This is a genomic window from Amycolatopsis sp. GM8, from assembly GCF_021653975.1.
Lineage (GTDB): Bacteria > Actinomycetota > Actinomycetes > Mycobacteriales > Pseudonocardiaceae > Amycolatopsis_E.
In genome coordinates, this window is record NZ_JAJKFK010000006.1 from 1 (window position 1) to 111,675 (window position 111,675).

A 111,675-nucleotide genomic window follows, 5' to 3' on the forward strand; every position below is an offset into this window, starting at 1 on the left:
CGTCACGCTGGCGGAGGCCGGCAAGGTCACCATGCGCACCAAGCGGTACCCGTTGCCGGCCGCGGCGGAAGCGCTGGACGATCTCGCGCTGAACCGGGTGCGGGGCCGGGCGGTCCTGGTACCCGAAACATGACGATGCCGGTCGAGAAAGCGCTTTCTCGCCTCGGGCTCACCTATGCCACCGAGCCCGGCTGGCGGCCGCTCGTGCTGGACCTCCATCTCCCGGAGGAGAGCGTGGCTCCGGTACCCGCGGTGGTCTACGTACACGGCGGCGGTTTCATCAGCGGTTCGCGGGGAATGGGGCCCTGGGCGACGCTGCCGGCCGAGGGCATCGCCGTCGCCACGATCGACTACCGCCTAGCTGCGGAGGCAGGCCATCCGGAGCCGGTCGAGGACGTGCTGGCGGCCATCCGATGGCTTCGCGCTCGCGGCGCCGACTACGGGATCGACGTCGAAAAGATCGCGGGCTGGGGGAGTTCGGCGGGCGGTTACCTCATCGCGCGGGCCGCGTTGTGCGACGACATCCCGGTCGGACATCCGATCGGAGATCACCTCGAGGTCTCCGCCCGCCTGTCCGCGGTCGTGCTCCACTACCCCGTAACGGATTTTCCGGCGCTGCTGACCGCCGACTTCGCCACCCACCCCGCGTTTCCCGGCATCGCGTCCTTCCTCGGTCTGTCCGGGAATGGGCATGACGTGGCTGCGGCCGGGGCATCGTGCATCGCCGCGGCGTGCGGGGCACGCTATCTGCCGCCTATGTACCTGGGCCACGGTGACCGGGACGCTGGTAGTCCCCTCAGCCAGAGCACCCGTTTACACGACGCGCTACTCGACCGGGGCGGCGAATCGACGCTCGCCGTCGTCCCGGGAGCCGGGCACGCCGACCCCGTCTTCCACACGGCGGGTGTCATCGAGCCCGCGCTTCGTTTTCTTCGCGGTGTCTGGAACCGGACGCCGGCAGATGTCAGAGAGAGAGAATGTGAGACCGATGTCGGAGAACAATCCCTTCGCGCGGTTGCGCGAGGTCCCCGCGTTCACCGTGACCAGCAAGGACCTCACCGAAGGACAACCGCTTCCGCCGGCCCAACTGTCGGGCATCTTCGGAATTCCCGGCGGTGAGGACGTCTCCCCGCAGCTGTCGTGGTCCGGTGCCCCGGAGGGCACGCAGAGCTACGTCGTCACGGTGTACGACCCGGACGCGCCCACCGGATCGGGCTTCTGGCATTGGGCCGTCGCGGACATTCCCGCCTCGGTGACCGAACTCCCCGCGGACGCCGGCAATGGCACGGCCGATTTGCTGCCGCCAGGCGCGCTTCAGATCCCCAACGACGCTCGTCTTGCCCGCTACATCGGCGGCGCCCCGCCGGTGGGCCACGGCCGGCATCGGTACTTCATCGTGGTGCTGGCGCTGGATGTGCCCAGCATCGGGGTCGACGAGAACACCACGCCCGCCTTTCTCACTTTCACAGCCGGCACCCACATACTCGGTCGCGCGGTGTTGACCGCCACCGCGGAAACCACCGGGTGACGCTGGAAAAAGATTCCCTGAGAAACGAAACAACAGAAAGGTGACCGAAATGTGCGGCACTACCGCATCGTGGATTCCCCTCGCCGAGGCGGGGAAGTGGGACCGGGTCGTCACGGCCGTCCGTGTGAAGGACGCGGACCGCATCAAGCAGAACATCGACGCTTATCAAGGTATCAACGAAAACACCGTCGACACACGGCATATCTGCATGCTGGTGACGGTGTGCGGACCCGGTGTCGAGGGCTCCACCATCACTCATTATCACCTCGATCACGAGACGGCCCTGTACTGCACTGAGGGGAAGGCCGTGATGTTCTGGGGTGACGAGCTGGAGGTCAAGCTCGAGGTCGAGGCCGGTGACTTCGTGTACATTCCGCCGTTCACGCCGCACAAGACGTTCAGCCGCAGCCATTCTGAGGGCGCGACCTTCGTGGTCGCCCGCACCGACCCGTTGGAGCAGGAGCGCGTCGTCGTCACCCCGGAACTCGACGACGGTCGTTGTGAGTCCCGCATCGACTGGGTCGACTGACAACGAACTGGCCGCTCTGGAGAAACCGTAGAATCATGCGTCTAGTCAATCTCAGCGGTCGCGCACACCTGATTTCCCGGCAGGGCGCGATCGACATCGCCAAGGCCAGCGGGGGCCGGTTCGGTCCGGACCCGATGGACCTCTTTCCACAATGGCCGGAGTTCCGGTCCTGGGCCGCCGACGCGCCGTGGGATGGCGCCTTGCCCTACCGGACCGCGGATCTGCATGCGCCGGTTCCCCGGCCGCGTCAGGTCTTCGCGATCGGTCTGAACTACGCGGAGCACGCCGACGAGACCGGGTTGTCGGCGGCGCCGCAGACGCCTTCGGTGTTCACGAAGTTCGCCAGTTCGCTCACCGGCCCGGCTGGCCGGATCACGCTGAGCGGGTCGTCGGTCGACTGGGAGGTCGAGCTGGTTGTTGTGATGGCCCAGACCACCAGCGGCATCACCGCCGCTGATGCGTGGGATCACATCGGGGGCGTCACGGTCGGGCAGGACTTCAGTGATCGTGAAGTCCAGATGCGCGGGCAACCGCCACAGTTCTCGCTGGGCAAGAGTTTTCCGGGCTTCGGCGCGACCGGTCCGGCTTTGGTGACGCCGGACGAAGTCGACCGCGACGCGCCGTTGCGCCTGCGCTGCTGGCTCAATGACGAACTCGTCCAAGATGGACACACCGGTCAGATGATTCTCCCCGTCGACGTACTCATCGAACGGATCTCGGCCGTGTGCACGCTCTACCCGGGCGACCTGATCTTCACCGGTACTCCCGCCGGTGTGGGCATGGGCCGCGTTCCCGCCCGGTACATCGCCGACGGTGACGTGGTCCGCACCCGGATCGAGGGAATCGGGGAGATGGAGCACGTCTTCATCGCGCCAGCGGCACCGTAGCTGGTGGCTCCACCCGGCCGGGTGGAGCCGCCGGGTGGAGGCCTTCAGCTGTTTCTGCGCCAGCCGAGGTTCGGCGCGACGTGTTCGGCGATGTTGTCCAGCAGCCGGAGGTTCTCGGTCACGCCGAGCAGGTTGGGGATCGTGACCAGAAGAGTGTCCGCGGCGCTGACGGCTTCGTCCTTCACCAGGCCTTCCGTGATCGCGTCGGGCTCGCCGATGAAATAGAGCGCGACCTTGTCCTGAATCTCGATCCGGTCGATGCGGCACTGGATCCGATCGTGATCTGGCATGGTGGGCTCCCTGAATTCCGAATTTCCGACTTGTTGGAAACCGCTTGGCGAAGGTGTTCGCTGGGCTTAGTGACGAGAGCCGACTCACCGTTGTGCGGTTGCTGCTTGATGGTGAGTTGCGCACGGCGGGTGCGATTGCGGAACTGGTGTCGCCGCCCACGTCGACCTGCTCGTATCACCTGTCAAAGCTGCTATCCCTGTGCTGCGCCGCGCGGAGCTCGACGATTAGTTTCCCGGGCTTCTTGACCCTGTCCGGCAGACCGCACTCGTGGACGCCCAACAGGCTTGGCACTGAAGGGAGATCCCCGGGCGTGCGGACATGAGGGTGATGACGGCGGTGGGCTCAGCGATGTGATGAGCGACCCCAGGAGGCGGGCCAGCCCACTGCGAGGTATTGAGTTTCGAGGTATTCGTGGAGTCCGTCGCATGCGCCTTCGCGGCCGAGGCCGCTTTGCTCGACGCCGCCGAAGGGTGCTGATGGCTCGGAAACGAGCCCGCGGTTGATGCCGACCATGCCCGCGTCGATGGCCTCGCCGAGTCGTATCGCGTGGCGCAGGTCGCCGGCGTGGACGTAGGCGGCCAGGTCTTGTTCGGACTCGTTGACCATGCGCAGCAGTTCGTTCTCGTGTCGCCAGTGGACGATGGGTGCGACCGGGCCGAGGATTTCCTCGTGGATGATTCGGGCGTCCGGCGGTACGTTGGTGAGTACGGTGGATGCGAAGAAATTCCCTTTGCTATCGGTGGGAAGCTCTTGCGCGTAGAAGCGGTTCGCCGCGGTGCAGGCTTGTCCGCTGTTGCGGAACTTCGCGATCATGGCCCCGTCCACCGCGGCGTCGAGGTCGACGTCCGCGGTCACCACGAACGGGGCGTTGCCGCCCAGTTCCGTCGATACATTCACGACCCGCTCGGCTGCTTACCGCAGCAGTGTCCGGCCGACCGGTGTGGAGCCGGTGAAGGGGAGCTTGCGGACCCGGGAATCGGCCAGCCAGGCACCGACCACGGCGGAGGCGGAGCTCGTCGTCACGATGTTGACCACGTTGTCGGGCATGCCGGCTTCGGTGAGCGCCATGCGATCGCGGGCGCGGGCCAGGCTTTGCGCGTGATCATGGCGGCGGGGAAGTTCCCCCCGCGTGACCAGTGCGGCGATGCCGATGGCCGTTGGGTCACCACCGTGCGGGTGCCGCCGGCCGGGGATGGTCCATAGTGTCCGTTGGGGCGCACGGCTTGTTCGGCATACCAACGGAAGAACTCGGCCGCGAAGGCGACGTCGCCACGGGCGTCCGTTCGTGATTTGCCGTTCTCGCCCACGATCAGCTCGGTCAGCTGGTTCTGGTTGCGCATCAGCAATCGAAGGCGCGGTGCAGGATTTCCGAGCGACGGCGCGCCAGGGTACCCGCCCACCCGTCGGCGGCTGCAGCGGGCCGTGTCATGACATCGGTGTTTGCGGTTAGTACTTCTCGGCGCTCGGCCAGCGCCGAAAACACCGTTCGATCTTGTTACAGACCCCAACGTGTGAACAGCATGGCTCCGTCTCGCGCACGCCTCGTTTGACGCTAAGTCAGCGAGGCGTGATGGATACGCCAGCAGCCCAAACGGCTTTGATCGCGAGGTCGGGACTGAGCGCCACCACGTCGGCTGCATAGCCGGGAGCGAGCGCACCAAGCCTTCTCGCCAGACCGAGCGCTTCGGCTGGGACAGCAGTGAGCGCCGCGACGGCCTGCCGCAACGTCATGCCACCGAGCTTGACGGCGTTCAGGAGTGCGATGTCTTGGGTGAGCGTCGAGCCTGCGATCGTGTCAGTACCGGCAACGCGGGCAATACCGTGGTTGACGCTGACGCTCAAGGATCCCAGCCGGTAAGTCCCGTCCGGAGAGCCGGCAGCAGCCATTGCGTCGGTGATCAACGCGACGCGGTCCGGTACTGCACGGAACAGAGTGAGTGCGACGACCGGTGCGACGTGGACGCCATCGAGGATGAGTTCGAGGCTGACTCGGTCGTCGGCGACGGCAGCCGCGACCGGTCCTGGGTTGCGATGGTGGATACCGGGCATCGCGTTGAACGTGTGTGTGAGCAGGGTTGCGCCAGCGTCGAAGGCAGCGCGGGCCTGGTCGTAGGTGGCGACGGTGTGTCCCACGGCGGTGAGGACGTCGTGGTCCACGAGGTGCCGGATCGCGTCGGTTGCCCCCGTCAGCTCGGGTGCGATTGTGACCTGCCGGAGGGCGCCGTCGGCGGCTTCGAGGAGCTTGTCGATGGTCTGCCGGGCCGGGTCGAGGAGGAAACCGCGTTCATGCGCCCCCTGGTTATGAGCGGAGAGGAACGGGCCTTCGAGGTGCACGCCGAGTACGAGCGGGTCTTCGGCCATGACCTCGCGAATCGTGGCGAGGGACCGGGTGAGGGCCGGGATTGGGTTTGCGACGAGGCTGAGTACCGACCGGGTGGTGCCGTGGCGGCGATGCATCGCGAGGGCGGCAAGGATCTCGTCAGCGGCGTTGTCATAAGCCCCGCTTGCACCCCCGTGCCCGTGGAGGTCGATGAATCCGGGCACGAGGGTGGCGTCGCCAAGATCGGCGAACTGGTCCGCGGCGGGCGCGTCCGGTCCGCTGCCGACGGCGCGGATGATGCCGCCAGCGGCGAAAATCCAGGCGTCGGTCGTGTCGGTGTAGGCGTCGATGGCGCGCGCCGCACGCAGCAACGTTGTCTTGGTAGGAGTGTCGGTCACTGGTTGCGCTGCCGGTTCGGCTTGTTGGCGTACGTGTACTTGTAGTAGTCCGCATGCTTGAGCTTCGACGCCGCGGCCTCGTCAACGGCAACCGTCACGTGCTCGTGCAGTTGCAGCGCACTGCCCGGAACGAACGAGGACAGCGGCCCCTCGACCGAGGCCGCGGCGGCGTCCGCCTTCGCCGACCCCTGTGCCACCAACACGAGCTCCCTGGCCTCGAGGATCGTGCCGAGCCCCTGCGTCACGCAGTGCGTCGGAACCCGGTCCAGCGAGTCGAAGAAGCGCGCGTTCGCCTCACGCGTGGACGGAGCGAGCGTCTTGATGCGCGTCCGGGAGGCGAACGACGACGTCGGCTCGTTGAACCCGATGTGCCCGTTGGCACCGATGCCGAGGATCTGCACGTCCACACCGCCCGCGGCACGGATCGCGGCGTCGTACTCATTCGCCGCGAACTCGAGGTCGTCGGCGAGGCCGTCCGGCATCCGCACGCGGGAGGGGCCGAACCCGAGCGGACCGACGACGTCCCGAGCGATCACCGATGCGTACGACTCGGGGGGCTCGGGCGGGATGCCGACGTACTCGTCGAGGGCGAACCCGCGCGCCTGGGCGAACGAGATCTCTCTGGCGTCGACCCGGCGCTGCAGATCGGCGTAGATACCCTGCGGGCTGGAACCGGTCGCAAGACCGATGACGGCGGACGGCTTCTTCGCGACGACCGAGGCGATCTTGGCCGCAGCGACGCGACCGACTTCAGCCGGCGTGGACAGGATGATGATCTCCAAGAGGCATTCCTTCGCCAGTTGTTGAGTCACACAACAGGGGCATGGTGAGGCCGTGCGAGGAGCGTCAGGGCTCGATCGGCCGCACCCGCTGGGCGTACATTGCCTCGAGGGCCTCGTTGGCGGTATCGCCGTCGGGAAGGTTCATTGACCGGTAGACCGGCGGCCGCAGTCCCGCCTCGATGTACTTGCGGCAGATGCCTTCGGTCAGGAGCTCGACGATCACCACACCTGCGAGCGAGGAGACAGCTCCCGTGCGGGTGCCGTCGGGAAGTTCAAGTGCGGCGTCTCCGGTCGGGGCACCTGTGTCGATCACGACGTCGCCGTATTCGTAGAGCTTCCTGCCCGACGTGGCGCGGGTAGCGACCTGCGAGCTGTGCTGCATCGAGGTGATCACGACCAGCTTGTGGCCGCGCTCCGTGACAAGCCGAGCCATCTCGACGACAGAGCCGTTGATGCCCGAGTTCGAGACGATGAGGAAGCAGTCCTCCGGACGTGCCCCGGTGAAGTCGAAAACGGACTGCGCAAACGCGGGGTTCCGCTCGAGCGTTGGGTCGAGAAGGTCCTTCGGATCCAGGTCGCCGTAGGTCGACAGGTCACTGATGCGCACGAGATTGACGGGAAGCAGCCCCCCGGCGCGTCCACTCATCTCGTGGACGATCACGCGCGAGTGTCCGGTGCCGAAGGCTTGCAGCACGCCGCCTGCAAGCATTGATTCGGCGATCAGCTCTACGGCAGCGTCGACATTCCCGAGCTGCGTCGCAGCGATGCGATCGATGGTGCGGTGAGACAGCTCGAGGTAGTCGTATTCCATCGTGTTCCTCCGTTGGTCGAGTGGGCAGTGCTTCGCGATCGCTAGGACAATCGGATCACTCACCGTCGTACTGGACCGTACCACTTTATCAAGTTGTTAACGCCGAGTTTCGGCTGTTGACAGAAAACAATGCTCGATGCCAAGGTGGGCCAACTCAACTGGTACGGACCACTTAGGAGAGGTTATGCACAGGGAGACCAACGGCGCTCGGGCTGTGCTGACGCTGCCGGCGGCATCAGCGTCGAGCGGCCGCACCACATGCAACGAAGCGCAAGGCAACGACGTCCGTTCGGAGAAGGGAGACGGCCGTGAGCTCGCACGTTGACGGAGCGAACGACTCAACGCTCGAGGCCGGAGCGATCACTCTTCCCGGTGTCCTCATGCAGGCCATCACCCACATCGGGCCCGCGGTTGGCCTGCTCTTCACCGTGCAGGCGATTGCCGGTGTCGCCGGTGTCGCAGTACCTGTCGCCCTCGGGATTGGTGGCCTGGCGATGGGGCTGGTCGCCGTGTCCGTGATCCAGCTGTCGAAGAAGATGTCCTCCGCCGGCGGCTACTTCACCTGGGTCAGCAACATCATTGGGCCGAGAACCGGCTTCGTCGTCGCATGGGCGTTCCTGCTTTTCGAACCGATCGGTGCCGGAATCAATCTGTCCTTCATGGGCGGCATCATCCAATCGACCCTCAAGAACGCCTACGGGTTTGACTTCCCCTGGTGGATCACGGCACTGGTCGGGACGGCCCTGCTCACCGTCATCTCCTTGTTCGGGCTGAAGCTCTCGATCGGTTTCGTCGTGGGCATGGGTATCTTCGAGATCGCGATCGGCGTCGCACTCGCCGTGACCGGCCTGATCCACCCCGGCAACGGCGGGTTCAACTTCGAGCCGTTCATGCCGACACACGCGGCCAGCTTCAACGGCCTCTTCCTCGGGGTGGTGTTCTCGATCTTCACCTTCGCGGGCTTCGAGGCAGTCGCACCCCTCGCCGAAGAGAGCGCCAACCCGACCAAGACGCTGCCGCGCGCAGTGATCCTGTCGCTCGCGACCACGATCGTCTTCTTCCTCATCGTCGGCTGGGGCACGCTCGCCGGCTGGGGCACGAACGACGTGACATCTTTCGTCGCCGACGGCTCTCCGGTTCTCACATTCGCCCGTGGCGCCTGGGGACCCTTGTGGATCCTCGTCTTGATCTCGTTCATCAACTCGATCATCGGCGTGGGGATCGCGGTCCAGAACGCGTCGAGCCGCGTCATCTTCGGCATGGCGCGAGCGCGGGTGCTCCCGCCAGCCCTCGCCGTCGTTCACGCCAGGCGAAGGACTCCGACCAACGCTGTGCTCTTGCAGTCGTTCGTGACGCTCGTGGTTTCGGTCGGGGGCGGCTTCCTGCTCGGCACGACCGGCGTGTTCGCGTTCGCCGGCATCATCATCACGATCCTGATCATCGTCGTCTACATCAGCGGCAACGTCGCAGTGTGGCGCCTGTACCGCTCGAAGTACCGGGATGAGTACAGCATCCTCACGCACCTCATGGTTCCGATCGCGTCCAGCCTGCTGCTGCTCTACGTCGGGTACAAGACACTCTTCCCGCTGCCGACCGGTGTGAACGCGTGGGCGCCGATCGTTGCGATCGTGTGGCTCGTCGTCGGCGGCGTCATCGTCGCCGTTCTCTCCACCAGTGGCAGCCTCGGTACACTCCGTCGAGCGGGGACCGCGATGTCAGGCACCGAGTCGAACTCAACGATCGACGACGGGGACGCTCCTCTCGACGATGCGAGGGCCGCCACCTGATCACCTTCGGGATCGTGCCCTGTGAGACGGTCGATGCGGCAGATGAAGACCTAGGGTGGTGGGATGGGGAGGAACGATGGCGCACAAGTATGAGGCGGTTGCCCGAGGTATCCGCGAGCTGATCGCCTCATCACTTTCCCCACACGACGCGCTCCCGTCCGAGCGTGAACTGATGGAGATCTACCACGTCAGCCGAATGACGGTGCGTGCCGCCATCGCCCGCCTCATCGACGAGGGCCTCGTCTACAACATCCACGGATCCGGAACCTACGTGGGCTCCCGCGACATCTTCTCCAAGTCGCCGAAACTGACCTCGTTCACGGAGGACATGACCAGTCGCGGGTTCCGTGCGTCGTCCCGGGTGCTCGCAGCATACGTGTCCGAGGCCGACGAGGAGCTCGCGCGAAGGTTGGCAATCCCGACCGGCTCACCGTGCACGGTCCTCCGACGATTGCGACTGGCAGACGAAAAACCGATCGCGATCGAAGAAGCGTACCTCCCCACGTCGATCCTTGATCTCGATCGACTCCGCCTCGGCGAGTCCCTCTACGCCCAGCTCGCCGAGGACGGGCACGAGATCATCCGATCCGAACAAGAAATCAAAGCAATCGAACTCGACGATGACCAGTGTGCATTGCTCGAGGTGCCAGATGGATCCGCGGCGCTGTGCGTCCTCCGAGTGAGCTCGTCGCACCAAGGGCGACTGATCGAATTCGCGTGCGATATCTACCGCGCCGACCGATACAGCTTCCATCTGGCCGTGACGAGAGATGGAAACGAACGCTAGTGGAAGAAGCACATCAGCAGCTGCTGAACTCGTTGCAGGGCGGACTGGTCGTGTCCTGCCAGTCCAATCCCGGCGAAGCGTTCCACAGCTCAGCAGCCATGGCGATGTTCGCTCGGACGGCCCTGGCGTCAGGAGCCGTCGGCATCCGGGCACAGGGACCCGACGACGTTGCGCTGATCCACCAAGACATCCCGTTGCCGCAGATTGGCCTGTGGAAGACCCACCCCGCTCACGGTGTCTTCATCACGCCGACGCTCGAGCACGCGTTGGCGGTCGCGCGCGCGGGAGCGGAAATCATTGCGATCGATGGCACGCGACGGCCGCGGCCAGACGGGCTGACGCTGCGCGAGACCATCACGGCCATCCACGAACGCACCAACGCGCTGGTCATGGCCGATGTCGCGACCGCAGCGGACGCGACCGCCGCGCAGGACGCAGGCTCCGACATGGTCAGCACAACGCTCTCCGGCTACACGGACGACACCCGAGACAAGGGAGACGGACCGGATTTCGACCTGCTCCGAACGACCGTCGCTGCGCTGACCGTGCCAGTTTTCGCCGAAGGCCGCATCCGCACGCCGGAGCTGGCGGCCGAAGCCATCGCCCTCGGGGCGCATGCCGTCGTGGTCGGGACCGCGATCACCGACCCGACGACCATCACCTCCTGGTTCGTGCAGGCGATCCACAAGCGTCAGGGTCTGGACATGGCGCTCCGAACGGACTCGGTGACCACGTGGTGACGGTCCTCGCCGTCGACGGCGGACAGTCCGCCATCCGGCTTCGACACTCTTCCTCCGACCGCAGTGTCGAGGTCGAAGGCGTCAGCAGGCTCGAAGGTGATCTCGTCACGGGAACCGCCGAAGCGATCGTCGAAGTATGGCGGCGAGCAGGCTCACCACAGGTTGACCGCGCCGTTCTCGGACTGACGACCGCACCTCCCGACGCCGAGCGAGCTGAGGCACTGTGCGCGCTCATCGGGGAGGCGATCGGCGCCAGCGAAGTCTGGGTCGCCGACGACTCCGTCACGTCGCACTACGGAGCACTCTCCGGGACCCCTGGCGTGGCCCTGATCGCCGGCACCGGCGTCGCGTGCCTGGCGCTACCGCGGGCAGGGCAACCGCGCCTGTTCGACGGCAACGGCTACCTCCTCGGCGACGAAGGCGGCGCGTTCTGGATCGGCGCCAGCGCGATCCGGTCGGTGCTCCGCCGGCACGACGGCGTCGGAGCGGCCACCGCGCTCTCCCACGTGGCTGCTGAGCGCTTCGGACCCATACCCGAACTGCGAGAAGCCGTGTACGGCCACGTCCGACCGGTGAACGCGGTCGCACAATTCGCGCGTGATGTGCTCGATGTCGCGGGGCAGGGCGACTCCACTGCGGAAGCAATCGTGCAGTCCGCAGCAGACGAACTCGCCGCGACAGCTCAGGCCGGGGTCGCCTGGGTCGGCGACGAGGTCGTCGACATCGCTCTCGGCGGCAAGCTCTTCGCTCTGGGCTCCTTGTTGCGCAGCAGGTTTGAAACCACGATGTCATCGTCCATCCGGGACGTACGGATCAGGTCGGCGGACGCCTCCGGGCTCACTGGCGCCATGAACCTCGGAATCACAGATGGCGCCGAGCGGTACGGCGTTCTCGTTCATCGCTGGCGCTTCCGCTGAGTCCGATGAATGAACTGCTCACGAGGTCACTCGCGCTCGTCGTCTCATAGAACGGTCGCGATCTGGGCTTGGTGGGGTCCGCAGACGGTCTGGGTACGATGCACGTGGGGGACACGTCGCTGTCGGCGCATGGGCAGATCAAGGTCGCGGTGGACTATCAGGAGAACATCGCCGCGGGCCTGCAGATCCTGGAGACCACGTGGAATCAGCTCTATACCGACGGGATCCTCGCCAACAACGGGGATCCGCGCTATTTGGAGAACTGGTATTATGCCGCGTGGGCCTACAACTCCGGGATCGAACCCACCGGCTCGTACGACCCGACCGGCTGCACGGCGGGCTCGTCGTGTACCGGTCCGGATGGGACGTGGGGTTTGGGTGGGCGAACAACCCGGAAAACCCAGTGTATCCGCCGAACCGCGACCCGTATCTGCAGGACACGTATGCGGATGCGGCGCATCCGGGGAGCTGGCCTTATCAGGAACGCGTGATGGGCTGGATGGCCTCCCCGCTGCTGCGCTACAGCGCTCGCGCCTACACGACACCGACCTATCACGGTGGCCAGAGCTGGTTGCAGATCGCGCCGTTCGCCTCGTTCTGCGACGTGCCCGACAACCACTGTGACCCGAACACGATCAACCCGACCAACCCAGACGCCGGGCACTGCCAGCTCAATGATTACGAGTGCTGGTGGCATCAGCCGGTGACGTGGATCCCGAGCTGCACAACGACGTGCGTGACCAGCGCCTACGCCTACGCCACCGGATCCACCGAACCGGGGAACCCGGATCCAGACCCGCCGACATGCAATCTGGACACCAGCAAGGTCCCGGGTAACGCGATCATCGTGGATGACGAGACCTCACCGCCGCTGAATGTTCAGGGATGCGGAGGCGAGAACTGGTCATCGAACGGCATCTTCAATTACGCCCATGGCACTAACTCGGCGGGTGATCCGATCGGGGGATCGATACCCACCAGGCCGGCACCGGTAGCAAGTACGACGATGCGATCCTGGAGATGCTGGGTTTCCTATGATGAAGAGGTCGAGTGCAATGGTGACCACCGAGAAGGAGCCAGGTCGCGATGGTTATTGAGTTGGCGCCGCCCGACAGCGCCGGTCTTGTCCGAATCGGGTCTTCGCGCGATGAAGCTCGAGTATCCTTGGGTCAATATGGTGCGATCAATGAAGTTGATAAGGGGGGTAGTTATCCGACCTGGGTGGTGTACGATCGACGATCTGGTCTAAGCATATTCGTATTTTTTGATCAAAACGAGTTAGTGGAGGCCGTTGAGCTTGGTAGGCCGACGACCGGTGTTCAAGTTTCTTATGCGGGCATCGATGTTTTCGCAACCCCGGTTGGCGAGTTAATTTCCCGGTTGAGCCAGCGTGCGCAGGTAAAGGAACACGAGCGAGGAAGCTCGTATACAGCGAGCGACCTATTGCTCGGCTTTTGGCGTTCAGGATCTCCGGAGGAGCCCGATGAGGACGATTGGCAATACTTTGAAAGTGTGCTCGTAGCAAGACCGGGCTATTACGAACCAAAGTAGAAACTGGTTCCGGTACGGCCTTCTTCGCGGTGGTTACCGCGCGACGCTGTGGGCACCGGATGATGCCCTGGCAGTGAGGGGGTCAGAGGTTCGAGTCCCCAAGTTCCCCGGATCGGCGACGTGAGGGGCGACGGAAGCGCGTGGTTGAGTAGCTGGCGCTGGTCGTCTGTACAGCCCGGGATAGACCTGAGCGGATCGGCACAGACGTCGTCGTGCAACCGTGTCCCGGCGGGGTCCAAGCCGACGGCGTGATGCTCGCCTTTGCCCACGTCAAGCCCGAGATAGACGGAGTAGCCGTTAGTCACCCAAGTGGTTTTTCGTATCGTCGTGTGCCGGTCGCCAGTGAAGCACCGACGGCTGGCAGCCACGCTACGACGAGACCTACCTTGTGGCGGCCATGTGCCTATCAGCGTTCCCTCGATGCCACCGGACTCGGTGACACCACCCCCCGGATCATGCCTTCGACTGGGGGATCAAATCATGCCGAGCCTGGCGACCGCAGCTCCTTGATCAAGAGCCACGCAGAAGGTAACGGGGGCGGCCGGGGCCAGGTCACGGACGAGCGGGAAGACTGTTTTCCCGGCAGGTTGCCCTGCGCTAGCGGTGTGTCTGTGATGCGGCCTTGTCGATGACTGATGAGCAGCGTGCCGAGCTGGGCCGGATGGCGGCTTCGTCGAGGTTGCCGCACCGGCAGGCGGTGCAGGCACGGGCGTTGCTGTGGGCGGCGGATGGCGTGGCCAACGAGGAAAACGCACGCCGGTCCGGTGTGGACTCCGATGCGGTGCGCCGCTGGCGGTCCCGGTTCACCGAGGCGGGCGTCGCGGGTGTCGGGCGCATGGCCCAGGGCCGGGGACGCAAGCCCAGCCCGCCGCCGGGCACCGTCGAACAGGTGCTGCACACCACCGCGCATGACATGCCACCGGGCGGGGCCACGCACTGGACCACCCGCACGATGGCCGCCCGGATCGGCATCGGCAGGGACTCGGTGGCCCGAATCTGGGCCAACCACGGCCTCAAACCGTGGAAGGTGGACACGTTCAAGATCAGCAACGATCCACGCTTCGAGGAGAAGCTGGTTGATGTGGTCGGGGTGTACGTGGTGTTCAGCTTCGATGAGAAAACGCATTGCCAGGCGCCGGATCGGACCTAGCCGTCATTGCCGATGAAGCGCGGTCGCGCGCAGACAATGACCCATGACTACAAGCGGCACGGCACGATCGATCTGTTCGGAGCGATGAGCATCGGCACCGGCGAGGTGCTCACCGAACTGCGTAAAGGCCACGCCGGTGCAGATGTGTTGCGGTTCTTCAAACAGATCGACAAGACCGTCCCGCGTGGGCTGGGTGTGCATGTCGTGCTGGACAACCTCTCCGCTCACGCCGCACCCGAAGTCACGAAGTGGCTGGCCCACAGTGATCGCCGTCGTTGAGCACGACCGCTCGCCGTCCATCGAGCGGCGGGTCGCGTTCCTGCTCGACCAGGCCAAGGGCTACGGGCAGCGGCGTGACTACGCCAGCGCCCTGCTGACGCTGCAGACGGCCGAGGCTGAAGCGCCCGAAGACATGCGTTACCGACCCGCCGCCCACCAAATCCTGCGCACGGTCACCGAGCGGGGCCGACGGCCGGTCGCCCAGCAGGCCGCCCTGCTCGCCGGGCGTGTCGGCCTGCCCCCTGTAGTCCGCCCGAACGGCTAGTCCACCCGAACTGACAGTTCGGGTTACTCGTCAGTAACCGTCATACGGTCTGCGCGTTCGATCCCCAGTGCGGATCACCGCACTGCACCGAAACCGACCTAAGACGGGAGCGCTTCGTCATGACTATTCGATTTGTCGAACGCACCAGAACCCTGGTCCCGACGTGCTGGCAGCGAGTCCGTAACGCACGGGCTACGACGACCGGGCCTCGAGTGCCGGAACCGGCCCAGCTCTACAGCCTCTGCGTTCTCGCCCTGAACCTGCACGCCCCTGACCGTGTGGGCTCGTGCGCGAGTTGCGGGGCGGCGTGGCCCTGCCAGCCGGTGCGGCTGGCGTACCGGTTGCGGGAGGGGTTCTAAGCCATGTCGGAGTCCACCCTTGAGACGGATGTCGTCGTCAGCGCCCTGGTGCACAACGCTGCCAACCTGCCGATCGCGGCGCTTCAGCTTCGCGAGGGCGAGCTGAGCCCTGACCGGCAGCACGAACTCGGCTCGCTGCTCATCCAGCTCGGCGAACTGCTGCACCAGCACGCAGACCTTGTGGCCGAACCGGCTGAAGTCGCGCGGCAGCGGACGCTATGGACGCCGGAGCACAGCGGGACCGACCATGTCACGTCATGAGCCGGGTGGTGCTGGTCGCCTCGTCTACTTCGGACCGTTGATCCTGGCCGTCCTGTTCTTCCTGACACACCAATGGTTACAGCGTCGCCGAGCGCGTCGGCGGCGGATACCGGTCGCCCAGCTCATCGCCCGCATCCAGCAGGAGCGGACGACCCAGCCCGCCGACCGCTTGCATTCGCAGACCGCGAACCTCCCGTCCGGCTGGTGCTGGCCGAGCAGGGACCCGGACCGTCCGCCGCATGCGGAGCCAGTGAGACAACCATGACCGACTTCCGACCCAACGACGCGGCGGGCTACGTCTACGACCAGATGGCCGACCACTTGGCCGCGCGCATCGAATCGGGCGAGCTGGCACCGAACACACCGTTACCGAACGAACGCCGCTTGGCCGAGGAGTACGCCGTCTCCCTGGGCACGGCCCGCCATGCCACCCGGCTCCTGCGCTACCGCGGCCTGGTCGTGACCCTCCGTGCCAAGGGCACCTACATCGCCGACCACCCCTCATCCCGCGCGCTGGAAACCGAAACCGTCCCGCTCTTCGAGCGCAAAGATGCCGGCGAGACCGCCGTCAACGAACTGGCCGGGATCGCCCTGTGCCCGCTGGAAATGGGCATGGAAATGCTCGGCGCCGTCCCCGAGTTTGACAGCACCGAGCTGGACGCGGCCGTACTGAGCGTCCTGACCGCCCTCAACGACCGGGTGCGCGAGGCACCCGACGCTCCGACCAAGCCGCAGTACGACACGCGCGTCCTGCACGTCGGTGGGCTCGTACTCACGCTCTCCACCCAACGCCCCGCCACCGCCGCCCCCACCGTGTAAACCCTGGAGCCCGGCATGGCCGTAGACAAGCAGATCCACCAGCTAGAGCCAGAGATCGACAAGGCGCTCCTACCGTTCATGGATGCCAAATTACGACGGCATCGCGGCGACCCGCGAACTCCAACGCCTCGGCCACTACCTGCTGGGCATGGGCCAAAGCGCGCTCCTCGAAGGCGGCATCCAACGCGCCGACCTCGACGCCGCGATCGACACCGTGGAGGTCATCACCGAAGACCGCAACAACCCGCGCGTCGTTTCGCCCGGCCTCCGCGAACTCATCCCGGTCCAACTGGACCAACTGCGGGCCGTGCGCCAAGCGCTCGTGGCCGACACGCCTGCGGTCCGGCAGGACACACCCGAGTACCTGGCGATTCTCGCCGCCCTGGATGCCGTCGTCGCGGCTGCTGCCAGCTTGAGCGCAGTGCTCGACTTCAACCTCGTGCACACCATGCCGAACACCCCGTGTACCCCGTAAGTCGTGATGACGATGATCCCCGGTGAATGGATGAGGCCGCGCATCGACCAGTTCGAGCCAGACCACGACAGCCCGGTCTACATCTACATCCAGGTCGCCAACCACCTGGCCGCCCGCATCGCAGCCGGCGACCTACCGCCCGGCGCCCGACTCCTGGCTGAACGCGACCTGGCCGCCGACTACAGCGTCTCGGTCCTCACCGCACGCCGCGCCGTCGCCGAGCTACGCGACCGCGGCCTCGTCGAGACAGTCCCCGTGAAGGGAACGTTCGTCATCGAACGCTGACGGCCACTCCTGGTTGGCGGACGCGATCATGTCCGGTCGGGCCGAAGGCTATCGGTCAGCGCCGCACATTGTCGCGAGCACCTCGCCAACGACCCCTAGCTGGGCACTACACCTCGCGCTACCCGGCGATCCCATCTACCAAGCGGCGCACGTTGGGGCGTGTCTACGACGGGCCTGTCAGTGCCGGTCCCTAAGCTGTGCCCGTGACACTTGTGATCCCCGGCATCCAGAACTACGGCGAGGTCTTTACCCGCCGGTGGGTGGTCGAGGTACTGCTCGATCTGACCGGTTACACCGCCGACCGTGATCTTGGTTCCTTGCGCCTGGTGGAGCCGTCATGCGGCTCTGGGGCATTCCTCGGTCCCATCGTCGAGCGGCTCATCGCGAGTACCCAGTCCTACGAACGCGAGTTCTCCTCACTTGGCGATGCGATTCGGGCGTACGACCTCCAAGCCGAGCACGTGGCGGTTTCCCGCGCGCTCTGTCGCGACCTCCTGATCGCAGCCGGCGCACCCGGCTCCACCGCAGAAGCGCTGGCGGAGAAGTGGATTGATCACGCCGACTTCCTATTACACGAGGTGAGTGGCAGTGCCGCTGACGTTGTGATCGGGAACCCGCCGTACATTCGCTACGACGACCTCTCGGATGACCTCGCAGCGCGGTACCGCAGTACCTGGCCGACGATGCGCGGCCGGGGTGACATCTTCGTCGGGTTCATCGAACGGTCACTCCGGCTGCTGAAGCCCAGTGGCAAGGTCGGTTTCATCTGCGCCGACCGGTGGATGCGGAACCAGTACGGGGCTGACCTACGAGAATTGGTGGCGCGCGACTACGCGGTTGAGCACATCTGGACGATGCACGACGTGGACGCGTTCGAGCGGTCGGTCTCGGCGTACCCAGCGATTACGGTGCTCGGCAACCACGCTCAGGCGTCAGCCGTTGTTGCTGACACGACCAGTGAGTTCGGGGCTGCCAGCGCGCACGCGCTGGTGAAGGCTGTCCAGGACGGGGGTTTCGAGGAGTTCGTCGGTAAAGGGGTGAAGGCTCATCGGCTTCCGCACTGGTTCGACGGCGGTGAACTGTGGCCCACCGGCTCTCCCGCGCGGCTGGCGCTGATCGAGTACCTCAACGACAATTTCGGTCCTCTGCATGACCCGGACACCCAGACGAAGGTGTCCATCGGGGTCGCGACCGGCGCGGACAAGGTGTACGTCATCCAGGACCCCACCGTTGTGGAATCAGACCGTGTTCTCCCTCTCGCAATGCGCCGCGATCTCATGTCCGGCACGTTCGAGTGGCAGGGCAACTACCTGATCAATCCGTGGGCCGAGGACGGGTCGCTCGTATCGCTCGCCGACTATCCCCAGATGGCGGCTTACTTGTCGAACCATCCGGTTCTGCGTGAGCGGTTCGTGGCGAAGAAGGATCCGGGGTCCTGGTACCGCACGATCGACAAGGTGCAGTCCAGCCTCACCGGCAAGTCGAAACTGCTCCTCCAAGACATGAAGACGACCATCCACCCCGTGTTGGAGACGGGCGGCTACTACCCGCACCACAACTTGTATTACGTCATCTCTGATGCCTGGGACATGGAAGTCCTCGGCGGCATCCTGTTGTCCCAGATCGCGCAGGCATTCATCGAGGCGTACTGCGTGCGGATGCGCGGCGGCACCCTTCGGTTCCAGGCCCAGTACCTCAAGCGCATCCGGGTACCGAAGCCTGACAAGATCGATGCGGACATCGAGCAGGCCCTACGGGGCGCATTTCGGACCCGCGACACCAACGCGGCGACACAGGCGGCAGCTGCTGCCTACGGCATAGACCTGAAGGAATACGACCTGATGCCTCATGGGGGCGGGGTGGACGCGACGTGACGGCGAGCTACGAGGACTACAACGCAGCTGTTAAGGCATTCTGGGCGGGCCGGGATCTTCAGACGCAGAAGCAGATCGAGACGGGGAAGGTGGACGCTGGCGCCCGCGGGTCGGTGACCGGTGGGCTGCATCTCAACGCTCTGCAAGAGTTGATCGCGCGTGAGTTCGCTCCGCTTGCTGACCTCGGCGCCACCGTGCGACAGACCGGCATCATCCCGCTTCCTGGTTACTACAGGCGCGCGAAGAACTGGGACATCGTGGTGACCTACAACGACATCTTGGTAGCAGCCATCGAGTGCAAGTCCCAGGTCGGCTCGTTCGGCAACAACTTCAACAACCGGACCGAGGAAGCAATCGGTAACGCTGTTGACCTGTGGCGTGCCTACGATGCCGGGCTTGTGGGGACGATCAAGCCATGGCTTGGCTTCGCCCTCGTGTTTGAACGTGCTCCCGGTTCATTAGCACCCGTCCGCGACCAGGGCAAGCCGCTGTACCGAACTGACCCAGCCTTCGACAATTCCTCGTACACAAGCCGTTATCAACTGCTCTTCCAACGCCTCGTCCGCGAACGCCTCTACGACGCTGCGTGCCTCATCAGCACAGTCCAGGGCGAAGGCATTCACCACGAACCACTGCGGGAAGTGTCCACACGCAACCTGACAGCAGCAATCGCAGGCCGGGTCGCGTACATCAAAGGACTCGCGTAGGTGTGGCCTCGGCGGGGCCACACACCGATGACCGGCTGCGGGCCGCACTCACACAACCCCGTCCGACGATGTGTAGGCCGGTTCTAGCTGGGCTGGTCCGTCAGCGCGGTTGCGGGGCGAGGCCCCAGCGGGTGGAAAGTGGCTGGATTGCCGCCACCGCCGCAGTACCTTCCGGCCGTAGTTGTTTGTCCCAGCGATCCGGTCCAGCTCCGCGCCGGTCGGCGTGCGCCCCTTGGCGCGCTGGGTCACGTAGTACGCCCACATCCGTTGTTCGGCGGTCGGCTCGGCCGGCGGTTGAGACTGCTCCGGGACTACCGCGAGACGCACCACCCGCCCCATCTCGGGCCCGATCTCGGCTGTCTCGCCGGTCTCGGTGATGGTCTCGTTCGCGGTCTCGGCACGGTGGCGCTTGAGCGCACGGTTGAGCAGTTCGACGGCCAGCAGCAGCGCGAGCGGCGGGCACGCCGCCACGGCCACAGCCAACACGCTCAACTCCGGCGCCGCCGCCACGTTCGCGCAGAGCGAGAGACAGATGCCAAAGACGAACGCCAACCAGGCCGCCCACCGGCCGCCGGCACGACGGCCGTGGCCGGTCTTCCACAGCTCGACCGTGGCCATAGTCAACAAGCCGTCGACAATCAGCGGCCAGATCGCGGCCGTGGCCTCGTCGGCACCGAAGCGCATTGCGAACTGGCTGCCGTGTCGGTAGGGGGCGTAGGCGGCGCCGAGCGCGACCAGCGCCGTACAGGCGCATTGCACCCACAGCGAGCGGTCCCGTCGGGCCGGGGATGCCGGGGTGTTCACCGCAGCACACCTCCCGCCGCACGCCGACCCTCGTCCGGGCAGCAGCCGATGCAGGCGAACACCTGCGAGCCGGTCACCGACCGGCCGACCGGAACATGTGGGACGTGGACATGGGGGCAGTCCGCTCCGCACGACACGCAGGCCAGCCCGTCGGCCTGCCGGGCGGTCATCCTGGCGACGATCGTGTCGCGGCTCATCGGGAACCACCTGCCGCCAGACGACGGGTACCCACCGGGCAGATCGTGATCTCAGGACCGTCGACCAGCACTTCGCGGTTCGTATGCTGACACGTTAGGTCCACGTGCGAGTCAGTTAGAACCAAGAGCCGAAAATGGGGCTGGTTGAGCGTCGGTTATGGCTCGTCGTTGCTTCATTCGCGGTGTTCCGCTCTGCGGTTCCGGGTGATCCCCAAAGTTGCGGAAATCCGCAGGTTACGGCCTGTATTGCGCGGAGTGGGTGTTGGTTGTACCGCGTGGGGGGTACGAACCCACGCTAATACTCGGCGGCTGTCGAACGACTCGGATGCTTGCGCGGACGACGGTTGCGGCTTGGCAATGGGAGCACCGTGGGGAGCAGATCGGGAGCAAACATGTGCGCTGAACATCCCTGCTCAGCCACTAACGTCTCTCAACGAAGCCGTCCTACCTGCGGAAGTCCCGTTTCCGCAGCTAGGACGGTTGGCGGAGCATAGTTGACACGGTAGAGGTCACTGGTTCGATCCCAGTATCGCGCACCATCTGTTCATGCTGGTCAGACGGCCTGTCGGTGATCTTCGCCGGCGGGCCGTTGGTGTGTTGTGGGACGGTTTGGGAATTCACCATCCCCGGTCAGCGGCCCCTGAGGAAGGTTCGGAGTTCGAAGCCGTCCTGCCGGGCGTCGGTGGGTTCGGGTCGGCGACCACCGGGGGCGAGGATCTTGCGGGCCGCCATGTGGTCGGATGGCTTGTTGACCGACTCCACGGCGACCAGCCGGTCTCCGCTAAAACGGAGCACGGAGAAGCTGCCCGACGTGTCGTCCCCGAGCAGCACGTGGTCGTCGCCGGGGGTGCCGAGGCCGGCGATCTGCAGTTTCGCGTCGTACTGGTGGGTCCAGAACCACGGCACGCTGCGGTAGCCCGCCGAGACACCGGTGGTGAGCCGGGCGGCGAGATGGCGCGCGTGGTCCACGGCGTTCTGCACCGACTCCAGCCGGGTCGGGCCCGGGGCGTGGACGCTGGGATAGCTGGCACAGTCCCCGATCGCACTGATGTGCGGGTCGGACGTCCGCAGGTGCTCGTCCACCTCGATCCCGCCGGTGACCGGACACACGCCGAGCCCGGCCTCGGCGGCGAGGTCGGTGTTGGGCAGGGCGCCGATCCCGATCAACACGAGGTCGGCGTCGATCTTCTCGCCGTCGTCGAGTTCGACCGAGCGGACGGCGCCCGAACTGCCGTGGAGCTCGCGGACGGCGCGGCCCAGCAGCAGACGCACCCCGTGGGAACGGTGCAGTTCGGTCAGGTACCCGGAGATCGCGGGAGCGACCGCCCGGGCCATCGGGCGGTCGAGGCTCTCCACCACGGTGACGCGGTGCCCGCGCACGACCGCGGCGGCCGCGACCTCCATCCCGATGAAGCCGCCCCCGATGATCACCACGTCGCGCGGTTCAGCGAGTGCCACTCTCAGCGAGTCGGCGTCGGTGAGGGTGCGCAGCACGGCGACCCCAGCAAGGTCGGTACCGGGCACCGGGAGCGGGCGGGCCCGGGTGCCGGTGGCGAGGACCAGGTGGTCGTAGTGGAGCCGCTCGCCGCCGGAGAGTTCCAGCCGTCGCGCCGCTGTGTCGAGCGCGCTGACCCGCGTTCGTGGCCGCACACGGATGTCGCGGCTGGTGTAGAAGGCTTCGGTGCGCAGCAGTACGGCCGACCCGTCCGCGGTCGCGCCGAGATAGGCCTTCGACAACGGCGGACGCTGGTAGGGAAGACCAGGTTCGTCCCCGACCAGGGTGAGCGGACCGGTGTGCCCGGCGTCGCGCAGTGACGCCGCGAACTGGAAGCCTGCCTGGCCGGTCCCCACGACGACGACACTCGCTCCCGGCGCGAGGGTTCCGGTCGTGGTCACGAGCCGGCGCCCGCTGCCGGGGCGAGCCGGAACGTGAACGTGAGTTCGCGCCACTCACGGGCGTCGGTGCGCCCGTCGGGTGCCGGGCCGGTGCGCGGTGTGAAGTCGACGATGAGGTCGTCCTTGACGCCGAAGACCGCGTCCGAATCGAGGTAGGGCCCGCCTCGCACGAACAGCTGGGTGACCAACTGCTGGTGGCCGGGGGACTGGATCAAGAAGTGCAGGTGCGGGGCCCGGTAGGGATGCCGGCCGGTCGCGCTCAGCATGGCGCCGACCGGACCGTCGTCGGGAATGGGGTATTCCGAGGGCAGGATGGACCGGAACCGCAGCCTGCCCTCGCCGTCGGTGCGCAGCCGGCCGCGCAGGACGGGGCCGTCGAGGTCGGGCAGCTGGACGTCGTAGAAGCCGTCGTCATTGGACTGCCAGACGTCGACGATCGCGTCCGCAGCCGGTCGGCCGGCGGTGTCGGTGACCAGGACGTCGACGTACAACGGGGTGCCGGGGGCACCGCGGCTGATGTCGCTGCCCTGCGGCAGTTCTGGCGGCCCCTGCACGTAGAACGGACCGAGCACCGCGGACGGTGTGCTGTCGGGCGTGCGGGAGTTCGTCAGCAGATCGACCACGCTCGACAGCCCGAGGGTGTCGGAGAGGAGCACGAACTCCTGGCGGGTGTCGCTGCAGAGCTGACCGGTCCGGGTGAGGAAGTCGATGCCGTACTGCCATTCGGACTGGGTGAGGTCGTTGTCGGCGGCGAAGGCGTGCAGGCGCCGCACGAGGTCGGTGAGCAGGTGACGAAGACGCGGGTCCTCCGTCCCGGCGAAGCTCTCCACGACCTGCTCGGTGATGCGGGCTGTTGCCGGCGCCGTACCGCCGGGGGGACGTTCGCCCACCCAGGCTCGGTGCAGGAGCCCGGCGAGCCCGTCCCGGGTCAGCGCGGCGGGGTTGGGATAGGGCGTGGCGCTCGCCAGTTCGGCCGCCCGGTCGAGGTCGGTCTCGGCGAGTCCGAGTTCGCACAGTGACGTCGGTCCGCCGGCCTCCTGGATCAGGTCGAACACGGCGGCCGGCGCGTCCTCGCCGCGAACGGCACCGATCGCCTCGGCGATGCGCCGCATCGCGTCCGGGGCGGCCGCGGCGTTGTAGGCCATGGCGTGCGGAAGGACGACCGTGTGGGTCGGGGCGTGCGGCAGGTCGAAGCTGCCGCCGAGGGTGTGGCAGAGCTTGTGATGCAGGCCCATGCCCACCGAGCCGAGGCAGGTCCCGGCGAGCCAGGCCCCCCGCAGGAGGTCCGCCCGGGTGCCGAGGTCGCGGGGGTCCTGACGCAGCCGGCGCAGCCCGCGGGTCAGCAGGGTGATCGCGTCGAGCGCGAGGGCGTCCGTGACCGGCTCGGCCTCGGGGGAGTACAGCGCCTCGACGGCGTGGGCAAGCGCGTTGACAGCGCTGGTCACCGACATCGGGACGGGCAGGTCGGCGGAGAGCTCCACGTCGTAGATGACGGTCTCCGGGAGGATCTCCGGTGACGAGTGGGTGGTCTTGACGCCGTCCGCCGTCTCGCCGAGGACCGGTGTGACCTCTGAGCCGGCGTAGGTGGTCGGGAGAACGACCTGGTCCACCCCGGTCCGGGAGGCGAGGGCCTTGGCCAGACCGGTGGTGGAGCCGCCGCCGACCGCGACGACGCAGTCGGCCCCGGCCTCGCGCAGCACCCCGAGCGCGGTCGTGGTCACCTCGACGGGGGTGTGCATGGTGGCGCCGTCGAAGCGGGCCACGGCGAGTGGTCCGAGGGCCTTCTCGACCCGGTCGCCGAGCTCGGCGAGATCGGGTGAGGCGAGCACCAGCACCCGGGCGCGGCCGAGGCGCTCGACCTCGTCAGGGACGGTTACCAGGGTGCCCGCACCGAACACGATCCGGGCCGGGTGGGCTGTGCGGACGAAGCTCGTCACCAATGGAGTTCCTCTTCTCGGTTCGGGTCAGCTCTGCTCGTCGGCGACCCGCACGACCAGCCCGTCGACCGCGTCGGTGACGGGGAGCTGGCAGGACAACCGGCTGGCGGGCGTGCGCGGCGACACGGTGCACTCGAGCATCTCCTCCTCGGCGACGGAAATGGCGGGCAGTTCGTCGACCGGGCCGTCTTCGAGGTAGACGTGGCAGGTGGCGCACATGGCGTTGCCGCCGCATTCCGCGACGATGCCGCCGACGTCGTTCTGCACCGCCGTCAGCATGACGGTGCTGCCCGGTGCCGCGTCGACGGTCACGACCTCCTCGCCGACGTGATAAGTGATCTTCGGCATTCTTGCCTCCTGCGGTCGGTTGTGCGGTCAGCCGTGGACGGAGACGTCGAGGCGGGTGAAGCCGCGCAGGATGTTGTGCAGGGCGCGCTCTTCGCTGACGATCTCGAAGCGGCTGACCTTCGCCGCGAGGGCTTCGAACAGGGCCCGCATTTCGAGACGGGCGAGATTCATGCCGACGCACGCGTGGGGGCCGGCGCCGAACCCGAGGTGATCGGTGGGGTTGCGGCGCACGTCGAACCGGTCGGGGTCGGGGTAGTGGCGCTCGTCGCGGTTGGCGGCGCCGTAGAAGGTGATGACGCGGGAACCGGCGGGCAGCATCACCCCGTCGATCTCGTGGTCGGCGGCCACGCTGCGGGAGAAGTCCTGGATTGGCGCCTCGAGCCGGAGGACCTCGTTGATCGCCGAAGGGACCAGCGAGAGGTCCTCGCGCACGAGGTCCCACTGGTCCGGATTGTGGGCGAACAGCCAGATGGCGCTGCTGATGGCGAAGATCGTCGTATCGAGGCTGGGCCCCATGTAGTCGATCATCATGACGGGACACTTGTCCGCGGCCACCTCGCCGCGGGCCGCGGCGTCGTGGATCGCCTCGGCCCAGCTGCCCGGTTTGAGCTTGCCCGGCACGGCCTGGGTGGTCGCGTACTCCATCATCTCGCCGAGCACCGAGAAGGAGTCACGGGTCCGGTCGTTCATCGGGCCGAAGCAGTTGAACATTTCCGACGCCCAGACCAGCATCCGCTCCCGGCCCTCCTCGGGCAGGCCGACGAGGTTGGACACCACGGTGACCGGCAGGTACTGGGCGAGGTCGGTGACGGCGTCGAACCCGCCGCGGGCGGTCAGCCGGTCGACCAGCCCGCGGGCCTGCTCGCGGATGTCGTCCTGCAGGGGCCGCAGGGCCTTAGGCGTGAGCGGCTTGACGATCACGCGGCGCGACGCGTCGTGCGCCGCGCCGTCGCTGCAGAGGGTGTTTCCCCGCAGCACCTGGTTCATCTCGTCGTTCATCATCACGCCCTCGCTGGAGGGGAAGACCTCCGGCGTGCGCAGGATGTGTGTGACGGCGTCGTAGCGGGTCGCGGCGTACATGTTGTAGCGGTCGAGAAACACGACCGGCCCGGCGTCGCGCAGCTCGCGGTAGGCGGGCCACGGGTCGAGCAGGGCGGCGTCGGCGTAGATGTCGAGGTCCGAGCGCGGCCCGGTGATCGTGGCGGGCGGGGTGATGGTCATGGTGTCTCCCTGGAGAGCGGCGTCGGTGACGGTCCGGGAATGCGGCGGGATCGGGTCAGGATCGGGACAGCAGCTGGGCGAGAGCCTCGGTGAGTTCCTTTTCGGGATCGGCGAGCAGCTCGTGGGCCCGCCACCCGACGTGGGCGTCCGGCCGGACGAGCACCGCGCCGGACTCGCCGACCTCGCGCAGCCGGGCCCAGTCGTCGTACACGTCGGTGTACTCGCGGCCGGGACCGATGACGTGCGTCTCGACCTCGATCCCGAGCGCGCGGGCGGCGCCCGCGGCGGCCTCGGCCCAGGCCTGCCCGGAGATGCCGGTCAGCACGGTGAACCGGCCCTTGCCGGTGATGTCGTGCGTGCTCACCTTGTGCCCGTCGTGGCCGAGCCAGCAGTGCGGCAGCCGGGCACCCGGCCAGGTCGTCGGGTGGTAGTAGAGCTCCGGGTCGCGGTCGTACTCCGGCTCCGGGGTGTCGTCGCCGACGACCGCGCCCGAGCGGTACCGCTGGCCCAGCTCCACCCCGTGGGCGTTGAACTCGTAGTCCTTGAGCTCCAAGGCTTCGCGCAGCGCGATCCGCTGCGCGGCCGCCTCCGGGGTGTCCTCCGCCCGGGCACGCATGCTCGCCAGCTGCGCGGCGGGGTCGTCGGAGTCGGTGAACCCGAGTGCCTCGAAGATCGGCCCGAACTCCTCGATGGACTTGTTGGCGCGCAACACGATCTGCTTGCCGACGGGAGCGCGCTCGGCGTCGTAGCTGTCCAGCAACTCCTCCCCGGCCTGGCCGGAGAGGACTGCGGCGAGCTTCCACGCCAGGTTGTACGAGTCCTGGATCGAGGTGTTGGAGCCCAGCCCGTTCGACGGCGGGTGCCGGTGCACCGCGTCACCGGAGCAGAACACCCGGCCGGCCCGGTAGCGCGTGGCGTACATCTTGTTGTTGCCCCACAACGAGGTGGAGCGGATGGTCACCGGGACCGTGTCGTCGCCGACGAGGTCGTGCACGATCTTCGTGGCCATCGCGTCGTCGATCTCGGGCGGGGCCTGGGCGATGTCGTAACCCCAGACGATCAGCCACTCGTCCCACGGCCGGACCATGCGGACCAGGCCCATCCCGATGCCGCCGATGTTCGACCCGGGCTGCAGCACCCAGTACAGGACGCTCGGCCGGTGCTCCACGAACCGGGTCAGGTCGGCGTGGAACACGATGTTCATGCTGCCTGCGACGTCCATCTGCCCCTCGAAGGGCAGGTCGACGTCCTTGGCCACCTGGCTGCGGCCGCCGTCGGCGCCGATCACGTACTTGGCCCGGATCGGGTAGGTGTGCCCGGAGAGCCGGTCGCGGACCAGGACGGTGACGCCGTCGTCGTCCTGCTCCAGGGAGAGGTACTCGGTGTCGAACCGGATCCGGCTGCCGCGCTCGGCGGCGTGCCCGATCAGGATCGGCTCGAGCAGGGTCTGCGGGAGGTCGCAGTTGTCCGACGGACTGGACAGGGTGTAGTCGGCGCGCCGGGCCGGATGTGTTCCCCAGGTCCGGACCCGGCCGATCTCGTCGCCCACGAGGCTGGTGCAGAACACCGTGTCGCCCATCAGTGCCGACGGTGTGCCCTGCGCCCGGATGTCGTCCTCGATCCCCATGTCACGGAGGATTTCCACGGTCCGCTGGTTGGTGATGTGGGCCCGGGGGGTGTTGGCCGTCCACCGGTACTTCGTGATCACGATGTGGTCCACGCCGTAGGTGGCCAGGAACAGGGCGGCCGACGCGCCGGCCGGGCCGCTGCCGATGACCAGCACGTCGGTATTCAGCACAGCCCCGGACCTGTCGGTCGTACTGGTGGAGGTCTGTCGGGTCTCGCTCACGCCGCCTCGTCTCTCAGGTGCGATCGGGCAAAGTGTGTGCCTCGGCTCACAAAGCAGCGTATGGACCGGGCGATGCATTCGTCCAATATTGATCCGGGAGCCCTCGTATAGCCTCAGCGTATGGATCTGCGTGCGTTGGAGTGTTTTCTGGCCGTTGCGGAGGAGCGCTCGATCAGCCGGGCGGCCACCGCGCTGCACATGACCCAGCCGCCGCTGACGGTGCGCCTGCAGGCCCTCGAACGCGAATTGGGGACCGAACTCCTGGTCCGGCACGGGCGGGGAGTGGATCTGACCGCGGCCGGGAGGCTGCTCGCCGAACGCAGCCGGCGGCACTTCGCCGACCTCGCGGCCACCACCGACATGGTGCGGGCGGTCGGTTCGGGAACGCGGGGGACGCTGCGCGTGGCGGTCGGCCACACGGTGTCGCCACGGCTGTTGCCGCATCTGACCGACAGCGCCACCTTGGGGCCGGACGTCGACCTCCTGCTCAGCGAGGTCTCCGACGTCGACGTGGTCGAGCGGGTGCACCATCGCGAGGCACATGCCGGGCTGCTGCACCTCCCGCCGGCGGTTCCGGGCGGTACCCGGCACATCCACGGCCGGGCACAGGGGCTGGAGGTGGCGGTGGTCGCCCGGGAGCCGCTCGTCGCGGTGCTCCCGGAAGGGCATCCGGCGGCGTCCGAGGAGAGGGTCGACCTGGTGAGCCTGCGTGGCCCGCGCGTCGTCCTCACCGACACCGCCGGGGAGGGATTCGCCGCCCACACCCGCGCGGTGTGGAAGGCCATCGCCGCGGACACCGGAGCCCGCCACGAGGTGGGTTCGATCATGCACGCGCTCGCCCTCGTCGAGGCCGGCGCGGGAGTCACTCTGCTGCCTGCCCAATACGTGGCGCTGACCTGGAAGGGGCTGGTCGCGCGGCAGCTGCGCCAGCACACGGCCGTCGTCGAGACGGCCGCGCTCTGGCGGCCCGACGAGGATTCCCCGGTGATGCGGCGGTTCCTGCGCTCCGCACTGTCCACTCCGGAGCCCGATGTGCTCGGACCCGAGCACTGGAGGCACAGGCCTGACGTGGATCAGGCCTGACCCGGTCGCGGCCGGCCATACTTGCCGCGAATACCTGTGGGTCAGGATTGGTATTGGCCCTATGGGTCTCCTCCAGGTGACGATGTGCCCCATGACCGCTCCGCTCGCTGGTCACAGAATGGGAGTTGACAATGTCGTCATCGTTTCCGCCGACCGTGCTCGTCCACGGTTATTGGCATGGTTCATGGTGCTGGACACCCGTGGTGCGAGAGCTGGCGTCGAGGAGGATCTGGTCGGTCGCCGTCGATCTGGCCGGTCACGGCCTGAACCGGAAACCTCCGGCATCTGCGTCGAGGCGCCCTTTCGACCTGGCCGCGTTTTCCCGGGAGAAGTCTCCGGTGGCATCGGTCAGCGCGTCCGCAGCCGCCGACGCGCTTCTCGCGGAGATCGAACTACTGGGTGGCGGCTCGCCTTGCCCGGTCGTGGCGCACAGCATGGGTGGTGCTGTCGTGACGGTGGCGGCCGAGAAGCGTCCCGAGCTTTTCGACTCGGTCACCTATGTCTCGGCCTTCGCCCCGGTGTCGGGAATTTCCGCGCTCGACTACCTCACCTCGGAACAGGCGGCCGACTCCGTCGTGCTGTCACTGCTCACCGGGGATCCGGCCGAAAGCGGGGCATCGAGATTGGATCTGGGGAGCGACGATTTACGGAACCGCGTCCAGTCGGCCTTTTACCATGATGTCGACGACCGGACGGCCGAGGCGGCAATAGATTCGCTCTCCCATGACGCGCCATTGGCGATGGCCACCGAGCCAATCTCCGTCACGAGGGAGCGGTTCGGGTCCATTCAGCACAGCTACCTCACCTGCGATCTGGACAAGATTGTTCCGCCAGCGCTGCAAAAACGGTTCGTGGCCGAGCTGGACACCGTTTCCGTTCGGCCGACGACCGTCGTCAACCTGCACAGCTCACATTCGCCGTTCCTTTCGTGCCCGGGAATGCTCGCCGACGCGTTGCAGGAGTCGTGGCGGCGGGCGCGCGACGGAGCCGTCTCATCGGCATGAGCGGAAGGGGCTTCGAGCATGGCTGAAGAACTGACCGAACAGTTGCGACGGGCCTGGGATTCACCGCAGAAATGGGCGGACTTCGACATTCTCGCCGAGTTGTCGGCGGTTCTGGGCGGTGTCGGGATCTCGCTCGACGACGGCGGCGGGACGGTCGCGGCCGAGGGCGGGACCGACCCGATCGTCGCCAGTCCACTCCGGATAGGCGCGGGCGCGTCGATAGGCCTGCTCGCCAAGTCCGTCGCGGCGGCCGCGCTGCACCGGGATCGGGGCGGGCCGGGCCAGGACATCGCGGTCGACGTGCGCCGCACCCCGCACCGGCTGTGCCCGTTCTACGACGCCACCTGGGAACGGCTCGGAGGCTATCCGGTCCAGACCTCCTTGGAGGTCGGGAATGTGACCGGCCTGACCTTCTTCCGCACGGCCGACGATCGGTGGGTGCTTCCGCAGGCGTTCTACGCCGGTCTCCGGCTCAAAGCGCAAGAATTGCTGGACGCTCCGTTGACGTACGAGCCCGTCGCCAGGGCCATCGCCAGGTGGAAGGGGCGGGACCTCGAGGAGGCGGCCTCCGCGCTGGGCGTCCCCATGCCGCTGGTGCGGACGCTGCCCGAGCTGCTGGCGGAGTCACAGTACTCGGAAGTGCTGGCCGACCTGCCCCTGATCGAGGTCACCAGGATCGGGGACGCGCCACCGCAACCGCTCCCGCCCGCCGGCGAGCTGCCGTTCTCGGGGCTTCGGGCTCTCGGCATGGGGCATGTCATCGCGGGCGCCGGAGTGGGGAGATCGCTCGCGCTGCACGGCGCCGATGTCCTGAATCTGTGGACGCCGGGCAAGGGCGAGCACGACTACCTCTACGCCACCGCCAATGTGGGCGTCCGTTCGTCCTGGTTGGACGTGCGGGCCGACCGTGCCGAGCTCCTGCGACTGCTGCACGGCGCGGACGTGTTCTTCCACAATCGTCGTCCTTCATTCATGCGCGGCATTGGGATGACCGCGGCCGAGGCGGCGCGGCAACGCCCGGGGATCGTGTATGTGACCATTTCGCTGCACGGTCTGTCCGGCCCGTGGGCGGAGCGCCCCGGATTCGATCAGGTGGCCGGGTGCGTGTCCGGCATCATGGCGTTGCACGGTTCCCCCGATCAGCCCGCATTGCCGCCGATCATGGTGGTCAACGACTACATCGTGTCGTGGCTGTCCCAGGTCGGTGTGGTCGCCGCCTTACGGCGCCGGGCGACGGAAGGCGGCTCGTACCACGTGCACGTCTCGCTGACGCGAGTGGCGCTGTGGTTGTTGTCCCTCGGAATCCTGGACAAGGGGTGGGTCACACGCGTGGCCGATAAGTCGGAGGAGCACCGTTACCTCGATCCGGAGACGTTCACGGCGGAGACCGCATTGGGCCGGTACCAGGGGGTCACCGATCAGGTCTCCATGTCACACACACCGGGACGGTACGACCCCGTTCTGGTGCCGCGCGGGTCGTCGGCCCGTGAATGGCGCCATGAACCCTGAGGAAGGAAGACACATGACCACGACGGACCACGGCGAAGGCCTGCCTGTCGTTCCACATTGGATCAACGGTGCGCCGTGGGCGGGTGCCGGTGGGCGGACCGGAGATGTGTACGACCCCGCGCTGGGCACCGTCACCAAGCACGTCGCATTCGCCGAGGACACGGACGTCGAGACCGCGGTGCTGGCCGCCCGGAACGCGTTCGCGGGGTGGCGGGCGTTGTCGCTCGCCCGGCGTCAGGCCATCATGTTCCGGTTCCGTGACCTGTTGGACGAGCGCAAGGACGAACTCGCGGAGATCATCACCGCGGAGCACGGGAAGGTCCTTTCGGACGCACTGGGTGAGATCACCCGCGGCCAGGAGGTCGTGGAGTTCGCCACGGGGCTCGCACACCACCTCAAAGGCGAGTTCTCGGAGCAGGTGTCGACCGGTGTCGACGTGCACTCAATTCGCCAGCCACTCGGGGTCGTCGCGGTCGTCTCACCGTTCAACTTCCCCGCAATGGTCCCGATGTGGTTCTTCCCGGTGGCCATCGCCGCGGGGAACACCGTCGTCCTGAAGCCGAGTGAGAAGGACCCGTCGGCGGCCGTGTGGATCGCAGGGCTGTTCAAGGAGGCCGGCCTGCCGGACGGTGTGTTCAACGTCCTGCAGGGGGACAAGGTGGCGGTCGACGGCCTGCTGACCCACCCTGACGTCTGCTCGGTCTCGTTCGTCGGGTCCACCCCTATCGCCCGGTACGTCTACGAGACCGGTGCGCGCCACGGCAAGCGAGTCCAGGCGCTGGGCGGCGCGAAGAACCACATGCTGGTGCTGCCCGACGCCGATCTCGACCTGGCGGCCGACTCCGCCATCAACGCCGGATTCGGCTCCGCGGGCGAACGCTGCATGGCCATCTCCGTGATCGTCGCCGTCGAGCCGGTCGCCGACGAACTCATCGCGAGAATCACGTCGCGGATGGCGGCGCTTCGCGTGGGGGACGGCCGGCGCTCGTGTGACATGGGCCCGCTGGTGACCCGCGAGCACCGCGACCGGGTCGCGTCGTACGTCGATGTCGCGATCGAGGACGGCGCGGAGGTGGTCGTGGACGGCCGCAAGATCGAGGTGGACGGTGACGGTGACGGTTTCTGGTTCGGCCCCACACTCATCGATCGCGTCCCCACCACGTCGAGGGTCTATACCGACGAGATCTTCGGCCCGATTCTGTCCTTGGTGCGGGTTTCGGCGTTCGACGACGCGATCCGGCTGGTCAACTCCGGCCCGTATGGCAATGGCACGGCCATCTTCACCAACGACGGACGCGCCGCACGCCGATTCCAGAACGAGGTCGCGGTGGGCATGATCGGCGTCAACGTGCCCATTCCGGTGCCCGTCGCGACCTTCTCCTTCGGCGGCTGGCGGCAGAGCCTTTTCGGGGACACCAGGGCCCATGGCGCGGACGGCGTGCGGTTCTTCACCCAGCAGAAGGTGGTCACCTCCCGCTGGCCCGAGCCGCATCAGGGGGAGCTCAACCTCGGATTCCCGCGCAACGAATAGGCTTCCCGCTGAGGGCCACGGATGGCCGCGTGACAGAAGTGGCCCGGAAATTCGCCAAAGGGGCCGTACTCTTGCGTCACCGCCGTCCGTGGCCGCCTGCGGTCGCGCTATGCGCCGTATCCGCCGTCGATCCTCAGCACGGCGCCGGTGACGTAGGAGGCCTGCGGGCTGGCGAGGAAGACGACGCCTGCGGCGATTTCTTCCGGCCTGCCGTACCGCCCCAACGCCGTTGTCGGAAGGAACATGGATGCGGCCGGGCTGTCGGCGGGGTTCATCTCGGTGTCGATGAACCCGGACTGGATGACGTTGACCGTGATGCCCCGGTGGGCCAGATCGCGGGCCGCGCCCCGGCTATAGCCTTCGAGGGCCGACTTGGTGCCCGCGTAGTCGGTCATCCCGGAGAAACCCACCCGCGTTCCCACACCCGAGCTGATACTGATGATCCGCCCGCCGTCGGGCAGCAGCGGGAACGCCGCCCGGATCGCGGCCACCACACTGGTGTAGTTGACGGCGAGCTGGCGGTCCAAAGCGGACTCGTCGGCGAGCTCGCTGTCGATCGGGGCAGCGACGGTCACGCCCGCATTGTTCACCAGAATATCCAGCTTTCCGAACTCCTGGACCACGCTGTGGATCAGGCCCGCCGCCTGCGTCGCATCCGCCTGATCCGCCTGGAAGGCCGCCGCGCGCACCCCCCTCGCCTCCAGGTCGGCGACCACGGTCTTGGCCCGATCCGGCGAGGACGAGTAGCTGATCGCGACATCGGCTCCCTCGTCAGCCAGCGCCAGCGCCGACGCCGCCCCGATGCCCCGCGATCCGCCGGTCACGATCGCGACCTTGTTGTCCAGCTTTCCCATGTGTGCTTCCCACTTCCCTAGGTGCGACGCGCGGTGGAATTCTTGACCGCTCGGTCCACCATAAGCATGGTGGACCGAGCGGTCAAGAATCTCTATCCTGGTGCACATGGCACGTCCGCGATCGTTCGACGAGAAGCAGGTGCTCAACGCCGTCCGTGATCAGTTCTGGGACGCCGGCTACGCCGCGACTTCGCTGGAAGACCTGATGCGGGTCAGCGGGCTGGGCAAAGGCAGCCTCTATGCGGCGTTCGGCGACAAGCGTCAGCTCTTCCTGCGGGCGTTGCGCGGCTACACCGAGGACAGCCATGGTGCTCTTCGGGAAGCCCTCGCCGAGGCACCACGGGCCGTGGACGCGCTACGCATGCTCCTCGAGGCACCGATCGACGACCCGACCGACGCTGGCACACGGCGTGGCTGCCTGATGGCCAACAGCACCTGCGAGCTCGGTAGTGCCGATCCGGAGGTTCTCGCCCACGCCCACCGCACCTACGAGACGTCCACCGCGCTGATCGGTGACTGCGTCGCCCGCGCCCAGCGCGAGGGCGACCTGCCGGCCGACACGGATCCGATCGCGCTGGCGCGGGCTCTCCTGGCCGCGCAACAAGGGATCGTGTTCATGAGCCGGACCGGATTGGACACGGCCACACTCACCGCCACAGCCCGATCGCTCGCGGCTCAACTCCTGCCGGACCACTGAATGCCGGGCGAGCTAGAAGTCCGAATCGGAACGGTGTCGTTGGTGGAGCACGTCGAGGGCGTGCTGGTATTCCCCGGCGTCGATTTCCCCGCGGGCGAATCGGTCGGCGAGTAGCTGCTCGGGAGTCGGGCGTGCCTCGACGCTGTTCTGCGGTCGGCGGCCGAGGTAGCGGACCAGCGCGACGGCTCCGGCGATGATCACTGCCCAGAACACGATGGTACTGACGGTCATGAGTGCGTAGCCCCAGCCGCTCATTCCGTTGCCGTACCAGTACATCATGACGAATTCTCCTGACGCTCCTGGGAAAGGATGTCACTGAGCCTGGTGCTCCTGGCTGCTCATGGTGATGGGACAAGGTCGCCAAGGGCGGAGCACAAAGTCCTGAGCAGGCGGGGTCAGATCCCGTCAGGAGCCTGCGATTGGGGTCGGCGTGACCGGACGGGGCTCCGGTGTCGAAACAACTGTGGACGCCGCGGGTAGGCGGAGGCGTTTGAGGGCGAGTGCGTTGAGCGCGACGATCAGGCTGGAGCCGGACATCGACAGGGCGGCGATCTCGGGGCGGAGCATCAGCCCGAAGGCGGGGACGAAGACACCGGCCGCGATGGGGAGGGCGACGGCGTTGTAGCCGATGGCCCAGCCCAGGTTCTGCCGCATTTTGCGCAGGGTCCCTCGGCCGATGCGCAGGGCCGTGGGGACGTCGAGGGGGTCGGAGCGCATGAGGACGACGTCGGCGGTTTCGATGGCGACGTCGGTGCCGGCGCCGATCGCGATGCCGAGATCGGCCTGGGCGAGCGCGGGGGCGTCATTGACGCCGTCGCCGACCATCGCGACCGTGCGGCCCGTCTGCTGGAGTTCGGCGATCTTTGCGGCCTTGTCGCCAGGGAGCACCTCGGCGATGACCGTGTCGATGCCGAGCTGGTGGGCGATGCGGTCGGCGGTGGCCTGGTTGTCGCCGGTGAGCATGACGACCTCGACACCGAGGTCGTGCAGCGCGGCGACCGCGGCGGGGGAGGTGTCGCGGGGCGCGTCGGCGATCCCGATCACGGCCGCGGCGGTGCCGTCGACGGCGGCCAGTACGGCGGTGCGGCCCGTCGCCGCGAGTTCGTCCCGGCGGGCGGCCAGCGGCCCCAGGTCGATGCCTTCCCGATCGAGCAGGCGCCGATTGCCGACCACCACCCGGTGCCCGCCGACCTGGCCGATGGCGCCGTGACCGGGCACGTTCTCGAAGCGCTCGACCCGGGCGCCGGCGAGGCCGCGCGCGTCGGCGTGCCGGACGATCGCTTCGGCCAGTGGGTGTTCGGACTCGCGTTCCACCGCCGCGACCAGCCGGAGCTGGTCGGAGTCGGCGGTGATCACGTCGGTGACCTCGGGTTCGCCCTTGGTCAGGGTGCCGGTCTTGTCCATCACGACGACCTGGATGTGGGCGGAGGTTTCCAGCGCCATGGCGTTCTTGAACAGCACACCCCGCTTGGCGCCGAGCCCGGTACCAACCATGATCGCCGTCGGGGTCGCGAGCCCGAGCGCGTCGGGGCAGGTGATGACGACGACGGTGATGGCGAACAAGATCGCGGTGGCGAAAGTGCTCCCTGTGGCCAGCCACACCGCCAGCGTCGCGGCACCGCCGAGGAGCGCGACCAGCACGAGCCAGAACGCGGCCCGGTCGGCCAGCCGCTGCCCGGGTGCCTTGGAGTTCTGGGCTTCCTGCACCAGTTTCACGATCTGTGCCAGCGCTGTGTCGGAACCGACCTTCGTCGCGCGGACCCGCAGTGTGCCGTTGGCGTTGATGGTCGCGCCGATCACCTGCGCGCCGGGAGCCTTGTGCACCGGCAGGCTTTCGCCGGTGACCATCGACTCGTCGACCTCGCTCTCGCCGTCCTCGACCACACCGTCGACGGCGATCTTGGCGCCCGGCCGCACCAGCAGCAGGTCACCTTGCGCGACCTCGGCGGTGGGGACCTCGACCTCCTCGCCGTCGCGCAGCACGACGGCCTTGGGCGGGGCGAGATCGAGCAGGGCGCGGATCGCGTCGTTCGCGCCGCCGCGGGCGCGCATCTCGAACCAATGCCCGAGCAGCACGAACGCGGCGAGCACGGTGGCGGCCTCGTAGAACACGTCACCGCCACCGGTGAGCGTGATCACCAGCGAATACAGCCACCCGGCACCGACCGCGACCGCGACCAGCACCATCATGTCCAGCGTCCGGGCCCGCAGCGCGCGGACGGCGCCGTCGAAGAAGATCCAGCACGAATAGAAGATCACCGGCAGGCTCAGCACCAGCGACCACACGTCCGGCCGCGAGCCGAACGGCACCGGCAGGTTCAGCCCGAACACGTCGGTCCCGATCGGGGACCACAGCAGGATGGGGATCGAGAACACCAGCGCCACCAGGAACCGGTTGCGTATGTCGGCGACCATGGCCGCCATCGACATCCCCGCGTGCCCGCCGTGCCCCATCGCCTCCTGCGGCGAGCGGACCGTCTCGCCGGGTTCGGCCAGCGGATCGCAGATGTGGTGCGGCACCGATTGGCCGGCGCAGTGGTAGCCGCACTCGATGACCCACTGCCGCAGCTGTGACACCGACGTGCGCGCCGGGTCGAACGTCACCGTCGCCGTCTGGGCAACCGGATTCGTCTCGACCCCCAGGACGCCCGCCTGGCGCCGCAGCCGGGCATTGACCACGTTCTGCTCCGACATCCGCAGCAGCCCGCCGACGTCGAGGATCACGGTCGTGTGAGCGGCGGCGCTGGTGTGATCAGGCATCGCGTCCGCCTTCCTGGGCCATTGCTGTGATCACGGGGCCGATCTGCCGGGGGTCCGCGCGGCGATGAGGTAGGCAGTGCCCAGTATGCGACCCACGCCACGCCGGCGCACTGTCGAATCCGGATCGTCCCGCCGGCGGCGCAGCCTGTCGAGCGGTGGCACCAGGTAGGTGACGTCGTAGAAGACCAGGTCCTCGACCAGCAGACCGGCACCGCTGAGCTTGTGGCGCAGGCGTCGCGCCGGGAGAGCGCGGATCCCGGTGCGCCGTGCGCCGTGCCGGTGCTGCGGCGGCACGCCCAGCGCCGCTTCGACCCGCCCGAGCACGCGGCGCGCGGGCCAGTACAGGCCCCATTCGACCAGCCGGTACGGGCTCAGCGGATTGAGCATCGTCACCACCGCTACGCCGCCGGGGCGCAGCACCCGGGTGATTTCCGGCAATGCGCGGTCCACATTGACGTACTCCAGTACGCCGGTCGCGAGCACGACATCGAAGCAGGCATCGGGAAACGGCATCTTCTCGACGCTGCCGAGCGACACCCGCACATCCTCCCGGTGCCCGACCTTCGCCGTCACCGCATCGATCATCGCGACGGACTGATCGCACGCGGTGATGGAAAACGCGTCGGGTCGCGTCCGCACCAGGTGCTCGACCAGCATGCCGGGCCCGCACCCCACGTCCAGCAGTTCGCCGCCCGGGCAGCCCGCCAGCACGCTGTCCACCGCATGAAACCGGGACCGGTAGTACCGCGCGGGCGTGCCGCCGCCGCTGTGCGCCGCCGCGTACTCGGACACTTCGGGTGAGCCGGCGAATTGCGCCGTGACGGCGTCGGCCCGGCTTGGTGTTTTCGTGTGGGTGCGCGACATCGGCGCCTCCTGCGGTCCATTTCGCCACCTACTACCCGTCGTAAGACGAAGCCGGATAGTAGATCGTTACCGCAGGTGTCCCGTACCTACTATTCGCGTTAGAAGTTCCTTTTTGTTCAGGGACAAGCGACGATCACCGCGGCGACGGCGGAGGTGGCCGCGACGGTGACGGGGAGGAGTGCCGCGGCGAGTCCTGCCGCGCCACATCCGATGAGCCGGCGCACACGGCCCGGTGGCCGGGTGCCGCGATCCAGGCGGGCGAGGCGCGGTGGAACGGCGTCACGGGCTATGGCCAGGGCGGTTCCGGGCGCGCCACGCTCGGACATGCACAGCAGCGCGGCCCGAACGGCGGCGTGGCCGTGTGCGCGGGTGGCGGTCACGTCGGCGGCGATCTCGACCAGCTCGCGGAGCGCCACGGGAGCCTGCTGGAACACGGGTAGCACGGGGAACGCCGCGCGCAGGGCGTCGGCGGCGGCGAGCAGTTGGTGGTGCCGTCCCGTGAGGTGGGCGCGTTCGTGGGTGAGCACGGCGGCCACGCTCTCGCCGGAGAGGTGCCGGTGCAGTCCCTCGGTCGCGACGATGACGCCGCGACGGCCGCCGATGCTGAACGCCAGCGGGCGCTCGTGTGCCACCCACAACGTCGCGGGCGACCCGCCATCGGAGCGTCCCGCCAGGCGCAGCGTGGCCAGGTGATCCTGGCGCGTCCTCGCCCGGCGCCGGATGCCACGGACGGCGACGACGGCCAGCCGGACGGCGAGCGTGACAACCGCGAGCACGCCCACCAGGCCACCGAACTCCTCGGTCTCGGGGGAGGCCCCGTGCTGGATGGTGCTCCAGCAGTGGTGCACCGAGACCAGCAGCACGCCGACGTCACCGTGGCTGGGCAGCAGGAGCAGCACCACGCCGGTCACGACGGCGATGAGGACGCCGAACATCGACAGCAACCACGCCACGATGAGGACGGCGGGATCATGCCGCCGCAGGTCGGCGACCGACAGCCGCCGCGGAACCGCCCACGCCGCGGCAAGCGCGCCGAGGAGCAGGGCGAACGCGGCGATCATCTCCGGCGCGCTTTCCGGCGCAGGCCCTTGCGGAGCGCCTCGGACTCTTCCGCAGACGTGGATTGGGCGAAATGCAGCAACACGGCTTCGGGATCGGTGGAGGACTCCAGAATGTCGCGCAGGGCGCGGGCCGCGGCTTCCTCATGGCCGATGGCGGCCTGGTAGATGAAGGCTTTGCCGGTCAGTTCGCGTTCGACCCAGCCCTTGCGGTGCAGGTTGTTCAGCACCGTCAGCACGGTCGTGTACGCCAGCTGCCGTGGGGTGCTCATCCGCTCGAGCACCCCACGGACCTTCAGCGGCTCCGCCGAATTCCACAGCACGGCCATCACCGCGGATTCCAGGTCACCGAGACCGAACACCCCAGCTCCTTGCTCCCCGCGATCGCCGTCAGCAGAACATCGCGACACAGGGCCGCGGCGTTTCACATCGTGGTGAGCAGTTGCCGCATCTCGGTGATCTCGGCGGTCTGGCCGTCGATGATCCGCTGGGCCAGTGCCTTCGCATCGGTGCTGGAGCCTTGCGCCAGCTCGGTCCTGGCCATCTCGATGGCACCCTGGTGATGCTGGACCATCAGCTGCAGGAACAGCGTGTCGAACGCGAGGCCGCCGGCCTGCCGCAGTTTCTCCATGTCGGTGTCGGTCATCATGCCGGTCATCGAGCCGTGGTTCATGCCCGGCATGGCGCTCTCGCCCCATTGTGCGAGCCAGGTTTGCATCTGCTGGATCTCCGGGTCCTGCGCGCTCTGGATCCGGCCGGCCAGGTCCTTGACCTTGGCGTTGGTGCTGCGCGACGCGGCGAGCCCGGCCATTTCGATGGCCTGCTGGTGGTGCGGGATCATCGCCTGCGCGAAGGTGACGTCGGCGGTGTTGTGGGCCGACGCGGGCGCGGGGCTGCTGCTCATCATGCCCATGCCGTTGTGCGAGGAGTCGCCGGTGCCGCACCCCGCGAGGATGAGGCCGATGGACATGGCGATACCCAGAATTGTCTTGTTCACGATGTTTCCTTCGATGTCGTGTGTGGTTGTGAGCAAGGCGAAACGGCACCCGGAGGCGCCGCGCACCACGTCACAGCCGCAACACGCACATCGAAGTGAGCAGGGACCGGCCACCCGGACCGGCCCGGTGGTCAGGCGCGCGGGCGCGTGCCCGGACGCGTGGCGCGCGATGCCCGGCCGCGAGCAGGGCGACGCCCAGGAGCAGCAGAAGAAGCAGGAGCGCGCCGAAGGTGAGCTGTCCGAGCACGGCGAGGCATTGGTGCAGCATCGCGGCCATGTCGTGATCGTCCGTCTGTGGCGCTGCGGACAATGTCGGTGCCGGCTCGGCGGTCATCGCGGACATGGTGCCGTGAGTCATGGAATCGCGCTCGGCCGGCGCGTGGTGCATCGCGATCAGGCCCAGCGCGAGGACTGTGAGCAGCAGCCAGTGCGTCACCTGGTGGCGGGTGGCGCTGCTCATGGTCATACGGTAACCGGCGCCGCGGTGAAACGGCGGTGCGGTTTCAGGCCGTCAGCGCGTCGAGGGCGGCCTGGATGCGGCGGGTGGCTTCGTCGGCGATCGGTTGCAGGTCATCGACCTCGGGCACGGCGACCATGATCTGCGGATCCAGTGCCTGCACCAGGGTGCGCCCGCCGCCGGCGTCGCGGACGACGACGTTGCACGGCAGCAATAAGCCGATCTCGCGCTGCACATCCAGCGCCCGGTGGGCGAGTTGGGGGTTGCAGGCGCCCAGGATGACGTAGGGCTCGATGTCCTGCCCGAGCTTGGCTTTGAGGGTGGCCCGGACGTCGATCTCGGTCAGCGTGCCGAAGCCCTGCTCCAGCAGCGCCTGTTTGACCTTCGGCACCGCCTGCTCGTAGGGATCCTTCAGCGTGATCGTGCGGGCATAGTCCATAGTGGCCGCTCCTTGAGATGCGTCGTGTAAAGGCTAGTGCGGACCGGCCCTATCGGCCGAGGATGCGTGGACCGTCAGGCGGGGGAGTCGGCGGTGTCGGCGGTGTCGAGGGCGTCGGCGAACTCGCAGAAGGCGTCGTAGGCGCGGGCGCCGTGGATCGTGGCGGGGCCGCCGTGCATGAGGAAGGCGACGCCGATGGCCTCGGCGGCTTCCTGGCGGGTGGCGCCGGCGCGCGCGGCGGCCTGGCCGTGTGAGGCGATGCAGCCGTCACAGCCTTCGACGACGCCGATGGCGAGGGCGATGAGTTCCTTGGTCCGGCGCGGGAGTTCACCGTCGGCGAAGGCGGCGTTCGAGAGCTCACCGAAGCCGCGGTACACGTCCGGGATGGCTTGCCGCAGTTGGCGATGCAGCGGTGCGAGTTCGTGAAGGACTGTCTTGCCGTGGTCGGAGGCCTGTGCGGTCGCGGTCATCGTTTCGTCCCTTGAGGTCTGACGGATATCCCCCCGGGGGGATCTGAGTCCACCGTACCAGATCCCCCCGGGGGGATATGATGATCGTGCTCGGCGAAGGGATCGCCGGCGAACAGGAGGAAGCAGATGCGGCTCGAACCGGACGACGTCAAGACGGTCATCACGCGGCTGAAGAGGGCCAACGGCCACCTCGCGTCGGTGATCCGGATGCTCGAAGCTGGTGCCGAGTGCGAGGAGGCCCTCACCCAGCTGGCCGCTGTCAACAAGGCCATCGGCCGTGGCGCCTACGCCCTCGTCGCCACCGGGCTCCAGCAATGCCTGGAGGAAGGCGGACCGGACAGCGTGGATGTCAAGAAGCTCGAAAAGGTGTTCCTCGCACTGGCCTGACATTCCGCGGGCATCGGGGGGTAGATCCATCAAGCTGTATTGATGTACTGTCGGGCGGTGGCATCGACCGTGACGTCCGAGCCGCCGCCCTTCGTACGGCTGGCGGGTGATCCGCTGCGCTGGCGCTTGTTACGCGAGTTGGTGGGCGGCGATCGGCGTGTCCGTGAGTTGGTCGAGGCGGTCGGACAGCCGCAGAGTCTGGTCTCCTACCACCTGGGGCGGCTGCGTGCCGCCGGATTGGTCACGGGACGGCGCAGCAGTTTCGACGGGCGCGACACCTATTACCACCTCGATCTCGACCGCTGCGCGCAAGCCCTGACGGACACGGGTACCGCGCTGCATCCCGGCTTGCGGCTCGAACCCGCCGCGCCGCCGTCTCCGGTGGCGCGCTGGCGGGTGTTGTTTCTGTGCACGGGAAACAGTGGCCGGTCGCCGATGGCCGAGGCTTTGCTGCGGCACCGGACCGGCGACCGCGTCGAGGTGGCGAGTGCGGGCAGCCAGCCGAAACCGTTACACCCCAACGCGGTGCGGGTGATGTCCGAATACGGCATCACCCTGAGCCATGATCCGACCAATGTGGACACTCTGCGGCGACGGCGGTTCCATGTGGTGGTCAGTCTCTGCGACCGGGTGCGCGAAGTCTGCCCGGAATTCCCCAGCCACCCCAGGCTGATCCACTGGAGCATGCCCGATCCCGCCGCGCAGGACGGCGGTGCCGTCTCGGCCTACCGCCACACGGCGGCGGAACTGGACGGCCGGATTCGTTACCTGACAGCGAGTCTCACCGAGGCGCCCGCATTCGAGAAGACGGGGTGATGTGAATTGACAGCCGACCTGGCGGAGTTGGTCAGTGTGCGGTACCTGGTCGACGATGTCGGCGCCGCGATCGACTTCTACACCCGGCAGCTGGGGTTCGCCGTGCGGATGAGCGCCGCACCGGCGTTCGCCGACGTGACCCGCGGTCACCTGAGGCTGCTGCTGTCCGGCCCGGCGAGTTCCGCCGGGCGGGCAATGCCCGATGGCACCAAGCCAGGGCCCGGCGGCTGGAACCGTATCCACCTGATCGTCGGCGACATCGCCGCCGAAGTGACCCGGCTGCGCGCGGCCGGGGTGCCCTTTCGTAGCGACATCGTGACCGGTCCGGGTGGTCAGCAGATCGTGCTCGACGATCCCTCCGGTAACCCGGTGGAACTGTTCCAGCCCGCGGGCCGATGACGCCGGAGTCCATTTCGGACACGGCGCGGCCGGGTCTCGGGACGGTGGTGCTGGAGTGGGGCCGGATCGGGTGTATCGGCTTCGGCGGGCCGCCCACGCACATCGCGTTGTTGCGCCAGTTGTGCGTGCGGCGGCGGAAATGGTTGGCGGAGCGGGAGTTCGAGGACGCCATCGCCGCCTGCAACCTGCTGCCCGGTCCGGCGTCCACGCAGTTGGCGATCTTCTGCGCGTGGCAGGTGCGCGGCCGCATTGGGGCGCTGGTGGGCGGGGTCGCGTTCATCGTGCCCGGCCTGATCGTGATCCTGGCGCTGTCCGCGCTGTTCCTGACCGGCACCCCGCCGGCCTGGGTGCGGGGCGCGGGTGCCGGGGCGGGGGCCGCCGTCGCCGCGGTCGCGGTGCACGCCGGCGCCGGCCTGGTCCCGGCGAGCTGGCGGCAGAGCGCGCGTCGGGTGCGCTGGATCGCGTATCTGGTCGCGGGGATCGCCGCCGCGGCGCTGCTCGGGCCGTGGCTGGTGCTGGTGCTGCTCGCGTGCGGCGCGATCGAACTGGTCGTGCGCCGCGCCGGGCGGCCGGGCGCGGCGTTCGGTGTGGCGCCGGTGATGGTCCCGGGCAAGACGCTCGCCGTCGGAGCGCTGGGGGCCGGGGTGCTGGCGTCGGTGGCGTGGGTGGCGATCAAGGTCGGTGCGCTGTCCTACGGCGGCGGGTTCGTGATCATCCCGCTGATGCGCGCCGACGCGGTGGACCACTACCACTGGATGACCGGCGGGCAGTTCCTCAATGCCGTCGCGCTGGGCCAGATCACCCCCGGCCCAGTGGTCCAGACCGTTGCCGTGGTCGGGTATGCCGCCGCCGGGCTGGCCGGCGGGGTGCTGGCGTCGGTGATCGCGTTCAGCCCGTCGTTCGCGTTCGTCCTGCTGGGCGCCCGGCATTTCGACCGGCTGCGCGGTAACCCGAACGTCCGGGCGTTCCTCGACGGTGCCGGGCCGGCCGCGATCGGCGCGATCTTCGGATCGGCCGTCCCGCTGGCGTTGACGCTGACCCAGCCCTGGCAGTTCGCAGTCCTCGGCGGCGCGCTCGTGGTGCTACTGGCCCTGCGCCGGGGCGTGGTGCTCACACTACTGGCCGCCGCCGCGGCCGGGACCGGGCTCGCACTGGCCGGGGTGGCGATCCCGCAGTAATCGTGGCCGGCAACTGAGGAGATCCGTGCCGAGCACGAACCGGTCCGGGTGCTGACGTCCGTCCATTCCGGACAAGGGCCGCCGTTGCCGGAGAGGACGAGGTCGAGCAGTCGCTAAAGATGTCTACCTGCGACTGCGGGTGTTTGCCGAGCAGGTCTTCGACGACGTCGTGCTGCCGACCGGGCTTGACCCGGCGGGAGACGCCGGCGTGGCACCAGATGACGGTGGTGTGTGGGTGTCGGGCCAGCATCCGGTCGAGCCGGCGTGACGCACTGCGACGGGACAACACTGGTCGGCGGCGAAGGCGAGCTGGACGTGATCCACGGCGACCTGGCCGGCGGGATCGAAATCGCACAACTTCGCCGCGAACCGAAGTCCACCACGTGCACATGGGCGTTGCGGTTCAGGATGCGGCGGGGGCGAGTACGCGCCGCGCCGGTGTGTTTCTGGACAGTGGTTGCAGGGGGAGTTCGGGTGTGGCCGACATCGCTTCGAGGTGGTGCAACAGGATTCCCTCACGCAGGGCCCATGGGCAGATCTCGACGGACTTCAGGTCGAGCGCGGACATCGTCACCTCGGCGACCAGCGCGCCGGCCACGACCTGTCTGGCGCGGGGGCCGGAAACGCCCTTGAGCTTGGCGCGTTTCTTGGTGCCGGTGGCGGCGAGCCGGGGAATCTGGCCGCGCAGGTCGGCCAGGGACAGTTCCCGTCGCGCGAACGGGCCTTTTCGCTGGGGCGGCGCGCCGGTGATCCTGGCCAGCTGCTTGAACGTCTTCGAGGTGGCCACCACTCGTCGTGGCGTGCCTTCCCAGCGTAGCCGGTCGAGCACCTCGGACAGGGTGTCGCGGACGTGCCGGCGCAAGACTTTCATCTCGCGGCGGCCGGGCGGATCGGTGGTCAGCAGTTCCCGGGTCAGCCGGCCCGCGCCCAGCGGCAGCGAGACGGCGAGTTCCGGTTCCACGTCGCGGCCGAGTACGAGTTCCATGGAGCCGCCGCCGATGTCGATGAGCAGCAGGTGGCCCGAAGACCAGCCGTACCAACGATGTGCGGCGAAGTAGGTCAGGCGCGCTTCCTGTTCCCCGGACAGGTGCTGTGGCCGGATCCCTGACTCGGCTTCGATCAGGTCGATGACCTCGGCACGGTTGGCGGCGTCCCGGATCGCCGCCGTGACGAACGGGTACAACTGTTCCACTCCGAGCCGGGTGGCCGCTTCGACCGAGCGCCGGACCGCCGCCGCGGCGCGTTGTGCACCACGCTCGCTGAGGGTCCCGTCGGGCTCCAGTTCCTCACCGAGCCGGGTGGGCTCCTTCACCGCGTGCGCCGGCAGGGGAGGAGCCCCGGCGGCGACGTCGATGACCTGAAGCTGGGCAGAGTTGGACCCGATGTCCAGTGCGGCTATACGCATGGAGAGTCGAGTACCCCTGTTGCCGACCTCTGACACGTGGCGGCGCATCGCGGAAAGGCTGGCGGTGGCAGGTGCGGATGGGGTGACTCCCGGAAGTGGGAGATGTCATACGGCATCCAGGTAACCGATGGAGTCGGGGAGCTCCGGCTCGGTCCCCACCGTGCCCGACCTCGCTTCGCCGGTCGGCAAGTGGCGGAGCGGGCGTCGTGGTGTTCCTGCTGTGGGACGTGCTGGCCCACGCCTGGGAGCCGATCGATTCGGCGTTGAGCCACGACCAGGGCGGCGAGGCGCTTGGCAACGGGGTTGTCCTTGCGATCACTGTCGGGGTGGGACTGCTCGGACTGGTCCACTTCGACCGGGCGGCCGCAGGACGCGAACGGCGAGCGTCCGGGCCCGACGCCACCGTCACCCTCGCCGGCGCCTGAGCCGGCGTCCTCGGGTTCGATCGGACGACTGGTCCAGAGTGGACGATGCTGCGGTCGAGGCGACGTGCCAACAGATCCGGCGGTCGAGTCGGCGCATGGTGAGGCCCGCGCCGTATCGGAATGCGCACCGATCCGGTTATCCTGCTGCCGTGAAGTTGAGTGATGACGAAGAGCGGAAACTGGCCGGGCTGGAGCGTGCGCTGAGCGCAGCCGACCCGGTGCTCGACCGTCGCCTCAGCGGGATGCGACAGGCGGGGCCGGCCTCACTGCACGTGGTGCTGGCGCTGACCGCGGCGGTGGCGGTGGGTGTTTCACTGGTCGCCTTCGGCGACCTGCGCGGGATGACCGCATGCCTGATCGCTGGGCTGGTGCTCACCGCCGTCCTGCCCGTGGTGGCCATCGTGTGGTGGGCGCGGCGGTACTACTGCCGCTACTGCGCGGGAAAATGGCCGGCTCTGGGAAGCGATTGCCCGCGTTGTGAACGTCCGATTCGTACCGGTTGACCGACCGGCCAATTGCTTGGCATGTGAACATCTGCTCCCGGTACTAGCCTGAAATCTGCCCACACCTGATGAGTGTGTCCGGTAAAACGCCGGTCAGCCTGGTGAAAGGAGTGGCTGATGGTACATACAGAAACAGGAGCCTCCGTTGTAACTCCTGACACGCGGCAGACAGAACCCGCCCCGAACATCGCTGATCCGGCGCCGCTCGGCCTGGCCGGATTCGCGATGACGACCTTCGTACTCAGCGTTTTCAACGCCAAGCTCGTCACCAATGTGACTCTGGAAGCCGTCGTGCTCCCGCTCGCACTGTTCTACGGCGGAATCGCCCAATTGCTGGCAGGTATGTGGGAATTCCGCAAGGGCAACACCTTCGGGGCCCTCGCCTTCAGTTCGTTCGGCGCGTTCTGGCTGTCATATGCGGCATATGTGAAGTTTGTTGTGCCCGCGCTCGGCGGCGGCGCGGCTACCGCGACCGGTTTGTACCTGCTGGCCTGGACGATTTTCACCGCGTACATGACGATCGCGGCCGCCCGGGTGAATGGCGCCGTGCTGGGCGTATTCGTGTTCCTGACGCTCACCTTCCTGTTCCTGACGATCGGGGCTTACTCCGGCCAGGCGATGATGGACAAGGTGGGTGGCTGGCTCGGCCTGGTCACCGCGGTGGCCGCGTGGTATGCCTCTTTTGCCGGCGTCACGAATTTCACGTGGAAACGGACTGTTCTTCCGGTCTTCCCGCTTTCGTCAGCACCGCATCACTGACATATCACTGAACCTGACCGGGCAGGCCGCATAACCGCGGTCTGCCCGTGTTGCTTTTGCCGGAAAGAGGGATTGTTATGACCGTCGAGCGAGAGATTCCGTTGTCCGAGGCGGAGATTGCGGTGCATTGGCGTGAAGAAGGCTATTTCTCGCCGCCGCCGAAGTTCATCGGGCAGGCCAACGCATCCGATCCGTCCATTGTGGATCGATATGCGGAGGACAGGTTCCCGGACTGTTTCACCGAGTACGCCGAGCTGCTCAGCTGGGACTCCTACTGGCACACGGTCCTGGACACGAGCGACCCGCCGTTCTGGAAGTGGTTCACCGGCGGCAGGCTCAACGCCTCCTACAACTGCGTGGACCGGCACCTGGCCAAGGACCGCAACAAGGCCGCGTTGATCTGGGTTGCCGAGCCGGAGAACGAGCCGGACGCGGTCATCACCTATCAGGAGCTGTACCGGCGAGTCAACGAGTTCGCCGCGCTGCTACGGGACTACTGTGGCGTGCGTACCGGCGACCGGGTCACTTTCCACCTGCCGATGGTGCCCGAACTGCCGGTCGCCATGCTCGCGTGTGCCCGGCTCGGTGCGATCCATTCGGAGGTGTTCGGCGGGTTCTCCGGTACCGCCTGCGGTGGCCGGATGGCCGACTCGGGCAGCCGGATTCTGGTGACCATGGATGGCTACTACCGCAACGGCCAGCTGGCCGACCACAAGGCCAAAGCCGACGAAGCCGTTGCCGAGGCGGCGAAACAGGGCCAGCAGGTCGACAAGGTCCTCGTCTTCCGCCGGCACCGGGACCGCTACAGCTCGCCCACACCGATGGTCGAGGGCCGCGACGTGTTCGTCGATGACATATTGCCCGAATTCCGCGGCCGGGTGGTCGAACCCGTCTCGATGCCGGCCGAGGCTCCGTTGTTTCTGATGTACACCAGCGGGACCACGGGGAAACCGAAGGGCTGCCAGCATTCCACGGGTGGCTACCTGGCCTATGTGGCCGGAACTTCGAAGTACTATCAGGACATTCACCCGCAGGACACCTATTGGTGCTGTGCCGACATCGGCTGGATCACCGGGCATTCCTACATCGTCTACGGCCCGCTGGCGCTGGGCACGACGACCGTCCTGTTCGAAGGCGCACCAACCCATCCCGACGCCGGTCGTTGCTGGCGGATCGCCGAACGGCTCGGCGTGACCATCTTCCACACGGCGCCGACCACGATCCGTATGCTGCGCAAGCTCGGCCCGGAGGAGCCTGCCCGCTACAACTACCACTTCAAGCACATGACCACCGTCGGCGAGCCGATCGAGCCCGAGGTGTGGCGGTGGTACCACCGCGTCGTCGGCAAGGGCGAGGCCGTGGTCGTGGATACCTGGTGGCAGACCGAGAACGGCGGTTTCCTCGGCGCCACACTGCCCGCGCTGCAGCCCATGAAACCCGGCAGTTGCGGCCCGGGCGTGCTCGGCGTCTATCCGGTGATCTACGACGAGGACGGCAATACGGTCGAACCGGGCAGTGGCCGGGCGGGCAATATGTGCATCCGCAACCCGTGGCCGGGAATCTTCCAGACCATCTGGGGCCAGCCCGAGCGATTCGTGGACACCTACTTCCGCAAGTACTGCCGTGATCCGGAAAGCAAGGACTGGCGCGACTGGCCGTACTTCGCCGGGGACGGCGCGGTGCAGGCCGAGGACGGCTACTTCCGGATCCTCGGCCGGGTCGATGACGTGATCAATGTGGCCGGGCACCGGCTGGGCACCAAGGAACTCGAGTCCGCGAGCCTCACCGTCGAGGAGATCGCCGAGGCCGCGGCCGTGCCGGTGATCGACGAAACCAGGGGCCGGGCCGTGGAGATGTACGTCTCGCTCAAACCGGGTCAGCAGCCGGGCAAGGCGGTCGCGGACAAGGTTTCCGCGGCGATCGACCGGGAAATCGGCAAGATCGCGCGGCCGAAGCACGTGTGGATCGTGTCCGACATGCCGAAGACCCGGTCCGGGAAGATCATGCGCCGCGTGATCGCCGGCATTTCCAACTTCGCCGATGTCGGTGATGTCTCGACGCTGGCGAACCCGGAGATCGTCGACGACATCCGGCACCACGTGCAGAGCCAGAAAGTCGATCTCGGCGAGGTCCCCCGCGAGCTGTCCGCGCAGGAGGCTGACGAGATCAAGGCCTTCGGCCAGGAAGGTTGACGTCACCCACCCAGGTCATGCCCAGTTCACGCTGGCCCTGCCAGAGGCTCATCGGCGACCACGGTGCCGGGAGTGCGTTCCGTGATCGGGCTTCGCGCCGTTTTGCTGGAGCAACTCTGGGGCACACCTGCGCGTGCACCAAGGGTCACCGGCAGCGAAAGGGGGTCAGGGGTTTGAGTCCCTTAACATCCCGCTCGGCCCCTTTTTGGATCATCGGAACGCTCGCCGCGGTGCCGGCCAGTTCGGTGAGCTGAATGAAGCCGCCGGCCGATTGCTGCGGCATCCGCTCGGTCAGATGCGGTACACCTGACGCGTTGGAGCTCGCCCGGTCCGGCCAGACCGGGTTGTCCCAAATCGAGTTCGGTACGCCGAGCCTGTGCCAAGCGGAACCGGCTCTCTCCGGTTGCTCACATGCCGTCTGGAGGCTTTCGGTCGGATATCGGCGCATCGCGGTAAGGCGGGCGGGGTAGGCGGGTCGGTGATCCCGTCCACGGAGCCTGCCTACCCCGCGATGCTGCCGCCGCGGGTCCGGGGACGGCGCCCGAGCGCGCCGCCGGCGGGGAACCGGTCGGCGGCCCGCCGGCCGCGTCAGCGTCGCACGGGGGAACGCGACGCGGACGGGCCGGCGGCCCGTGGACGGATCACTTGGTGGCGATCGTCTGTCCGATCAGGATCAAATTGGCGTTGGGGATGTACCGCGAGTTCAGCTGCTGCAGGTGCTGCCAGCCACCGGACACACTCAACTTCTGCGCGATGCCCGACAGGGTGTCGCCCGCGACGACGGTGTAGTCGCCGTTGGGGTTCGATCCGGTCGCAGCGGCCGGGGCCGTTTTCCTCGGCTGCGCCTTCGCTTCGTGTTTCTTGGGCTGCGCCTTCACGCCGGGCTTGCTCGGCCGGGACTTGACGGCCGGGGCCTCCGGCGCGGCGGCACCGCCGCCCTGCCCGCCGAAGAACGAGAACTGGCCGGGGCCCGAGCCGGTGCCGCATTCCCACGGCGCCGAACCCTGCTTCGCATAGATCCGGTCCGCGACGATCTGCTGCTGAGCCGCGGTGGCCCTGTCCGCGGTGGGCGCGAACTGCCCGCCGCCGTTGGCCAGCCAGGTGCCGGTCACGATCTGGAACAGACCGGCGGGCCGGCCGGCGCGCTGCCCGGCCGCGGTGTTGTTGACCGCGGCCGGGTTGCCGCCGCTTTCGCACCTGACCAGTCCGGACTGTCCGGGGAATGCGTTGGCCGTGCCGGCTCCGGCAAGGCCGATGCCGCCGAGTGTCGCGCCCGCGATGGCCGCGGTCGCACCGGTCCGCTTGAGGACCGTTTTCGTTTTACTGGGCTTGCTGTGACGTCCCACGGGGGTGGGGCTCCTTCTCACTCACACCGCGCGGTCGTCTCCATGCCTGGGGAGGCCGCGGAGCCGGAGGTTCGCGATGGCTTGCGGCCGCTGATCCTCGGGGTAGATCGCAGGTCACCGCAAAAACGCGAGAAGATTACGAAAAAGAAACTTCCGGTGTACATAGTCCGTGGGAATGGACACAGATCATCAAATCTGGTAGTGATCAAACGACGCTTCGTGACATCGCCGGACGGCTATTCTGGCAATAGTTCTTGGCTTAACCGCAACGAAAGCTGCGTAGGCGGGCGCTGGATGAATAGTGCTTCGGCTGAGGATTGATAATTTCTCACAATGCCGAACTCGTGGCAGAAATCGCCGTGAGATACCCGGTCAGCGTCCCAGTGCTTTGTTCAGCTGGTCCTTCCAGGCCGCCACCTGCTTGGGGTCGACGGTCTCCGCTTCGAACACCTCGATGCCGGCCGCGGGGTTCTTCGCAGTGGGGATGTTCGGCAGGACCGAGGCATACCCGGACGCCCACGCGGCCTGGCCCTGCGGGGTCATCAGCCAGTTGACGAACACCTGCGCCGCGTTGGGGCTGTGCGCGGAGGACAGCACCTCGCCATACGCCGGGGTAGCGAGGGCGGGGAACTTCGTGTCGAAGGCGAAACCGGCCTTTTTGACGGGTGCGACCGCGGCCGCGGAGATCGCCAGGATGGCGTTGACCGCACCCGCTCCCAGGGCCTCGGAAGCCGGGCCGGAGCTCGCGTACAAGGTTGGGTGGAGCGCGCCGAGCCGCTGGAAGAGGTCCGGGTAGCGCTCGCTGAGCTTTCCGAAGAGCACCGTGTTCACCGAGTTCGTGTTGGGGTCGTTCATGCCGATGCGGCCCTGGTAGGTGTTGCCGGCGAAGAGCGACTCGAAGCTCGGCGGCGGGGTCTTGACGGCGTCGGTGTTCCAGGCGTAGCCCCACGGCGCGAACAACGTGATCACGCGAGTGTCGTTGTCGTAGAGCGCCTGCGTGCTCTTCGGCGTGCCGTCGGTGCTCGGCGCGGCGGTGCCACGAACGAGTTTGTCGGCCGCCACGACGTCGGGGCCGGCGATCTTCTGGAAGTAGCCGTCGCCCAGATGCTGTTCGTGCCACATCCGGTCGGTGCTCAGGAGTACGTCGACCGAGTTGATCCCCGCCTTGTGCTCCGCGTCGACGCGAGTGTCGATGTCCGGGGGCCCGTACTGGGCGATACTGATGTCGATCTTCGGGTAAGCCTTCTCGAACGCCTTTTCGACTTCGGCGTTGTGTGCCGGGCTGAGGACGGACCAGACCTGGAGCTTGCCCTCGGTGTCCGCCGCCTTGAGGACGTCCGGCCAGGCGGCCGCGGGTCCCTGTGCCGGGGCGGGCGTGTTGCCCCCGCTTCCGCTGCCGCTGCCGCTGTAGTTGCCGCATGCGGCGACAGCCAGCGGTATCACGCAGGCCAAGGCGAAGGCTCGCGTCACGCGGCTGATCACTCCGTTGTGACCTCTTGTCGTCATGTGTTCGTCTCCTGGTCGGTTGAGGCGTCGATCCGTTCGGTGAGGGGGAAGGTGCGGGTGTCGGTCACCCGCACCGTCAGGTCGACCCGGTCGCCCGGGGCGAAGGTCCGGTCCAGCGGCAGGACCAGCCGCACGTCCCGGCCCTTGAAGTCGACGTTCAGTTCCTGCTCGCTACCGAGATAGCCCACGCCCGCGACGACGCCGCCGCGGACGCGATGCACGTGATCGGACGAGTCGGCCGCGCCTGCCCGGGCGACCGTGATGCGATCGTGGCGGGCGAGCAGCTCATAGGCAGTTGCGGGTCCGTCTGGTGCGGGACCGGAGAAGTCGCAGTCGGTGCCGCTCCACCGGCCGTCCTCGCGGGTGATCACGCAGACCCGCCGGTAGCCCATCATGCGGGCAATCCGGCTGGTCGCCGGGGTGGTGAACAGCTCGTCGGGACGGCCGAGCTGGACGATCGCCCCGTCGGTCATCGCCGCGACCCGGTCGCCGACGGCCATCGCCTCGGCGAGATCGTGGGTGACGTAGACCCCGGTGAAGCGGATTTCCTCGTGCAGCCGCCGGATTTCGGATCGCAGCTGTTCGCGCAGCGCCGCGTCGAGGTTGCTCAGCGGTTCGTCGAACATCACGATCTTCGGCTCGGCGACGAGCGCCCGGGCCAGCGCGACGCGCTGCTGCTGACCGCCGCTGAGCTGGCCGGGTCGCTTGTCGAGCAGGGCGCGATCGAGGTCGACGACCTCCGCGATGGCCCCGACCCTGCGTCGTCGTTCCGCACGGGAGATCCAGCGGGATTTCAGTGGGAACGCGATGTTGTTCCAGCCGGACAGGTGCGGCCACAGCGCGTAGTTCTGGAACACCAGGCCGATGTCCCGCCGGTGGATCGGAACGGCGATCTTGCGCTGGGCGTCGAAAATCGTCTGGTCGCCGAATTCGATCACACCGGCGTTCGGGTTCTCCAGACCGGCGAGGCAGCGCAGTGTGGTGGACTTCCCGCACCCGCTCGGGCCCACCAGGACCAGCATCTCGGCCTGGGGTACCTCGAGCGACACGTCATCGATGGCCACGACGCCGGCGCGCCGCCCGAACACCTTGCGCAGGTCCTTCACTTTCAGATCGGACATCGCGGGATCAGCTCTCCTTCGGGCTGGATTGGCGACCGATCAGCAGGGCGAGCAGCACGCCGATTCCCGTGATCGCACACATGAGAAAAGCCATCACCGCGACCTGGGAGTTGCTGCCATTGGCGAACTGGTCGTACAGCACGGTGGACATGACCTGGGTCTGGCTGGACCGGACGAGGATCGACGCGCCGAATTCCTGCGCGGTCAGGATCAGGCAGATCGCGATGGCATTGCCGAGGGCGGGCCGGAGCATCGGCAACTCCAGGGTCAGGATTCGCCGCCACAGCGGGCCACCGCACGCCCCGCCCGCCTCGACCAGGTTGGTGCCCAGGGTCATCAGGCCGACGAGGACCATCCGCGTGATGAAGGGCAATGTCACGACGATGTAGACGACCACGAGCCCGGCCCCGCGGCCGTACAGGTCGAGGGGACCGTAGGTGAAGGCGAGCAGGAAACCGACTCCGAAGATCACCGCCGGGATGCCCAGCGACATGCTCACCAGTACGTCGACGAGATTGGCGATCACCTTCTGGTGGCGTCGGCGATGGAGCACTTTCGCGCAGAGATAGCCGAGAGGCACCGCGATCACGGTGGCACTGAGGGAGTAGACAAGCGTGTTGACGATGGCGTCGGTCAGTCGTGGGTTGTCGAACACCGATCGGAAGTTGTCGAGGGTGAAGTCGCTGACGACGATGTCCTTGGACCAGTAGGGCTGAAAGGCCACGATCGCAAGGCACACGATCGGCGCCGCCACCGCGAGGAGCCCGTAGACCACCAATGCGGCATGGGAAAACCAGCCGCTCTTGCTCAATGACCGTGCGGCGCCTTTCGTTCCCGTGCCGGCGAAGCGGTCCTGGTCGCGCAGCACGACGCGCTGGATGATCAGGAACACGACGCCCGCGACCACGATCGGGAGCCCGTAGGCCGCGGCGAGCGGGATGTTGGGCGGAGCCTGCGACATGCTCACGTACATGGCCGTCGACAGCACGTTGAGGTTCTGTTGGCGGCCAAGGAAAAGCGGCACCGCGAACTGCCCGAGGGCGAGCAGCATGACGGTCAGCGAAGAGTACACAATGGATGGTCGCAGCAGGGGCAGGATGATCGTGAAGAACGCGCGCAGTGGTGACGCGCCCGATGCGGCGGCCGCGTCGTAGACACCTTGGTCGAGCTGTGCGAGTGCGCTGCGGACGAAGAGATAGACGAAGCTCGTCAGGAGAGTCGCCGTCACGATCACGATGAAGGGGACCGTGTTGATGTCCAAGGGACCGGACTGGATGTCCGTCCAGAACATGACCTTGCGCAGCAACAGGTTGCCGAACCCGATGCTGGGGTTGAGCAGATACCCGAACCCGGTGACCGCGGCGAGAGCCGGCATCACCAGCGGGATGAGCGGGATGGTGCCGAGCCAGCGGTTGCGCCGGCTCAGCCCCTGCGCGCCCCAGGCGAGCAGGATTCCCAGCACCGTACTGATGACGACCGACCCGAGGGCGAGCGTGATCGTGATCTGCACGGTCCGGCCCAGCGTGCGGTCCTGGATCATCTGCCGGAACCCGATGCCCCCGCCGCTCAGCGCGGCGTCGAGGACGAAGTAGACGGGTGGCAGGCAGAGCAGGGCGACGACGCCGACGAGGATCAGCGCCGACGCCCGGCGTGCGGTCATCTGGGCGGGGCGCCGGTCGGTCAGGCTGATGCGCCGGGCCGGCACCGCGGGCCGGTGGTCGTCGCCGGTCCGGGAGTGCTCGTCGCTGGCGACACTGCCAGTGGTGTGCATCGTTTCCCCTTGACTGTCGTACTCAGTGGCCGGGGCGGCCGTGTGGCGAGAGCATAATCCAACGTTGATTGGAATGGTAGGCCGTCGTCGTGGGAAAGGCGTTCAGTGCCGAAGCGCCGTACCCGGCGGGCATTCCGCGGGATGTCGAACAGGCCGGGCGCGATGGTGACGACGCGAATCCGCGCCGACGCGAGATCGCGCGCCACGGGCAGGGGTAGCCCGGCCCTTGGGTGCCGACTAGGCTGCCTGGCTGATTTGCCCGTCGAAGGCCCACGACGGAGGCCGCATTGACGATGACGCCGCGCTCGCCGTCGACCTGGTCGTCGTCAGTGCCGAAGCGCTGCCAGGAATTGGGCGCCGTCGCCGAGCTACTCGGGTGCTCAGACCAGTTCGAGGATCGTCGCATTGGCTTGGCCGCCGCCCTCGCACATCGTCTGCAAGCCGTAGCGGATCCTGGTGTCGCGCATGTGGTGGACCATCGTGGTCATCAACCGGGCACCGGAGCCGCCCAGCGGGTGGCCCAGCGCGATCGCGCCGCCGAGTGGGTTGAGCGCCTTCGCGTCCGCCCCGAGGTCGGCCAGCCAGGCGAGCGGCACGGGCGCGAACGCTTCGTTGACCTCGAAAGTGCCGATTTCGCCGAGCTCGAGCCCGGACTTGGCAAGCGCCTTCTGTGTGGCGGGGATCGGCGCGGTCAGCATGACCACCGGGTTCGCGCCGGCGAGGACGGCGGTGTGCACCCGCGCGATCGGGGTCAGCCCGAGTTCGGCCGCCTTCTCCGAGGTGGTCATCAGCAACGCGGCCGAGCCGTCGGAGATCTGGGAGGCGTTCCCGGCGTGGATGACACCGTCCTCTTTGAACACTGTCTTCAGCTTGGCGAGCCCCTCCAGCGTGCCACCGGGACGGATGCCCTCATCCTCACTGACCACAGTGCCGTCCGGCAGCGTGACCGGGACGATCTGGCCCTCGAACCGGCCTTCGCCTCGTGCTGAGGCAGCCTTCTCGTGGCTGGCCAAGGCGAACTCGTCGAGCTGTGTACGGGAAAAGCCCCACTGCTCGGCGACCATTTCCGCGCCCAGTCCCTGGTTCGGGAAGCCCGGGCCGTAGCGGGCCTGGTAGCGCTCGCCGAGCGGATCGGCGTCACCCATCGCCGTACCCATGGGAACCCGCGTCATGGACTCGACTCCACCGGCGACGACCACGTCGTACTGGCCGGCGATGAGCCCGGCCGCGGCGAAATGCACGGCCTGCTGGGATGAACCGCATTGCCGGTCGACCGTCGTGCCCGGCACGGTCTCGGGCCAGCCCGCGGCGAGCACCGCCGTGCGCGCGATGTCGAACGTCTGCTCGCCGATCTGGCTCACGCAGCCCCAGACGACGTCGTCGACGACGGCCGGATCGATCCCGCTGCGCCCGGCCAGTGCCGTCAGCACGTGGGCCGAGAGGTCGGCCGGATGGACGGTCGAGAGGATTCCCTTCCGCCTGCCGAGCGGGGTTCGTACCGCGTCCACGATCACTGCGTCGCGCATCCGTCATCTCCTTGATGTGTGGCTTTCCAATCGCTGTTGGATTATAGTCGGCTCGGCGCTGCCCGGCGAGGTCGCGAGGCCGCACGGGTAGCGACGATGCAACTCCAGTGATGGGAAGACGATGCAAGTTCGAGAGCCTGAGCGCACCTTTCCCGCCGGATGGTTCCAGATCGGCTGGTCGTACGAAGTCGCCCGCGGTGAGGTGCGGCCGCTGCGCTTCTTCGGCCAGGACCTGGTGCTGTGCCGGTACGAGTCCGGCGACATCGGCCTTTTCGACGCCTACTGCCCGCACATGAACGCCCACATCGGGCACGGCGGGCGCACGATCGGCGAGACACTGGCTTGCCCTTACCACGGCTGGCGTTTCGACCGGTCCGGCTGCAACGCGCACATTCCCTACAGCTCGCGGGTCAGCCGCTCGCAGGGCCTGCGGGCGTGGCATGTGGCGGAGCTCGGCGGGTCCGTCATTCTGGCGTGGTACAGCCCCGACGGGGCCGGCCCGCAGTACGATCCGCCGGGCGAGGCCGAACTCCCCGGAATGGGCAAGCCCGAGTACTACCCCGTCGGGCCGGACACCGCGCGGCGGTACGCCGATCTCCCGATGCACATCGACTTCGTCACCGAGAACACAGTGGACATGAGCCACTTCAAGTTCGTGCACGAGACACCGGAGATCGGCACGATTCTGGAGCTGGACCCGGTCGACCACCGATTCCATGTCCGGTTTTCCATGCCGATGAAGCTGTATCGCCCGGACGGCGGGGGCGACATCGTGGACGCCGTGACCGAGGTGACGAACTGGGGTCTGGGCCTCATCCTCGCCCGGTTCTCCGACGGCGCCTCGCTGATCCAGGCCCAGACGCCGGTCGACGACACGCAGTGCGAGATCTTGATGACGATGGTGTTGCCGCGCAACGCATCGGGTTCCGACGCGCCGACGGGCGAACAGCTCGCCCGGTTCAAGATGGCCTGCCGGCAGGTCGAGAACGACATGGTCATCTGGACGCACCGCCGCCCGGGCGCGCAGGCGCATCTCGTCGCCGAAGAGGTCGTGCCGTTCCGGACCTTCACGAAATGGAAGAGGCAGTTCTACACCGCGCAGCCAGTTTCCGGCGCGGAAACACAGCGAGCAGTGGGCTCGGAAAGCGAGGTCGGATCGTGAATCAGGGCGAGCTCGAGGAGCGTCGCGCGGCGCTGCACGACTTCGTCGAGCGGCGGCTCGTTCCGCTCGAACGAGATCTGCCGGTCGAGGGCCTGCCCGAGGAGCCGCTGCTCAAGGAGTTGCAGTCGGAGGCCCGGTCCGGCGGATTCTGGGGCCTGTCGGCGCCGGTGGAGTTCGGCGGGCAGGGACTCGACGTCCTGGACAATGCCGTGCTGCTCGAGGAAATCATGCGCACGACCGTCAGCGGGGTCAGCGGCGGCTATTACGGCGCGGGCATCTTCGGCGGCAACCCGCCGGCGATCATCCTGTCGCACGGCACCGAGCGGCAGCGCGAGCTCTACGCGCGTCCGGTCGTCGAGGAAGGCTGTGGCTACTTCATCGCGATGAGCGAGCCCGACGCCGGATCCGACCCCGGCGGCATGATGGAGACGACGGCGACGCGGGTCGACGGCGGCTGGCTCCTCAATGGCGTCAAGGGAATGATGAGCGAGTACTTCCTGGCGCGGTTCGGGATCGTATTCGCCGTGACCGACTCGGAAAAGCGGTCACGGGGCGGAATTACGGCGTTCATCGTGAGTGCCGACAACCCCGGGGTCGCGGTCGAGGGGGACACCGGCACGATGTCCGGGAAGGTCGCGACCTGGATCCGCCTGACCGACTGCTTCGTCGCCGACGACGACGTGCTCGGGGACGTCGGCCAGGGATTCGTGCTGGGGCAGAAGTGGTTCGGCCGGATCAGGACGCTCTACTACGGGGCAGGCATGCTGGGTCCCGCGGCGCGGGCCCTGGAGATCGCCGCGGCGTACGCGAACCGGCGGCAGACGTTTGGTGAGCCGCTGGCGAGCCGTCAGGCCATCCAGTTCATGCTGGCCGATTCGGCGATGCAGATCAGCGCCGTGCGCGCGCTCACGCACGACACCGCCCGCAAGCTGGACGCCGGGCAGCGGTGCCGGATGGAGTCGGCCATGGTCAAGATCATGGGCACCGAGATGGCGTGGACGGTGCTCGACCGCGCTTTGCAGATCCTCGGCGGCATCGGTTACACGGATCGCTATCCCATCGAACGGATGATGCGCACGATCCGCCTGTTCCGGATCACCGAGGGCGCCAACGAGGTGCACCGGGCCTTCCTGGCCCGTGAATTACTGAAGGAAGACGCGGTCAACGTGCCGCGCCCGTTCGTCGCATGAGGCGCGGACGACGTGGCGGCGACTATCGTGGTGAGTCCGCGAAGGTGCGGGTTCGAGTGACTATGGGCTGGATACATGACGAGTCGTGAGGGTCTGGGAGATTTCGCCCGTTTCTGGGCGCGGGCGTGCCCCGGTGGCGAGGCGATCATCGACGGCGACGTCGTCACGACGTGGGCCGAGCTGGACGAGCGGACGAACCGCCTCGCCAATGGGCTTCGGCAGCGCGGCATCGGCAAGGGCGACCGCGTCGGGCTGATCGCCCCGAACTGCCGTGAGTACCTCGAAATCGTGATCGCCGGGTTCAAGCTGGGTGCCATCACCGTCCCCCTCAACCACCGGCTCACGGCGGGCGAGCTCGGCTACATCATCGGGCACTCGGGCTGTAGCGCGGTGATCGCGCACGCGACGTTCGCCGAGACGACTGCGAAGGCACTCGACGACCTGCCCGCCCGGGACGTCGTCCGGGTCGGGTTCGAGCCCGGCTTCGGCGAGGTGCTGCAGGCGCTGTATTCCGACGACGTCGCCGATTCCGATGTCGCGGTCGAGTCCGACGATGTGGCCTTCATCTGCTACACGAGCGGTACGACGGGCAGGCCGAAGGGCGCGATGCTGACCCACGGCAACGTGCTCGCCACCGCCCATTACCGCAACATCGCCGACGACCTCGGGCAAACCGCGCGGCTCTACCTTCCGGCGCCGCTCGCGTTCACCGGGACGCTGGTGATGCTGTGGGCCGTGACCTATGTGGGCGGCGGCCTGACCGTGCTGGACACGGTGAGCGACGCCCGGCGCTCCCTCGAAGTCGTCGAGCGGCACCGGATCACCCATTTCACCGCCGTCCCCGTGATCTGGGAGGGCATGCGCCGCGACCCGGATTTCGCGCGCTTCGACCTTTCGTGCCTGCGCACGTGCCTGACCGGGGGCGCCGCGGTCAGCGAGGCCTTCCTCGAAAGCATGTGGGCCGCCGGCCTCCCGGTGCGCAACGCCTACGGGCTCACCGAGGGGGCGAGCTCCACGACCTGGCAGAGCCTCGACGACTGCCGGCATCGGCCGGGTTCTGTCGGCCGGGCCGGTATCCACAACCGGATCCGCGTCGTCGACCACGCGTGCGCTGAGCTGGTCGACGTGCCGGCGGGCGATGTCGGGGAGGTGGTGGTCAAGGGGCCGGAGGTGATGCTCGGCTATTGGGAGGACCCGGCGGCGACGACGGCGACGCTGGTCGACGGGTGGCTGCGGACCGGCGATCTGGGCCGGCTCGACAAGGAGGGGTTTCTCTTCATCGTCGGGCGCAGCAAGGACATGTTCATCTCGGGAGGTATCAACGTCTATCCCGCCGAGATCGAGGGCGTGCTCGAGCAGATTCCCGGCGTCGCCGAGTGCGCCGTGATCGGGGTCGGCGACGAGAAATGGGGCGAGACCGCCGCGGCGATCATTCACCCGGCGGCGGACGCCGGCCTGGAGCCGGCCGCGATCCGCGAACACTGCAAGACCCACCTCGCGGACTACAAGCTGCCGCGCTATGTGGTGCTGCGGCCGTCCCCGTTGCCGCGCAACATGTCCGGGAAGGTGCTCAAATGGCAGCTCGCGGAGGAATACTCGGATCCAGCCTCGCTCGGACCCCCGCTCCGCTGAAACGACGAATGGCCGCCGGTCATGCCGGCGGCCATTCGTGCTTTCGCGGTCAATGCGGGGCCGCGGTTGCCGATGGTGTGAGGTCTTTGAGGGCGACCGCGGGATCGGCCAGCGTCGCGGGATCGACCCACAGGCGCCCAGTGACGAGTTTCTTGCCCTGCACATAGTCCTTCACGGCGTTGACACAGTCCAGCGCGACGACTACGCCGTCCCGGAGGTATACGACCGAGAAGCGGCGCGTGGCTGGGTCGCCGCGCACGACGCTCTGGTCGTGACCGCTCGACAGGCCGGCCGTTTGCAGGCGCAGGTCGTACTGCTTGGACCAGAACCACGGCACGGCGTCGTATTCGGCGTCCTCACCGCACAGTGTGCGGGCGACGACCGCCGCCTGGTCATTGGCGTTCTGCACCGACTCGAGCCGGATGAGCTCCCCGTCCGCGAAGTGATTGCGGTGCGCGGCGCAGTCACCGATGGCGAACACGTCGGGAAGCGTTGTGTGGCAGGACTTGTCGACGGCAACCCCGCCAACGCGTCCGCCGTCTTGGGCACCCGCAGCCAGCAGCGGTCCGACCGACGGGGCGATGCCGATCCCGACGATCACCAGCTCACAGGGGAGCAGCTCACCATCGGCGAGCCGGACCCCGGCTACCCGGGAGTCGTTGCCCTCCAGGCATTCGACGGTCGCGCCGAGCCGGATGCCGACTCCGCGCGCGCGGTGTTCGTTCTCGTAGAACCGGGCCAGCTGCACGCCTGCGACGCGGGCGAGCACCCGATCCTGCGCCTCGACGACCGTCACGTGCTTCCCGGCGGATCCGAGGACCGCCGCGGCCTCCAGTCCGATGTAGCCACCGCCGATCACCACGACCCGGGTGACCGCAGGGAGTTCAGCGCGGATGCGGTCGCTGTCAGCGACGGTTCGCACCGTGTACACCCCGCGCAGGTCGTGGCCGGGGCAGCTCAGGGTGCGTGCGGCACCGCCGGCCGCCCAGACCAGGTGGGAGTACCCGATCATGCTGCCGTCGTCGCACACCACCCGGTGCTCCCGGGGGTCGACCTCGATGACGCGTCGCCCGGAACGGACCTCGACGTCGCGATCGCGCCAGAACGCGGGTGGATGGATGAGGAGGCGCTCGAACGGCGTCTCGCCGGACAGGTAGTCCTTGGACAGCGGCGGTCGTTCATAGGGCAGGCCGGGTTCGTCGCCGACCAGCGTGACCGAGCCGGTGAATCCGTGCTGGCGCAAGGCCGCGGCCACCTGCGCGCCACCGTGCCCGGCGCCGACGATCACGACGTCGTGGGTGCTCGCCACTTCAGTCCTCCGGGGCGATCGTGACGCGCAGCTCGTCCAGATCGTCGCCGAACGGGAGTTGGCACGACAGCCGCGAGCCGGGTTCGCGATGCTCAGAGCTGTCCAGCAGCTCGTCCTCGTCCTCGCTCATGGCGGGCAGCCGGCCGGCGAACGCGGGATCGACGTACACGTGACAGGTCGCGCAGCACAGCTCGCCGCCACAGAGCGCCATGAGCTCGTCGAAGCCGGCCTCCCGGATCACCTCCATGGTCGACATTCCCGACCGTCCGCGCACGGTCTTCGTGTCGCCGCCGCGCGTCGTGACGTGCAGTTCAGGCATGTTCCGAGCTCCTTCCGCCCTGCCACCCGTAGAAATCCTATCAGTGTTCGGTTAGTGTGACCGGCAGCAGCAGGATCCGCAAAGCACAGGAGGGATAGGGCGTGCAAGCTCACAAGCCGGACACCACTGGGGGCGACCTGATTGTCCGAGGCGGCACCCTCGTCGACGGCACCGGCGGTCCTCGCCGCCGCGCCGACGTGCGGGTCAAAGGCGGCGTGGTCGCCGAGATCGGGCCCGGCCTGGCCCCCGATGGCGAGCGGGAGATCGACGCCGGCGGGGCCATCGTGGCCCCGGGATTCATCGACGGCCACACCCACTACGACCCGTCGCTGTTCTGGGACCCCAGCTGCGATCCGATGCCACAGCACGGCGTCACGACCGTGCTGTTCGGGAACTGCTCACTGTCTCTGGCGCCGGTCCGTGAGAGCGACCGGGCGGGCCTGAGCAAGACGTTCGCGGTGATCGAGGAGATTCCCGAACTCGGTTTCTCGGACCACATCCCGTGGGATTGGGAGTCCTATCCCGAGTACATCACCTCGATGCGGTCCCGCGGTTTCGGCGTGAATGTGGCCGGCCTGGTCGGGCTGTCGGCGTTGCGGCTTTACGTGCTCGGCAAGGAGGCATGGGAGCGCCCGTCGACGCCGGAGGAGCGTGGGCAGATCGCCGCCCTGCTCGACGATGCCCTGCGCGCGGGCGCCTCGGGCTTCTCCACTTCGTACTTCGACCGCGGCGCCGACGGGCGGCTCGTGCCGGCCGCGTTGGCCGACGACGCCGAACTCGAGGCCCTGCTGGCGGTGAACGGTGCGCACCGTGGGCACTTCGAGGTCCTCACGCAGATGATGGACCATCCCGTCTCCATGGATCAGCTGGAGCGCTGCGCCCGGCTGTGCTCCGCCGCGGATGTGGCGATGACCTGGAACGGGTTCATCGACTGGGACAAGGATCCGTCGATCATCGAGGGCTATCTGGACCTGGCGAAGCGTTTCCGGGCACAGGGCCTGCGCGCGTACCCGACTTTCTCGCCGCACCCGCAGGAGTTCATGGCGAACTGGCAGGGCGGCATGGGCTTCCTCAGTGTGCCCGCCTGGAACGAGCTGCTGCAGGCGCCCGACGAGGCGGCACAGAGCCGGATGCTTGCGGACCCCGAGTGGCGCGTCCGGGCGGCGGCCGATTGGGACCGCGTCCCCAAGACGACCTTCCCGCACCACGATCTCGACCGCGTCCGGATCGAGACCGTCGAAGGGCCGGACCTGGAGAAGTTCGTCGGGGAGTCCTTCGGCGAGTGGGCCCACAACCGTGGTGGTCACCCGTCGGACGCCCTCGCCGACTGGATCGAGCTGAACAACCTGCACCCCGGCCTGGCGTACACGACGGGCAACGCGAACCCGGACCGGATCGCGGCCTTCCTCAATGACCCGTCGACGTTCGTGTCGGCCAGCGACGCCGGTGCGCACATCATCTCCCACTGCAACACCGGCGACACGACGCTGCTGTTGACGCGCTACGTCCGCGAGCGGGGCGATCTGACGCTGGAAAAGGCGGTCGCGGAAGTGACCTCGCGCCTGGCGGACCTGTACGGCTTCGGCGACATCGGCCGGCTGGAGGTCGGCAAGCGCGGCGACCTGACCGTGTTCGATCTCGACGCGCTCAATTTCGGCCGGCCCGAGGCGGTCTTCGACTTCCCGGGCGGCGCCAAGCGCTACCGCAGGCCGGCGGGCGGCTATCGCGCCACCGCCGTCAATGGTGTGCTCAGCCAGGTCGACGGGAAGGCCACCGAAGATCTGCCGGGCGAATGGCTGCCCGGCAAGGAACCGGTGCGGGTCTGAGTCGCTCCGGCCACGGGTATCGAGGAGGGGCATGACGAGCTGGCACGTCTTCGTCGGGTGCTTCACGGAGGATCTCTGGCGGCACTTCCCGCGTCCGGGCGCCGACACCACGCGTCCGTCTCGCGGGATCGAACGGCTCGGGTTCGACGATGTCACCGGACGCCTGCGCCACGACGGGCCCGCCCTCGACGGCCTATTGAGCCCGCAGTACGTGACGCCGCATCCGACGCTGCCGGTGCTCTATGCCGCCGAGTTCACCCGGCCCGGCCGGCTCGCGGTCATCGACATCGACGCGGCGGGCCGGCTCACGCGGCGAGCCGCCGTGGAGTCTCTCGGGGGGATGGCGGTCGCCGTGACCGTCGACCCCTCGGGGGGCGTCGCGTATGTGGGGCATCTGGACGACGGCGCGGTCACCGCGTGCCTGCTCGACGATCGGGGCGGGATCGCGGAGGTGCAGGCGATCGTGCCGGCCAGCGGAGCCGGGCAATCCGGGACCGGCGAGCGGTTCGCCTACCGAGGCTCCGGCTCCAAGGACCACCAGGTCCGGGTCACCCCGGACGGCGGCGCGCTCGTCGTGACCGACGTCGGGACGGACACTGTGGTTTCGTACCCGACCGCGCGGAAGGCCGCGTTGCCGCTGGCGTGTGTCGGCTTCCCGGAGGCAAGCTCGCCCAGACATGTCGAGTTCCATCCGTCGGGGACGGTGGCGTATGTGGTGGGGGAGGGCGACGCCACGTTGTACGTGCTGGAGGCACGCCGGCATGTCCCGCTCAGGATCATCGGCAGCGTGCCGCTCGCGCCCGCGGGCGCCAGGGCGGCCCTCCCGTCCGAACTCCATCTGCATCCCGACGGGCGCACCCTGTTCGTCGGGCTCCGGCGCGCGAACGTGGTGGCGGTGCTCGACGTCGACGACAGCGGCGGGGCCCGGCTGCTCGGGCACGAAGCGAGTCAGGGGAGCAATCCGCGTGCGGTCAGGGTGAGTCCGTCCGGCCGGCATCTGCTCGTCGGCAACTGGGATTCCAACGGTGTGGCGGTTTTCGCGGTGGGCGGCGATCGTCACCCGCGGCCGGTCGGCGCGCCGGTCGACGTCCCGTCGCCCAGCTCGATCGTGTTCGCCCGGGCGCGGTGACGCGCCCGGGCTCAGCGCCCCCGCTCGATCAGCTCGCGCGACACGAAGGGCCGGCACCCATCGAGGATTAGCGGCATGGCTTCGGAGCTCGACAGGGCAGGGCCGATGCCGTGGTCGACGACGAGATGGGCCTGAATTCCGTAGCGGCCCAGCACGAGCACCAGCGTGTGCTCGCCCGACGGTGCCGGGACCTGCTCGACCGGCTTGTGGAAGCACCACTTCCACGGACCCGCCTCGGAGGAGAAGCACAGCTCGATGAAGTCCGCGCGGGCAGGGCAGCGACGCACCTCCCGGAGGGTGGCCCTGACGAACGACCCCTTCTCGGGCACGGCAACGACGTGTGACTGCTCGGCCATGAACATCACTTCCTCGCCCGCGCGGGGAGTTCCGGCGCGGGGTAGTGGTCGACGTTGAGGACGAGCGCGAGCATTGTGTAAAAGCCTACTGTCGTGACGAGTTCGATCGCGCCCTGGCGGCCCCACCGCCGCTCCACCGAAGCGAAGGTCGCGTCGTCCACATCACCCTCGCGGAGCAGCCGCGCGACGAAGTCGTAGGTGTCGGCCAGTTCGTCGCCGAGTTCGGGCTTGACGTCGTTCGCGATGGCCTCGACCACGGCGTCCTCTACCCCGTAGCGCGCCGCGTATTTGCGATGGGTGTGGAATTCGAAGTCGCAGTCCCAATGCCGGGCGGTCAGCAGGATCGTCACCTCAGTCGCCGCTCGCGGCACTGAAAGGCCCTCGAACATCAGGGGAACGAGGCGCCCGACCGCGTCAGCCAGCTCCGGGCTGCGCAACAACGCCGTCATGGGGCCGCCGATCGCCGCGCCGCTGCCGGCCCGGTCGGGATAGAGATACCCGACCAGCCGGTCGTTGACCGCGCGCTGTGCGCTGTCCATTTCCTCGACCGGCAGTTCGCCGAACCGGCGCGTGCCACCGGAGCGCTGACGCTCATCGTTGGGCATCCTGCCTCCTCGAACTATGAATCAAACACTGGTTGATTACTGTCTAGCACACCGGGACGCCGGGGATCGACCTCGACGGTTCCGCGCAGATGGTTTCCTCCGTCGACGGCGAGGCACACTCCGGTGATCCACGATGCCTGGGGTCCCACGAGAAAGGACACCGCGTCGGCGAGATCCGTGGTGGCGCCGAGCCTGCCGATCGGTGTCTCGGTCAGCTGCCGCACCACGAAGTCGCCGTCGCCGTAGAGGCCGGCCGTCATGTCGGTGTCGACGATGCCGGCCCGGATCGCGTTGACGCGGACGCCCTGGTCTCCGAGCTCGTTCGCCCCGTTGGCCACCAGTGCTTCGAGGGCGGCCTTGCTGATCGCGTACGCCGCCATCCCGTGATGTGGCCGGGTGGCGGCGATCGACGAGACGGCGACGATCGACCCGCCGCCGTTGCGGGCGATCCGCGCGGCGCTGGCGCGGAGGGTGAGGAACGCGCCGTCGAGATTCGTGGAGAGCACGCGCCGCCACGAACGGAGCGGCATCGAGGCGAGCCGGGCGGGTCGTCCTCCCGTGCCCGCGGCGAGCACGGCGATCCGCAGCGGAGCGCGTTGGTCCGCCAGTTCGACCGCGAGCTCGATCTCGGACTCGTCGGTCACCGACCCCACGATGATCGAGACGCTGTCGCCCAGTTCGGCCCGCGTCGCACGGAGTGGCTCCTCGCGGCGGCCCATGATCGTGACGAGGTAGCCGTCCTGGACGAGTCTCTCCGTGATGCGCCGGCCGATGCCCGTCCCGCCGCCGGTGACGAGGGCCGAGGTGCGTCGCTGTGGGGCGTGCATGGGGGGAGTGTATTCCAACAGTGCTCGGTTGTGTGCATACTTACGGCTGCGAACCATGTCACGGGTCGCGGAGTCGTGGCCCGGTAGCAATTCCTGGAGGAATGAGATGAGCTTCTATCGCTTTCCGGTAGAGGCCACCCACATCCTGATGTTCGCCAGAGCGATCGGTGACGAGAACCCGGTCTACACCGATCCGGGTTCACCGGCGGCCGCGGAGTTCGGCGGTGCCATCGCCCCGCCGACATTCACCATGGCCTCGGCCCAATTCGATCCGGAGTACGCGTTACGGCCGATGGCGGGCCAGGCGTGGTTCGGCTCGGGCAAGGAGCCGAGTGGCGCCGAGATCGGTGATACCGGCTGGCTGCACGCGGAGCAGCACTTCGAGTACCACCGGCCGTTCGTCGCCGGCGAAGTGCTCACAGCCACCGAATACGCAGGTGAGAAGTGGGCCAAGAAATCGAACCGCGGCGGCACGCTTGAGTTCGAAGAGCGCCGTATCGACTATCACAGCGCCGAGACGGGAGAGGTCGTCGTCACCGCCCGTTTCGTGTACGTGCTGCCCTCGCGGGCAGCGGCCCAGGATTAGAGGTCTTCAATGGCACTGAGCGCGGCACGGTTGACGGTCGGCGAAAGCCGCACCGAAGTGGTCCTCGACAACCTCACGCGAACGCGGATCGTGATGTATGCCGGCGCGTCCGGTGATTACAACCCGCTCCACACCGACGAGGTGTACGTCACGAAGGTGGCCGGGTATCGGACGGTCTTCGCACACGGCATGCTCACCATGGGAGCGACCGGCAAGGTCCTGACCGACTGGGTCGGTGACGGGCGGCTGACGAAGTACAGCGTGCGCTTCGTGGACGTGGTCTGCCCGGGCGACACGCTGACCACGACGGCGACGGTCGAGGCCGTGCATGGTGAAAAGCGCCTGGCCGATTTCACCGTCACCACGGTCAATCAGGACGGGAAACCAGTGGTGGCCGGGCGCGCGACCGCCAGGCTCGATCCGTGACGGCCAATAACCAAACATTGATTGCTAAGTGGTGTACAGTGCGATGCCGTGGAACTTGGACGAGTAGGGATCTGGACGGCGGCGTTCGAAGGCCACCCGTCCGCGGCGGCGCGGTCGGCGGCCCGCGAGCTGGAAGACCTCGGCTACCGTACGCTGTGGTTGAACGAGACGACCGGACGCGATCCGTTCGTCATGGCCGGAATGCTGTTGTCGGCGACGTCGAAGCTCATTGTGGCGCTGGGCATCGCCAACATCTACGCCCGCGACGCGATGACGACCGCGGCAGCTCAGAAGACGCTGGCGGAGGCCTATCCGGACCGGTTTCTGCTCGGCCTCGGCGTCAGCAGTCCGGCGCTCGTCCAGAAGGTGCGCGGCCACGACCCCAGCCGGCCACTGACGTACATGAAGGACTACCTGGAGGCGATGGACCGCGCCCCGTTTCACGCCATCGGCCCGGACCAGCCGCCCCAGCGGATCCTCGGCGCGCTGGGCCCGAAGATGCTGGAACTTTCCGTCAGCCACGCCAGCGGCGCGCACCCGTACCTGACGACGCCCAAGCACACCAGCACCGCCCGCGAGATTCTCGGCCCAGAAGCGTTGCTGGCGCCCGAGCAGATGGTCGTGCTCGAGCCGGACCCGTCGGTGGCGAGGGCGATCGGGCGCGCGGCGATCAGCTACTACCTGCGCGCTCCCGGGTACCTGTCCAACCTGCGCCGGCTCGGTTTCTCCGACGACGATTGGGCCAACCCGAAGGCGGCCTCGGACCGCCTGGTCGACGGCGTCGTCGCCTGGGGTGGTGTCGAGCGGGCCGTCGATCGCATCCGGGACCATCTCGACGCCGGTGCGAACCATGTCGCGGTGCAGGTCCTGCGCGGCGACCGCGAGATCCCTGTGACCGAGTGGCGCGAGCTCGCCGAAGCCTTCGAGCCAGGCCCGAAGTAATGCGCGACCCCGAGCCCTATCGTCCACGGGCCGATCCCGCGGCGCTCGAGGACCTCCGTGCGCGGCTGCGCGCGACGCGCTGGCCGGACACACCCGAGGACGCCGGGTGGTCGCTGGGCGCGGACGTCGCGTACCTGCGCGAGCTCGTCAGTTACTGGGCGGACGGGTTCGACTGGCCGGCACAGGAAGCGGCGCTCGCCCGGCTTCCCCGGTTCCGCGTCCGGCTCGGCGGCCTCGGGGTTCACTTCGTCCACAAGCGGGCCGTCGCGCCGGCCGGGCCGGTCCTCCCGCTGGTCCTCAGTCATGGCTGGCCCGACTCGTTCTGGCGCTACCTGAAGGTCATCCCACTGCTCACCGATCCGGGTGCGCACGGCGCGGACCCCGCCGACGCGTTCGACGTGGTCGTACCGGATCTGCCGGGCTTCGGGTACTCCGAACGCCCCACCGGGCCGCCCCTCGACGCCATCGCCGTCGCCGGTCTGTGGACCGAACTGATGGACGTGCTCGGCTATGCGCGGTTCGGCGCCGTCGGCGGGGACAAGGGCAGCCTGGTGAGCCGGTACCTCGCGCTCGATCACCCCGGCCGGGTCGTGGCCGTGCACCGCATGGACGCGGGCTTGCCGGTCTACACCGGTGACCCCGCCGACCTCACGCCCGAGGAACGCGCCTGGATCGAGGAAGCGACGGCCTGGGGCGGGGCCGAGGGCGCCTATGGCGCGATACACCGCACGAAACCCCACACAGTGGCATTCGGGCTCGCCGACTCGCCAGTGGGGCTCGCCGCGTGGATTGTCGAGAAGCTCAGGGCGTGGAGCGACTGTGGCGGCGATATCGAGCGGGTCTTCACGAAGGACGAGATCCTCACCAATGTCACGCTCTACTGGCTCACGGGGACGATCGGCTCGTCGATGCGCATGTACCACGCGGACGCCGCGATCCCGCCGGAGCAGCATGCCCGCCGGATCGAGGTGCCATCCGGTTTTTCGCTCTTCCGTGGGGATATCGTGCGCCCGCCGCGGGCGTGGCTCGAGCGCACCACCAATGTCGTGCGGGTGACCGAGCCTCCGCGTGGCGGGCACTTCGCGCCGTTCGAGGAGCCCGAACTGTACGCGCAGGAGCTTCGCGAATTCTTCCGTCCCTATCGTGCGGCGGTCACCGAGTCGTCATGACGATTTCGCGCGCTTGCGCGCGGGACGGATTCGCCGCGTTCCCACTTCCAGCGCCGCGTCGACCATCGCCCTGGCGGCCGCCTCCCACACCTGCTCGTCGTCGACGTGACCTGCCGCGCGACGCCGTGCCTCGGCCAGTGCTTTGTAGGACTCGCCGAGGTCATCGTCGTCGTTGCGTGCCGCGGCCATGTAGAGCACCGACCCGAATGTGAAGGACTCCATCATCTCGATGAGCGGGATGATCGACGGCGTCGGCACACCGTTCTCGCGCAGGACACGAACCGCTTCGTCGTAGAACTCCAGTGCGATGCGATGCGGGTGCTGCTTCAGGATGATGGTCACGAGAGCGGGGTGATCCAGGAGCGCCCGGCGGTAAAGCCGTGCTTGGCCGATGAACCATTCCCGCCAGTCGACATCGGTGGAGCCGAGTAAACGCGCGTCCTCGAGCGCGAGCCGCGCGGCGCCCAGCAGGATCTCATCCTTGTTCCGGAAGTGGTGGTACAGCGAAGCACCGTTGACGTCGAGCTCACGGGCGAGACGGCGGATGCTCAGTTCCTCGATGCCTTCTTCGTCGATGATGCGAAGCGCGGCCTCGAGAGTGGTGTGCTTCGAGATGAGAGGCACTTTGGGGCGGCCCACGGCGAGAGCTCCTTCGTCATTCGGTGAAGCCGGAATCGACCGGCCGAGCCATTGTGGAAGTCGATGATTCGCCAGCCTCCATGGGCTGAGTGTAGTTGACGATGGCGGTCCCGCGGGCCCAGGTGCCGCGCGACTCGCCCTAGAAATCCAATCGGTGTTCGGTTACAGTCGGCTCGGTACGGAGACGACTCAGAACATGGGAAGTGTCACCACGCTAAGTATCTGACCAGTTGCAAGGTGTCACGACGCTCTATCACCCGAAATCAACGAAGATCTTCGAGGAACAAGACATGCCAACTGCTGAGCCGGTCGACTCTCGACTCGACGACGATGCCACCGAAAGCGCGCCGGAGTTCGCCGCGGCGCGCGGGAGCCGAATAGCGATCGCGGGCACTCTCGGTACGGTCATCGAATACTACGAGTTCAGCCTTTACGGGTTGCTCGCGGTTTTTCTGGGACCGGTGTTCTTCCCATCCCACGACCCCGCCGTGTCCACCGTCGCGGCATTGGGCACGCTGGCCGTTTCCAACATCGCCAGGCCGGTCGGCGGGTTCGTGGTGGGCAGGTTCGCGGATCGCTACGGCCGCCGGACGACCTTACTGCTGACCGTACTCGTGATGGGGCTGGCGACCGGGGCGATCGGGCTGCTGCCCGGCTACGCGATCATCGGGGTCGCCGCGCCTGTCCTGCTGACGCTGTTGCGGTTCGTCCAAGGATTCGCCACCGCCGGCGAGCTGATGGGCGCCGCGGCGTACGCGGTCGAGTCCGCACCGTCGAAACGCCGCATATTCCTGAGTTCGTTCATCGGCGGCGGTGGCTATTGGGGCTATGTGCTGGCGGCTGTCATCGCGGGCGTTCTCGGCTTTGCGGTGACCTCCGGCGAGATGACGTCGTGGGGCTGGCGAATCCCGTTCCTGCTCTGCCTTCCGCTCGCCCTTGTCTGCCTGTGGCTCCGGAAGGGTTTGGACGATTCACCCGAATTCGTCCGGGAGAAAGCGCGAGACCGGCTGAGCCGGCGCCCGATTCGCGATGTTTTCCTCCGGCATCCGAAATCGCTGCTCGCCGTGGTGGGCATCTCGATCGGCCAGTCCGCGCCAGGGTATCTGGGCCTCATCTACGTCACCGTGTTCCTGATCGGTGAACGCGGTTTTCCGAAGAACGAGGTGTACTGGGGCACGGCGATCGCGATCGGATTGGCCGCGTTGACGACACCGCTGTACGGACTGCTGTCCGAGCGCGTCGGTGGGCGCAGGATGCTGATCGGGGCGAACATCGCGTTCCTGGTGCTGTCCTATCCGCTTTTCCTCGGGCTGGCCCACGCGAAGAGCATCGCCGTCGCGGTGATTTTCCACACCGTTTTCATGCAGATCTCGGCTGCTCAGGCGGCGCCGATCTGGGCACTGGTCACACATTTGTTCCCCACCCGCGTCCGGGCCAGTGGCATGGCGGTGGGCTACAACATCGGGGTGACCGTCGCGGGCGGGTTCGGCCCGTTCATCGCGGCGCAACTCGTGCTGTGGACCGGTTCCGCGCTGGCGCCGGCGTACTGGGTCATCGGCGGGACCGTCATCGGTCTCGCGTCCATTTTGGCCGTCCGTCGTTCGGTGTGAGAGGACAATCCATGGCGCGAACCCGCTTCGGGGTCCACACCGCGCTCGAGAATTGCACGGTGGCGGATCTGCGCACCACCTGGAAACACGCGGAGGACCTGGGGTTCGACTGGGTGAGTGTGTGGGACCACCTCCACCCGGCCGTTCGCCCGCTCGACGCGGGGTCGCTGGACTCCGTGGCGTGCCATGCCGCCCTCGCGCTGACGACGCATCGGGTTCGGGTGGGATCCCTGGTCTACTCGGTGGGGTTCCGCCACCCGGGCATCCTTGCCAGGGCCGCGGCGACCATCGACCAGTTGTCACAGGGGCGCCTGGAACTCGGACTGGGTGCGGGGTGGCACCGCGACGAGTACGAAGCGTACGGGTTCCCCTTCGAGGCGCCGGCGGTCCGGCTCCGGCGGCTGCGTGAAGCCATCGAAGTGGTGCGGCTGTTGTGGGACAACGAGATCGTCGACTACGAAGGGCAGTTCTACCAGCTTCGCGGCGCCCGCTGCGGGGTATGGCCGGTGCAGGAGAAGCCACGGATCTGGGTCGGCGCCTCGGGTGAACGACTCGGGCTGGCGGTGGTCGCCGCGGTCAACGACGGCTGGAACTGCTCGTCCGTCACGCCGGAGGAGTTCGCCCGCAAGCGCGCGATCGTCATGGATGCGGCTGCCGATCCAGGGTCGATCGTCAGTGCGGTGAACCTGAGTTTCGATCCCGCCGACGGCAATTCGGCGGGCCAGATCACCGATGAGGTGGGCCGCTATGTCGATGCGGGAGCCGACATGATCGTCCTGCGGGTGGTCGCGCCGTTTCCCCTCGATGAGCTCGAACAGTTCGCGACGCACGTGATTCCGTGCTTCGCACGATGAAGGAGAACCGATGGACATAGCCGGAAAAGCCGCCCTCGTGACCGGGGGTGCGTCCGGGCTGGGCCTTGCCACGGCACGGAAGCTGGTCGCCGAGGGCGCCGGGGTTGTCATCGTCGACCTGCCCTCCTCGGACGGGAAGAAGATCGTGGCCGACCTCGGGTCCGCGGCCACCTTCGTCGCGGCCGATGTTGCCGACGAGGCACAGGTTCAGGAGGCAGTCACCACAGCGGCCGCCCTGGGGGACTTCGCCATCGCGGTCAATTGCGCCGGTATCGGGTACTCGTCACGCACCGTCGGCAAGAACGGCCCGCTTCCCCTCGACGCCTTCCGGAAAGTCGTCGAGGTCAACCTCATCGGCACGTTCAACGTGATCCGGCTGGCCGCGGCCGCCATGATTTCCCGGGCCGCCGAAGGGGAGGAACGTGGTGTCGTCGTCAACACGGCGTCGGTGGCCGCGTTCGACGGGCAGATCGGTCAGTCGGCGTACTCGGCCTCCAAAGGCGGAGTGGTCGGGCTGACCCTGCCCGTCGCGCGCGACCTGGCACAGCACCGGATCCGGGTGAACACGATCGCTCCCGGGCTGTTCCTGACCCCGCTTCTCCAGCAGCTTCCCGACGACGCACTGGCCTCGCTCGGGGCTCAGGTCCCGCACCCGCGGCGACTCGGCGACCCCGGCGAGTACGCCGCATTGGTGGCCCACATCGTCGCCAACCCCATGCTCAACGGCGAGGTGATCCGCCTCGACGGAGCGATCCGGATGGCGCCGCGCTGATGACCGGGACCGTCAGGTGGGATCAGGGTGCCGACGGGATCGTGGTGCTCACGCTGGACGATCCGAACCAGTCGGCCAACACGATGAACGCCGACTTCCGCGATTCCTTCCGCCGGACCGTGGACCGGCTGGAGTCCGAAAAGGACTCGATCACCGGTGTGGTGCTGACGTCCGCGAAGAAGAGCTTCTTCGCCGGCGGCGACCTCAAGGCGCTGCGGCAGTTCGTGCCGGAGCAGGCGGAGGAGCTCGCCGGGACCGTCGACGAGATCAAGAAACACCTGCGGCGCCTGGAGACGCTGGGCCGGCCGGTCGTGGCCGCGATCGACGGCGCGGCACTGGGCGGCGGGCTGGAGCTGACGCTCGCGACGCACCACCGGATCGCCACGAACCGGCCCGGCACGCTCGTGGGTTTCCCCGAGGTGACGCTGGGCATGCTTCCCGGCGGTGGCGGGATCGTGCGCACAGTGCGGATGGTGGGCGTCGAGACTGCGATGGAGAACTGGTTGGTCCGGGGCCAGCGGCACGCCCCGGCCAAGGCGCTCGAGCTCGGTCTGGTGGATGAGTTGGTGTCCACTGTGGACGAGCTGGTGCCGAGGGCCAAGGAGTGGATCAACGCCCATCCCGGCGCCGTGCAACCGTGGGATGTCAACGGCTTTCGCATCCCCGGCGGAACGCCGGCAGGCCTGTCATGGGCGGCCACCCTGCGAAAGCAACTCAACGGCGCACCGATGCCCGCGCCGCGTGCGATCCTGGCCGCCGCGGTCGAGGGCGCCCAGGTCGGCTTTGACACGGCTTCGCGGATCGAGACACGGTACTTCGTGCACCTGGTGACCGGACAGGTGGCGAAGAACATGATCAAGGCGTACTTCTTCGACGTCCAGCACATCAAGGCGGGTGGCTCGCGGCCGGGGGACGCGTTCGCCGGCGTGGTGAACGACAGCCGTGGTTTCTTCACTTCGCGGCTGATTGCCCAATTCCTCGGCGAGGCAGTCGCCGCGGTCGGAGAAGGGGTGGAGCCGGCCTCGATCGAGCAGGCCGGTGCACAAGCCGGCTATTCCGCGCCACCTCTGCAGTTGATGGACGAGCTGACCCTGACAGCAGGCGGGATAGGGCACACGCACGCGTCGGAGGCGGTGCTCGCCCGGATGATCGACGACTTCGGCCGGCCGGGCCGCTTCGCCGGGGCCGGTTTCTACGACTACGAAAACGGTGAGCGGGTGCGGATCTGGCCAGGATTGCGCACCGCGTTCAATTCCGGCAGCAGGCGGATCCCGTTCATCGACCTGCAGGAGCGAATGCTGTTCGCTGAAGCGCTGGAAGCGGTCAAGTGCTTCGACGAAGGTGTGCTGACCTCGGTGCCGGAGGCCAACATCGGCTCGCTGTTCGGGATCGGTTTCCCGCCGTGGACGGGTGGCGTCATCCACTATGTCAACCAGTACCCGGGGGGACTGCCCGGTTTCGTGGCCCGCGCCAGGGAATTGGCGCAACGGTACGGCGACCATTTCCTGCCCCCCGAGTCCCTGGTCGGCAAGGCCATGGCCGGCGAGATTCGCGAGTGAACCTTTGCCGGCCCTACGTTTCGGCTGGTGTGAGGGGGAAGTGGCAGGCGACGTACTGGCCGGTGCTGGTGGCCGCCATCTGGGGTTCCTCGGTGGCGCACAGGTCCTGCGCGCGGGGGCAGCGGGAGCGGAACCGGCAGCCCGAGGGTGGGTCGAGGGGGGACGGGATGTCCCCGGTGAGGGCGGGGCCGGCGAAATGTCCGTCGAGGTCGGGGCGTGGTACCGAGTCGAGCAGGGCACGGGTGTAGGGGTGCGCGGGGCTCGCGTAAACAGCCTCGGGCTCGCCGAACTCGCAGATCTTGCCCAGGTACATGACCATTACCCGGTCGCTGATCGTCCGCACGACGCCGAGGTCGTGGGCGATGAAGACGACGGTGAGGTCGAATTCGGCCTTGATGTCCTCGATGAGGTTGATGATCTGGGCCTGCACCGAGACGTCGAGGGCCGAGACGGCCTCGTCGCAGACGAGCAGTTCCGGGTTGACCGCGAGCGCCCGGGCGATGGCCACGCGCTGTGCCTGCCCGCCGGAGAGCTGGCGGGGCAGGCGGTCCGCGAAGCGGTCGTAGTCCAGGCCTACGCTGTCCAGCACCGTCCTGGCCCGCTTGTCGCGTTCCCGCGCCGACACACCGGTGGCAGCCAGCCCCTCGACCACGAGCCGGCGGACCGGGCGCCGCGGATTGAGTGAGCCCACCGGGTCCTGGAAGATCATCTGCAGGCGGCGGCGCAGCCGGGTCAGCTGCTTGTGGGGCACGCCGAGCAGATCGGTGCCCTCGAACCGGACCCGTCCGCCGCTCACCTGGCCGAGACGGAGAATCGCCCGTCCGGCAGTGGATTTGCCACAACCGGACTCGCCGACGATACCGAGGGTCTCGCCGCGGCGGATGTCGAAACTGATGCCCGACACGGCCTGCACCGTGCCGGTGGCCGTCTTGAAATCCACACGGAGTTCTTCGACGGACAGCAGCGCCTCGTCCTGCGGGCGCAGATGAGCCGTGCCGCTACCGGCCAACGGTACTCACTCCTCTCGGCGTGACCGGGGTGGTCTCGCGGGATGACGGATGACGGCAACTGTGGCCGTGCTCCGTGCCGGCCAGTGTGGTCCAGACCTGTTCGGGGGAGTCGCATTCGGCTGTGGCGTGGTCGCACCGGGCGGCGAACCGGCATCCCGGCGGTGGGTCGAACGCGCTGGGCAGCCCGCCCCTGATGACCTCGAGCCGGCTGTGCCGGCCCAGGGTGAGCGACGGCGTCGCGCCCAGCAGCGCCTCGGTGTAGCGATGCCGTGGTGCGCCGAAGACGGCCCCGGTCGGACCGGCTTCGACGACCCGCCCGGCGTACATCACGGCCACCCGGTCGGTGCGCCCCGAGACGACACCCAGGTCATGGCTGATGAGCATCAATGACATGCCGCGGGCGCGCCGCAGCTCATCGAGCAGATCGAGAATCTGGCGCTGGATGGTGACATCCAGCGCGGTCGTCGGCTCGTCGGCGATCAGCAGGTCCGGCTCACACGACAGCGCCACGGCGATCATCACGCGCTGCCGCATACCACCGGACATCTGGCCGGGATAGTTCGACAACCGCCGCTCGGGGTCGGGCACACCGACCTCCTGCAATAGCCGCAGCGCCCGGCCGCGCGCCTCCGACCGGCTGATCCCGAGATGCCGGCGCATCCCCTCGGTGAGCTGACGCTCCACGCGCACGACCGGATTGAGCGACCTGCTCGGATCCTGGAACACGATGGCCAGCCGCCGCCCCCACAGCTCCTCCAGCCGCGCGCGGTCACCGCCCAGCAAATCCTGGCCGTCGAACGAAATGACCCCGGAACGAACGGCCTTCGGCGGGAGCAGGCCCATGATCGAGCGGACGAGAACGGACTTCCCCGAACCGGATTCGCCGACCACACTCAGCGCCTCGCCCGGGTACAGCTTCACCGACACGTCGTCCACCGCGCGCACCACCCCTGACGGGGTCGGGATGAACGTGTGCAAGTGGTCCACCTCGAGCAACGGACTTGACCTCATGGAATGCGGCTCCTGCCTCACCAATCGTGTCCTTTGTGGATGGTCTGAAAACGGCTAGTCGCGAGTTGCCCGGTCGAACCGGTGGCGGGCGTAGTCGCCACATTGGTTCAAGGCGAAGACGGTCAGGAAGATCGCCGCCGCCGGCACGAACACCAGGAACGGGTCGGTGCGGAGGTAGTCCTTGCCGTCCGCGATCATGCTGCCCCAGCTGGGCGTGGGCGAGGGAACACCCAGACCGAGAAAGCTCAGCGATCCTTCCGCCACGATCAACGCGGCGACGACCGTCGGGAAGTACGCCAGCACCGACGGGATGACGTTCGGCAGCACCTCCCGGAAGGCGATCCGGAACGGGCCCCAGCCCATATTGCGGGCGGCCAGCACGAATTCCCGCGACGCCCAGTTCAGGGTGTTGGCCCTGGCCAGCCGCGCGAAGGTGGGAATGACCAGCGTGGTCAACCCGATCAACAGGGTGTAGAAACTGGGCCGCAGGATCGAGGAGATCGCCAGCAGCAGCACCAGCGGCGGGAACGCGAGCAGCGCGTCGGTCACGTACATGATGATCGTGTCGGCGATGCCGCGGAAGTAACCCGCGATCAACCCGAGCACCATGCCGATGACCGTGGCGACGGTTCCGGCGATGACGCCGACGAGCAGCGACACCCGAGCTCCATAGACCAGCCGGGACAGCACACTGCGCCCCTGCCCGTCCAGACCCAGCAACTGGTGGAAATCGCCCGACGGATCCGCCCGGGGGAGTCCCACCGGCACCCCGTAGTCGGCGAACGGCAGCACGCCCGCGAACACGGTCACGACGATGACCAGCAGGATCCACGCGGTGGACAACCACACCAGGACGTTGCGGCGCCTGCGCACCGGCGACACGACCGGTGCCGCCACCGAACCGGCCACACTCTCGGCGCTCATCGTGCCGCCGCCACTCGAACGCGCGGATCCAGCATGCCGTACCCCACATCGATGAGGGTGTTGACCAGGACATAGGCGACGGCCACGAACGCGACGACACCCTGCACCATCACGATGTCCCGCGAGCTGATCGCGCCCGCCACGAGCTGGCCGATACCCGGCAGCGAGAAGAACGTCTCGACGATGATCGTCCCACCGATGAGCCGGCCCAGGCTGATCCCGGCCACGGTCAGCAGCGAGAAGGACGACGGGCGGAACGCGTGCCGCCACAAGACATAGCGGGCCGTCATCCCCTTGGCGCGAGCCGCCTCGACGTATTCCTCCCGCAGTGTCGTGCCGAGGTCCGCGCGCAGGATCCGCTGGAACGCGGCCACCTCGATCAACGCCACACACAACGCCGGCAGGAACGCGGTCCGCAGGTTCGCCACGAGCCCCTCCGACAGCGGGTCCCAGCCGATCACCGGGAACACCCGCGCCTCCACAGCGAGGAAGTACACCAGCACCGGCGCCGCCACAAATGCCGGAATGGCAAGGAAAATCGAGGTCAGGCCATTGATCCCGCGATCGACCCCACTGTCCGGGCGCCGGGCCGCGATCGTGGCCAGCGGGATCGAGATGACCAGCGCGATGAGCAGTGCCAGGAACGCGATTTCCAGGGTCACCGGCAGCCGCTCCAGGATCGCGGTGGTCACCGGCTGGTACGTCACCGGCGACGTCCCGAGGTCACCGGTGGCGGCCGAGCCCAACCAGGACAGCCACTGGACGAACACCGACCGGTCCAGACCCATTTCGTGCTCGAGCCGGGCGACCTCCGCGGGGTTCGCGTTCTCGCCCAGGATCACCGACGCGGCGGAACCCGGCGCGAGGCTGAGCAGGACGACCACCAGGAAGGTGACCAGGAGAATCACCAGCACACCGCGGAACAATCTCTTCACCGAGAACTGAAGCATGCGTTTCTCCGGGTCGGATTCCAGTGGCGGCCACGGTCACTTCGACGTCCACAATTGATCCGTGCGCAGGTTGGCCTGTGCGTAGAGCTTCACCCCGTGCACGTGCTGGCCGGCCAGGATGGAGTAGTCGGGCGCGAGGTAGATCAGCCACGGGTACAGCTCGTTGTAGCGCTTGGCCACATCGGCGTAGGCCTGCTTGCGCTGTTCGGGGGTGGCGCCCCGGCGCCCGGCCTCCAGTGCCGCGTCGAGCTGGGGGTCACCGAGTCCGATGGTGTTGTTGGCCTCGCCGCTGTGCAGGGCCTCGTACAGCTGGGGTTCGGGCTCGGAGAAGAGGACACCGCCGGCCATCATCTGGAAGGTCTGCTGCGCCGACTTGGCCGTGGCCGCGGGGAAGTCCAGCACCTCGACCTGCACGGTGACGTTCTTGAACTTGCGCAGCTGCGCCTGCACCGCTTCCGCGGTCTTGACGCTCACCGACGTGGTGTAGCTGGTGATCGAGAACGAGACCGGTTTGCCCTCGGCCGCCAGCTGGTCGAACAGTTGCTGCGCCCGCGCCGGGTCGTGCTGCGGCAGCGGGGCGTCGCTGTAGAACGGGGAGCCCTTGTGGAACAGGGTCTGCGGCACGGTTCCCTTGCCGTCCACGGTGCTCGCGTTGATGAATTCCCGGTCCACGGCACGCAGGACCGCCTCGCGGGCCCGGACGTCATTGAACGGCGCCAGCCGGGTGTTCAGGTTGTAGAGACGGCCGCCGCTGAAGTCCTGAGTCGTGGTCTGCAGCCCTTCGTCCTGGGCCTGCTTCATGATCGAGGCGGAGAAGGCGATACCGGCATCGGCCGTTTTCGTCAGCACGGCGGACAGCACCTGGTTCTCGTCGCCGTTGGGCAGCAGCGTCAGCTTGTCGAGATAGGGCCGCGGCTTGTCGTAGTACGAGTTGTTCTTGGCGAGCACCATCGGCCCGTTGCGCCGCCAGGACTCGAGCACGAACGGGCCGGCACCGATCGGGGCGGCGTCGAACGCGGCCGGACCGGCCTGCAGCGCTTCGGGCTTGGCGATCCAGTTCATCGAGCTCTCGACGATGCTGTTCGGGTACTGCGGGATCGGCTCGGACAGGGTGAAGGTCAGGGTCTGCCCGGCCGGGGCCAGGTTCTTCAGATGGGCGGCCGCCGCCCGGTTCCTGGGCGCCACCTGGGGCGCGTTGATCCGCTCCCAGTTGGCCTTGACGTCGGCGGCGTCCACCGGCGTCCCGTCCGAGAAAACCAGGCCATCGCGCAGCTTCAGCGTCCAGTTCGTGCCACCGTCAGTGGTGCTGAGGCTCTCGGCCAGACCGTACTCGTACCCGCCGCCGGTCTTGTCGATGAGCAGCTGGCCGAACAGTGAGTTGCCGACCATGGCGTTGACGGCACCGTTGTTCTGCATGGTGCGCGGATCCAGCGTTCGCGGTTCGGTCGACTGCAGCACGGTCAGCGACCCACCCTGCCGTGGGGGCCCGGCGTCGGCGTCGCCGCTCCCGCTTTCCGACGCGCCCGACCCGCAGGCCACCAGTAACACGGAGACCAGCGCAAGCCCGGTGATAGCTCGCAGGTGCTTTGCCAACACGCGACGGTGTCCTTTCATCCAAACATGATCAACAACAGGGAAACCGCGGCGGAGAGACCGCCGGGTGTGTCGAGAGAACGGGCCGGATCGTCGCCAGGGGCTGAGGGCACGGCCGGTCAGGCGGCGGGCGAAGGCTATGTGTCCGCCATGAAGCTCCTCCTTCGGATGCGGCTCTGCACCCTCCGCGACGGGAATCCCGGTCAGAGCTGGGAAATCCGCGTCGCACAACAGCGACGTCGACCTGAAACGTTGTCCGGCCGGATGGCTGTCACGAGCTGGCTCGGGCCACCGGACCGGTAGAAATCGGACATACAGTAACACTTGCCGGAAGCATTGCAAAACGTTTCTTCCGGACACGGCGAGGTCTCGCTGTGGCGGCGATGGAGGTACCTGTTTTCCCCTGGAACCAGACGAGCCACGCGACGGTGTCGTCGCGTGGCTCGTTGAACGGTGTTCCCGGATTCAGAGCGCGAGGCCGCCTGAAATGTCGATGACCTGGCCGGTCACCCAGCGCCCGTCGTCCGACGCGAGGAACGCGACAACGCCGGCGACGTCGTCGGACTGGCCGAGCCGGCCGAGTGCGACGCGCGCCTTGGCCTGTGCCGAGGCCTCCTCGTTGTCCTGCAGGTGCGCGTTGTTCCTGGTGAGGACGATGCCGGGGGACACCGAGTTGACGGTGATCCCCCGCGGGCCGACTTCCTTGGCCAGGGCCAGCGTGAACACGTCCAGGGCGCCCTTGCTGGCGCCATAGGCGATCATGTGCGGGCTCGAGATGCGGGTCGCGGCACTGGAGATGTTGATGATGCTGCCGCCGTCGCGCAGGCGCGGCAGGGCGAGCTGGGTGATGAAGAACGGCGCCTTCACGTTGACCGCGAACACCTCGTCGAAGTTCTCCTCGGTGAGCGAGGCCAGCCCGGTGGGGCTCCCGGCGGCGGCGTTGTGGACGAGGATGTCCAGCTTTCCGTCGGGGGTGAACTCCTTGCCCGCGGCATCGAAGGCGTCCCAGAGGCGGGCCGCGTCGCCGGCGCCGCCCAGTCGCGCGTGCACCGCGAACGCCTGCCCACCGTCCTTTTTGATGTGTTCGACGGTGTCGAGAGCCGCCGTTTCATCGTGGGCGTAACCGATACCCACGACGACGCCGTCGCGGGCGAGCCGTTCGGACGTCGCCCGGCCGATGCCCCTGCTGCCACCCGTGACGAGAGCGACCTTGTTTTCCACTGTCATACCTTTCCTTTTTCCCTTGGTACTGCGATAGGCGCGAGAAGCTGACCAGTCGGCTCCTGGCGTGTGGAGCGCCGCGCGGACACGAGGACGATCGCGGCGACACAGAAGACGCACATGATGATCGACACCCAGATGGCCGCCCGGGTGAGACCGGAAGCGGTGGCGATCGCGCCGCCGCCGAGCGCGATGCCGCCCTGCACGAGGTAACCGACGAGGAAGACGGCCGAAATGAGCCTTGCCCGGTGGTGCGGCTGTGCCGCGGCCGCCGCGGTACCCATACCGCCGGCCATCAGTAGGCCGACCGAGGGGCCGGCCAGTACGGAGGACACGATGAACATCGCGAAGGTCCCGGTCGCGGCCGCGAGGAGGAGCGCGACGAGGCTGAGGATGGCGAAAGCGGCGCCGATGATGATGGCGCGGCGCAGGGTGAACCGGCCGGCCAGCCAGGATCCCACGACGGTGAGCGCGGTCGAGCCGCACAGGATGAGGCCGATGGCCAGTGGGCTCGCGTCGCGCAGGATGCTCTGCGCGATGTCGGAGCCGAGCGAAATGAACACCGCGCCGATACCGAAGCCGGCGGAGGCGGTGACGGCGGCGATGGCGTAGGGCATGCCGAGACCGCGCGGGATGCCCAAACCCTGGGGCCGCCACCGCCCGGGAGCCTCGAACGCCGCCGGGTTGTGCCGCGGCAGGAATGTCGTGAGGACGATCGCCACGACGAACACCGCGGCCAGTAACCAATACGGCGAATGCAGCGGGTCGGGCGCGAACTGGACGAAGAGCGCCCCGACGAGAATCCCGAGCGTCACACCGCTGGCCTGGCCGGCGGAATTCAGCGGGCCGACGGCGCGGGGGCTGTAGGGGTTGTAGTCCACGAGCGCGGCGCTGGCGGAGCCGATGACGAGGCCGACGCCGATGCCCTGCAGGATCCGCCCGGCGAACACGATGGCGATCGACGGCGCGAAGCCGAACACGATGGTGCCGGCCAGCAGGAACACGAGGCCGATGAGGATCGCGGTCCGGCGTCCGATGTAGTCGGAGACGTTGCCGAACAGGAGGAGCATCAGCACGAGCACGGCCGGGTACACCGCGAAAACCGCCGTGGTGACCACCGTCGGCAGCTGCCAGTCGGCCGCGTAGACCGGGTACAGCACTGACGGGGCACTGCTGGCCCAGAGCGCCAGGAGGACCGCGAGCGCGACCGTCCAGAAGCTCCGTTTCGAGATCACGACGCCAGTCATGGCGGGACTCCTCTGACTTGAGTTGGTTCAAGTCAGAGTCTAGCTGGCTTTAGATCACTAAAGTCAAATGGCCGGCACCGGGGCACGCGTCAGCAGCACCGACTCCGGGGGCACCTGCTCGCCGGACTCGTTCACATAGCCGAGCCGGACCTGCTGCCCGGTGGCCTTGTCGATCACCTGCATCGGCGCGCAGTCCGACCCGAGATGTTGGTCACCCCACTGCATGAGCCCGATGATGACGGGCATCAGATCCTGGCCCATCGGGGTGAGGACGTACTCCTCACGGGGACGCTGCCCCGCCTCGACGTACCGGGATTTGGTGAGCAGGCCGACGTCGACCAGATGCCGCAGCCGGGCGGCGACGGTCGCCTCGGTCAGCGGCAACCGCTCGACGAACTGGTCGAACCGGCGGGTCCCCCAGAGCGCCTCGCGCATGACCAGCAGCGACGACGTGGGGCCCAGCAGAGTGAGCACCCGCTCGACAGAACAACTCACCTCAGAGGAAGAAGCCACCCTGCCAGGGTAACCGCTGGTGGCGTCCGGTCCGGCGTTCCGGATCAGGCTGTGCGGGCCTGGGGCTCGAACGAGCGCAGCATGTGACTCACGTACCGGCGTGAGGCCATCGCGGCCTCCGCGCCCGCGGCGGCGATGACGCCGGCATTGCCGGCCACCAGCAACCAGAAGTCGTCGGGCCGGACACCGGGCCGGATGGTCCCGTCCGCCTGGGCGCGCCGGAGCAGGGTGGTCGCCACCTGCTCGACCTGTGCGCGCTGCTGTTCCATGCCCCGCCCGGTGATCAGCGCCGTGGTGTACGCCGCGGTGAGCCCCTTGTCGGCGACCTGGTAGGCGCAGAAAGTGTGGACCATGGACCGCAAGGCGTGGGCCGGATCGGGATCGCGCAACGCCGCCGCGCCCGCGGCCGTGCATTCGGCGTGCTGGTCGGCGAACGCGTCGGCGACCAGCTGGTCGCGGTGGGGGAACCGCCGGTAGAGCGTCGCGACGGCGACCCCGGCGCGCCGGGCGACCCGTGCCATCGGCGCGCTCGTACCGGCCTCGGCGAAGACTTCCCGGGCCGCTGTCAGGATCCGGGTGCGGTTCTCCTCGGCGTCCGTGCGCATGATCCCAATTTACGCGAGTGAAGTGCGCATTCGCGGCGCGGATGTTTCGCAGTTGCTCGCCTGCCGGTGCCCGCGCGCCGCAGTGTGATCGGTGTGACGACCACTTCGCGCGCCGCGCGCTACGACCGATACGGCCCTCCGGATGTCCTCCACATCGCGACCACGCCGATTCCGGTGCCCGGACCGGGAGAGGTCCGGGTCAGGGTGCACGGATCCAGCGTGAACGCGGTCGACGTGGCCCTGCGCTCCGGCGCCGCGCGGTTGCTGAGCGGGCGTCGTTTCCCGCGCCGCCTCGGCCTGGACTTCGCCGGCGAAATCGACGCGGTCGGGCCGGGTGTCACCGGATGGCGCCAAGGGGACCGTGTCTGGGGTGGCGTCCGTGGCTTCACACGCGGTCAGAACGGCGCCGCGGCCGACTACGTGCTCGTCCCGCGAACACAACTTTCCCTTGCACCGGCCGGAATCGACCTCGTGACGGCGGCGGCTTTGCCGGGTGTGGGGGTCACGGCGCTGATCGCGCTGCAGCGGCACGCGCGGCTGCGGGAAGGCCAGCGGATGCTGTTGCGCGGCGCCGCCGGAGGCTTCGGCAGCGCCGCCCTGCAACTGGCGGCATCGCTGGGTGTGCACGTCACCGCGGTGGCGGGCGCCCGGCATCTCGACGCGCTGCGCGAACTGGGCGCCAAGGAAGTTCTGGACCGCCGGCTGATCCATCCCGGGGATCTGCCGGGCTACGACGTGGTCGTCGACGGGGTCGGCACCGACCTCGCCGCCTACCGCAGGCTGGCGCCGCGGACCGTGACGATCGCTTTCGCGCAGCCGGGTGCCCTGGCCACCGTCGCGGCGTCGACCGTCTTCGGCAGCCGCCGCATCCGCAGTTTCAGCGGCCGGCTGCGTGCCGCTGACCTGGCCACGCTGACCCAGCGGGTGAACGACGGTCACCTGCAACCAGTGGTAGCAGGCGTCTATCCGCTGGAGGAGGCTGCGGAGGCTCATCGCCGCCAGGAGGCCGGCGGAAACCTGGGCAAACTCGTGATCAGCTCGCTTTGACGCCGAGGCGGTTTCGGGCACTCAATGCGCGCGCAGGCCGTCGGCCCGGGCGGCACACGCGCGAGTAGGTGACCGCGCTCCGCGCCGAGCTCTCGGGCAGCGGCCACGTCCGGGTGCCGGGAGCGCAGCCCCGCCGCTGCTGCTGGCCGCGCTCGGCGCCGCGTCGGGCTTCGCCAATTACCGGACGCTCCTCGGCCGCCTGGGGAAAGCGCAACGTCGCGGAGACGATCGTCGCCGGGGACGAGGACGCCGTGGCGGACGCGGGCGCGACCGATGTGCTGGGCGGTCTCGTCGGCGACGACGCCGAACGGGCCGGAACCCTGGGGCGCAGCACTAGACGGCCTGGTCGCGCCCCGCGATCCGGTCCGGGAGGCGGGCGGCCAGATACTCCACCAGTTCGCTGATCCGCCGGGGCACGTGGACGTCGTCGGACAGGAGCGCGTAGATGTCCGCGGGCGGTGTCGGCACGCCGGGCAGGACGCGCACCAGGGCGCCGCTGTCGAGGTGGGGCCGGACCTGCCACTCCGAACGCATGATCACCCCGTGACCCTGCAGCGCCCAGTCGGTCACAACGTCCCCGTCGTTGCTCGACAGACGGCCGTGCACGCGCATCTGGCGCGGGCGGCGGGCGTCCCCGAAGTGCCACAGTGCGTAGCCGCCCTCGTTTTCGCGGAGCACGATGCAGTCGTGGTCGGCCAGGTCCTCGATCCGTTCGGGCATTCCCCGTTGTGCCAGATAGGACGGTGCGGCACAGGGCACGCGGCGGTTCTTCGCCAGCCGGCGCATCCGCAGCGTGGAGTCCGGCGGGGTGCCGACGTGCACGGCCATGTCGAACTCGCGCCGGTGTGGCCGCAACGGCAGTGACGATGTGTCGAGCTGGACGTTCAGGTGAGGATGCAGTGCGGTGAACCCGCCGACGAGCGGTGCCACATGCGCCCGCCCGAGGCCGAGCGTGGCCTGGACCACCACGGACCCCCGCAGGTCCCCGGAGCGGTGGGTGATCAGGTCGTCGACCTCGCGGACCTGGGCGAGGATCCGCTCCAGGCGCGAGGCATAGAGCTCCCCTTCCGACGTCAGCACGAGCCGGCGGGTGCCGCGGTGCACCAGGCGCACGTCGAGCCGGCGTTCCAGGGCGCTCAAGCGCTTGCTGACAACGGGAAGCGAGCACTCCAACTCCCGCGAGGCGGCCGTGAGCGTCTCGCTGGAGGCGACCACGTGGAAGAACTGGAGGTCGTCCACAGCGGACCGGTGTCTTTCCATAGGCGAAAGGATAGGTTGCCTCCCGCGCGCTTGCCGTGGTGTCCGGCGCGGCCCAGAGTGGGTGGCCCGCACCCACTTCGAGGTCGAAGGAGCGCCCCTTGGCACACCGTTACCGCATCGCGGTCATCCCGGGCGACGGCATCGGCCGGGAGGTCGTCCCGGAGGGGCTGCGGTGCCTGCGGGCGGCCGCCGAAACCCACGGGTTCGAGCTAGAGACCACCGAGTTCGACTTCGCCTGCGCCGACTACTGGCTGCGGCACGGCGAGATGCTGCCGCCGGACTGGCGGGAGGTGCTCGGTGGTTTCGACGCGATCTTCTTCGGCGCGGTCGGCTGGCCGGAGGTGGTGCCCGACCACGTGTCGTTGTGGGGCAGCCTGCTGCGGTTCCGCCGCGAGTTCGACCAGTACGTCAATCTGCGGCCGGTCCGGCTGCTGCGCGGGGTCCGCAGTCCGCTGCGTGACCGCGAGCCCGGGGACATCGACTTCCTCGTCGTCCGCGAGAACACCGAGGGCGAGTACTCCAGCGTCGGCGGCCGGATCTTCGAGGGCACCGAACGTGAGACGGTGCTGCAGGAGACCGTGATGACCCGGACGGGAGTGGACCGCGTGCTGCGCTACGCGTTCGAACTCGCCGCCGCCCGCCCGCGCCGGCACCTCACGTGGGCGACCAAGAGCAACGGCATCTCCATCTCGATGCCCTACTGGGACGAGCGCGCGGCCGCGATGGCCGAGCAGTACCCGCACGTGACGGCCGACAAGGACCACATCGACATCCTCACCGCCAAGTTCGTGCTGCGGCCCGACCACTACGACGTCGTCGTCGCCAGCAACCTCTTCGGCGACATCCTCTCCGACCTCGGGCCGGCGTGCGCCGGGACGATCGGGATCGCCCCGAGCGCCAACATCAACCCGGACCGCACCTGGCCGAGCCTGTTCGAGCCGGTCCACGGGTCCGCCCCGGACATCGCCGGACGGGGGATCGCCAACCCCGTCGGGCAAATCTGGAGCGGCGCGATGATGCTCGACCACCTGGGGGAGTCCGCCGCGGCGGCACAGGTCGTGACCGCGATCGAGAACGTGCTCGACGAGCAGCCGGAGGTACTCACCCCCGACCTCGGTGGCGCCGGGACGACCGAGGGGCTCGGCTCGGCGATCGCCGCCGAGATCGCCGCCCGGCGCACGGAAGTCGCGGTGTCATGACCGGCTTCGACCCGATCGGCCTGGAAGTCCGCTGGGACCGGCTCGCCGCCGCGACCGACGAGGCCGCGTCCACCATGCTGCGCACCGCGTTCTCGACGATTATCCGCGAATCCAACGACTACACGGTCGTGCTGATGGACGCCCACGGCCGCACCATGGCCGAGTCGCGGGCGGGTATCCCCGGCTTCGCGGCCCTGATGAGCTCGCTGACCGCACTCGTCCTGGAGCGGTTCCCGGCTGCGGAGTGGCGGGACGGCGACTGCGTCATCACCAACGACCCGTGGATCGCGACCGGGCACCTGCCCGACATCGCCATGATCACCCCGGTCTTCCACCGGGGAACGCTGGTCGGCTACGCCGGGACCGCCGCGCACTCCCCGGACATCGGCGGGACCCCGTCGATGGGCAGCGCGGACCTGCTCTCGGAGGGCATCCTGATCCCGCCGCTGCGGCTGTTCCGGGAAGGCCGGGTCGAGCAGGGGGTGAAGGATTTCCTGCTGGCCAACGTCCGCCTCGCCGGCCAGGTGTGGGGTGACCTGGAGGCGCAGTCCGCCGCGCACGCGGTGTGCCGGCGGCGCGCACAGGAGTTCCTCGACGACTTCGGCGAACCGGACTTCGAGCGGTTCGCCGCCGAGGTGCACGCCGTGACCGATGCCGCGATGCGGGCGGCCGTCCGCGAGCTGCCCGACGGCGTCTACCGGGCGGGTGTCGACGCCGACGGCATCGAGGGGCACCCGACGCACATCGAGTGCGCGGTCACTGTGGACGGTGACCGGATCGGGATCGACTACACCGGGAGCTCCGCGCAGGTGCCGTTCTCGACCAACTCCACGCTGAACTACACGCGCGCCTATTCGGTGTACCCGCTGAAGATCCTGCTCGACCCGGCCACGCGCACGAACTGGGGTTCCTACCAGGCGATCGGCGTGACCGCCCCGGTGGGCACGATCGTCAATCCCACGTTCCCCGCGCCGGTCGTCGCCCGGCATCTGACCGGGCACCTGCTCTCGTGCGCGATCTACCGCGCGCTCGCGCCGGTACTGCCCGGCTCCGTGATCGCTGACAGCGGGGGAGCGCCCGCGCTCCGCGTCCGGTTCGCCGGCGTCGACGACGCCGGCCGTCCCTTCTCGCAGATGCTCTTCGCCAACGCCGGCATGGGAGCTTCGCGGGACAAGGACGGCCTTTCCACGACGGCGTTCCCGACCAATTCCGGCAGTGGCAGCATCGAGGCCCTCGAAGTCGCGTCCCCGTTGCGGTTCGTGCGCAAGGAATTCCGGGCGGGCTCCGGCGGTCGGGGGCGGCGCCGCGGCGGTCTGGGTCAGGACGTGGAGGTGCACAACCCGACCCGCCGTCCGGTCCAGCTGGTGCTGCTGGGGGACCGCGAACGGCATCCGGCCCTCGGGCTCGCGGGCGGGGAGCCGGGGGCGACGGCACAGGCCGTGCTGGATTCCGGCGAACGCGTGCCGTTGAAATCGATCTCGCAGCTGGCGCCCGGTGCCTCCGTCGTCATCTCGTTCCCCGGCGGGGGCGGGTTCGGCGCGCCGGAGGACCGGGAACCGGACCTGATCCTGGCCGACGAACTCGGCGGATACACACCCGGGGAGAGCGCATGAGTCGCACCGTCCGCATCGGCGTGGATGTCGGCGGCACGTTCACCGACCTGGTGCTGCACGACCCGGCTCGCGGCCTGACCTGGCCCGGCAAACTGCCCACCACACCGCACGCCCCCAACGAAGCGATCACCGCGGGTATCGCCCGCCTGCTGGCGGAAACCGCCACGCCGCCCGGCGATGTCGCCGGTGTCGTGCACGGCACGACGCTGGTGACCAACACCGTGCTCGAACGCACCGGCGCCGTCGTCGGGCTGCTGACCACGGCGGGATTCCAGGACACCCTGGAAATGGCGCGCGAGATCAGGTTCGACACCACCGATCTGCTGGCCCGCCCGGCAACCCCGTTGGTGCCACGGCATTTGTGCCGCGGGATACCGGGCCGGATCGCGGCTGACGGAACCGAACTCCACCCGCTCGACGAGGACGCCGTGCTGGCACAGGTGCGGGACTTCCTGGACCGGGGTGTCGAGGCGGTGGCGGTCGCGTTCCTGCATTCCTACCGCGACGACAGGCACGAACGGCGGGTGCGGGAGCTGCTCGCGCGGGCCCATCCCGGGCTGCCGGTCACGATCTCGAGCGCGGTCGCCGGCGTGGTCGGCGAGTACGAGCGAGCCAGCACAGCCTGCCTCAACGCCTATGTGCAGCCGCTGATCTCGCGCTACCTCGACGCGCTGGACGGCGACCTGCGCGCGATGGGCATCGACGCGCCGCTGCACGTGATGCTCTCCGGCGGCGGGGTCACGAGCTTGGCCGACGCGAAGGAGTTTCCCGTCCGCCTGCTCGAATCCGGCCCGGCGGCCGGCGTCATCGCTGCCGCCGCGGTGGCGCGCCGGCTGCGGGAACCGGACGTCATCTCGTTCGACATGGGCGGCACCACGGCCAAGATCGCGATCGTGAGCGGCGGCGCGCCGCGCCGCAAGCACGACTTCGAGGCGGGCCGGGTCGACAAGTTCAAGCCGGGCTCGGGACTGCCGGTCCGGCTGACCGTCGTCGACATGATCGAGATCGGCTCGGGCGGTGGGTCGATCGCCGCGCCGGACTCGCTGGGGTTGCTCAAGGTGGGCCCGCGCAGCGCCGGGTCCGTGCCGGGTCCCGTCGCCTACGGCCGGGGCGGCGAGCAGCCGACCGTCACGGACGCGGATCTCGTGCTCGGCCACCTCGCCCCGGCCTCGTTCCTCGGCGGCGAGATGCGGCTCGAGACGACCGAGGTCCACAAGGCGATCGACCGCGAGGTGGCCGAACCACTCGGCCTCGACCGGATCGATGCCGCCTCGGGCATCGTCGAGGTCGCCACCGCGAGTATGGCGGCCGCGGCCCGGATGCACCTCGCCGAGCACGGCCGGGACCCGGCCGGTTTCGCGCTCGTGGCGTTCGGCGGGGCGGGTCCCGTGCACGCCTACGGCCTGGCGAAGCAGTTGAAGATCACCAGGATCGTCGTCCCGATGCGCGCGGGAGTCATGTCCGCGTACGGGTTCCTCGTCGCCGCGCCCACGGTGGACCAGGCGCACAGCCTGCCCGCGGCGCTGACCGAGGTCGACTGGGATCGCGTCGCGGCCGTGTACGACGAGCTGGCCGCGCGCGCCACGGCGGTGCTGGAACCCGTTGACGCGCAAGCGATCCGCCTCCGGCGCACGGTCGACATGCGGTACCTGGGCCAGGGCTTCCCGATCGAGGTCCCCTTCGGCGAGGAGGACTTCGGCCGGGCGGACATCCTGCGGGACGCGTTCGACGCGACCTACCGGGCGACCTACGGGCGCTCCCTCGACGGGCCCGCCGAAGTCGTCAATTGGCGGCTCTCGGCACACCTGCCCGGCCACGACGTTTCCCTTGCGTGCGAACCGATCGAGGGCGACCCGAAGCTCGGTACCCGCGACGTCTGGATCCCGGGCCACGGCTGGCTCGAGGCCACGGTGTGGGACCGGTACCGAATGCGGCCGGGAACGGAGATCACCGGACCCGCCGTCTTCGAAGAACGGGAGTCCTCGTGCTGCTTCGGGCCGGAGTGCCGCATCCGCGTCGACCCCGATCTGACGCTCCTCGTCGACCTCGGGCAGTGATCGCCCGAGGTCAACGGGCCATCGGGGCCGACGTCGCCGGCTTCGTGGCCCCGGCGAGCAGGTCCCCGAGCCCGCCACGGGCGTCCTCGATCACGATCGCCTCGGCCGCCGCCGAGTCGCGTACCCGCAGCGCGCGCACGAGCGCGCGATGGCTTGCGTACCGGTCCAGGCCGAACGTGTCGTCCTGGTTGATCCGCTCGATCAGCCTGGACCGCCGCTCCGACCAGGAGAACACCCGGGTCTGGTCGAGCAAGCGCACGAGCACCGGATTGCCGGCGCACGACTCGACGACGTCGTTGAACCGTTGCATGGCATCGAGGAGCCGGCTCAGATAGCGCGACACGTCCTGCCCGGCCTGGTGGCGTTGCTTGACGACGATCAGCAGGTCGTCGGCGTCGTCGAGGATGGCGTCGAGCTGGTCCAGTTGCGCCGGGCTCGCGTGCCGGGCGGCGAAGCGGGCCACCATCCCGCGCAGCGCCACCTCGACCTCGGCGAGGTCCTGGACCGCGATGTCCCCGAACGACGTGACCTTGACGGTCCGCGGGCCGGTGCGTTCGAGCAGGCCGTCCTGCTCAAGCCGCCGGATCGCCTCGCGGACGGGCGTCGGGCTGACCGACAACCGCTCGGCCAGCCCGCGCTCGGTGACCTTCTGCCCTGGGCGCAGTTCACCGGTGGTGACCGCGTCTCGGATGGCGCGATAGGCGCGGTCGGCCAGCGTGTCGTTCGACATGGACTCAACAATATCTGCCATAGGAAAGTTGTTTGCCATAGTTGACCTTCTTGCTATAGCAAAAGTACTGTGATGGTCGCCACGACGACGGTGAAGGGACGGTGCCGAGATGACGACGACGACATCGCAGCGCACGCGAACGGGGCGGATCACGTTCTTCGTGGCACTGGCGGTCTTCGCCCAGGAGTCGACGTGGAACCTCTACGACGCGCAGGTTCCGCCGCTGCTGCGGGAGCACATCGGCAGCGCGGCGCTGATCGGCCTGCTGATGGGCATGGACAACCTGTTCGGCATCTTCATCCAGCCGTGGATGGGCCACCGCTCGGACAACACCCGGACGTCGTGGGGCCGGCGCATCCCCTATCTCGCGGTCGGCATGCCGGTGGCGGCGCTGCTGTTCATCGCCATCCCGCACGCCGCGGGCTCGCTGCCGCTGCTGATCCTGGTGCTGTTCAGCTACGCGCTGGTCGCGAACTCGTTCAAGCCGATCGCCGAGTCCCTGCTCCCGGACTTCATCGCCGCCGACCGGCGGAGCCGGGCGAACGCCGTGGTCAAGATCGCCTCCAGCATCACCGTCATCGTCTCGGCGCTGATCAGCATCTTCCTGATCGACGACTACCCGAATCTGTCGTTCGTGATCCCTTCGGTCCTGATGCTGGTGTCCGTGGCCGTGCTCGTCGTGAAGGTGCGGGACAGCCGGTCCCCGGCCTACCAGGCGGCGGTCGAGGAGGACCGTGAGGGGCACGGTGAGGCGTCGCCCCGCATCCCGATGCGCCGCGTTCTGCTCGATCTCGTGCGGGACAGCGACCGCAGCAGGCTGCTGGTGATCGTGTCCATCCTCGCCTTCGGGAGCGCGTGGTTCGCCTCGCGCTCGCTCGTCACGAACTACGGGATCGAAACCCTGGGCATGTCGCGCGGCGACGCGGGCGGCCTGACGCTGCCCAGCGGGGTGGCCTTCATCGTGGCCGCCTACCCGGTGGCGAGGCTCGCCGAACATTTCGGCCGGCTGCGGGTGATCCTGGTGGGGATGGTGGTGTTCGCGGCCGCGATGGTGCTCGGCACCGTCGTGCAGACCCCTACCGGCGCCATCGTCGCCTTCTGCGTGGCGGCCGCGGGCGCGTCGGCGTTCATGGTCAACATGGCGGTCGTGCTCTGGAACCTCGCCCCCTCCTCCCGCCTGCTGGGCACCTACACCGGCCTCTACACGGTCGGCTGGGCCGGCGGCGGCTTCGTCGGCCCGGCGCTGGTCGGCGCCATGGTCGACGGGACGGGCTGGCGCTTCATGCTGCTCGACGTGGGGGCCGTGACGGTCGTGGCAGTGCTGGCGGTCGCCCGCGTCGCCATGTTGCAGCGGCGCCGGACCGACGGCCGCCAATTGTGAGTGAGGAACAGATGCCCCGAGTCCTGATCACCGCCGACTACCTGCGCGCCGGCGACGAGGTCGACCGGTTCCTGCGGAATGCGGGGCTGGAGACCGTGTACTCGCCCATGGTCTGCCGGCGTGATCCCGAACAGCTCGTCGCGGCGCTGGACGGGATCGACGCCGCCTTGGTGGCCAACGAACCGCTGACCGCCGATGTGCTCGCCCGCGCGCCGAAACTCCGGGTGATCGTGCGGACCGGCGTCGGGTACGACTCGATCGACGTCGCCGCCGCGGCCCGGCTGGGGATCAGCGTGAGCAACCTGCCCGGTATCAACGCCAACGCGGTGGCCGAGTACACGCTCGGCCTGCTGCTCGCCGGGGCGCGCCGGCTCGTGCAGTCCGCTTCCGGTGTCGCACAAGGGAAATGGCCACGCGAGGACGGGCACGAACTGCGCGGGTCGACCCTCGGCCTGATCGGGTACGGCGCCTCGGCGCGGGCGGTGGTGCCGCTCGCCCGCGCCTTCGGCCTTCGGGTGGTCTGTACCACTTCGGTGCCCGCGCGGCTGCGGAGCGACCCCGAGGTGCGGTTCGTGGAGCTGCCCGAGTTGCTGGCCGTGGCGGACTACGTCTCGGTGCACACCTCGCTCACCGAACGGACCCGGGGCCTGCTGGGCGAAGTCGAGTTCAAGCAGATGAAGCCGACGGCCCTGCTGGTCAACACCGCCCGCGGCCCGATCGTCGACGAGGACGCGCTCGTCGCGGCCGTGCGGACCGGGGAGATCGCGGGCGCCGCGCTCGACGTCGTCGGGACCGAGCCGCTCCCGCCCGGCAGCCCGCTGCGCACCGTGGACGGCATCGTCGTCTACTCCCACATGGCCGGGCAGACGGCCGAGGCACGAGCCGCCGCGGGCCGCGAAGGGGCCGCGGAACTGGTCGCCGCGCTCGAAGGCCGGGCCCGGTTCGTGGTGAACGCCGAACACGGAGAGAAATGAGGAACATGGACACCGAACCGGTGAAGTCCGTCCGCGTCCTGGCGCCCAGCGGCATGCTCGGCGCGGGCTGGGAGCACGCGACGGTCGAGCGCGGAATCGCCCTGGGCGCCGACGTGATCAGCATCGACGCCGGGTCGACCGACTCCGGTCCCTATTACCTCGGCGCCGCGACCCCCAAGACGACGGCCAAGGCGGTGGCCCGTGACCTGCGCAGCCTGCTGACGGCCGCCGCCGGTGCGGGCATTCCCGTGATCGTGGGTTCCTGCGGCACGAGCGGGACCGACAGCGGGGTCGACTGGGTCGCCGGGATCGCCGCCGAGGTGATGGCCGAAGAGGGCCTGGACCTGAAAGTCGCGAAGATCTACAGCGAGCAGAACGCGGCCGAATTGAAGGAGCACCTCGACGCCGGCCGGGTCCACCCGTTGCCGCCGCTGGGGGAGCTGCGGGCCGAGACGCTCGAAAGCTGCACTCACATCGTCGGCGCGATGGGGCACGAACCGATCGTCGAGGCGCTCCGCTCCGGTGCCCAGGTGGTGCTCGCCGGACGCGCGACCGACACGGCGGTGGCGGCCGCTTACCCGCTCATGAAAGGGATGCCGGCCGGACCCACCTGGCACGCCGCGAAGATCATCGAATGCGGCGGCCAGTGCACCAGCAACCCGCGGGCGGGCGGCGTCCTGGCCACCATCGACGCCGACGGCTTCACCATCGAACCACTCGACCCCGCGGCGGCGTGCACGCCGGTCACGGTGGCCGCGCACATGCTCTACGAGACCGCGAACCCGTTCGAGATGCGGGAGCCTGACGGCACCCTCGACGTCCGCGACGCGCGGTACGTCGCCGTCGACGACCGGATCGTCCGGGTCGAGGGGTCGCGGTTCCACATCGCCGACCAGTACACGATCAAGCTGGAGGGCGCCCGGATCACCGGCTACGAGACCATGTCCTTCACGGCGATCCGGGACCCGCTCATCCTCGCCGATATCGATGCCTGGGCGGACCTGATGCGCACGGTGATCACCGATCGGGTGCGTCAGACACTGGGGCTGGCGGACGACGAGTACGCCTTCGATCTTCGCCTCTACGGCCACAACGCCGTGCTGAACGAGCTGGAACCCGAGACCGGGCCGCCCCGCGAGGTCGGCGTGATGCTGCTCGTCAACGCGCTCGACCAGGCGACCGCCACGGCCGTCGCGAAGGTCGCCAACCCGCTGATGCTGCACCTGCCGACCCCGAAGATGGACTACCTGCCGAGCCTCGCGTTCCCGTCCTCACCGGCCGAGGTCGAGCGCGGCGCGGCGTACGAGTTCGTGCTGAACCACGTCGTCGACTGTGATGTCCCCACCAGCCTGTTCCGCACCGAGATGGGGGAGACCCGTGTCTGAGACGACCCTCGCGGACCTCGCGTACGAGGTCCGGTCCAAGAACGCCGGCCCGTTCTGGGTCACGATGGAACTGTTCCTGCGCGACGCCGAGGGCTACCGGATCGCCGCGGACGAGTCGCTGCTGAACGAGCACGTGATCGCGGAGCTCTACCGGGTCGAGGAGAGCACGGTCCAGATCTTCCGGATCCCGTCGCTCAATGTCGTGAAGATCTCCTTCCCCCGCCCGATCAGCCAGGGCTCGCTGCGGGACCGCGACATGCACGCCGGCCAGCACCACGTGCCGCTCGCGCGCCTGCCGATCAGGACCTGATCGCTTTCCTGTCCTTCGAACCGGCTCCTCGTGCCAAGATGGTGAGGACGGAAGGACACGCGCGTGGCCGGTTGGGATGGGCGGGGGTTGCCCCCCATTGCCGCGGACCGGATAGCGCGGGCGAAACGGTCGAACCTGCACACTTCGCTCCTTTCGGTGCCGGCGGCCGTCGCGGTGGAGAGCGCCGGATTGGATCCCGTGGGCGAGGCGATGGGATGTGTCGTCCAGCAGCGGCTGCCGCCGCTGGTGCTCACACCGCTGACCTTCAATGTGGATTACCGGCCCTATGTCCGGGCGTGGCGGGAGGGCTGGGACAAGGCGCTGAGCCGGTTACGTGAGGAGGCCGGCCTGCTCGGCGCCGACGGCGTCGTGGGGATCCGGCTGACCCGCCGGCCGATGGACGACCTGGTCGAGGAGGTCGTCGCGCTGGGCACCGCGGTCCGTGACCGCTCGGGGCGGCACCGCGGGCGGCCGTTCGCCACGACGCTGCCGGGTGCGGACGTCGCCAAGCTCCGCTCTGGTGGCTGGACCCCGATCGACGTGATCGCCGCGGTCGCCATGGGCGGTTTCTACCGCGACTACTCGTTCCGGCAGCAGACCTCGGTCCTTGCCGGCAACGGCGAGGTGGACTCGCTCACGACGATGGTGAACCAGGCGCGCTCGGCCGTCCGTGACGATTTCGCGCAGCAGCTGCGCGGCATCCACGCGCACGGGGGCATCGTCTCGTCGATGTCGGTCGAGACGATGCGCATCGAGGACAGCGGCGCCGGGGTGCGCGCGGACACCTTCGGCACCGCGATCGTTCGTACCGCACCGGCCGGCCCGGCCGGGGCACTCACGATCATGCCGTTGAAGGGGAGGAAATGACCCAGACCGACGGGCTGCCCGAGGACGCGCGGCGGCGGCTGGCCGAGATGCGGCCCGGCGAGTCGACCGAGCTGTTCACCTCGGACCTCAGTGTCAACGAGTTCCTGCTGGTGCGCGAAGCCGGATTCCGGCCATTGGGGCTGGTCCTGGGTTCGAGCATCTACCACGTCGGCTTCCAGCTGCGCCGGTGGGGCCGGAACCAGGAACTGACCACGCTTTCCGCCGCCATGTACCACGCCCGCGAGCTCGCCATGGACCGGATGGAGGCCGAGGCCGACCTGCTCGGCGCGGACGGGATCGTGGCCGTGCGGCTGGAAATCGACTTCAAGGAGTTCGGCACGGACCTCGCCGAGTTCATCGCTGTGGGGACGGCGGTGAAGGCCGAGGAACCGGGCCAGTGGCGCGACAACCGGGGCAAGCCGTTCACCTCCGACCTGTCGGGGCAGGACTTCTGGACGCTGGTGCAGGCCGGGTACGCGCCGCTGGGCATGGTGATGGGCTCGTGCGTCTACCACATCGCGCACCAGCGGGTGTGGCAGGCGCTGGGCAACATCGGCCAGAACGTGGAGATCCCGCAGTTCACCGAAGCCCTCTACGACGCTCGTGAGCTGGCGATGAGCCGGATGCAGACCGAGGCGGAACAGCTTGCGGCGGAAGGGATCGTGGGCGTGCAGCTGCTGTCGCTGCCGCACCGCTGGGGTGGTCACACCACGGAGTTCTTCGCGATCGGGACCGCGGTCCGGCCGTTGCGCCCGGATCACGTCATCGACAAACCGCAGCTCGTGCTGCCGCTGACCGACTGATGGCGGGCGACATGCTGGAAGTGCACCTGCTCGCGGCGGCGTTGCGGGCGGACCGGACCGACGTCGAGTCCTACGCGCGGATCCTGTCGGACACCCTCGGGCAGGCGCTGCCCGAGGGCATGGTCGAGGTGGAGCGCCGTCGGCGGCTGCGCGGTGACGGTGAGCCCGTCGCCGTGCGGGTGCTGGCGGCCGGGCGGGAACTGGAGCTGCGCTCGGCCCGGCGGGGCGGTGTGACCGCCGAGATCCGGCAGGTCGTGCACGGTGTCGTGATCAGCCGGCGCGCCGTCGGCGTCGACGAGTGGCTGGGCACACTCGCGGAGGAACTCACCCGGCTGGCGGAGCGCAACGCCACCGCCCGGGACGCGCTGGCCCGGCTCCTGGGCGGCTGAGTGCCGCGGGCGCGGTGGTCAGGCCGGGCGGAGCAGGTCGATGATTTCACTGATCGCCGGCCCTCGGGAACCAGATCGGATGGGCCGCGGCGAAGGTTTCAGGCCGAGGTCCAGCCGCTCGGCCGGATCGTCGACGCCTTCGAGCTTTTCGATGACCTGCGCGGTGAACCGCTGCCTGAACCTGTGGGAAGACCTGGTGCTCGTCGAGGTGGCCGACGTGGCCGGCCGGCCCGTCGCCCCCCGGAGTCGCCGGGTACAAGGTGCTGATCACCAACGTGGTCAACCGCGTGCAGCCGCTGATCCGGTACGAACTGTCCGACTCGGTCACCCTCACACCCGGCCCCGGCCCGGCCGGCTGGCCGTTCCACCGGCTGTCCACAGTGGATGGTCGCAGCGGCGACATCGTCACCCTGCCGGCCCGGGGCGGCGGAACCGTCCGGGTGCATCCGATGTCCCGGATCGCCTGAAGGCCGCCCTGGCCCGGGAACTTCGCGACGCCGGCGCGATCCCGCCACCGATCACCGTCACCGTGGTCGCGAAGATCGACCGTGATGGCGGGCACGCGGCCAAGTTCTACCTCATGGCCCCGCGGAGGTGAGCAGTCTTTACGTGTTCTGTGGGGGCGGTCCGGGGAAGGGGACTTCGGGCAGGGCCAGTGGGGCATCGGGGTCGAGCGTCAGGCCGTTCGTGAGCAGGGTTTCCGCCAGCAGGCGCCACACCCACCGGGTCAGGAGTGCGGAGAACTCCGGGTGGTCGAGGTCGCCGGGATGCTCGAGCCATTGTGTGGTGCTGGAGTCCACGAGGCCGACGAGCGCGAACGCGAGCGGTTCGGCCGCGCGGGTGTCCATTTCGAAGGCCTTATTGAACTGTTCGAACAGGTCGGTGAGGTAGCGCCCGATGGTGGTCTTGACATCGGCCGCGGCGCTGCGGCCGCCGGCAGTGCTGGTGAGTGAGTGCATGCTCAGGTAGCGGTAGAGGTGGCGGTTGGCCGACAGCCACGTGATGTGGGCGTCGATCGCCGTCCGGATCATCTGCATCGGCGTGCCGCGCAGGTTCCACAACTGCGCCAGTTCGGTGGTCACCAGGTTCACCGCGTGGCTGGCGATGGCCTGGTGCAGGTCGGTGGCGTCGGCGAAATGCCGGTAGAGCCGGGTGCGGGCCACGCCGGCTTCGGCGGCGATCTGCTCGGTGGACACGTCGGGCCCGTGCCGGGTGATCGCGCGCAGTGCGGCGTCGACGAAGTCGCGGCGGCGGCGTTCCCGTTGCCCGGCCCAGCGTTCGGCCCGGCCGTCGCGCGGGGTGGGCGGCGGTGGGGGCATACCCATAGTTTAGTGGTCGACCCATTAGTGGTACTGCGATGTACCTGATACATTGCTGCCCAGTCAGTTCGGTCGTGATGGGGAGACGGAGGCCGACGCGATGACGCATGCTGTGCGCGACACCGGGGATTCGGTGTTATTGGAGGCTGTTCGCGGGGGTGATCAGGAGGCGTTCGCCGAGTTGTTCCGGCGGCACGCCGAGGCGGCCGGCCGGCTCGCGTGGCGGTGGGCCGGCGGGGGTGTGGAGCAGCAGGAACTGGTCGCGGAGGCGTTCGCCCGGGTGCTGGCGGCGCTGCGCGGGGGTGGGGGCCCGAAAGAGAACCTGTTGCCGTATCTGCTGGTGACGATGCGCCATGTGGCGAACGACCGGTGGCGGCGGGAGCGGCGGGTCGAGCTCTACGGGACAGCACCGGGCGAAGACGATGTCCGTGATGCCGTGGTCGCTCGGCCCGACGACGTCGCGCTGCGACACTGCGACGCCGGGCTGGCGTCGGTCGCGTTCAGCGGCCTGCCGCCACGGTGGCGGACGGTGCTGTGGCATGCCGAAGTGGAACGCCGCGTGCCGGCGGAGTTGGCGTCACGGCTCGGGATCTCGCCCAACGCGGTCGCCTCGCTCGCCGTGCGGGCGCGCGAGGGACTGCGCCAGGCGTACCTGCAGGCCCAGGTCCCGGATGCCCGTGCGCTCGACTGCCGGGCGCCCCGGTTGCAGCTGGGGGCCTGGATCCGGGGCGCGTTACCCGCGCGCCGGGCCGGTGTGATCACCAGCCATCTCGCCGGTTGTGCCGACTGCCGCACGGTCGCCGCCGGGGTCCTGGACGCCAACGGCGGGCTGTGCTCGCCCGTGCTGGGTGATCCCGGGGCGCGATCGCGGGGACAGGATGGCCGGACGTGGAGTGGGAGACGATCCACGGTGCTGGAGGGAGCAGACAGATGAGTGTCACCGACCAGCCTGCCGGCAACACGCCGGCGGCCGCGAACACCGACCAGGACAAGCCGCCGGAGAGCGACGACGGGTGGCTCACCGAGCGGGCCCAAGAAGCACTCACCACGATCGCCGCACTGTATGAGGAAGCCGTCAGCACGGTGCTGGCCCCCGCCACACCACCGGGCGGCGGCGCGCACGGCGAGACCGGCTGGTTCGACCCGGGCACCGACGCCGGCAAGGACTGAAGCCGCTCAGAGCGCGCTGTCATCACGAAGTTCCCCCGCGGCCAGGAGGTCTTCTCTGGCGCGGGCCACACGGGACCGGATGGTGCCGACGGGACAGCCGCAGACCTGCGCGGCCTCCTGATAGGACAGTCCCAGAACCTGGGTGAGCACAAGCGTTTCGCGTCGCGCGGGGTCCAGGTCGGCCAGCAGTAGTTGGAGTTCGACGACGTCCTCGAACCCGGCCCCGTGCCGCGGCTGGTCGACCTGGTCCCACTCGCCGCGCGAGACCAGCCGTGGCCGTGACCCGGCGGCGCGGATGTGGTCGATGAGCACCCGGCGGGCAATGGACAGCAGCCAGGTCCGTGAAGACGACCGGCCGGCGAAGCGCGGCAGGCTGCCGAACGCGCGCAGATAGGTTTCCTGGGTGAAGTCGTCGGCGCGATCGGGGTCGGCGAGATGGGCGAGCAGGCGCCACACATCGGCCTGCGTCGCGCGCACCCAATCCGCGAGGGCACGCCGGTCTCCGCGACCGGCGGCGATGGCCAGCGCGGTGACCCGGTCGTCGTCTTCGCGTTCAATGCGCACGGGAATCCTCGTGATACGGCAACGTCTCCACCACCAGTCGGACGAGACGGGGTGCGAGTTCCCGCGGATCATGAAGAAATTTCCGGTGCGTGGCGTTCGCCGGTCCGGCTCGGGACCTCGCGGTCCGGGTGAGAGGATCCGTCGCGGCGTGGAGAGAGGACGGACGAATGCACCGGGACAGCGGCTGGACCCGGTCCGTGCCGCAGTGGCTGGCCGGCGGCGCGGCGGTCGCACTGGGGGTGGTCGTGCTGCTGGCCGCGCTGGCCGGCGGGACTCCCTATACCCAGGTCGGCAACGGCGATCCAGGCCTGCTGGTGTCGGTCGGCGCGCCGGTTTTGCGGCTGCTGGCGGACTTGTCGGGAACGGTCTGTGTGGGCGCGCTGGTGTTCGTCGTCACGTGCACGCGGCCCCGCGAGGGAAAGCTGACCGGCGCCGGCTATGGCGAAGTGCGGTGGGCGGCGGTGGCCGCCGGGGTGTGGGCGGTCTCCGCCGTGCTGCTGGTGCCGTTCAGCGCCGCCGACACGGGCGGGCTGCCGCTGCCGGTGGTGCTGGCGAACCTGCCGGGCCTGCTCGGCGCGCTGGAACAGCCGAAAGCCTGGCTGTGCACGGCTTTGCTCGCGCTGCTGGTCGCGGCCGGGGCCAGGATGACGTTGCGCTGGGCGCCTGCCGCCCTGTGGTGCGGGGTGTCCGTCTTCGCCGCGTTGCCGCCGTTGGTCACCGCACACGGTTCGTCGGACACGGGCCATGACCTGTCACTCGCGGCGATCGTGGTGCACGTGCCGGCCGCGATGATCTGGTTCGGCCTGCTGCTCGCGGTGCTGCGCCAGGCCCGGCGTCCGTCCGGTGACCTCGCGTCGCTGGTGCGGCGCTACGACCGGGCCGCCTTGTGGTGCTGGGTCGTGCTGGCCCTGTCCGGCCTGGTCCTGGGTGGCGTCCTCGTCCCGGCGGCGGACCTGTTCACTACCGCCTATGGCCTGGCACTGGTGACCAAGATGGTGCTCGCGGTCGCCGCCGGGATCGCCGGGCGGCTGCTGGCCCGCCGGGCCGCGCGCAAGTTGGCGACCCGGCCCGGGGACCGGCGTGGCGTGCTGGCGTTCGCCGCGGCCGAGGTGACGCTGCTGTCGGCGGTCGTCGGGTTTTCGGTGGGGTTGAGCCATTTGCCCTTGCCGGGTTTCCTCGGCAAGGTCCTCAGCACCACGCGGACCTTGCTGGGCTACGACCTCGCCGGGCCGCCGACAGTGCTGCGCCTGCTCGGCGACTGGCGGCCGGACCTGTTCTTCGGTCCGCTGGCGCTGCTCCTGCTGGTGGGGTACCTGATCGCGGTGCGTCGGCTCGGCGGTGACTGGCCCCGCACCCGGACCGCCGCGTGGATCGCGGGTTGTGCCGTGCTGGTGCTGGCCACCTGCTCGGGGATCGGCCGGTACGCCGCTGCCATGTTCAGCGTCCATCAGGCGAGTCACATGCTGGTGTCCATGCTGGCCCCGGCCTTGCTGGTGCAGGGCGCCCCGCTGAGCCTGCTGGCGCGGGCCGCCCCGGCTGGCCTGCCCGGGTTCGCCGAGGTGACCCGGCGGCTGGCCGGCACGAGATTGGTGCGGGTGCTGACCCATCCGGCGGTCGCGCTGGTGCTCTTCGCCGGGTCCCCGTTCCTGCTGTACTTCACCGGACTGTTCGACGCGCTGGTGCGGTTCCACTGGGGTCACCTGCTGATCAACGTGTGGTTCCTCGCCGTGGGCTACCTGTTCTTCTGGGTCGTCGCCGGGGAGGATCCGGCGCCCCGTCCGCTGCCCGCCATCGCCCGGCTCGGCGTGCTGCTGGCCGCGATGCCCGCCGACATCCTCTTCGGGGCCATCCTCATCGGCGGCGACCGGATCGTGGGCAACGGGCCGGCGTCGTCGAACCTGTACCAGGCGCTGGCCCTGCCGTGGGTGCCGGACTTGGCCGCGGACCAGCGTGCCGCCGGGCTGATCGCGTTGGTGCTGGGGGAGTTGACGCTGCTGGTGGCGCTGGGCGCATTGCTCGCCCGCTGGGCGCGTGACGACGGAAGCGGCTTCGCGGACTACGAACAGCTGGCGCGGACAGTGCGGGCGGAATCCGGCTGACCACAATGGACGGACGCCGCTCAGGGATGTTCGCGGTCCCGGGGCTGGGCCATTCTGGCGAGCATGGCGTTGTAGGCGCGCAGGGCTTCCTCGTCCTCGTCGACGTTCACGTCCTCGTCGAGCGCGCCCACAGCCCCGCTCAACGCCGACCGGCGCGCCGATTCCAGCCAGGAACCGAGATCACTGCCCTCGGCGGACGAGGAGACCCAGGCGGTGATGACGATGATCGCCAGCGCGGCCATCAGCAGGTCACCGCCGACCCACATCATCGCCCCGCCCCAGTGCAGATCCGTCACCGCGTCCGGCCCCCAGCCGCGGTCCGGGACGATGTAGGCGGGGAACGGGGCGCGCGGCGTGATCAGCAGGGTCACCCCGACCACGGTGTCCACCACCATGCCGGCCAGCAGCACGATCAGGCGCAGCAGCGGGGCGAGCCGGCGGCCGGCGGGTTCCGCGGCCACGATCGGCAGCAGGAGAAGGTAACCGCTGCTGAGGTAGAGCAGTTCCTCCACACCGTGCAGCCACGGGATCGTCGCCGCGCTCTGCTGGAACGGGGTGAGGTGCGTGCCGGCGACCACTACGGCGTAGTACACGAACGCGAAGACCGGGTGGGTGAGCACCGCGACGACCCGGCTTCGCGCGATCTTGCCCAGTGCGGCGCGCGATCGCGGCCCGCACGCCCGGCGCAGCAACTCCAGTGGGCGGCCGAGGATCAGCAGCGTCGGCGCGACCATGATGAGCAGCAGGTGCTGTGCCATGTGGACGGCGAACAACGTGGTGCTGTACGCGTTCACACTGCCGCCGGTGGCGATCGCGCAAATCACCAGGCCCAGGGCGAACCAGAGGGTGTCCCGGCGCCGCCAATCCCGCACCCGGACCAGGCCCATGATGTAGAGAATCGCCGCCGCCAGCAACAGGATCGCCACGACGACGGGCATGTCCCAGTCCGTCACCGCGGCGTGCCACGTCAGGGGAGGACGCATCGGTTCTCACACTCGATCTCGAAAGGGGCCGCTGAACCCTCATTGTGGCACCGGGTGATACTGGCGAACGAGCAGGCCGCCCGCGGCCGCCGGGAACGCGCACGAAAGAAGAAGTTGATCCGGTCATGACCGAAGTGCTGCCCAGCCGTACCACGGAACCGGTCGAGCTCGCGATCGGCGGGATGACGTGTGCCGCCTGCGCGGCGCGGGTCGAACGCAAGCTGAACAAGCTCGACGGCGTCGCGGCCACCGTGAACTACGCCACCGAACACGCCACTGTGACGCTGACCGCACCGGTTCCGATGGCACGGCTGATCGCGCAGGTCGAGGGCGCGGGCTACACCGCGCGCGAGATCGAGCGCGGCGACCGCGCGGACGGGCGGGACCGGCTCCGCTCGCTGTGGCGGCGGCTCGTGGTCGCCCTGCTGGCCGGGGTGCCGCTGGCCGATCTGTCGATCACCCTCGCGCTCGTGCCTTCGCTGCGTTTCCCGGGCTGGCAATGGGTTCTGCTCGCACTGACGCTGCCGGTCGTGACGTGGTGCGCCTGGCCATTCCACGCGAAGGCGCTGCGCGCGGCCCGGCACGGCACCGGTTCGATGGACACCCTCGTGTCGCTGGGCATCATCGCCGCCGCGGGCTGGTCGATCTACACGATGTTCGGCCGTAGTGGCGGCGCGCACGCGCAGGGCGTGTGGGGGCTGATCCTGCAGCCCGCCGGATCGAGCTACCTCGATGTCGCCGCGGGCGTGACGATCTTCGTGCTGGCCGGGCGGATGTTCGAGGCGCGCGCGAAGCACACCGCGGGCACCGCGTTGCGCGCACTGGCCGAGATGGGCGCCCGCGATGTCGTGGTGCTCGGCGACGACGGCGCCGAGCACCGGGTGCCGATCGCGCGGCTGCGGGTCGGTGACCGGTTCGTGGTCCGGCCCGGCGACACGGTGGCCACGGACGGTGTCGTGGTGTCGGGCGCGTGCGCGGTGGACACCAGCGCCATGACCGGAGAGTCCGTGCCGGTCGAGGTCATGGCCGGTGACGCGGTGGTCGGCGGCACGGTCGCGCTCGGCGGGCGGCTGGTGGTGCGGGCGGAGAAGGTCGGTGCGGACACGCAGCTGGCCCAGCTGGTGCGCCTGGTGGAACGGGCGCAGAGCGACAAGGCGGCGGTGCAGCGGCTGGCGGACCGGATCGCCGGGGTGTTCGTGCCGGTCGTGATCGCGCTGGCGGTGGCGACCCTGGGCGGCTGGCTGCTCGGCGGTGTCCCGGTCGAGCGGGCCGTCAGCTGCGGGCTGGCCGTGCTGATCATCGCCTGCCCGTGCGCGCTGGGCCTGGCCACGCCCACCGCGCTGCTGGTCGCCTCCGGCCGCGGCGCCCAGCTGGGCGTGTTCATCAAGGGACATCAGGCGCTGGAATCGGCGCGCGCCATCGACACGGTCGTGCTGGACAAGACCGGAACCGTGACCACCGGCCGGATGGCGGTGGCCGGGATCCAGGTCGCGGACGGGGTTTCCCGGGCCACCGTGCTCGGCCACGCCGGCGCGGTGGAGAACGCGTCCGAACACGGTGTGGCCCGCGCGATCGCCGACCTGGCCCGTGCGGAACTGGGCACGCTCGCCGACGTCGAGGATTTCCGGGCGCTGTCCGGTCTCGGCGTGCGGGGCCGTGTCGGCGGGCAGGAGGTGCGGGTGGGCACCGTCCGGCTGATGCGGGCGGAGGGGGTCGCGATCCCGGACGCGCTCGAGCAGACCCGCGCGGATTGGGAGGCGCGGGGCCGCACGACGGTCGCGGTGGCGATCGGCGACGAGGTCGCCGGGGTGCTCGCGCTGGCCGACACCGTCCGGCCGGGTGCCGCGGACGCCGTGGCGGAGTTGCACGCACTCGGCCTGCGCACGGTGATGCTGACCGGTGACAACGCGGCCACCGCCCGTGCCGTGGCCGCCGAGATCGGCATCGGCGAGGTGATCGCGGAGGTGCTGCCTGCCGACAAGGCGGATGTGATCGCCCGGCTGCGGGCGGACGGCCGCACCGTCGCGATGGTCGGCGACGGCGTCAACGACGGTCCCGCACTGGCCGGCGCGGACCTCGGGATGGCGCTGGTGACCGGGACCGATGTCGCCGTGGGCGCCTGCGACCTGATCCTGATGCGCACGGATCTCGCCGTGGTGCCCGCCGCCGTGCGGCTGGCTCGCGCCACGCTCAAGACGATCCGCGGCAACCTGCGGTGGGCCTTCGGGTACAACATCGCCGCGCTGCCGCTGGCCGCGGCCGGCCTGCTCAACCCGCTCATCGCGGCGGCCGCGATGGCCCTGTCGTCGCTGTTCGTGGTGTCCAACAGCCTGCGGCTGCGCCACTTCGAGCACTCCGGCGAGGCCCGGGCGCGCGGCTGAGCCCACGTGCGGCAGGTCGCTGACCCGGTGGTGCAGGGTGTCGATCCTGACGCACACCGTGTCGCGCCAGCTCGGCCGCAGGCCGGGCCGGTTGAAGATCACCGCCGGACGCGGTGTCCGCCGGTGTGGTGGTGGCCGGTATTTCCCGCAGGTCATGTGGAGCGCCGGTCGGTTTCCGGCATCCGGGCGGAACGGCTCAGGCTCCTTGTGCGATGGCGATTTCCGGGTCCGCCGAGAGCAGGCCGCGGAGTGATCGGATGGCGTGTCCGGACACGAAGGGGTCGAGCCCTTGGCGGCGCCAGGCGGTGAGCGGAAGTGGCTCGGGGAGGGGAAGGTCGCCGCGGGGGATGAGGCCTTCCGGGGTTTGGCCGAGGGTCGCGAGCAGGGCGACGCCCAGGCCCGCGGCCGCGGCGGCGTGCACGCCGGCGAGTTGGTTGGCTTCGGCGCCGATCTCGGCCGGGATTCCGTGGCCTGCCAGGGTTTCCAGCGCGCTGGTGCGGAGCGCGCACGGGCTGTCGAAGGCGACGAGCGGCACCGGCCCCGTGGGCCGTGTCCATCCCGGCGCCGAGTACCACGTCAGTTCGAGATCGCCGACAGGGGTCGCTCGCGGATCGTCGGTCGCGCCGGGTAGCAGTGCGAGATCGAGCCTTCCCGTAGCAAGGGCTTCCCGAAGCGCGGTGCCGCGATCGAGGCGGTACCGGACGCGATGGTCGGGCAGTGCGGTGCCGAGGGTGGCGCTCAGGTGGGGGAGAAGCTGCGCCGCGGCGTGTTCGGTGGAGCCGATCACGATCGTTTCCTCGTTTTCGACGCCGAAACTGCGGAGCGCCTCGTCATGCAGGGCGAGGATCCGCCGGGCGTAGCCGAGCAGCTGTTCGCCGGCGGGGGTGAACCGTGACCGGCGGCCGTCCCGGGCGACCAGGCGCCGCCCGGTCGCCGCTTCGAGCTTGCGTGTGTGCTGGCTCACGGCGGCCTGGCTGAGGTGGAGATACGTCGCGGCGCGCTGGAAACCGCCGCGATCGGCCACTGCCACGAAACTGCGCAGCGGCACGATATCCAGTATCTGGTCCATGCCCCGGAAAGCTACGGGAGCATTCATCGTGGACGGTAATGCATCCGCATCGTGAAACATCGTTGGACATGGTTCGCGCCCACCCTGCATGCTCAGGGACATGAAGCGGTCTGCCGGCATCACGCGCTTGTCCCTGACAAGCCGCCGCTGGCTCGACCACGCCCGCTGCGGCACCGCGATCTGTCCGGCCGCCTGACTCCAGCGCGCCCCTTTTCTCCCAACTTCTTCCGTCGGCACGGAAAGAAACGGATCATCATGTCCCGTCGCACTCTCAAGCTGGGCGCCGTCCTGCTCGGCGTCGGTGGACCCGGCCAGCACGGCACCTGGCTCGACCCCGGGATCCCGGCCGACGCCAGCGTGGACATCCGCTGGTACATCGCGCGTGCGCGACAGGCGGAAGCGGCGAAGTTCGACCTCGTGTTCATCGTCGACAGCCAGTTCATCACCGAGAACTCGCCGAACCACTACCTGAGCCGGCTGGAACCGCTGACCCTGCTGTCCGCGGTCGCCGTGCACACCAGCAACATCGGCCTCGTCGGCACGATCACGACCTCGTACAACGAACCGTTCAACGTGGCCCGCCGCCTGTCCTCACTGGATCACATCAGCTCGGGCCGTGCCGGCTGGAACGTGGTGACCAGCGGCGACGCGGGCACCGCCGGCAACTACAGCCGCGACGAGCACTACGACTACGCCACCCGCTACGGGCGCGCGCTGGAGCACATCCGCGTCGCGCAGGGGCTGTGGGATTCCTACGAGTCCGATGCCTTCCCACGGGACAAGGAATCCGGCGTGTTCTTCGACGCCACCAAACAGCACCGGCTCGACCACAAGGGCGAGTACTTCTCGGTGGTCGGCCCGCTCAATCTTGAGCGTTCACCGCAAGGACAGCCGGTCATCTTCCAGGCCGGCGACTCCGAAGAGGGCCGCGATCTCGGTGCCACAGTCGGGGAAGTGATCTTCACTCACGCCGCGACGCTGGCGCAGGCACGGGCCTTCCGCACCGAGATGCGGGAACGGGCCGCGGCCAAGGGGCGCGACCCGGAAACAGTGCTGACCCTGCCCGGGATCCACGTCGTCATCGCCGGCACCGACGACGCGGCCAGGGCGAAAGAGGACGCACTGCTGGGCACCAAGAGTTTCGATCGCGCGCTCAAGGAACTCGGTCGTCCCTTCGGCTGGCACGATTTCACCCAGCACGACCTGGACGCGCCGTTCCCGGACATCGGCGACGCGGGGCAGCGAAGCTTCCGGACCCAGGCGAACGCCATCAAGAAACTCGCGCGGGACAACGATTTCACCCTGCGCCAGGTGGTCGAGCACCTCACCGGCTCGGCACGGTCGCCGTTCGTCGGATCGCCCGAGACCGTCGCGGACACCATCCAGTACTGGTTCGACGAAGGCGGCTTCGACGGCATCAACATCACCGTCAACGCCCCGGCCGAGTTCGCGCTGTTCACCGATCGCGTGCTGCCCATCCTGCGCGAGCGCGGCGTGGTCCGGTCCGAGTACGAGTCGACCACATTGCGCGGCAACCTCGGCCTGCCGGTCCCCGAGAACCGCCACACCGCCGCGCGCCTGTCCGTCCCCGCTTCCTGACCCGCCAGAGAAAGACAGAACATGTTCCTGCGCAACAGAATCCGCTCCGCCCTCGGGGTCGTCCTGGTCGCGGCGCTCGCCGCGGTGCTCAGCGCCTGCGGTAGTGGCGGGGCGTCCACTTCGGGTGGCGCCACGCTCAAATGGGCCAGTTCCTATTTCCCGACGCATTGGGATCCCGTGGTTTCGGGCAGCGGCGCCCAGTTCCGGGAACTGGCACTCGTCTACGCCTCGCTGACCCGGACCGACGACCAGGGCCGCGCCGTGCCCGACCTCGCGCAGAGCTGGGACTACAACAGCACGGGCGACCAGGTGACCTTCCACATCCGGCCGGGACTGAAGTTCAGCGACGGCGAACCGGTCGACGCGGCGGCGGTCAAGGCGGCCATCGACCGGGCCAAGAGCCAGAAGAACTCCGCACTGTTCGGCGATCTCACGTCCATCAAGTCGGTCACCGCGAACGGTCTGGACGCGGTGGTCCAGCTGACCCAGGTCGACCACCAGATCCCGCAGTTGCTCGGCGAACGGGTACTGCAGATCGCCAGCCCCAAGGCCGCGCAGGACCCGGCGAAGCTCGACCAGGCCCCGATCGGCGCGGGCCCGTTCGTCGTCACCCAGCTGATCCCGGGCACCAAGGTCGTGCTCAAGAAGAACCCCGACTATTGGGATGCCAAGAACATCCACATCGACAATGTCGAGCTGACGTCCGCGCCCGACGCGTCGGCTGTCGTGTCGAGCCTGCAGACCGGGGTCTACAACTTCGCGGACATTCCGCCGAGCCAGGCCGATGCCGCGAAGAAGGCCGGTCTCGACGTGTTCGTCCAGCCCGGTTTCAACGCGTCCAACATCAGTCTGAACATCAACAAAGCACCGTTCAACAATGACAAGGTCGTCGACGCCGTGCGGTACGCGACCAACCGGCAGGAGTTCGTGGACAAGCTGACCTTCGGCTACGGCTCGGCCACGGACCAGCCGTTCCCGGAGGGTTACGTCGCCTACGACCCGGAGTCGAAGAACCGCTATCCCTACGATCCGGCGAAGTCCCGGCAGCTGCTCGCCGAGGCCGGATACAAGCCCGGGGACATCAAGCTCGATCTCGTCATCCCCACCGCCGATCCCGCCGCGGAGATCGTCCAGTCCCAGCTGGCGGCCGTCGGCATCACCGTCGACATCAAGGTCAACAAGAACTGGGCGACCCCGTTCTTCGCCAAGGACCTGACGTTTTCGTTGTACGGCACCACCGGCCGCGACTCCGCGCTGCAGACATTGACCGCCCACTTCGGACCCAATGGCCCGCTCAATCTGAGCACCCCGTACGAGCCGGCCGGTTTCGAGGACGCGGCGGCGAAGGTCCGGCAGACCCCGCTGGACGCGCCCGACTA

At 68.5% G+C, this 111,675-nt stretch carries 114 protein-coding genes and 2 pseudogenes (1 of these 116 only partly in view); 65 read left to right on the forward strand and 51 right to left on the reverse strand.

What is annotated here, in order from left to right; all coding sequences use genetic code 11:
* From LOZ83_RS40520 to LOZ83_RS26320, 5 genes and pseudogenes are all read left to right on the forward strand, one after another.
* Positions 1-133, forward strand: a pseudogene (locus LOZ83_RS40520) (NAD(P)-dependent alcohol dehydrogenase); the annotation flags it as partial.
* Positions 134-135: 2 nt separating this feature from the next.
* Complete coding sequence (locus LOZ83_RS40865; protein WP_374202729.1) at positions 136-1,119, forward strand: alpha/beta hydrolase; 984 nt, start codon at positions 136-138, stop codon at positions 1,117-1,119.
* Positions 1,040-1,528, forward strand: coding sequence for a YbhB/YbcL family Raf kinase inhibitor-like protein (locus LOZ83_RS26310; protein WP_374202717.1), 489 nt, complete (start codon positions 1,040-1,042; stop codon positions 1,526-1,528). Before LOZ83_RS40865 ends, LOZ83_RS26310 begins: the two co-directional genes overlap by 80 nt.
* A 49-nt stretch (positions 1,529-1,577) precedes the next feature.
* The gene (locus LOZ83_RS26315; RefSeq protein WP_236794369.1) at positions 1,578-2,057 is read left to right on the forward strand and encodes a cupin domain-containing protein; all 480 of its coding nucleotides are present in this window, start codon (positions 1,578-1,580) and stop codon (positions 2,055-2,057) included.
* A 35-nt stretch (positions 2,058-2,092) separates the two neighbouring features.
* Positions 2,093-2,944, forward strand: coding sequence for a fumarylacetoacetate hydrolase family protein (locus LOZ83_RS26320; protein ID WP_236794370.1), 852 nt, complete (start codon positions 2,093-2,095; stop codon positions 2,942-2,944).
* Between the two features lie 44 nt (positions 2,945-2,988).
* On the opposite strand, the gene LOZ83_RS26325 is transcribed toward LOZ83_RS26320, so the two are convergent.
* The gene (locus tag LOZ83_RS26325; RefSeq protein ID WP_236794371.1) at positions 2,989-3,234 is read right to left on the reverse strand and encodes a hypothetical protein; all 246 of its coding nucleotides are present in this window, start codon (positions 3,232-3,234) and stop codon (positions 2,989-2,991) included.
* Between the two features lie 53 nt (positions 3,235-3,287).
* Between LOZ83_RS26325 and LOZ83_RS40870 the strand changes: the two genes are divergently transcribed.
* Entirely contained in the window at positions 3,288-3,557 is a 270-nt protein-coding gene (locus LOZ83_RS40870; protein WP_374202730.1) for an ArsR/SmtB family transcription factor, read from the forward strand.
* A gap of 20 nt (positions 3,558-3,577) precedes the next feature.
* Here the strand turns inward: LOZ83_RS40870 and LOZ83_RS39995 are convergent.
* From LOZ83_RS39995 to LOZ83_RS26350, 5 genes and pseudogenes are all read right to left on the reverse strand, one after another.
* A pseudogene (locus tag LOZ83_RS39995) lies at positions 3,578-4,303 on the reverse strand (aldehyde dehydrogenase family protein).
* Positions 4,255-4,875 carry an aldehyde dehydrogenase family protein gene (locus LOZ83_RS40875; RefSeq protein WP_374202718.1) on the reverse strand — a complete coding sequence of 207 codons (621 nt, stop codon included), beginning with the start codon at positions 4,873-4,875 and terminating at the stop codon, positions 4,255-4,257. The pseudogene LOZ83_RS39995 and the gene LOZ83_RS40875 overlap by 49 nt, the downstream one beginning before the upstream one ends.
* A complete protein-coding gene (gene nagA / locus LOZ83_RS26340; RefSeq protein ID WP_236794372.1) occupies positions 4,793-5,953 on the reverse strand; it encodes an N-acetylglucosamine-6-phosphate deacetylase in 1,161 nt (386 codons plus the stop codon). Before nagA ends, LOZ83_RS40875 begins: the two co-directional genes overlap by 83 nt.
* On the reverse strand, positions 5,950-6,735 hold the full coding sequence (gene nagB / locus LOZ83_RS26345; protein ID WP_236794373.1) for a glucosamine-6-phosphate deaminase: 786 nt from the start codon (positions 6,733-6,735) through the stop codon (positions 5,950-5,952). The genes nagA and nagB overlap by 4 nt, the downstream gene beginning before the upstream one ends.
* A gap of 64 nt (positions 6,736-6,799) precedes the next feature.
* Entirely contained in the window at positions 6,800-7,546 is a 747-nt protein-coding gene (locus LOZ83_RS26350; protein WP_236794374.1) for a sugar isomerase domain-containing protein, read from the reverse strand.
* A 308-nt stretch (positions 7,547-7,854) separates the two neighbouring features.
* Here LOZ83_RS26350 and LOZ83_RS26355 point away from each other — a divergent pair, with 308 nt between their 5' ends.
* The 15 genes from LOZ83_RS26355 to LOZ83_RS26430 all read left to right on the forward strand — a co-directional run bounded on the left by LOZ83_RS26355 (position 7,855) and on the right by LOZ83_RS26430 (position 19,802).
* Positions 7,855-9,333: an APC family permease gene (locus LOZ83_RS26355; protein WP_236794375.1), complete on the forward strand. Its 1,479-nt coding sequence runs from the start codon at positions 7,855-7,857 to the stop codon at positions 9,331-9,333.
* Between the two features lie 76 nt (positions 9,334-9,409).
* Positions 9,410-10,120, forward strand: a complete 711-nt coding sequence (locus tag LOZ83_RS26360) for a GntR family transcriptional regulator (RefSeq protein WP_236794376.1) — start codon at positions 9,410-9,412, stop codon at positions 10,118-10,120.
* On the forward strand, positions 10,120-10,860 hold the full coding sequence (locus LOZ83_RS26365) for an N-acetylmannosamine-6-phosphate 2-epimerase (RefSeq protein ID WP_236794377.1): 741 nt from the start codon (positions 10,120-10,122) through the stop codon (positions 10,858-10,860). The genes LOZ83_RS26360 and LOZ83_RS26365 overlap by 1 nt, the downstream gene beginning before the upstream one ends.
* Positions 10,857-11,777, forward strand: coding sequence for a BadF/BadG/BcrA/BcrD ATPase family protein (locus LOZ83_RS26370; protein WP_236794378.1), 921 nt, complete (start codon positions 10,857-10,859; stop codon positions 11,775-11,777). Before LOZ83_RS26365 ends, LOZ83_RS26370 begins: the two co-directional genes overlap by 4 nt.
* 104 nt (positions 11,778-11,881) lie before the next feature.
* Entirely contained in the window at positions 11,882-12,268 is a 387-nt protein-coding gene (locus LOZ83_RS26375; protein ID WP_236794379.1) for a hypothetical protein, read from the forward strand.
* Entirely contained in the window at positions 12,268-13,026 is a 759-nt protein-coding gene (locus LOZ83_RS26380) for a hypothetical protein (RefSeq protein WP_236794380.1), read from the forward strand. The genes LOZ83_RS26375 and LOZ83_RS26380 overlap by 1 nt, the downstream gene beginning before the upstream one ends.
* A gap of 930 nt (positions 13,027-13,956) precedes the next feature.
* Positions 13,957-14,478 (forward strand): helix-turn-helix domain-containing protein, encoded by a 522-nt coding sequence (locus LOZ83_RS26390; protein ID WP_236794381.1) that lies wholly within the window; start codon positions 13,957-13,959, stop codon positions 14,476-14,478.
* Positions 14,479-14,490: 12 nt separating this feature from the next.
* Positions 14,491-14,757 carry a transposase gene (locus tag LOZ83_RS26395; protein WP_236794382.1) on the forward strand — a complete coding sequence of 89 codons (267 nt, stop codon included), beginning with the start codon at positions 14,491-14,493 and terminating at the stop codon, positions 14,755-14,757.
* On the forward strand, positions 14,741-15,022 hold the full coding sequence (locus LOZ83_RS26400) for a hypothetical protein (protein WP_236794383.1): 282 nt from the start codon (positions 14,741-14,743) through the stop codon (positions 15,020-15,022). Before LOZ83_RS26395 ends, LOZ83_RS26400 begins: the two co-directional genes overlap by 17 nt.
* A gap of 362 nt (positions 15,023-15,384) precedes the next feature.
* On the forward strand, positions 15,385-15,642 hold the full coding sequence (locus tag LOZ83_RS26405) for a hypothetical protein (protein WP_236794384.1): 258 nt from the start codon (positions 15,385-15,387) through the stop codon (positions 15,640-15,642).
* Between the two features lie 261 nt (positions 15,643-15,903).
* Positions 15,904-16,461, forward strand: coding sequence for a GntR family transcriptional regulator (locus tag LOZ83_RS40880; protein ID WP_374202720.1), 558 nt, complete (start codon positions 15,904-15,906; stop codon positions 16,459-16,461).
* A gap of 82 nt (positions 16,462-16,543) precedes the next feature.
* Positions 16,544-16,936, forward strand: a complete 393-nt coding sequence (locus LOZ83_RS26415) for a hypothetical protein (RefSeq protein ID WP_236794385.1) — start codon at positions 16,544-16,546, stop codon at positions 16,934-16,936.
* 6 nt (positions 16,937-16,942) lie between these two features.
* Positions 16,943-17,221, forward strand: a complete 279-nt coding sequence (locus tag LOZ83_RS26420; RefSeq protein WP_236794386.1) for a GntR family transcriptional regulator — start codon at positions 16,943-16,945, stop codon at positions 17,219-17,221.
* Between the two features lie 203 nt (positions 17,222-17,424).
* The gene (locus tag LOZ83_RS26425) at positions 17,425-19,095 is read left to right on the forward strand and encodes an Eco57I restriction-modification methylase domain-containing protein (RefSeq protein ID WP_236794387.1); all 1,671 of its coding nucleotides are present in this window, start codon (positions 17,425-17,427) and stop codon (positions 19,093-19,095) included.
* Positions 19,092-19,802: a PaeR7I family type II restriction endonuclease gene (locus tag LOZ83_RS26430; RefSeq protein WP_236794388.1), complete on the forward strand. Its 711-nt coding sequence runs from the start codon at positions 19,092-19,094 to the stop codon at positions 19,800-19,802. The genes LOZ83_RS26425 and LOZ83_RS26430 overlap by 4 nt, the downstream gene beginning before the upstream one ends.
* Before the next feature lie 48 nt (positions 19,803-19,850).
* On the opposite strand, the gene LOZ83_RS26435 is transcribed toward LOZ83_RS26430, so the two are convergent.
* The 7 genes from LOZ83_RS26435 to LOZ83_RS26465 form a co-directional block, all read right to left on the reverse strand.
* Positions 19,851-20,606 carry a DUF2637 domain-containing protein gene (locus LOZ83_RS26435; RefSeq protein ID WP_236794389.1) on the reverse strand — a complete coding sequence of 252 codons (756 nt, stop codon included), beginning with the start codon at positions 20,604-20,606 and terminating at the stop codon, positions 19,851-19,853.
* Positions 20,603-20,803 (reverse strand): hypothetical protein, encoded by a 201-nt coding sequence (locus LOZ83_RS26440; protein WP_236794390.1) that lies wholly within the window; start codon positions 20,801-20,803, stop codon positions 20,603-20,605. Before LOZ83_RS26440 ends, LOZ83_RS26435 begins: the two co-directional genes overlap by 4 nt.
* 630 nt (positions 20,804-21,433) lie before the next feature.
* The gene (locus tag LOZ83_RS26445; protein ID WP_236794391.1) at positions 21,434-22,699 is read right to left on the reverse strand and encodes an FAD-dependent oxidoreductase; all 1,266 of its coding nucleotides are present in this window, start codon (positions 22,697-22,699) and stop codon (positions 21,434-21,436) included.
* The gene (locus tag LOZ83_RS26450; RefSeq protein ID WP_236794392.1) at positions 22,696-24,636 is read right to left on the reverse strand and encodes a maleylacetate reductase and hydroxyquinol 1,2-dioxygenase domain-containing protein; all 1,941 of its coding nucleotides are present in this window, start codon (positions 24,634-24,636) and stop codon (positions 22,696-22,698) included. The genes LOZ83_RS26445 and LOZ83_RS26450 overlap by 4 nt, the downstream gene beginning before the upstream one ends.
* Before the next feature lie 27 nt (positions 24,637-24,663).
* Entirely contained in the window at positions 24,664-24,984 is a 321-nt protein-coding gene (locus tag LOZ83_RS26455; RefSeq protein ID WP_236794393.1) for a 2Fe-2S iron-sulfur cluster-binding protein, read from the reverse strand.
* A 27-nt stretch (positions 24,985-25,011) separates the two neighbouring features.
* Complete coding sequence (locus LOZ83_RS26460; protein WP_236794394.1) at positions 25,012-26,205, reverse strand: cytochrome P450; 1,194 nt, start codon at positions 26,203-26,205, stop codon at positions 25,012-25,014.
* Positions 26,206-26,260: 55 nt separating this feature from the next.
* Entirely contained in the window at positions 26,261-28,054 is a 1,794-nt protein-coding gene (locus tag LOZ83_RS26465) for an FAD-dependent monooxygenase (RefSeq protein ID WP_308190308.1), read from the reverse strand.
* Between the two features lie 120 nt (positions 28,055-28,174).
* Here LOZ83_RS26465 and LOZ83_RS26470 point away from each other — a divergent pair, with 120 nt between their 5' ends.
* From LOZ83_RS26470 to LOZ83_RS26485, 4 genes are all read left to right on the forward strand, one after another.
* The gene (locus LOZ83_RS26470; protein ID WP_236794395.1) at positions 28,175-29,137 is read left to right on the forward strand and encodes a LysR family transcriptional regulator; all 963 of its coding nucleotides are present in this window, start codon (positions 28,175-28,177) and stop codon (positions 29,135-29,137) included.
* Between the two features lie 131 nt (positions 29,138-29,268).
* Complete coding sequence (locus LOZ83_RS26475; protein ID WP_255825271.1) at positions 29,269-30,141, forward strand: alpha/beta fold hydrolase; 873 nt, start codon at positions 29,269-29,271, stop codon at positions 30,139-30,141.
* An 18-nt stretch (positions 30,142-30,159) separates the two neighbouring features.
* Positions 30,160-31,650 (forward strand): CoA transferase, encoded by a 1,491-nt coding sequence (locus LOZ83_RS26480; RefSeq protein WP_236794397.1) that lies wholly within the window; start codon positions 30,160-30,162, stop codon positions 31,648-31,650.
* A 13-nt stretch (positions 31,651-31,663) separates the two neighbouring features.
* Positions 31,664-33,181 carry a CoA-acylating methylmalonate-semialdehyde dehydrogenase gene (locus tag LOZ83_RS26485; protein WP_236794398.1) on the forward strand — a complete coding sequence of 506 codons (1,518 nt, stop codon included), beginning with the start codon at positions 31,664-31,666 and terminating at the stop codon, positions 33,179-33,181.
* A 107-nt stretch (positions 33,182-33,288) separates the two neighbouring features.
* Here LOZ83_RS26485 and LOZ83_RS26490 read toward each other — a convergent pair whose 3' ends face one another.
* Positions 33,289-34,035: an SDR family NAD(P)-dependent oxidoreductase gene (locus tag LOZ83_RS26490; protein WP_236794399.1), complete on the reverse strand. Its 747-nt coding sequence runs from the start codon at positions 34,033-34,035 to the stop codon at positions 33,289-33,291.
* Positions 34,036-34,141: 106 nt separating this feature from the next.
* On the opposite strand from LOZ83_RS26490, the gene LOZ83_RS26495 reads away from it, so the two are divergent.
* A complete protein-coding gene (locus LOZ83_RS26495; protein ID WP_236794400.1) occupies positions 34,142-34,732 on the forward strand; it encodes a TetR/AcrR family transcriptional regulator in 591 nt (196 codons plus the stop codon).
* Between the two features lie 12 nt (positions 34,733-34,744).
* Here the strand turns inward: LOZ83_RS26495 and LOZ83_RS26500 are convergent, their stop codons facing one another.
* The 9 genes from LOZ83_RS26500 to LOZ83_RS26540 form a co-directional block, all read right to left on the reverse strand.
* Positions 34,745-35,011: an SHOCT domain-containing protein gene (locus LOZ83_RS26500; RefSeq protein WP_236794401.1), complete on the reverse strand. Its 267-nt coding sequence runs from the start codon at positions 35,009-35,011 to the stop codon at positions 34,745-34,747.
* A 126-nt stretch (positions 35,012-35,137) separates the two neighbouring features.
* Positions 35,138-37,492: a cation-translocating P-type ATPase gene (locus LOZ83_RS26505; RefSeq protein ID WP_236794402.1), complete on the reverse strand. Its 2,355-nt coding sequence runs from the start codon at positions 37,490-37,492 to the stop codon at positions 35,138-35,140.
* A 30-nt stretch (positions 37,493-37,522) separates the two neighbouring features.
* Positions 37,523-38,356 carry a class I SAM-dependent methyltransferase gene (locus LOZ83_RS26510; protein WP_236794403.1) on the reverse strand — a complete coding sequence of 278 codons (834 nt, stop codon included), beginning with the start codon at positions 38,354-38,356 and terminating at the stop codon, positions 37,523-37,525.
* Between the two features lie 116 nt (positions 38,357-38,472).
* Positions 38,473-39,417, reverse strand: a complete 945-nt coding sequence (locus LOZ83_RS26515; RefSeq protein WP_236794404.1) for a M56 family metallopeptidase — start codon at positions 39,415-39,417, stop codon at positions 38,473-38,475.
* Positions 39,414-39,776 carry a BlaI/MecI/CopY family transcriptional regulator gene (locus LOZ83_RS26520; protein ID WP_236794405.1) on the reverse strand — a complete coding sequence of 121 codons (363 nt, stop codon included), beginning with the start codon at positions 39,774-39,776 and terminating at the stop codon, positions 39,414-39,416. The genes LOZ83_RS26515 and LOZ83_RS26520 overlap by 4 nt, the downstream gene beginning before the upstream one ends.
* A 62-nt stretch (positions 39,777-39,838) precedes the next feature.
* Complete coding sequence (locus LOZ83_RS26525; RefSeq protein WP_236794406.1) at positions 39,839-40,411, reverse strand: DUF305 domain-containing protein; 573 nt, start codon at positions 40,409-40,411, stop codon at positions 39,839-39,841.
* Positions 40,412-40,481: 70 nt separating this feature from the next.
* On the reverse strand, positions 40,482-40,871 hold the full coding sequence (locus tag LOZ83_RS26530; protein ID WP_236794407.1) for a hypothetical protein: 390 nt from the start codon (positions 40,869-40,871) through the stop codon (positions 40,482-40,484).
* 43 nt (positions 40,872-40,914) lie between these two features.
* Complete coding sequence (locus LOZ83_RS26535) at positions 40,915-41,307, reverse strand: DUF302 domain-containing protein (RefSeq protein ID WP_236794408.1); 393 nt, start codon at positions 41,305-41,307, stop codon at positions 40,915-40,917.
* Between the two features lie 74 nt (positions 41,308-41,381).
* A complete protein-coding gene (locus tag LOZ83_RS26540) occupies positions 41,382-41,777 on the reverse strand; it encodes a carboxymuconolactone decarboxylase family protein (RefSeq protein ID WP_236794409.1) in 396 nt (131 codons plus the stop codon).
* Positions 41,778-41,903: 126 nt separating this feature from the next.
* Here LOZ83_RS26540 and LOZ83_RS26545 point away from each other — a divergent pair, with 126 nt between their 5' ends.
* Genes LOZ83_RS26545 through chrA form a run of 4 tightly spaced genes read left to right on the forward strand, consistent with a single transcriptional unit; the run spans position 41,904 to position 44,557 of the window.
* A complete protein-coding gene (locus LOZ83_RS26545) occupies positions 41,904-42,164 on the forward strand; it encodes a metal-sensitive transcriptional regulator (RefSeq protein WP_236794410.1) in 261 nt (86 codons plus the stop codon).
* A 42-nt stretch (positions 42,165-42,206) separates the two neighbouring features.
* On the forward strand, positions 42,207-42,980 hold the full coding sequence (locus tag LOZ83_RS26550; protein ID WP_236794411.1) for an ArsR family transcriptional regulator: 774 nt from the start codon (positions 42,207-42,209) through the stop codon (positions 42,978-42,980).
* Positions 42,981-42,986: 6 nt separating this feature from the next.
* Complete coding sequence (locus LOZ83_RS26555) at positions 42,987-43,379, forward strand: VOC family protein (RefSeq protein WP_236794412.1); 393 nt, start codon at positions 42,987-42,989, stop codon at positions 43,377-43,379.
* Entirely contained in the window at positions 43,376-44,557 is a 1,182-nt protein-coding gene (chrA, locus tag LOZ83_RS26560; protein WP_236794413.1) for a chromate efflux transporter, read from the forward strand. The genes LOZ83_RS26555 and chrA overlap by 4 nt, the downstream gene beginning before the upstream one ends.
* Before the next feature lie 403 nt (positions 44,558-44,960).
* Here chrA and LOZ83_RS26565 read toward each other — a convergent pair whose 3' ends face one another.
* Positions 44,961-45,962, reverse strand: coding sequence for a hypothetical protein (locus LOZ83_RS26565; protein WP_236794414.1), 1,002 nt, complete (start codon positions 45,960-45,962; stop codon positions 44,961-44,963).
* Between the two features lie 206 nt (positions 45,963-46,168).
* On the opposite strand from LOZ83_RS26565, the gene LOZ83_RS26570 reads away from it, so the two are divergent.
* The 4 genes from LOZ83_RS26570 (at position 46,169) to acs (ending at position 49,841) form a co-directional block, all read left to right on the forward strand.
* Positions 46,169-46,387, forward strand: coding sequence for a hypothetical protein (locus tag LOZ83_RS26570; RefSeq protein WP_236794415.1), 219 nt, complete (start codon positions 46,169-46,171; stop codon positions 46,385-46,387).
* Between the two features lie 149 nt (positions 46,388-46,536).
* Entirely contained in the window at positions 46,537-46,890 is a 354-nt protein-coding gene (locus LOZ83_RS26575; protein ID WP_236794416.1) for a DUF3040 domain-containing protein, read from the forward strand.
* Positions 46,891-47,007: 117 nt separating this feature from the next.
* The gene (locus LOZ83_RS26580) at positions 47,008-47,649 is read left to right on the forward strand and encodes an acetate uptake transporter (protein ID WP_236794417.1); all 642 of its coding nucleotides are present in this window, start codon (positions 47,008-47,010) and stop codon (positions 47,647-47,649) included.
* Positions 47,650-47,726: 77 nt separating this feature from the next.
* Positions 47,727-49,841, forward strand: coding sequence for an acetate--CoA ligase (acs, locus tag LOZ83_RS26585; RefSeq protein ID WP_236794418.1), 2,115 nt, complete (start codon positions 47,727-47,729; stop codon positions 49,839-49,841).
* A 145-nt stretch (positions 49,842-49,986) separates the two neighbouring features.
* On the opposite strand, the gene LOZ83_RS26590 is transcribed toward acs, so the two are convergent.
* From LOZ83_RS26590 to LOZ83_RS26620, 6 genes are all read right to left on the reverse strand, one after another.
* Positions 49,987-50,289, reverse strand: coding sequence for a hypothetical protein (locus tag LOZ83_RS26590; RefSeq protein ID WP_236794419.1), 303 nt, complete (start codon positions 50,287-50,289; stop codon positions 49,987-49,989).
* A 193-nt stretch (positions 50,290-50,482) separates the two neighbouring features.
* Positions 50,483-51,187, reverse strand: coding sequence for a transglycosylase family protein (locus LOZ83_RS26595; protein WP_236794420.1), 705 nt, complete (start codon positions 51,185-51,187; stop codon positions 50,483-50,485).
* 372 nt (positions 51,188-51,559) lie between these two features.
* Entirely contained in the window at positions 51,560-52,693 is a 1,134-nt protein-coding gene (locus LOZ83_RS26600; RefSeq protein WP_236794421.1) for an ABC transporter substrate-binding protein, read from the reverse strand.
* Positions 52,690-53,814 carry an ABC transporter ATP-binding protein gene (locus tag LOZ83_RS26605; protein ID WP_236794422.1) on the reverse strand — a complete coding sequence of 375 codons (1,125 nt, stop codon included), beginning with the start codon at positions 53,812-53,814 and terminating at the stop codon, positions 52,690-52,692. The genes LOZ83_RS26600 and LOZ83_RS26605 overlap by 4 nt, the downstream gene beginning before the upstream one ends.
* 7 nt (positions 53,815-53,821) lie before the next feature.
* Positions 53,822-55,585, reverse strand: a complete 1,764-nt coding sequence (locus LOZ83_RS26610) for an iron ABC transporter permease (protein WP_236794423.1) — start codon at positions 55,583-55,585, stop codon at positions 53,822-53,824.
* A 380-nt stretch (positions 55,586-55,965) separates the two neighbouring features.
* Entirely contained in the window at positions 55,966-57,111 is a 1,146-nt protein-coding gene (locus LOZ83_RS26620; RefSeq protein WP_236794424.1) for an acetyl-CoA C-acyltransferase, read from the reverse strand.
* Between the two features lie 121 nt (positions 57,112-57,232).
* On the opposite strand from LOZ83_RS26620, the gene LOZ83_RS26625 reads away from it, so the two are divergent.
* From LOZ83_RS26625 to LOZ83_RS26635, 3 genes are all read left to right on the forward strand, one after another.
* On the forward strand, positions 57,233-58,273 hold the full coding sequence (locus LOZ83_RS26625; RefSeq protein WP_236794425.1) for a Rieske 2Fe-2S domain-containing protein: 1,041 nt from the start codon (positions 57,233-57,235) through the stop codon (positions 58,271-58,273).
* Positions 58,270-59,463, forward strand: a complete 1,194-nt coding sequence (locus LOZ83_RS26630) for an acyl-CoA dehydrogenase family protein (protein ID WP_236794426.1) — start codon at positions 58,270-58,272, stop codon at positions 59,461-59,463. Before LOZ83_RS26625 ends, LOZ83_RS26630 begins: the two co-directional genes overlap by 4 nt.
* A 75-nt stretch (positions 59,464-59,538) precedes the next feature.
* On the forward strand, positions 59,539-61,095 hold the full coding sequence (locus tag LOZ83_RS26635; RefSeq protein WP_236794427.1) for a class I adenylate-forming enzyme family protein: 1,557 nt from the start codon (positions 59,539-59,541) through the stop codon (positions 61,093-61,095).
* Between the two features lie 49 nt (positions 61,096-61,144).
* On the opposite strand, the gene LOZ83_RS26640 is transcribed toward LOZ83_RS26635, so the two are convergent.
* The gene (locus tag LOZ83_RS26640) at positions 61,145-62,404 is read right to left on the reverse strand and encodes an FAD-dependent oxidoreductase (protein WP_236794428.1); all 1,260 of its coding nucleotides are present in this window, start codon (positions 62,402-62,404) and stop codon (positions 61,145-61,147) included.
* 1 nt (position 62,405) lies between these two features.
* Positions 62,406-62,723, reverse strand: coding sequence for a 2Fe-2S iron-sulfur cluster-binding protein (locus LOZ83_RS26645; protein WP_236794429.1), 318 nt, complete (start codon positions 62,721-62,723; stop codon positions 62,406-62,408).
* Between the two features lie 101 nt (positions 62,724-62,824).
* Between LOZ83_RS26645 and LOZ83_RS26650 the strand changes: the two genes are divergently transcribed.
* Positions 62,825-64,549, forward strand: coding sequence for an amidohydrolase family protein (locus LOZ83_RS26650; RefSeq protein ID WP_236794430.1), 1,725 nt, complete (start codon positions 62,825-62,827; stop codon positions 64,547-64,549).
* 31 nt (positions 64,550-64,580) lie between these two features.
* Entirely contained in the window at positions 64,581-65,678 is a 1,098-nt protein-coding gene (locus LOZ83_RS26655; RefSeq protein ID WP_236794431.1) for a beta-propeller fold lactonase family protein, read from the forward strand.
* An 11-nt stretch (positions 65,679-65,689) separates the two neighbouring features.
* On the opposite strand, the gene LOZ83_RS26660 is transcribed toward LOZ83_RS26655, so the two are convergent.
* Genes LOZ83_RS26660 through LOZ83_RS26670 form a run of 3 tightly spaced genes read right to left on the reverse strand, consistent with a single transcriptional unit; the run spans position 65,690 to position 67,466 of the window.
* On the reverse strand, positions 65,690-66,034 hold the full coding sequence (locus tag LOZ83_RS26660; protein ID WP_236794432.1) for a hypothetical protein: 345 nt from the start codon (positions 66,032-66,034) through the stop codon (positions 65,690-65,692).
* A gap of 5 nt (positions 66,035-66,039) precedes the next feature.
* A complete protein-coding gene (locus LOZ83_RS26665) occupies positions 66,040-66,639 on the reverse strand; it encodes a carboxymuconolactone decarboxylase family protein (protein WP_236794433.1) in 600 nt (199 codons plus the stop codon).
* 14 nt (positions 66,640-66,653) lie between these two features.
* Positions 66,654-67,466, reverse strand: a complete 813-nt coding sequence (locus LOZ83_RS26670; protein ID WP_236794434.1) for an SDR family NAD(P)-dependent oxidoreductase — start codon at positions 67,464-67,466, stop codon at positions 66,654-66,656.
* 106 nt (positions 67,467-67,572) lie between these two features.
* Between LOZ83_RS26670 and LOZ83_RS26675 the strand changes: the two genes are divergently transcribed.
* The 4 genes from LOZ83_RS26675 to LOZ83_RS26690 are packed head-to-tail and all read left to right on the forward strand — an operon-like array spanning position 67,573 to position 70,589.
* Positions 67,573-68,052: a MaoC family dehydratase N-terminal domain-containing protein gene (locus LOZ83_RS26675; RefSeq protein ID WP_236794435.1), complete on the forward strand. Its 480-nt coding sequence runs from the start codon at positions 67,573-67,575 to the stop codon at positions 68,050-68,052.
* A gap of 9 nt (positions 68,053-68,061) precedes the next feature.
* Positions 68,062-68,478, forward strand: coding sequence for a MaoC/PaaZ C-terminal domain-containing protein (locus LOZ83_RS26680; protein WP_236794436.1), 417 nt, complete (start codon positions 68,062-68,064; stop codon positions 68,476-68,478).
* A 48-nt stretch (positions 68,479-68,526) separates the two neighbouring features.
* The gene (locus LOZ83_RS26685; protein WP_236794437.1) at positions 68,527-69,420 is read left to right on the forward strand and encodes a TIGR03620 family F420-dependent LLM class oxidoreductase; all 894 of its coding nucleotides are present in this window, start codon (positions 68,527-68,529) and stop codon (positions 69,418-69,420) included.
* Positions 69,420-70,589 carry an epoxide hydrolase family protein gene (locus tag LOZ83_RS26690; RefSeq protein ID WP_236794438.1) on the forward strand — a complete coding sequence of 390 codons (1,170 nt, stop codon included), beginning with the start codon at positions 69,420-69,422 and terminating at the stop codon, positions 70,587-70,589. Before LOZ83_RS26685 ends, LOZ83_RS26690 begins: the two co-directional genes overlap by 1 nt.
* On the opposite strand, the gene LOZ83_RS26695 is transcribed toward LOZ83_RS26690, so the two are convergent.
* Entirely contained in the window at positions 70,584-71,228 is a 645-nt protein-coding gene (locus tag LOZ83_RS26695; RefSeq protein WP_236794439.1) for a TetR/AcrR family transcriptional regulator, read from the reverse strand. The genes LOZ83_RS26690 and LOZ83_RS26695 overlap by 6 nt on opposite strands.
* Before the next feature lie 290 nt (positions 71,229-71,518).
* Here LOZ83_RS26695 and LOZ83_RS26700 point away from each other — a divergent pair, with 290 nt between their 5' ends.
* Genes LOZ83_RS26700 through LOZ83_RS26715 form a run of 4 tightly spaced genes read left to right on the forward strand, consistent with a single transcriptional unit; the run spans position 71,519 to position 76,023 of the window.
* The gene (locus LOZ83_RS26700; RefSeq protein WP_236794440.1) at positions 71,519-72,838 is read left to right on the forward strand and encodes an MFS transporter; all 1,320 of its coding nucleotides are present in this window, start codon (positions 71,519-71,521) and stop codon (positions 72,836-72,838) included.
* 11 nt (positions 72,839-72,849) lie between these two features.
* Entirely contained in the window at positions 72,850-73,692 is an 843-nt protein-coding gene (locus LOZ83_RS26705) for an LLM class flavin-dependent oxidoreductase (protein ID WP_236794441.1), read from the forward strand.
* A gap of 10 nt (positions 73,693-73,702) precedes the next feature.
* Entirely contained in the window at positions 73,703-74,464 is a 762-nt protein-coding gene (locus LOZ83_RS26710; protein WP_236794442.1) for an SDR family NAD(P)-dependent oxidoreductase, read from the forward strand.
* Entirely contained in the window at positions 74,464-76,023 is a 1,560-nt protein-coding gene (locus LOZ83_RS26715; RefSeq protein ID WP_304512163.1) for an enoyl-CoA hydratase-related protein, read from the forward strand. Before LOZ83_RS26710 ends, LOZ83_RS26715 begins: the two co-directional genes overlap by 1 nt.
* A gap of 13 nt (positions 76,024-76,036) precedes the next feature.
* Here LOZ83_RS26715 and LOZ83_RS26720 read toward each other — a convergent pair whose 3' ends face one another.
* The 9 genes from LOZ83_RS26720 to LOZ83_RS26760 form a co-directional block, all read right to left on the reverse strand.
* Entirely contained in the window at positions 76,037-77,032 is a 996-nt protein-coding gene (locus tag LOZ83_RS26720) for an ABC transporter ATP-binding protein (protein WP_236794443.1), read from the reverse strand.
* On the reverse strand, positions 77,022-78,044 hold the full coding sequence (locus LOZ83_RS26725) for an ABC transporter ATP-binding protein (protein WP_236794444.1): 1,023 nt from the start codon (positions 78,042-78,044) through the stop codon (positions 77,022-77,024). The genes LOZ83_RS26720 and LOZ83_RS26725 overlap by 11 nt, the downstream gene beginning before the upstream one ends.
* A gap of 54 nt (positions 78,045-78,098) precedes the next feature.
* A complete protein-coding gene (locus tag LOZ83_RS26730) occupies positions 78,099-78,968 on the reverse strand; it encodes an ABC transporter permease (RefSeq protein WP_236794445.1) in 870 nt (289 codons plus the stop codon).
* A complete protein-coding gene (locus tag LOZ83_RS26735; protein WP_236794446.1) occupies positions 78,965-79,918 on the reverse strand; it encodes an ABC transporter permease in 954 nt (317 codons plus the stop codon). The genes LOZ83_RS26730 and LOZ83_RS26735 overlap by 4 nt, the downstream gene beginning before the upstream one ends.
* Before the next feature lie 36 nt (positions 79,919-79,954).
* On the reverse strand, positions 79,955-81,514 hold the full coding sequence (locus LOZ83_RS26740; protein WP_236794447.1) for an ABC transporter substrate-binding protein: 1,560 nt from the start codon (positions 81,512-81,514) through the stop codon (positions 79,955-79,957).
* 462 nt (positions 81,515-81,976) lie between these two features.
* Entirely contained in the window at positions 81,977-82,738 is a 762-nt protein-coding gene (locus LOZ83_RS26745; RefSeq protein WP_236794448.1) for an SDR family NAD(P)-dependent oxidoreductase, read from the reverse strand.
* Positions 82,735-83,979 (reverse strand): MFS transporter, encoded by a 1,245-nt coding sequence (locus LOZ83_RS26750; RefSeq protein ID WP_236794449.1) that lies wholly within the window; start codon positions 83,977-83,979, stop codon positions 82,735-82,737. Before LOZ83_RS26750 ends, LOZ83_RS26745 begins: the two co-directional genes overlap by 4 nt.
* 63 nt (positions 83,980-84,042) lie before the next feature.
* The gene (locus LOZ83_RS26755) at positions 84,043-84,492 is read right to left on the reverse strand and encodes a helix-turn-helix domain-containing protein (protein ID WP_236794450.1); all 450 of its coding nucleotides are present in this window, start codon (positions 84,490-84,492) and stop codon (positions 84,043-84,045) included.
* A gap of 44 nt (positions 84,493-84,536) precedes the next feature.
* Complete coding sequence (locus LOZ83_RS26760) at positions 84,537-85,097, reverse strand: TetR/AcrR family transcriptional regulator (protein WP_236794451.1); 561 nt, start codon at positions 85,095-85,097, stop codon at positions 84,537-84,539.
* A gap of 93 nt (positions 85,098-85,190) precedes the next feature.
* On the opposite strand from LOZ83_RS26760, the gene LOZ83_RS26765 reads away from it, so the two are divergent.
* Complete coding sequence (locus LOZ83_RS26765; RefSeq protein ID WP_236794452.1) at positions 85,191-86,144, forward strand: NADP-dependent oxidoreductase; 954 nt, start codon at positions 85,191-85,193, stop codon at positions 86,142-86,144.
* Positions 86,145-86,477: 333 nt separating this feature from the next.
* Here LOZ83_RS26765 and LOZ83_RS26770 read toward each other — a convergent pair whose 3' ends face one another.
* Positions 86,478-87,404 carry a LysR family transcriptional regulator gene (locus tag LOZ83_RS26770; RefSeq protein WP_236794453.1) on the reverse strand — a complete coding sequence of 309 codons (927 nt, stop codon included), beginning with the start codon at positions 87,402-87,404 and terminating at the stop codon, positions 86,478-86,480.
* A gap of 98 nt (positions 87,405-87,502) precedes the next feature.
* On the opposite strand from LOZ83_RS26770, the gene LOZ83_RS26775 reads away from it, so the two are divergent.
* Genes LOZ83_RS26775 through LOZ83_RS26785 form a run of 3 tightly spaced genes read left to right on the forward strand, consistent with a single transcriptional unit; the run spans position 87,503 to position 92,273 of the window.
* On the forward strand, positions 87,503-88,603 hold the full coding sequence (locus LOZ83_RS26775) for a tartrate dehydrogenase (RefSeq protein ID WP_236794454.1): 1,101 nt from the start codon (positions 87,503-87,505) through the stop codon (positions 88,601-88,603).
* Entirely contained in the window at positions 88,600-90,216 is a 1,617-nt protein-coding gene (locus tag LOZ83_RS26780; protein ID WP_236794455.1) for a hydantoinase B/oxoprolinase family protein, read from the forward strand. The genes LOZ83_RS26775 and LOZ83_RS26780 overlap by 4 nt, the downstream gene beginning before the upstream one ends.
* A complete protein-coding gene (locus LOZ83_RS26785) occupies positions 90,213-92,273 on the forward strand; it encodes a hydantoinase/oxoprolinase family protein (protein WP_236794456.1) in 2,061 nt (686 codons plus the stop codon). The genes LOZ83_RS26780 and LOZ83_RS26785 overlap by 4 nt, the downstream gene beginning before the upstream one ends.
* 10 nt (positions 92,274-92,283) lie before the next feature.
* On the opposite strand, the gene LOZ83_RS26790 is transcribed toward LOZ83_RS26785, so the two are convergent.
* Entirely contained in the window at positions 92,284-93,003 is a 720-nt protein-coding gene (locus LOZ83_RS26790) for a GntR family transcriptional regulator (protein ID WP_236794457.1), read from the reverse strand.
* 109 nt (positions 93,004-93,112) lie between these two features.
* Here LOZ83_RS26790 and LOZ83_RS26795 point away from each other — a divergent pair, with 109 nt between their 5' ends.
* From LOZ83_RS26795 to LOZ83_RS26830, 8 genes are all read left to right on the forward strand, one after another.
* Positions 93,113-94,384, forward strand: a complete 1,272-nt coding sequence (locus LOZ83_RS26795; protein WP_236794458.1) for an MFS transporter — start codon at positions 93,113-93,115, stop codon at positions 94,382-94,384.
* 11 nt (positions 94,385-94,395) lie between these two features.
* Positions 94,396-95,358, forward strand: coding sequence for a phosphoglycerate dehydrogenase (locus LOZ83_RS26800; RefSeq protein WP_236794459.1), 963 nt, complete (start codon positions 94,396-94,398; stop codon positions 95,356-95,358).
* A 5-nt stretch (positions 95,359-95,363) separates the two neighbouring features.
* Positions 95,364-96,743 carry an acyclic terpene utilization AtuA family protein gene (locus LOZ83_RS26805; RefSeq protein WP_236794460.1) on the forward strand — a complete coding sequence of 460 codons (1,380 nt, stop codon included), beginning with the start codon at positions 95,364-95,366 and terminating at the stop codon, positions 96,741-96,743.
* Positions 96,736-97,053: a DUF4387 domain-containing protein gene (locus LOZ83_RS26810; protein ID WP_236794461.1), complete on the forward strand. Its 318-nt coding sequence runs from the start codon at positions 96,736-96,738 to the stop codon at positions 97,051-97,053. The genes LOZ83_RS26805 and LOZ83_RS26810 overlap by 8 nt, the downstream gene beginning before the upstream one ends.
* 63 nt (positions 97,054-97,116) lie before the next feature.
* On the forward strand, positions 97,117-97,920 hold the full coding sequence (locus LOZ83_RS26815; RefSeq protein WP_236794462.1) for a heavy metal-binding domain-containing protein: 804 nt from the start codon (positions 97,117-97,119) through the stop codon (positions 97,918-97,920).
* Entirely contained in the window at positions 97,917-98,723 is an 807-nt protein-coding gene (locus LOZ83_RS26820; protein WP_236794463.1) for a heavy metal-binding domain-containing protein, read from the forward strand. Before LOZ83_RS26815 ends, LOZ83_RS26820 begins: the two co-directional genes overlap by 4 nt.
* Positions 98,724-98,734: 11 nt before the next feature.
* The gene (locus LOZ83_RS26825; RefSeq protein WP_236794464.1) at positions 98,735-99,112 is read left to right on the forward strand and encodes a hypothetical protein; all 378 of its coding nucleotides are present in this window, start codon (positions 98,735-98,737) and stop codon (positions 99,110-99,112) included.
* 260 nt (positions 99,113-99,372) lie between these two features.
* Entirely contained in the window at positions 99,373-99,579 is a 207-nt protein-coding gene (locus LOZ83_RS26830; RefSeq protein WP_236794465.1) for a hypothetical protein, read from the forward strand.
* A gap of 138 nt (positions 99,580-99,717) precedes the next feature.
* On the opposite strand, the gene LOZ83_RS26835 is transcribed toward LOZ83_RS26830, so the two are convergent.
* On the reverse strand, positions 99,718-100,431 hold the full coding sequence (locus tag LOZ83_RS26835; RefSeq protein ID WP_236794466.1) for a TetR/AcrR family transcriptional regulator: 714 nt from the start codon (positions 100,429-100,431) through the stop codon (positions 99,718-99,720).
* 100 nt (positions 100,432-100,531) lie between these two features.
* Here LOZ83_RS26835 and LOZ83_RS26840 point away from each other — a divergent pair, with 100 nt between their 5' ends.
* Entirely contained in the window at positions 100,532-101,365 is an 834-nt protein-coding gene (locus tag LOZ83_RS26840) for a sigma-70 family RNA polymerase sigma factor (protein WP_236794467.1), read from the forward strand.
* On the forward strand, positions 101,362-101,601 hold the full coding sequence (locus LOZ83_RS26845; protein ID WP_236794468.1) for a hypothetical protein: 240 nt from the start codon (positions 101,362-101,364) through the stop codon (positions 101,599-101,601). Before LOZ83_RS26840 ends, LOZ83_RS26845 begins: the two co-directional genes overlap by 4 nt.
* A 6-nt stretch (positions 101,602-101,607) precedes the next feature.
* On the opposite strand, the gene sigC is transcribed toward LOZ83_RS26845, so the two are convergent.
* Complete coding sequence (gene sigC, locus LOZ83_RS26850) at positions 101,608-102,165, reverse strand: RNA polymerase sigma factor SigC (protein WP_236794469.1); 558 nt, start codon at positions 102,163-102,165, stop codon at positions 101,608-101,610.
* Between the two features lie 167 nt (positions 102,166-102,332).
* Between sigC and LOZ83_RS26855 the strand changes: the two genes are divergently transcribed.
* Positions 102,333-104,264, forward strand: coding sequence for a cytochrome c oxidase assembly protein (locus LOZ83_RS26855; protein ID WP_236794470.1), 1,932 nt, complete (start codon positions 102,333-102,335; stop codon positions 104,262-104,264).
* A gap of 20 nt (positions 104,265-104,284) precedes the next feature.
* On the opposite strand, the gene LOZ83_RS26860 is transcribed toward LOZ83_RS26855, so the two are convergent.
* Entirely contained in the window at positions 104,285-105,247 is a 963-nt protein-coding gene (locus LOZ83_RS26860; protein ID WP_236794471.1) for a cytochrome c oxidase assembly protein, read from the reverse strand.
* Positions 105,248-105,372: 125 nt separating this feature from the next.
* Here LOZ83_RS26860 and LOZ83_RS26865 point away from each other — a divergent pair, with 125 nt between their 5' ends.
* A complete protein-coding gene (locus LOZ83_RS26865; RefSeq protein ID WP_236794472.1) occupies positions 105,373-107,628 on the forward strand; it encodes a cation-translocating P-type ATPase in 2,256 nt (751 codons plus the stop codon).
* 196 nt (positions 107,629-107,824) lie between these two features.
* Here the strand turns inward: LOZ83_RS26865 and LOZ83_RS26870 are convergent, their stop codons facing one another.
* Positions 107,825-108,697: a LysR substrate-binding domain-containing protein gene (locus tag LOZ83_RS26870; protein ID WP_236794473.1), complete on the reverse strand. Its 873-nt coding sequence runs from the start codon at positions 108,695-108,697 to the stop codon at positions 107,825-107,827.
* A gap of 255 nt (positions 108,698-108,952) precedes the next feature.
* Here LOZ83_RS26870 and LOZ83_RS26875 point away from each other — a divergent pair, with 255 nt between their 5' ends.
* Positions 108,953-110,296, forward strand: coding sequence for an LLM class flavin-dependent oxidoreductase (locus tag LOZ83_RS26875; protein ID WP_236794474.1), 1,344 nt, complete (start codon positions 108,953-108,955; stop codon positions 110,294-110,296).
* A gap of 21 nt (positions 110,297-110,317) precedes the next feature.
* A protein-coding gene (locus LOZ83_RS26880) for an ABC transporter substrate-binding protein (protein ID WP_236794475.1) crosses the window boundary here: on the forward strand, positions 110,318-111,675 show its 5' portion. It continues 163 nt past the right edge of the window; the window shows 1,358 of its 1,521 coding nt (coding positions 1-1,358); the start codon lies at positions 110,318-110,320; its stop codon lies beyond the right edge, outside the window.

Bases quoted from the DNA above. Each gene is read 5' to 3' on its own strand.
- LOZ83_RS40865 (WP_374202729.1), top strand. From the start codon at position 136: ATGCCGGTCGAGAAAGCGCTTTCTCGCCTCGGGCTCACCTATGCCACC.
- LOZ83_RS26315 (WP_236794369.1), top strand. From the start codon at position 1,578: ATGTGCGGCACTACCGCATCGTGGATTCCCCTCGCCGAGGCGGGGAAG.
- LOZ83_RS26320 (WP_236794370.1), top strand. From the start codon at position 2,093: ATGCGTCTAGTCAATCTCAGCGGTCGCGCACACCTGATTTCCCGGCAG.
- LOZ83_RS26325 (WP_236794371.1), bottom strand. From the start codon at position 3,234: ATGCCAGATCACGATCGGATCCAGTGCCGCATCGACCGGATCGAGATT.
- LOZ83_RS40875 (WP_374202718.1), bottom strand. From the start codon at position 4,875: ATGCAGCCGACGTGGTGGCGCTCAGTCCCGACCTCGCGATCAAAGCCG.
- LOZ83_RS26350 (WP_236794374.1), bottom strand. From the start codon at position 7,546: ATGGAATACGACTACCTCGAGCTGTCTCACCGCACCATCGATCGCATC.
- LOZ83_RS26360 (WP_236794376.1), top strand. From the start codon at position 9,410: ATGGCGCACAAGTATGAGGCGGTTGCCCGAGGTATCCGCGAGCTGATC.
- LOZ83_RS26380 (WP_236794380.1), top strand. From the start codon at position 12,268: ATGGGCTGGATGGCCTCCCCGCTGCTGCGCTACAGCGCTCGCGCCTAC.
- LOZ83_RS26390 (WP_236794381.1), top strand. From the start codon at position 13,957: ATGACTGATGAGCAGCGTGCCGAGCTGGGCCGGATGGCGGCTTCGTCG.
- LOZ83_RS26395 (WP_236794382.1), top strand. From the start codon at position 14,491: ATGAAGCGCGGTCGCGCGCAGACAATGACCCATGACTACAAGCGGCAC.
- LOZ83_RS26405 (WP_236794384.1), top strand. From the start codon at position 15,385: ATGTCGGAGTCCACCCTTGAGACGGATGTCGTCGTCAGCGCCCTGGTG.
- LOZ83_RS40880 (WP_374202720.1), top strand. From the start codon at position 15,904: ATGACCGACTTCCGACCCAACGACGCGGCGGGCTACGTCTACGACCAG.
- LOZ83_RS26415 (WP_236794385.1), top strand. From the start codon at position 16,544: ATGCCAAATTACGACGGCATCGCGGCGACCCGCGAACTCCAACGCCTC.
- LOZ83_RS26420 (WP_236794386.1), top strand. From the start codon at position 16,943: ATGACGATGATCCCCGGTGAATGGATGAGGCCGCGCATCGACCAGTTC.
- LOZ83_RS26440 (WP_236794390.1), bottom strand. From the start codon at position 20,803: ATGAGCCGCGACACGATCGTCGCCAGGATGACCGCCCGGCAGGCCGAC.
- LOZ83_RS26455 (WP_236794393.1), bottom strand. From the start codon at position 24,984: ATGCCGAAGATCACTTATCACGTCGGCGAGGAGGTCGTGACCGTCGAC.
- LOZ83_RS26460 (WP_236794394.1), bottom strand. From the start codon at position 26,205: ATGACCATCACCCCGCCCGCCACGATCACCGGGCCGCGCTCGGACCTC.
- LOZ83_RS26470 (WP_236794395.1), top strand. From the start codon at position 28,175: ATGGATCTGCGTGCGTTGGAGTGTTTTCTGGCCGTTGCGGAGGAGCGC.
- LOZ83_RS26475 (WP_255825271.1), top strand. From the start codon at position 29,269: ATGTCGTCATCGTTTCCGCCGACCGTGCTCGTCCACGGTTATTGGCAT.
- LOZ83_RS26480 (WP_236794397.1), top strand. From the start codon at position 30,160: ATGGCTGAAGAACTGACCGAACAGTTGCGACGGGCCTGGGATTCACCG.
- LOZ83_RS26485 (WP_236794398.1), top strand. From the start codon at position 31,664: ATGACCACGACGGACCACGGCGAAGGCCTGCCTGTCGTTCCACATTGG.
- LOZ83_RS26490 (WP_236794399.1), bottom strand. From the start codon at position 34,035: ATGGGAAAGCTGGACAACAAGGTCGCGATCGTGACCGGCGGATCGCGG.
- LOZ83_RS26495 (WP_236794400.1), top strand. From the start codon at position 34,142: ATGGCACGTCCGCGATCGTTCGACGAGAAGCAGGTGCTCAACGCCGTC.
- LOZ83_RS26500 (WP_236794401.1), bottom strand. From the start codon at position 35,011: ATGATGTACTGGTACGGCAACGGAATGAGCGGCTGGGGCTACGCACTC.
- LOZ83_RS26505 (WP_236794402.1), bottom strand. From the start codon at position 37,492: ATGCCTGATCACACCAGCGCCGCCGCTCACACGACCGTGATCCTCGAC.
- LOZ83_RS26510 (WP_236794403.1), bottom strand. From the start codon at position 38,356: ATGTCGCGCACCCACACGAAAACACCAAGCCGGGCCGACGCCGTCACG.
- LOZ83_RS26515 (WP_236794404.1), bottom strand. From the start codon at position 39,417: ATGATCGCCGCGTTCGCCCTGCTCCTCGGCGCGCTTGCCGCGGCGTGG.
- LOZ83_RS26530 (WP_236794407.1), bottom strand. From the start codon at position 40,871: ATGAGCAGCGCCACCCGCCACCAGGTGACGCACTGGCTGCTGCTCACA.
- LOZ83_RS26535 (WP_236794408.1), bottom strand. From the start codon at position 41,307: ATGGACTATGCCCGCACGATCACGCTGAAGGATCCCTACGAGCAGGCG.
- LOZ83_RS26540 (WP_236794409.1), bottom strand. From the start codon at position 41,777: ATGACCGCGACCGCACAGGCCTCCGACCACGGCAAGACAGTCCTTCAC.
- LOZ83_RS26545 (WP_236794410.1), top strand. From the start codon at position 41,904: ATGCGGCTCGAACCGGACGACGTCAAGACGGTCATCACGCGGCTGAAG.
- LOZ83_RS26550 (WP_236794411.1), top strand. From the start codon at position 42,207: ATGTACTGTCGGGCGGTGGCATCGACCGTGACGTCCGAGCCGCCGCCC.
- chrA (WP_236794413.1), top strand. From the start codon at position 43,376: ATGACGCCGGAGTCCATTTCGGACACGGCGCGGCCGGGTCTCGGGACG.
- LOZ83_RS26565 (WP_236794414.1), bottom strand. From the start codon at position 45,962: ATGCGTATAGCCGCACTGGACATCGGGTCCAACTCTGCCCAGCTTCAG.
- LOZ83_RS26580 (WP_236794417.1), top strand. From the start codon at position 47,008: ATGGTACATACAGAAACAGGAGCCTCCGTTGTAACTCCTGACACGCGG.
- acs (WP_236794418.1), top strand. From the start codon at position 47,727: ATGACCGTCGAGCGAGAGATTCCGTTGTCCGAGGCGGAGATTGCGGTG.
- LOZ83_RS26590 (WP_236794419.1), bottom strand. From the start codon at position 50,289: ATGCGCCGATATCCGACCGAAAGCCTCCAGACGGCATGTGAGCAACCG.
- LOZ83_RS26600 (WP_236794421.1), bottom strand. From the start codon at position 52,693: ATGACGACAAGAGGTCACAACGGAGTGATCAGCCGCGTGACGCGAGCC.
- LOZ83_RS26605 (WP_236794422.1), bottom strand. From the start codon at position 53,814: ATGTCCGATCTGAAAGTGAAGGACCTGCGCAAGGTGTTCGGGCGGCGC.
- LOZ83_RS26610 (WP_236794423.1), bottom strand. From the start codon at position 55,585: ATGCACACCACTGGCAGTGTCGCCAGCGACGAGCACTCCCGGACCGGC.
- LOZ83_RS26620 (WP_236794424.1), bottom strand. From the start codon at position 57,111: ATGCGCGACGCAGTGATCGTGGACGCGGTACGAACCCCGCTCGGCAGG.
- LOZ83_RS26625 (WP_236794425.1), top strand. From the start codon at position 57,233: ATGCAAGTTCGAGAGCCTGAGCGCACCTTTCCCGCCGGATGGTTCCAG.
- LOZ83_RS26635 (WP_236794427.1), top strand. From the start codon at position 59,539: ATGACGAGTCGTGAGGGTCTGGGAGATTTCGCCCGTTTCTGGGCGCGG.
- LOZ83_RS26645 (WP_236794429.1), bottom strand. From the start codon at position 62,723: ATGCCTGAACTGCACGTCACGACGCGCGGCGGCGACACGAAGACCGTG.
- LOZ83_RS26655 (WP_236794431.1), top strand. From the start codon at position 64,581: ATGACGAGCTGGCACGTCTTCGTCGGGTGCTTCACGGAGGATCTCTGG.
- LOZ83_RS26660 (WP_236794432.1), bottom strand. From the start codon at position 66,034: ATGGCCGAGCAGTCACACGTCGTTGCCGTGCCCGAGAAGGGGTCGTTC.
- LOZ83_RS26665 (WP_236794433.1), bottom strand. From the start codon at position 66,639: ATGCCCAACGATGAGCGTCAGCGCTCCGGTGGCACGCGCCGGTTCGGC.
- LOZ83_RS26670 (WP_236794434.1), bottom strand. From the start codon at position 67,466: ATGCACGCCCCACAGCGACGCACCTCGGCCCTCGTCACCGGCGGCGGG.
- LOZ83_RS26675 (WP_236794435.1), top strand. From the start codon at position 67,573: ATGAGCTTCTATCGCTTTCCGGTAGAGGCCACCCACATCCTGATGTTC.
- LOZ83_RS26680 (WP_236794436.1), top strand. From the start codon at position 68,062: ATGGCACTGAGCGCGGCACGGTTGACGGTCGGCGAAAGCCGCACCGAA.
- LOZ83_RS26690 (WP_236794438.1), top strand. From the start codon at position 69,420: ATGCGCGACCCCGAGCCCTATCGTCCACGGGCCGATCCCGCGGCGCTC.
- LOZ83_RS26700 (WP_236794440.1), top strand. From the start codon at position 71,519: ATGCCAACTGCTGAGCCGGTCGACTCTCGACTCGACGACGATGCCACC.
- LOZ83_RS26705 (WP_236794441.1), top strand. From the start codon at position 72,850: ATGGCGCGAACCCGCTTCGGGGTCCACACCGCGCTCGAGAATTGCACG.
- LOZ83_RS26710 (WP_236794442.1), top strand. From the start codon at position 73,703: ATGGACATAGCCGGAAAAGCCGCCCTCGTGACCGGGGGTGCGTCCGGG.
- LOZ83_RS26715 (WP_304512163.1), top strand. From the start codon at position 74,464: ATGACCGGGACCGTCAGGTGGGATCAGGGTGCCGACGGGATCGTGGTG.
- LOZ83_RS26725 (WP_236794444.1), bottom strand. From the start codon at position 78,044: ATGAGGTCAAGTCCGTTGCTCGAGGTGGACCACTTGCACACGTTCATC.
- LOZ83_RS26730 (WP_236794445.1), bottom strand. From the start codon at position 78,968: ATGAGCGCCGAGAGTGTGGCCGGTTCGGTGGCGGCACCGGTCGTGTCG.
- LOZ83_RS26735 (WP_236794446.1), bottom strand. From the start codon at position 79,918: ATGCTTCAGTTCTCGGTGAAGAGATTGTTCCGCGGTGTGCTGGTGATT.
- LOZ83_RS26745 (WP_236794448.1), bottom strand. From the start codon at position 82,738: ATGACAGTGGAAAACAAGGTCGCTCTCGTCACGGGTGGCAGCAGGGGC.
- LOZ83_RS26750 (WP_236794449.1), bottom strand. From the start codon at position 83,979: ATGACTGGCGTCGTGATCTCGAAACGGAGCTTCTGGACGGTCGCGCTC.
- LOZ83_RS26760 (WP_236794451.1), bottom strand. From the start codon at position 85,097: ATGCGCACGGACGCCGAGGAGAACCGCACCCGGATCCTGACAGCGGCC.
- LOZ83_RS26770 (WP_236794453.1), bottom strand. From the start codon at position 87,404: ATGGAAAGACACCGGTCCGCTGTGGACGACCTCCAGTTCTTCCACGTG.
- LOZ83_RS26780 (WP_236794455.1), top strand. From the start codon at position 88,600: ATGACCGGCTTCGACCCGATCGGCCTGGAAGTCCGCTGGGACCGGCTC.
- LOZ83_RS26785 (WP_236794456.1), top strand. From the start codon at position 90,213: ATGAGTCGCACCGTCCGCATCGGCGTGGATGTCGGCGGCACGTTCACC.
- LOZ83_RS26790 (WP_236794457.1), bottom strand. From the start codon at position 93,003: ATGTCGAACGACACGCTGGCCGACCGCGCCTATCGCGCCATCCGAGAC.
- LOZ83_RS26795 (WP_236794458.1), top strand. From the start codon at position 93,113: ATGACGACGACGACATCGCAGCGCACGCGAACGGGGCGGATCACGTTC.
- LOZ83_RS26800 (WP_236794459.1), top strand. From the start codon at position 94,396: ATGCCCCGAGTCCTGATCACCGCCGACTACCTGCGCGCCGGCGACGAG.
- LOZ83_RS26805 (WP_236794460.1), top strand. From the start codon at position 95,364: ATGGACACCGAACCGGTGAAGTCCGTCCGCGTCCTGGCGCCCAGCGGC.
- LOZ83_RS26820 (WP_236794463.1), top strand. From the start codon at position 97,917: ATGACCCAGACCGACGGGCTGCCCGAGGACGCGCGGCGGCGGCTGGCC.
- LOZ83_RS26825 (WP_236794464.1), top strand. From the start codon at position 98,735: ATGCTGGAAGTGCACCTGCTCGCGGCGGCGTTGCGGGCGGACCGGACC.
- LOZ83_RS26835 (WP_236794466.1), bottom strand. From the start codon at position 100,431: ATGCCCCCACCGCCGCCCACCCCGCGCGACGGCCGGGCCGAACGCTGG.
- LOZ83_RS26840 (WP_236794467.1), top strand. From the start codon at position 100,532: ATGACGCATGCTGTGCGCGACACCGGGGATTCGGTGTTATTGGAGGCT.
- LOZ83_RS26845 (WP_236794468.1), top strand. From the start codon at position 101,362: ATGAGTGTCACCGACCAGCCTGCCGGCAACACGCCGGCGGCCGCGAAC.
- LOZ83_RS26855 (WP_236794470.1), top strand. From the start codon at position 102,333: ATGCACCGGGACAGCGGCTGGACCCGGTCCGTGCCGCAGTGGCTGGCC.
- LOZ83_RS26860 (WP_236794471.1), bottom strand. From the start codon at position 105,247: ATGCGTCCTCCCCTGACGTGGCACGCCGCGGTGACGGACTGGGACATG.
- LOZ83_RS26865 (WP_236794472.1), top strand. From the start codon at position 105,373: ATGACCGAAGTGCTGCCCAGCCGTACCACGGAACCGGTCGAGCTCGCG.
- LOZ83_RS26870 (WP_236794473.1), bottom strand. From the start codon at position 108,697: ATGGACCAGATACTGGATATCGTGCCGCTGCGCAGTTTCGTGGCAGTG.
- LOZ83_RS26875 (WP_236794474.1), top strand. From the start codon at position 108,953: ATGTCCCGTCGCACTCTCAAGCTGGGCGCCGTCCTGCTCGGCGTCGGT.